101 protein-coding genes, 1 tRNA gene and 1 pseudogene are annotated in these 115,343 nt (G+C 42.8%); 47 read left to right on the top strand and 56 right to left on the bottom strand.

Annotated elements, in window-relative coordinates; all coding sequences use genetic code 11:
• Window positions 1-38: 38 nt before the first annotated feature.
• Both ACPUEY_RS04480 and ACPUEY_RS04475 read left to right on the top strand, forming a co-directional pair.
• Window positions 39-1,289 carry a YncE family protein gene (locus ACPUEY_RS04480; RefSeq protein ID WP_425121275.1) on the top strand — a complete coding sequence of 417 codons (1,251 nt, stop codon included), beginning with the start codon at window positions 39-41 and terminating at the stop codon, window positions 1,287-1,289.
• A gap of 82 nt (window positions 1,290-1,371) precedes the next feature.
• On the top strand, window positions 1,372-1,860 hold the full coding sequence (locus tag ACPUEY_RS04475; RefSeq protein ID WP_425121274.1) for a hypothetical protein: 489 nt from the start codon (window positions 1,372-1,374) through the stop codon (window positions 1,858-1,860).
• Between the two features lie 1,783 nt (window positions 1,861-3,643).
• Here ACPUEY_RS04475 and ACPUEY_RS04470 read toward each other — a convergent pair.
• The 7 genes from ACPUEY_RS04470 to efp all read right to left on the bottom strand — a co-directional run bounded on the left by ACPUEY_RS04470 (window position 3,644) and on the right by efp (window position 10,889).
• Window positions 3,644-3,720: transfer RNA gene (locus ACPUEY_RS04470), tRNA-Val, on the bottom strand.
• 31 nt (window positions 3,721-3,751) lie between these two features.
• Window positions 3,752-5,761, bottom strand: coding sequence for a transglutaminaseTgpA domain-containing protein (locus tag ACPUEY_RS04465; RefSeq protein ID WP_425121273.1), 2,010 nt, complete (start codon window positions 5,759-5,761; stop codon window positions 3,752-3,754).
• Window positions 5,762-5,764: 3 nt separating this feature from the next.
• Window positions 5,765-6,670, bottom strand: a complete 906-nt coding sequence (locus tag ACPUEY_RS04460) for a DUF58 domain-containing protein (protein ID WP_425121279.1) — start codon at window positions 6,668-6,670, stop codon at window positions 5,765-5,767.
• Window positions 6,671-6,694: 24 nt separating this feature from the next.
• The gene (locus ACPUEY_RS04455; protein WP_228143244.1) at window positions 6,695-7,600 is read right to left on the bottom strand and encodes an AAA family ATPase; all 906 of its coding nucleotides are present in this window, start codon (window positions 7,598-7,600) and stop codon (window positions 6,695-6,697) included.
• A gap of 153 nt (window positions 7,601-7,753) precedes the next feature.
• Complete coding sequence (locus ACPUEY_RS04450) at window positions 7,754-8,056, bottom strand: YbdD/YjiX family protein (RefSeq protein WP_092818535.1); 303 nt, start codon at window positions 8,054-8,056, stop codon at window positions 7,754-7,756.
• Complete coding sequence (locus ACPUEY_RS04445; RefSeq protein ID WP_092818536.1) at window positions 8,053-10,146, bottom strand: carbon starvation CstA family protein; 2,094 nt, start codon at window positions 10,144-10,146, stop codon at window positions 8,053-8,055. The genes ACPUEY_RS04450 and ACPUEY_RS04445 overlap by 4 nt, the downstream gene beginning before the upstream one ends.
• Window positions 10,147-10,319: 173 nt before the next feature.
• Complete coding sequence (gene efp / locus ACPUEY_RS04440; RefSeq protein ID WP_092818537.1) at window positions 10,320-10,889, bottom strand: elongation factor P; 570 nt, start codon at window positions 10,887-10,889, stop codon at window positions 10,320-10,322.
• Window positions 10,890-10,959: 70 nt separating this feature from the next.
• Here efp and epmB point away from each other — a divergent pair, with 70 nt between their 5' ends.
• The 3 genes from epmB to ACPUEY_RS04425 are packed head-to-tail and all read left to right on the top strand — an operon-like array spanning window position 10,960 to window position 15,828.
• Complete coding sequence (gene epmB, locus ACPUEY_RS04435; protein WP_425121272.1) at window positions 10,960-11,976, top strand: EF-P beta-lysylation protein EpmB; 1,017 nt, start codon at window positions 10,960-10,962, stop codon at window positions 11,974-11,976.
• 13 nt (window positions 11,977-11,989) lie between these two features.
• On the top strand, window positions 11,990-13,735 hold the full coding sequence (locus ACPUEY_RS04430) for a GTPase (protein WP_425121271.1): 1,746 nt from the start codon (window positions 11,990-11,992) through the stop codon (window positions 13,733-13,735).
• A complete protein-coding gene (locus ACPUEY_RS04425; RefSeq protein ID WP_425121270.1) occupies window positions 13,717-15,828 on the top strand; it encodes an EAL domain-containing protein in 2,112 nt (703 codons plus the stop codon). The genes ACPUEY_RS04430 and ACPUEY_RS04425 overlap by 19 nt, the downstream gene beginning before the upstream one ends.
• A gap of 87 nt (window positions 15,829-15,915) precedes the next feature.
• Here the strand turns inward: ACPUEY_RS04425 and rpmE are convergent, their stop codons facing one another.
• The 4 genes from rpmE to ACPUEY_RS04405 form a co-directional block, all read right to left on the bottom strand.
• Window positions 15,916-16,140, bottom strand: coding sequence for a 50S ribosomal protein L31 (rpmE, locus tag ACPUEY_RS04420; protein WP_001200845.1), 225 nt, complete (start codon window positions 16,138-16,140; stop codon window positions 15,916-15,918).
• A 203-nt stretch (window positions 16,141-16,343) separates the two neighbouring features.
• On the bottom strand, window positions 16,344-17,342 hold the full coding sequence (locus ACPUEY_RS04415) for a bile acid:sodium symporter family protein (protein ID WP_131273346.1): 999 nt from the start codon (window positions 17,340-17,342) through the stop codon (window positions 16,344-16,346).
• A 259-nt stretch (window positions 17,343-17,601) separates the two neighbouring features.
• Window positions 17,602-18,003: a lactoylglutathione lyase gene (gene gloA, locus ACPUEY_RS04410; protein WP_131273347.1), complete on the bottom strand. Its 402-nt coding sequence runs from the start codon at window positions 18,001-18,003 to the stop codon at window positions 17,602-17,604.
• 298 nt (window positions 18,004-18,301) lie between these two features.
• Window positions 18,302-20,464 carry an AmpG family muropeptide MFS transporter gene (locus tag ACPUEY_RS04405; protein ID WP_425121269.1) on the bottom strand — a complete coding sequence of 721 codons (2,163 nt, stop codon included), beginning with the start codon at window positions 20,462-20,464 and terminating at the stop codon, window positions 18,302-18,304.
• A 184-nt stretch (window positions 20,465-20,648) separates the two neighbouring features.
• Here ACPUEY_RS04405 and ACPUEY_RS04400 point away from each other — a divergent pair, with 184 nt between their 5' ends.
• The gene (locus ACPUEY_RS04400; RefSeq protein WP_425121268.1) at window positions 20,649-23,288 is read left to right on the top strand and encodes a Lon protease family protein; all 2,640 of its coding nucleotides are present in this window, start codon (window positions 20,649-20,651) and stop codon (window positions 23,286-23,288) included.
• A gap of 66 nt (window positions 23,289-23,354) precedes the next feature.
• Here the strand turns inward: ACPUEY_RS04400 and grxD are convergent, their stop codons facing one another.
• On the bottom strand, window positions 23,355-23,696 hold the full coding sequence (gene grxD / locus ACPUEY_RS04395; RefSeq protein ID WP_086175639.1) for a Grx4 family monothiol glutaredoxin: 342 nt from the start codon (window positions 23,694-23,696) through the stop codon (window positions 23,355-23,357).
• A 163-nt stretch (window positions 23,697-23,859) separates the two neighbouring features.
• Between grxD and ACPUEY_RS04390 the strand changes: the two genes are divergently transcribed.
• On the top strand, window positions 23,860-25,071 hold the full coding sequence (locus ACPUEY_RS04390; RefSeq protein ID WP_425121267.1) for an aspartate aminotransferase family protein: 1,212 nt from the start codon (window positions 23,860-23,862) through the stop codon (window positions 25,069-25,071).
• 54 nt (window positions 25,072-25,125) lie between these two features.
• Here ACPUEY_RS04390 and ACPUEY_RS04385 read toward each other — a convergent pair whose 3' ends face one another.
• The 3 genes from ACPUEY_RS04385 to surE all read right to left on the bottom strand — a co-directional run bounded on the left by ACPUEY_RS04385 (window position 25,126) and on the right by surE (window position 27,845).
• A complete protein-coding gene (locus ACPUEY_RS04385; protein ID WP_425121266.1) occupies window positions 25,126-26,055 on the bottom strand; it encodes a LysR family transcriptional regulator in 930 nt (309 codons plus the stop codon).
• 93 nt (window positions 26,056-26,148) lie between these two features.
• Complete coding sequence (locus ACPUEY_RS04380) at window positions 26,149-26,958, bottom strand: peptidoglycan DD-metalloendopeptidase family protein (RefSeq protein ID WP_425121265.1); 810 nt, start codon at window positions 26,956-26,958, stop codon at window positions 26,149-26,151.
• A gap of 116 nt (window positions 26,959-27,074) precedes the next feature.
• On the bottom strand, window positions 27,075-27,845 hold the full coding sequence (gene surE, locus ACPUEY_RS04375) for a 5'/3'-nucleotidase SurE (protein ID WP_261182928.1): 771 nt from the start codon (window positions 27,843-27,845) through the stop codon (window positions 27,075-27,077).
• 110 nt (window positions 27,846-27,955) lie between these two features.
• Between surE and ACPUEY_RS04370 the strand changes: the two genes are divergently transcribed.
• The 4 genes from ACPUEY_RS04370 (at window position 27,956) to ACPUEY_RS04355 (ending at window position 30,842) form a co-directional block, all read left to right on the top strand.
• Window positions 27,956-28,330 (top strand): MCR_0457 family protein, encoded by a 375-nt coding sequence (locus ACPUEY_RS04370; protein WP_425121264.1) that lies wholly within the window; start codon window positions 27,956-27,958, stop codon window positions 28,328-28,330.
• Window positions 28,331-28,560: 230 nt separating this feature from the next.
• A complete protein-coding gene (locus ACPUEY_RS04365) occupies window positions 28,561-28,950 on the top strand; it encodes an MCR_0457 family protein (protein ID WP_425121263.1) in 390 nt (129 codons plus the stop codon).
• 119 nt (window positions 28,951-29,069) lie between these two features.
• Complete coding sequence (gene dacC, locus ACPUEY_RS04360) at window positions 29,070-30,218, top strand: D-alanyl-D-alanine carboxypeptidase PBP5/6 (RefSeq protein WP_425121262.1); 1,149 nt, start codon at window positions 29,070-29,072, stop codon at window positions 30,216-30,218.
• A gap of 93 nt (window positions 30,219-30,311) precedes the next feature.
• Entirely contained in the window at window positions 30,312-30,842 is a 531-nt protein-coding gene (locus ACPUEY_RS04355; protein ID WP_425121261.1) for a gamma carbonic anhydrase family protein, read from the top strand.
• 156 nt (window positions 30,843-30,998) lie between these two features.
• Here the strand turns inward: ACPUEY_RS04355 and ACPUEY_RS04350 are convergent, their stop codons facing one another.
• Window positions 30,999-31,652 (bottom strand): hypothetical protein, encoded by a 654-nt coding sequence (locus ACPUEY_RS04350; protein ID WP_425121260.1) that lies wholly within the window; start codon window positions 31,650-31,652, stop codon window positions 30,999-31,001.
• Window positions 31,653-31,663: 11 nt separating this feature from the next.
• A complete protein-coding gene (locus ACPUEY_RS04345; RefSeq protein ID WP_092818555.1) occupies window positions 31,664-32,878 on the bottom strand; it encodes a DnaJ domain-containing protein in 1,215 nt (404 codons plus the stop codon).
• Window positions 32,879-33,148: 270 nt separating this feature from the next.
• On the opposite strand from ACPUEY_RS04345, the gene ACPUEY_RS04340 reads away from it, so the two are divergent.
• From ACPUEY_RS04340 to ACPUEY_RS04320, 5 genes are all read left to right on the top strand, one after another.
• On the top strand, window positions 33,149-33,634 hold the full coding sequence (locus ACPUEY_RS04340) for an NUDIX hydrolase (protein WP_425121259.1): 486 nt from the start codon (window positions 33,149-33,151) through the stop codon (window positions 33,632-33,634).
• 4 nt (window positions 33,635-33,638) lie between these two features.
• Window positions 33,639-34,772, top strand: coding sequence for a tRNA 2-thiouridine(34) synthase MnmA (gene mnmA / locus ACPUEY_RS04335; RefSeq protein ID WP_425121258.1), 1,134 nt, complete (start codon window positions 33,639-33,641; stop codon window positions 34,770-34,772).
• A 16-nt stretch (window positions 34,773-34,788) separates the two neighbouring features.
• A complete protein-coding gene (gene hflD / locus ACPUEY_RS04330; RefSeq protein WP_086195683.1) occupies window positions 34,789-35,520 on the top strand; it encodes a high frequency lysogenization protein HflD in 732 nt (243 codons plus the stop codon).
• A 63-nt stretch (window positions 35,521-35,583) separates the two neighbouring features.
• A complete protein-coding gene (gene purB / locus ACPUEY_RS04325; protein ID WP_092818558.1) occupies window positions 35,584-36,972 on the top strand; it encodes an adenylosuccinate lyase in 1,389 nt (462 codons plus the stop codon).
• A 144-nt stretch (window positions 36,973-37,116) separates the two neighbouring features.
• Window positions 37,117-37,785, top strand: a complete 669-nt coding sequence (locus ACPUEY_RS04320; RefSeq protein ID WP_131273358.1) for a DUF2238 domain-containing protein — start codon at window positions 37,117-37,119, stop codon at window positions 37,783-37,785.
• On the opposite strand, the gene ACPUEY_RS04315 is transcribed toward ACPUEY_RS04320, so the two are convergent.
• The 8 genes from ACPUEY_RS04315 to ACPUEY_RS04280 all read right to left on the bottom strand — a co-directional run bounded on the left by ACPUEY_RS04315 (window position 37,744) and on the right by ACPUEY_RS04280 (window position 48,545).
• A complete protein-coding gene (locus tag ACPUEY_RS04315) occupies window positions 37,744-38,361 on the bottom strand; it encodes a cytochrome b/b6 domain-containing protein (protein ID WP_425121257.1) in 618 nt (205 codons plus the stop codon). The genes ACPUEY_RS04320 and ACPUEY_RS04315 overlap by 42 nt on opposite strands.
• Before the next feature lie 125 nt (window positions 38,362-38,486).
• Window positions 38,487-39,449 (bottom strand): protease SohB, encoded by a 963-nt coding sequence (sohB, locus tag ACPUEY_RS04310; RefSeq protein WP_261182915.1) that lies wholly within the window; start codon window positions 39,447-39,449, stop codon window positions 38,487-38,489.
• Window positions 39,450-39,920: 471 nt separating this feature from the next.
• Window positions 39,921-40,847, bottom strand: a complete 927-nt coding sequence (gene pstB / locus ACPUEY_RS04305) for a phosphate ABC transporter ATP-binding protein PstB (protein ID WP_092818562.1) — start codon at window positions 40,845-40,847, stop codon at window positions 39,921-39,923.
• Between the two features lie 14 nt (window positions 40,848-40,861).
• Window positions 40,862-42,253 (bottom strand): phosphate ABC transporter permease PstA, encoded by a 1,392-nt coding sequence (gene pstA / locus ACPUEY_RS04300; RefSeq protein WP_425121256.1) that lies wholly within the window; start codon window positions 42,251-42,253, stop codon window positions 40,862-40,864.
• Window positions 42,250-43,629, bottom strand: coding sequence for a phosphate ABC transporter permease subunit PstC (pstC, locus tag ACPUEY_RS04295; protein ID WP_425121255.1), 1,380 nt, complete (start codon window positions 43,627-43,629; stop codon window positions 42,250-42,252). The genes pstA and pstC overlap by 4 nt, the downstream gene beginning before the upstream one ends.
• 99 nt (window positions 43,630-43,728) lie before the next feature.
• Window positions 43,729-44,754: a substrate-binding domain-containing protein gene (locus ACPUEY_RS04290; RefSeq protein WP_092818565.1), complete on the bottom strand. Its 1,026-nt coding sequence runs from the start codon at window positions 44,752-44,754 to the stop codon at window positions 43,729-43,731.
• An 881-nt stretch (window positions 44,755-45,635) separates the two neighbouring features.
• A complete protein-coding gene (locus tag ACPUEY_RS04285) occupies window positions 45,636-47,168 on the bottom strand; it encodes a pyridoxal phosphate-dependent decarboxylase family protein (RefSeq protein WP_092818567.1) in 1,533 nt (510 codons plus the stop codon).
• Window positions 47,169-47,171: 3 nt separating this feature from the next.
• Window positions 47,172-48,545, bottom strand: a complete 1,374-nt coding sequence (locus ACPUEY_RS04280; protein WP_425121254.1) for a diaminobutyrate--2-oxoglutarate transaminase — start codon at window positions 48,543-48,545, stop codon at window positions 47,172-47,174.
• 488 nt (window positions 48,546-49,033) lie between these two features.
• Here ACPUEY_RS04280 and ACPUEY_RS04275 point away from each other — a divergent pair, with 488 nt between their 5' ends.
• Together ACPUEY_RS04275 and ACPUEY_RS04270 are read left to right on the top strand one after the other, a co-directional pair.
• Window positions 49,034-49,738: an SIMPL domain-containing protein gene (locus tag ACPUEY_RS04275; RefSeq protein ID WP_425121253.1), complete on the top strand. Its 705-nt coding sequence runs from the start codon at window positions 49,034-49,036 to the stop codon at window positions 49,736-49,738.
• A gap of 158 nt (window positions 49,739-49,896) precedes the next feature.
• On the top strand, window positions 49,897-50,493 hold the full coding sequence (locus ACPUEY_RS04270; protein WP_261182580.1) for a phosphatase PAP2 family protein: 597 nt from the start codon (window positions 49,897-49,899) through the stop codon (window positions 50,491-50,493).
• A 60-nt stretch (window positions 50,494-50,553) separates the two neighbouring features.
• On the opposite strand, the gene proB is transcribed toward ACPUEY_RS04270, so the two are convergent.
• Complete coding sequence (gene proB / locus ACPUEY_RS04265) at window positions 50,554-51,687, bottom strand: glutamate 5-kinase (protein WP_131273367.1); 1,134 nt, start codon at window positions 51,685-51,687, stop codon at window positions 50,554-50,556.
• A gap of 29 nt (window positions 51,688-51,716) precedes the next feature.
• Window positions 51,717-52,928: an Obg family GTPase CgtA gene (gene cgtA, locus ACPUEY_RS04260; RefSeq protein WP_092818571.1), complete on the bottom strand. Its 1,212-nt coding sequence runs from the start codon at window positions 52,926-52,928 to the stop codon at window positions 51,717-51,719.
• 269 nt (window positions 52,929-53,197) lie between these two features.
• On the opposite strand from cgtA, the gene ACPUEY_RS04255 reads away from it, so the two are divergent.
• Window positions 53,198-54,391, top strand: a complete 1,194-nt coding sequence (locus ACPUEY_RS04255) for an MFS transporter (RefSeq protein WP_425121252.1) — start codon at window positions 53,198-53,200, stop codon at window positions 54,389-54,391.
• A 211-nt stretch (window positions 54,392-54,602) separates the two neighbouring features.
• Here ACPUEY_RS04255 and ACPUEY_RS04250 read toward each other — a convergent pair whose 3' ends face one another.
• The 5 genes from ACPUEY_RS04250 to uvrB all read right to left on the bottom strand — a co-directional run bounded on the left by ACPUEY_RS04250 (window position 54,603) and on the right by uvrB (window position 60,705).
• A complete protein-coding gene (locus tag ACPUEY_RS04250) occupies window positions 54,603-54,983 on the bottom strand; it encodes a winged helix-turn-helix transcriptional regulator (RefSeq protein WP_425121250.1) in 381 nt (126 codons plus the stop codon).
• A gap of 188 nt (window positions 54,984-55,171) precedes the next feature.
• Complete coding sequence (locus ACPUEY_RS04245; RefSeq protein ID WP_425121249.1) at window positions 55,172-56,629, bottom strand: glyceraldehyde-3-phosphate dehydrogenase; 1,458 nt, start codon at window positions 56,627-56,629, stop codon at window positions 55,172-55,174.
• A 269-nt stretch (window positions 56,630-56,898) separates the two neighbouring features.
• On the bottom strand, window positions 56,899-57,828 hold the full coding sequence (rarD, locus tag ACPUEY_RS04240) for an EamA family transporter RarD (RefSeq protein ID WP_425121248.1): 930 nt from the start codon (window positions 57,826-57,828) through the stop codon (window positions 56,899-56,901).
• Between the two features lie 147 nt (window positions 57,829-57,975).
• Entirely contained in the window at window positions 57,976-58,563 is a 588-nt protein-coding gene (locus tag ACPUEY_RS04235) for a lipocalin family protein (protein ID WP_425121246.1), read from the bottom strand.
• A 117-nt stretch (window positions 58,564-58,680) separates the two neighbouring features.
• Window positions 58,681-60,705 carry an excinuclease ABC subunit UvrB gene (gene uvrB, locus ACPUEY_RS04230; protein ID WP_092818577.1) on the bottom strand — a complete coding sequence of 675 codons (2,025 nt, stop codon included), beginning with the start codon at window positions 60,703-60,705 and terminating at the stop codon, window positions 58,681-58,683.
• Window positions 60,706-60,887: 182 nt separating this feature from the next.
• Here uvrB and ACPUEY_RS04225 point away from each other — a divergent pair, with 182 nt between their 5' ends.
• Together ACPUEY_RS04225 and ACPUEY_RS04220 are read left to right on the top strand one after the other, a co-directional pair.
• Window positions 60,888-61,676 (top strand): A1S_2505 family phage non-structural protein, encoded by a 789-nt coding sequence (locus ACPUEY_RS04225; RefSeq protein ID WP_425121244.1) that lies wholly within the window; start codon window positions 60,888-60,890, stop codon window positions 61,674-61,676.
• Window positions 61,677-61,860: 184 nt separating this feature from the next.
• Entirely contained in the window at window positions 61,861-63,318 is a 1,458-nt protein-coding gene (locus ACPUEY_RS04220; RefSeq protein WP_425121243.1) for a diguanylate cyclase domain-containing protein, read from the top strand.
• Window positions 63,319-63,395: 77 nt separating this feature from the next.
• Here ACPUEY_RS04220 and ACPUEY_RS04215 read toward each other — a convergent pair whose 3' ends face one another.
• Window positions 63,396-63,575: a hypothetical protein gene (locus ACPUEY_RS04215; RefSeq protein WP_092818580.1), complete on the bottom strand. Its 180-nt coding sequence runs from the start codon at window positions 63,573-63,575 to the stop codon at window positions 63,396-63,398.
• 418 nt (window positions 63,576-63,993) lie between these two features.
• Between ACPUEY_RS04215 and ACPUEY_RS04210 the strand changes: the two genes are divergently transcribed.
• The 6 genes from ACPUEY_RS04210 (at window position 63,994) to ACPUEY_RS04185 (ending at window position 69,937) form a co-directional block, all read left to right on the top strand.
• Complete coding sequence (locus ACPUEY_RS04210) at window positions 63,994-65,076, top strand: OmpW/AlkL family protein (RefSeq protein WP_425121242.1); 1,083 nt, start codon at window positions 63,994-63,996, stop codon at window positions 65,074-65,076.
• A 153-nt stretch (window positions 65,077-65,229) separates the two neighbouring features.
• Complete coding sequence (locus tag ACPUEY_RS04205) at window positions 65,230-66,441, top strand: MFS transporter (protein ID WP_261182566.1); 1,212 nt, start codon at window positions 65,230-65,232, stop codon at window positions 66,439-66,441.
• On the top strand, window positions 66,434-66,568 hold the full coding sequence (locus ACPUEY_RS04200; RefSeq protein ID WP_261182565.1) for a hypothetical protein: 135 nt from the start codon (window positions 66,434-66,436) through the stop codon (window positions 66,566-66,568). The genes ACPUEY_RS04205 and ACPUEY_RS04200 overlap by 8 nt, the downstream gene beginning before the upstream one ends.
• 190 nt (window positions 66,569-66,758) lie before the next feature.
• Window positions 66,759-67,721, top strand: coding sequence for a TauD/TfdA dioxygenase family protein (locus tag ACPUEY_RS04195; protein WP_425121241.1), 963 nt, complete (start codon window positions 66,759-66,761; stop codon window positions 67,719-67,721).
• Between the two features lie 478 nt (window positions 67,722-68,199).
• A complete protein-coding gene (chrA, locus tag ACPUEY_RS04190; RefSeq protein WP_425121240.1) occupies window positions 68,200-69,438 on the top strand; it encodes a chromate efflux transporter in 1,239 nt (412 codons plus the stop codon).
• 166 nt (window positions 69,439-69,604) lie between these two features.
• On the top strand, window positions 69,605-69,937 hold the full coding sequence (locus ACPUEY_RS04185) for a four-helix bundle copper-binding protein (RefSeq protein WP_425121239.1): 333 nt from the start codon (window positions 69,605-69,607) through the stop codon (window positions 69,935-69,937).
• Window positions 69,938-70,120: 183 nt separating this feature from the next.
• Here ACPUEY_RS04185 and sthA read toward each other — a convergent pair whose 3' ends face one another.
• Complete coding sequence (gene sthA, locus ACPUEY_RS04180; protein WP_092818586.1) at window positions 70,121-71,536, bottom strand: Si-specific NAD(P)(+) transhydrogenase; 1,416 nt, start codon at window positions 71,534-71,536, stop codon at window positions 70,121-70,123.
• A gap of 209 nt (window positions 71,537-71,745) precedes the next feature.
• On the opposite strand from sthA, the gene lipA reads away from it, so the two are divergent.
• On the top strand, window positions 71,746-72,759 hold the full coding sequence (gene lipA / locus ACPUEY_RS04175; RefSeq protein ID WP_131273378.1) for a lipoyl synthase: 1,014 nt from the start codon (window positions 71,746-71,748) through the stop codon (window positions 72,757-72,759).
• 144 nt (window positions 72,760-72,903) lie between these two features.
• Here the strand turns inward: lipA and ACPUEY_RS04170 are convergent, their stop codons facing one another.
• The 11 genes from ACPUEY_RS04170 to ACPUEY_RS04120 all read right to left on the bottom strand — a co-directional run bounded on the left by ACPUEY_RS04170 (window position 72,904) and on the right by ACPUEY_RS04120 (window position 82,193).
• Window positions 72,904-73,557, bottom strand: coding sequence for a tRNA-(ms[2]io[6]A)-hydroxylase (locus tag ACPUEY_RS04170; RefSeq protein ID WP_261182558.1), 654 nt, complete (start codon window positions 73,555-73,557; stop codon window positions 72,904-72,906).
• Between the two features lie 18 nt (window positions 73,558-73,575).
• Window positions 73,576-74,301, bottom strand: a complete 726-nt coding sequence (gene pdxJ / locus ACPUEY_RS04165) for a pyridoxine 5'-phosphate synthase (RefSeq protein WP_425121238.1) — start codon at window positions 74,299-74,301, stop codon at window positions 73,576-73,578.
• 25 nt (window positions 74,302-74,326) lie between these two features.
• Window positions 74,327-75,037, bottom strand: a complete 711-nt coding sequence (gene recO / locus ACPUEY_RS04160) for a DNA repair protein RecO (protein ID WP_425121237.1) — start codon at window positions 75,035-75,037, stop codon at window positions 74,327-74,329.
• 12 nt (window positions 75,038-75,049) lie between these two features.
• On the bottom strand, window positions 75,050-75,241 hold the full coding sequence (locus ACPUEY_RS04155) for an NF038104 family lipoprotein (protein WP_131273382.1): 192 nt from the start codon (window positions 75,239-75,241) through the stop codon (window positions 75,050-75,052).
• 30 nt (window positions 75,242-75,271) lie between these two features.
• On the bottom strand, window positions 75,272-76,300 hold the full coding sequence (gene era / locus ACPUEY_RS04150) for a GTPase Era (protein WP_092818592.1): 1,029 nt from the start codon (window positions 76,298-76,300) through the stop codon (window positions 75,272-75,274).
• The gene (rnc, locus tag ACPUEY_RS04145; protein WP_092818593.1) at window positions 76,300-76,998 is read right to left on the bottom strand and encodes a ribonuclease III; all 699 of its coding nucleotides are present in this window, start codon (window positions 76,996-76,998) and stop codon (window positions 76,300-76,302) included. The genes era and rnc overlap by 1 nt, the downstream gene beginning before the upstream one ends.
• Entirely contained in the window at window positions 76,970-77,344 is a 375-nt protein-coding gene (locus tag ACPUEY_RS04140; protein ID WP_092818594.1) for a DUF4845 domain-containing protein, read from the bottom strand. Before ACPUEY_RS04140 ends, rnc begins: the two co-directional genes overlap by 29 nt.
• 20 nt (window positions 77,345-77,364) lie before the next feature.
• Window positions 77,365-78,192, bottom strand: coding sequence for a signal peptidase I (gene lepB / locus ACPUEY_RS04135; protein ID WP_425121236.1), 828 nt, complete (start codon window positions 78,190-78,192; stop codon window positions 77,365-77,367).
• A gap of 24 nt (window positions 78,193-78,216) precedes the next feature.
• Entirely contained in the window at window positions 78,217-80,034 is a 1,818-nt protein-coding gene (lepA, locus tag ACPUEY_RS04130; RefSeq protein WP_092818596.1) for a translation elongation factor 4, read from the bottom strand.
• A gap of 173 nt (window positions 80,035-80,207) precedes the next feature.
• Window positions 80,208-80,669, bottom strand: coding sequence for an acyl-CoA thioesterase (locus tag ACPUEY_RS04125; RefSeq protein WP_425121235.1), 462 nt, complete (start codon window positions 80,667-80,669; stop codon window positions 80,208-80,210).
• 141 nt (window positions 80,670-80,810) lie between these two features.
• Window positions 80,811-82,193, bottom strand: a complete 1,383-nt coding sequence (locus ACPUEY_RS04120; protein WP_425121234.1) for a Do family serine endopeptidase — start codon at window positions 82,191-82,193, stop codon at window positions 80,811-80,813.
• A 226-nt stretch (window positions 82,194-82,419) separates the two neighbouring features.
• On the opposite strand from ACPUEY_RS04120, the gene nadB reads away from it, so the two are divergent.
• Window positions 82,420-84,063: an L-aspartate oxidase gene (gene nadB, locus ACPUEY_RS04115; protein WP_165493278.1), complete on the top strand. Its 1,644-nt coding sequence runs from the start codon at window positions 82,420-82,422 to the stop codon at window positions 84,061-84,063.
• A gap of 67 nt (window positions 84,064-84,130) precedes the next feature.
• Here the strand turns inward: nadB and ACPUEY_RS04110 are convergent, their stop codons facing one another.
• The 4 genes from ACPUEY_RS04110 to pabC all read right to left on the bottom strand — a co-directional run bounded on the left by ACPUEY_RS04110 (window position 84,131) and on the right by pabC (window position 87,097).
• The gene (locus ACPUEY_RS04110) at window positions 84,131-84,547 is read right to left on the bottom strand and encodes a PaaI family thioesterase (RefSeq protein WP_131273388.1); all 417 of its coding nucleotides are present in this window, start codon (window positions 84,545-84,547) and stop codon (window positions 84,131-84,133) included.
• A gap of 74 nt (window positions 84,548-84,621) precedes the next feature.
• Entirely contained in the window at window positions 84,622-85,227 is a 606-nt protein-coding gene (tmk, locus tag ACPUEY_RS04105; protein ID WP_425121233.1) for a dTMP kinase, read from the bottom strand.
• Between the two features lie 9 nt (window positions 85,228-85,236).
• Window positions 85,237-86,283: an endolytic transglycosylase MltG gene (gene mltG / locus ACPUEY_RS04100; protein ID WP_425121232.1), complete on the bottom strand. Its 1,047-nt coding sequence runs from the start codon at window positions 86,281-86,283 to the stop codon at window positions 85,237-85,239.
• A gap of 1 nt (window position 86,284) precedes the next feature.
• Window positions 86,285-87,097 (bottom strand): aminodeoxychorismate lyase, encoded by an 813-nt coding sequence (gene pabC / locus ACPUEY_RS04095; protein WP_131273391.1) that lies wholly within the window; start codon window positions 87,095-87,097, stop codon window positions 86,285-86,287.
• 166 nt (window positions 87,098-87,263) lie between these two features.
• Between pabC and ACPUEY_RS04090 the strand changes: the two genes are divergently transcribed.
• From ACPUEY_RS04090 to ACPUEY_RS04055, 8 genes are all read left to right on the top strand, one after another.
• The gene (locus tag ACPUEY_RS04090) at window positions 87,264-88,268 is read left to right on the top strand and encodes a sulfate ABC transporter substrate-binding protein (RefSeq protein ID WP_425121231.1); all 1,005 of its coding nucleotides are present in this window, start codon (window positions 87,264-87,266) and stop codon (window positions 88,266-88,268) included.
• 177 nt (window positions 88,269-88,445) lie between these two features.
• Window positions 88,446-89,459, top strand: a complete 1,014-nt coding sequence (locus tag ACPUEY_RS04085) for a sulfate ABC transporter substrate-binding protein (RefSeq protein WP_425121230.1) — start codon at window positions 88,446-88,448, stop codon at window positions 89,457-89,459.
• Between the two features lie 27 nt (window positions 89,460-89,486).
• On the top strand, window positions 89,487-90,092 hold the full coding sequence (locus ACPUEY_RS04080) for an alpha/beta hydrolase (RefSeq protein ID WP_425121229.1): 606 nt from the start codon (window positions 89,487-89,489) through the stop codon (window positions 90,090-90,092).
• Window positions 90,093-90,177: 85 nt separating this feature from the next.
• Window positions 90,178-91,011 carry a sulfate ABC transporter permease subunit CysT gene (gene cysT / locus ACPUEY_RS04075; protein WP_425121228.1) on the top strand — a complete coding sequence of 278 codons (834 nt, stop codon included), beginning with the start codon at window positions 90,178-90,180 and terminating at the stop codon, window positions 91,009-91,011.
• Window positions 91,008-91,901: a sulfate ABC transporter permease subunit CysW gene (gene cysW / locus ACPUEY_RS04070; RefSeq protein ID WP_425121227.1), complete on the top strand. Its 894-nt coding sequence runs from the start codon at window positions 91,008-91,010 to the stop codon at window positions 91,899-91,901. The genes cysT and cysW overlap by 4 nt, the downstream gene beginning before the upstream one ends.
• An 11-nt stretch (window positions 91,902-91,912) precedes the next feature.
• Complete coding sequence (locus ACPUEY_RS04065; RefSeq protein WP_131273396.1) at window positions 91,913-92,974, top strand: sulfate/molybdate ABC transporter ATP-binding protein; 1,062 nt, start codon at window positions 91,913-91,915, stop codon at window positions 92,972-92,974.
• Between the two features lie 53 nt (window positions 92,975-93,027).
• Window positions 93,028-93,951, top strand: coding sequence for a CysB family HTH-type transcriptional regulator (locus ACPUEY_RS04060; protein WP_092818609.1), 924 nt, complete (start codon window positions 93,028-93,030; stop codon window positions 93,949-93,951).
• A gap of 253 nt (window positions 93,952-94,204) precedes the next feature.
• Window positions 94,205-95,401, top strand: coding sequence for an outer membrane protein transport protein (locus ACPUEY_RS04055; protein WP_425121226.1), 1,197 nt, complete (start codon window positions 94,205-94,207; stop codon window positions 95,399-95,401).
• 67 nt (window positions 95,402-95,468) lie between these two features.
• Here the strand turns inward: ACPUEY_RS04055 and carO are convergent, their stop codons facing one another.
• Complete coding sequence (carO, locus tag ACPUEY_RS04050) at window positions 95,469-96,221, bottom strand: ornithine uptake porin CarO (RefSeq protein WP_092818611.1); 753 nt, start codon at window positions 96,219-96,221, stop codon at window positions 95,469-95,471.
• 299 nt (window positions 96,222-96,520) lie between these two features.
• On the opposite strand from carO, the gene dapD reads away from it, so the two are divergent.
• The 5 genes from dapD to ACPUEY_RS04025 all read left to right on the top strand — a co-directional run bounded on the left by dapD (window position 96,521) and on the right by ACPUEY_RS04025 (window position 99,927).
• Window positions 96,521-97,342, top strand: a complete 822-nt coding sequence (gene dapD / locus ACPUEY_RS04045) for a 2,3,4,5-tetrahydropyridine-2,6-dicarboxylate N-succinyltransferase (protein ID WP_092818612.1) — start codon at window positions 96,521-96,523, stop codon at window positions 97,340-97,342.
• Between the two features lie 130 nt (window positions 97,343-97,472).
• Entirely contained in the window at window positions 97,473-98,183 is a 711-nt protein-coding gene (queE, locus tag ACPUEY_RS04040) for a 7-carboxy-7-deazaguanine synthase QueE (protein WP_425121225.1), read from the top strand.
• A gap of 38 nt (window positions 98,184-98,221) precedes the next feature.
• A complete protein-coding gene (queC, locus tag ACPUEY_RS04035; RefSeq protein ID WP_092818614.1) occupies window positions 98,222-98,893 on the top strand; it encodes a 7-cyano-7-deazaguanine synthase QueC in 672 nt (223 codons plus the stop codon).
• A gap of 13 nt (window positions 98,894-98,906) precedes the next feature.
• The gene (locus tag ACPUEY_RS04030) at window positions 98,907-99,317 is read left to right on the top strand and encodes a hypothetical protein (RefSeq protein ID WP_092818615.1); all 411 of its coding nucleotides are present in this window, start codon (window positions 98,907-98,909) and stop codon (window positions 99,315-99,317) included.
• A gap of 151 nt (window positions 99,318-99,468) precedes the next feature.
• Window positions 99,469-99,927, top strand: a complete 459-nt coding sequence (locus tag ACPUEY_RS04025) for a peroxiredoxin (RefSeq protein WP_131273399.1) — start codon at window positions 99,469-99,471, stop codon at window positions 99,925-99,927.
• A gap of 84 nt (window positions 99,928-100,011) precedes the next feature.
• On the opposite strand, the gene ACPUEY_RS04020 is transcribed toward ACPUEY_RS04025, so the two are convergent.
• A complete protein-coding gene (locus tag ACPUEY_RS04020) occupies window positions 100,012-100,611 on the bottom strand; it encodes a LysE/ArgO family amino acid transporter (protein WP_425121224.1) in 600 nt (199 codons plus the stop codon).
• 119 nt (window positions 100,612-100,730) lie between these two features.
• Here ACPUEY_RS04020 and ACPUEY_RS04015 point away from each other — a divergent pair, with 119 nt between their 5' ends.
• Window positions 100,731-101,621: a LysR family transcriptional regulator ArgP gene (locus ACPUEY_RS04015; protein WP_425121223.1), complete on the top strand. Its 891-nt coding sequence runs from the start codon at window positions 100,731-100,733 to the stop codon at window positions 101,619-101,621.
• A 40-nt stretch (window positions 101,622-101,661) separates the two neighbouring features.
• On the opposite strand, the gene ACPUEY_RS04010 is transcribed toward ACPUEY_RS04015, so the two are convergent.
• Window positions 101,662-102,231 (bottom strand): YceI family protein, encoded by a 570-nt coding sequence (locus ACPUEY_RS04010; RefSeq protein ID WP_425121222.1) that lies wholly within the window; start codon window positions 102,229-102,231, stop codon window positions 101,662-101,664.
• 51 nt (window positions 102,232-102,282) lie between these two features.
• Window positions 102,283-102,858, bottom strand: a complete 576-nt coding sequence (locus ACPUEY_RS04005; RefSeq protein ID WP_425121221.1) for a nicotinate-nicotinamide nucleotide adenylyltransferase — start codon at window positions 102,856-102,858, stop codon at window positions 102,283-102,285.
• A gap of 105 nt (window positions 102,859-102,963) precedes the next feature.
• On the opposite strand from ACPUEY_RS04005, the gene ACPUEY_RS04000 reads away from it, so the two are divergent.
• Together ACPUEY_RS04000 and ACPUEY_RS03995 are read left to right on the top strand one after the other, a co-directional pair.
• Window positions 102,964-103,764 carry an enoyl-CoA hydratase-related protein gene (locus ACPUEY_RS04000; protein ID WP_425121220.1) on the top strand — a complete coding sequence of 267 codons (801 nt, stop codon included), beginning with the start codon at window positions 102,964-102,966 and terminating at the stop codon, window positions 103,762-103,764.
• Window positions 103,765-103,870: 106 nt separating this feature from the next.
• Entirely contained in the window at window positions 103,871-104,638 is a 768-nt protein-coding gene (locus ACPUEY_RS03995; RefSeq protein ID WP_425121219.1) for a nitroreductase family protein, read from the top strand.
• 195 nt (window positions 104,639-104,833) lie between these two features.
• Here the strand turns inward: ACPUEY_RS03995 and ACPUEY_RS03990 are convergent, their stop codons facing one another.
• The 3 genes from ACPUEY_RS03990 to ACPUEY_RS03980 all read right to left on the bottom strand — a co-directional run bounded on the left by ACPUEY_RS03990 (window position 104,834) and on the right by ACPUEY_RS03980 (window position 111,858).
• The gene (locus ACPUEY_RS03990; RefSeq protein ID WP_425121218.1) at window positions 104,834-106,525 is read right to left on the bottom strand and encodes a ShlB/FhaC/HecB family hemolysin secretion/activation protein; all 1,692 of its coding nucleotides are present in this window, start codon (window positions 106,523-106,525) and stop codon (window positions 104,834-104,836) included.
• A 224-nt stretch (window positions 106,526-106,749) separates the two neighbouring features.
• The gene (locus ACPUEY_RS03985; RefSeq protein WP_425121217.1) at window positions 106,750-111,282 is read right to left on the bottom strand and encodes a filamentous hemagglutinin N-terminal domain-containing protein; all 4,533 of its coding nucleotides are present in this window, start codon (window positions 111,280-111,282) and stop codon (window positions 106,750-106,752) included.
• A gap of 255 nt (window positions 111,283-111,537) precedes the next feature.
• Window positions 111,538-111,858, bottom strand: coding sequence for an NGG1p interacting factor NIF3 (locus tag ACPUEY_RS03980; protein ID WP_425121216.1), 321 nt, complete (start codon window positions 111,856-111,858; stop codon window positions 111,538-111,540).
• 374 nt (window positions 111,859-112,232) lie between these two features.
• On the opposite strand from ACPUEY_RS03980, the gene ACPUEY_RS03975 reads away from it, so the two are divergent.
• Together ACPUEY_RS03975 and ACPUEY_RS03970 are read left to right on the top strand one after the other, a co-directional pair.
• Window positions 112,233-114,737: an acyl-CoA dehydrogenase gene (locus tag ACPUEY_RS03975; RefSeq protein ID WP_425121215.1), complete on the top strand. Its 2,505-nt coding sequence runs from the start codon at window positions 112,233-112,235 to the stop codon at window positions 114,735-114,737.
• A gap of 201 nt (window positions 114,738-114,938) precedes the next feature.
• Window positions 114,939-115,343 (top strand): annotated as a pseudogene (locus ACPUEY_RS03970) (IS4 family transposase); the annotation flags it as partial.

Below are 115,343 nucleotides of genomic sequence, written 5' to 3'. Positions count from 1 at the left end.
AAAATCGATTTCATGGAGCTGAATCGGAGAATAATATTATGAAAAATCAAAATTTTTTCCTCAAATGGAGTGTAAAGACATTATTTGCATCACTCGCATTTACATCCCTCAATGGCAATACAGCAACATCGGTAATGCCTGCACCAGCGAATAGCCAACAGGTCTTTTTTGTAGGCAATAACTGGGATGGAACAGTGACCGTCATTCGTCCATCGGGTGATTTTGGCAAGATCGGTGTGATCAACATGGTTCCTGATCGCAAAGAGCGTTTGTTGGAAATCCACCTCAATCCAATTAAACTGATTGCCTATACTTATATCCAGGCCACCGCCGGGGAAGGTAATGATCAGCTGGTAGATGATATGTACTCTACGCCAGATGGTCAGTCAGTGGTTGTCTCTCGCCCAAGTTTTGCCGATGTCGTTTCGATTAATATTGCGACGGGAAAAATCAACTGGCGTACTCCTGTAGAAGGGTTCCGTGCCGACCATATGGCGGTTTCTCCTGATGGCAAACGCTTAGCCGTATCGGCATCTTCTGGCAATGTGGTTCATGTGCTGGATATCAACACGGGGAAAGAATTGGGACGCTTTGCAACAGGCGACAAACCGCATGAAAATATTTTCTTTAACAGTGGCACAAAAATTCTAAACTCAGCCATTGGTAATGTGGAAACCTCTATGGATGCTGCATGGCAAGATTTCACCAAGGGGAAACGATTCCTCACCATTGCCGATGCAAATACCTTTAAAGTCCTCAAGACCATCGATTTCCGTCCGGCGCTGGATGCAGTGGGCCGTAAAGATCTGTCCAACTCTGTACGTCCGATTGTCCTGAGCAATGACGAAAGTAAAATTTATGCCCAGGTTTCATTTTTTAACGGTTTAATCGAATACGACCTGAATCAGAATAAAGTTACTCGCATTGGTCAATTACCGGGCAGCTCGACAATTCCTTCAGACCGAACCAAATATGTAAACGACTCGCGTCATCATGGATTGTCGATTAGTGGCGATGGTGAAAAACTGTGTGTCGCCGGTACCATGGATGACTATGCAACGATTGTCGACCGTTCAACCTTAAAAGCGGGCAAGCTAATTCCTGCAGGCAAACCCTACTGGGCAACACAAAGTCCTGATGGCAAAAGCTGTGTAATTTCTGAGAGTGAGACTGATGTGGTTACCGTGATTGATTTTGCAACAGGCGAAAAAGTAAGGAGTGTTCCTGTAGGAAATCACCCGCAACGTGTTCGGATCGGTTATGCACCTGCGGGCTGGTCAACACCTTAACTGTTAATTTTTTATCAATTGTACGGACCTGATCTTTAGATTGGGTCTGCTTTCATTTAAATGCAAGAGCAGGATTTCTGGCATGGATTGCAGTATACGACTTGGTCTTATCATTGGTTTTATTGTGACCTTGTCACTCTTCCTGATGGTTTATATATTTAAACCGCTTCCCCCGTCCCCTCCATCTGCATCATATACAGCCCATGCAAAAGAAAAACCCTCTCCAGCTGTAGTCGCTCCTGCTGAAGTTGAAAAGGAAGCGGTATCTGGCACACCAGTTCAAACAGATACAGTGTCGGCATCCAGTCAGGCAGCACTCATTCAACAGCGTGACCAACTGTATAAAGATTTTGCAAGAATTAGCGACGCGTTGAGCCATGGTCAACAACCCGATTTACGTCAGGTAAGCCAAATGCTGGAACAGCAAAAACAGCTGGTTAAAACAGGTACGGTTGCTGCAGATGAAGCCATTTCATATTGCCAGTTTTTAAGGCAGATTTTACCTGCCATGGAGCATCAGATTGATCAAAATATTATAGATTTAGAGAAGCTTAAGCGTAGCGCTAAATAGAAGTACAGTCGTGATGATAAATAACGTTAATGAACTTCTTTTATTAACGCCTTTTATTTTTCTCTCTAAAGGAGAAATAAAATGCAAACAGCTTTAATCAATCTCTTTCAAACAATCCCGACACAGCTTGATTTCTTTATCATCAACCGTGTAGTCAACTTCAGTAGTACCATGCAGGCCGAATAAGCACATTAAGAATTGGAGCATCATTTTTTCCAAAAAAAAGTCCCATGCGAGGGATGCATAGGACTAAAACTAAAGAAACTACAGCGTTTCAATTTGTTGGCGCATTCTAAATATGTATTTAAAATATATGAATAGCAAAAACTACCAAAATTTATAAAAGAAGAAATTTTATAGATAAAAACCACAGTATTTTCATGCCTTGGTTTTATTTATATTCTAGAAAAAGAAAAGCCCCGATATATTAATGACGAGGCTTATATGTCGTAATACTTTCGACAAAAGATAAAAATCTTCAATAAAAAAACCTGCTTAACTCTCCAAGATTAAACAGGCTTAATTGCGCTAATATCTTAGAATTTTTGGAGTTATTATTTGTTTTCAGTGAATATAAGATTAAATTATTTCAACATTGTGAAAATAAGAAAATATGATTATTAATTTAATTAATCGCATTTTTTTTGATCAGCTATTACTTCACTTCTGTCAGGCAATAACGACATGCCCTAATTTTTTTCACCATCAAGCGTGTATTCAATTTCAGTCACATCATGAAGACCCAATAAGCACATTAAGAAACGGAGCCTTACTTTTCTCCATGCAAAAAAAAGCCCACACATGGAAAGACGATGTGGGCTTATAAACTAAGAACTCTGGAAGAGCATTCAGAAACTACAGCAGTTAATGTTGGTTATTTTGTACACTATTCAAGCAACATTCAGTGGCGAAATATATCAAAAATTAAAATATTATTAATTTAATCAAAATTTTATAAAGACTTGAACAATAATATATTAAATATTAAAAAACCCGCTTAATCTGGGGATGTGATTAAGCGGGTAAAGTCTTTGATAGCCATTTTATTATTTTTATTCATGCTGTGCTCTCTTTAATGCAGTTAAAAGTTATCACTCCAAATTAAATTACAAAGTATAAAAAATATGCAGAAATGGTTTTCTACAGTTACTTTTAGTTATTTTTTGATTTTTGTTAGACAATACTCATTAAAAATTTAATCTGGGTGGCCCTGATATTGCTTACACAGAAAACATTTCTCAGGGCATTAAAAATGCTTACATTCCTGTAAGCATTTGTGGTACTTCTCGTCTTTCCGAGTGTCAGTCGTTTTTCCCAGCCAGGCGATATATAACTTCGTCTAACCTGATAAAAAATTACCCGGTATTTGCTACTCAATCAATTATTTTATTTCGTAATTTTTTGATAAATATCACATTTAATTCACGACCGACCTGATTTTGAATTGATCAGCACAGAAGTTCTATGCTGTAGTCCATCACTGCTCACAATCACACAAACTTAACCTGCATGGTCTGCGTTACTTGCTTTCGTTCTAAGTTCTGTTTGGGTGGTCACACCCGTGCTAAACCACAACGGCTATGGACTGAACCGCGCTTTCTTGGCTTAGGTATTTTCATGACGTAATTTCCAAAAATCTTGACCTAAATTTAACTGCATTATCGGTAAACAGTAGTGATTATAAAGATAATGCAGATAACGGCGAACATTATTCAAGACAATAAAAAAGGGCTTTAAGCTACTGTTTTCGCTTAAAACCCTTATTACATAAGGTTTGGAATCCTGGTAGGTATAAGCAGACTCGAACTGCTGACCTCTACGATGTCAACGTAGCGCTCTAACCAACTGAGCTATACACCTAAGTGTTGTGCATCATATTCATTTTTATTTTTTAAGACAAGTGCTTTCTATTCTTTTTTAACGTATCTGCACAAGTTTTAAGCATTTCTCTAAATTGCTTTATTTGTTGATGATTTTGCATGAATGAATATTGCTGTTGTTGATAATGCTGCGCTGTTTGAGTAAATATATGTTGCTGCTCCTGCTCTGCTGTTTCCGCCAAACGTTGCATCCAGCTATAAAAAGTTTCTGCAGGCTGCTTGTGCAAGCCAGGTTCCAATTTTTTCGAAAATTGTTGAATGGCATGCTCATAAGCTGAAACCGACCGACTGTTTCGATACACAATCCAGATAAAATAAATTAACACCACCAGCAGAATACTGAATAACATAATGATGCTACTGGTATACGCATTTTGAATACCTAACCTGGACAGCCAGCCTTGCTGCTTTTCGGCATCATAACCCACTACCTTGCTTTGCCATTGATAACTCGCGTAGTCACTCCAGATACGCATATTTTTCATCACTGCAAACTGGCGGTATTTCCACTTTTGTTCTTTGTTACCCAAAATGCTGCGATCACTTTCAATATAATCCTGCATTCCACCATCTATTCGATGGGGCGCAATAATCGCTGTAGGATCAATCCTTTGCCATTTTCCATGCAACAGCACCTCTGTCCATGCATGTGCATCGAGCTGGCGTACTTCCCAGCTGGCACGATCAGGTGCAAGCTGTCCGCCCTGATAACCCACCACCACACGTGCAGGTATTCCGACATAACGCATCAGCAAAGCAAAACTGGAGGCATAATGCTCACAAAAACCACGACGTGATTGAAACAGGAATTCATCTATCCGGTTTTCTCCCAATAATCCGGGATTCAGGGTGTAAGCAAAGTCATGCTTTCTGTACCATTGCAAAATGTTGTTTATATAGCGCTCGGGTTGCTGTCCGCTCTGCCTGAACATGTCAGATGCAAACTGGCGTGATTGCTCATCCAGGCGCCCTGGAATTTTGGTATTGATCTGTTCCAGTACGCTGGTTGTGTACAAAGCCTCCTCTTGCACCTGAGCATTCCCCAGCCATTGCAATGCAATCGGCTGATTCTGCAAAATTTGGCGTAGCGGCGTAATCCGGCCATCATGTTTTAATTCATAGTTCCGCTGCAATGGCCGTGATTGTTCCAGTCCCATCACCCACATCACATGAGGGTCAGCCGCTAAATACTGATAATCAAAACTGTCTTTGCTGTTCTGAAAACCTTGCATCGAGACGGGTTTTTCGTTTACAAAACTGCTGGTCCAGGTTTTACCGTCATACTGATCTAACACCATAGCTCGCCAATACAATTCATTGCGGCCTGGCAACTGGTTCATATCGCCAATAATTCGAAATGCCAGACTGGTCGACTGTGACAATTCGGCAATATCCCCCGGTGACATGCTGTCACTCATCCCGGTAACACTTTTTTGCACCGGAATCGGAATTGCCCAAAGTGGCGGCAAGCGCGGAAAAAACACAAACAGCAAGATAAAAAAAGGCAAAGCCAGAATCAGGAATTTGCCCACATGTTTTGCGTCACTTTGCAATGCGCCGGATGAATTTTGCAATTGCCTGAATTCATGGGTCTGTAAACGGTACAGGCCAATCAGGCAGCTGAGTAAACAGAGCACCACCATCAACGCCATCCAGATGGACTGGCTAAACAAGAATGAACTGGCACTGACAAACATGGCAAAATTAAACAGGATAATGACATCGCGCTTATTTTTGCTTTCTAAGGCTTTGGCAAATAAAAATGTCGATAAAATGGCAACGCCGGCTTCTATGCCAATAAAAGTTTGATAGTTAAAATAAATTGCAGCCAAGGCAATGAAAGTCAGGACAAAAGTCCATATTCTGGATAAAGCCCTGGTCTGATCTTTTAAGCTATAAAATAAAAAAAGGATCATCAGGGCAAAAATAAGGCTCAATAGCAGCGGATTAAACACAACCTGTGCCAGAAGTATCAATGACAGAGTCATCAGTATCGAGGTTCTGATCTGTGCATGAATCATGTTCTAAGCCTGCGCCAAAAGTTTTTTGGCCTGTAATAACTGGTTGTTACCCAGACCTGCCGCCAATTCTGCTTGCGGTAAAAAGACGGCATATGCACACTGCATTTGCTCACATTGCTCAATCAAGCCCATCATGAGACTGAGTTTTTCTTCATGCTGGGCACTTGGCATATTGTTATAATGAATTTCAATATTCATCTGCTCGTTATACTGTTCAAACACCTTGATATATAAACCTTGTCCACGTGCGGCCTGCTTCCAGGATACCGCTTGCAGACGATCTCCCAACTTGAAATTACGCAGCTCACGAAATTCATCCATATCCGGTTCAAAAGTGTGCTGATGCTGCTTGTTTTCCGCATGATAAACGGCCGCTTTAGGTGCTACCCAGGAATATTCTTTTAAATAAAAATAGGTCCAGGCACGCACTAGGCCAAAAGGATAAACTGAATATACCTGAAGGATTGGATAATCAAACCGCCCTCTTTTTTCAGTCAAAAAAGATAGGGTCATGCTGTGCTTTAATTCTGAGATGTAGATTTTTTCCAGATGCTGACTGGTTTTGACCCACAAATAACGCGGCTGCTTTTGCGCTTGCTGAAAATGGAGTTGCAAATCCAGTTGATGCCCCGCCTGTCCAACTTCATTGACTGAAACTTCAAGCTTGAGCCCATGCAACTGCTTAAAAGTTAAATAAAAACTGATACATAAAATAGCACTGACTAGAAAGCAAAAACCCAAAATCAGGTTGTTGGCATAATTTACCCCGGCAATAAAGGTCAGCAAAATCAATACGAGATACAAATACCCTTGCCGATAGATAAAAATCAAAATGTCTTTTTGCGAGAGCTGTTTGACTTTTTTAAACTGAAAGCGTTTCGCTAACCATTTTTGCCAGGGCTGGGTCAAAGGTGTAGTCAAGTGAATCACCTTTTAACTAATATGGACTTGCTGCATCAACTGCAAGGCTTCTGCTTCGCTTAAGCCCATACGATGCGACACCACAGCAGCAAACACTGCCTGCACATCATCCGGGGTCACATAACTACGCTGTTCAATAAAAGCATGCGCCTGAGCTGCTTTTTTCAAGGCCAGCAATCCACGGGTCGATAAACCATGCGGTCTTTTGCGGGTTTCAGTCGCCAGATCCAGCAGATAATCCAGCACTGCATCGGCAATATAAACTTGCGCTACCAGCTGTTGAATCACCAGAATTTCATGTTCATTAAAAACGTGTTGCAAGGTTGAAATCAGGGCATAGCGGGAATCTTGCTGTAATAACAGTTTTTCTGCCAAACGCGATGGATAGCCCAGTGACAAGCGCATCAAAAAACGGTCGAGCTGGGATTCGGGCAAGCTATACGTTCCACTCTGGAACAGGGGATTTTGGGTAGCAATTACCCAAAAAGGTTGCGGCAAGTCATAACGCACTCCATCTACCGTCACCCGTCCCTCTTCCATGGCTTCCAGCAAGGCACTTTGCGTTTTGGGACTGCAGCGGTTAATTTCATCGGCCAGCAAAATCTGGGTAAAAATGGGTCCCTGCTTGAATTCAAACTGATGTTCTTTTTGATTAAATATGTTCACCCCAATCACATCACTGGCGAGCATGTCATTGGTAAACTGGATACGCTGAAACTTCAATCCGGCAATATGCGACAAGGCACTGGACAAGGTGGTTTTACCCAGACCCGGCAAGTCTTCAAACAGCACATGTCCACCAGACAGCAGACAACATAAAGCCAGTTTGGTCTGTTGTTCTTTATCCAGAATAATGCGGTTGATTTGAGTCAAGAATGCCTGAATTTTTGCCGCAAAAAATTCCACCTGAAAATTCAGCTCTTGCTGCGCTGGTGTGAGTTCTTGTTTTTGAACTTTATTCGTACCCCAAATCACACTCTTTCCTCAATAAAAAACGGTGCATGATTAACATACACCGTTTTCCGTTTTTTCCAAACAAATCAGAAGATTTCAGACAAACATATCTTCAGCTTAGCAAGGACATTTCTTCATTCCGCCACTTGCACTTGGATAACGCGCATCCACACAGTGACGGTAAAATGTTTTAGCATCCATTGGAACCAGGTCCGGATGGTTCTTTTCCATATGCTCCAGATAGGTCTGATAATCCGGTACACCGACCATCAGGCGAAAGCTTTGCTGCAGGCGTTGCCAAATGACCTGAATAGTTTTAATGCCATTCAGCATCAACAGCTTTTTCGGTTGAGCCAGTACCGTAAACTTGATGATTTTGCCTAATGCCAGTTTCTGGCGAATTTGATCTTTTAGACTCATTTCACCTCTCCTGTCCCAATTGAATCACTGTAAATGGCTTCCGATTCCTGCACGCTTGGATTTGGATTTGCCAAGGCACGGCGAATGACGCCAATCGCAGCAAACACCATGACAATAGCCACAATCATAAAGAATCCACAAAGTACGGCATTAATCTGATTGGAGAATACAATCGTTTGCATTTCAGCAAGGTCTTTGGCTGGCTTTAAGATTTCTCCACGGGCAATGGCATCCGAGAAACGGTTGGCTTGTGCCAGGAAACCAATTTTAGGATTTTCATGGAAGATCTTTTGCCAGCCTGCAGTCATACAGGTAATGAACAGGAAAATGGTGGGAACAATCGTGATCCACACATATTTTTCTTTCTTCATTTTGAACAGAATGACCGTACCTAAAATCAGTGCCATAGCAGCCAGCATCTGGTTACCAATACCGAACAGTGGCCATAAACTGTTAATCCCGCCGAGCGGATCAACCACACCTTGGTAAACGAAGAAGCCCCAGCCTGCAACAGCCACTGCGGTACCTAACAAGTTACCAAAGAAATTGTGCGATTTTTTCACCGCAGGAATCACAATACCGACAGTATCCTGAACCATGAAACGGCAAGCACGTGTACCTGCATCCACCGCTGTTAAAATAAACAGGGCTTCAAACAGAATGGCAAAGTGATACCAGAACGCCATCATGGAACGGTTATTAAAAATTTCCGTAATAATGTGCGCCATACCAATCGCAAATGTCGGGGCACCACCGGTACGCGATAGAATTGAACTCTCACCCACTTCCTGAGCAAGCAGGGTCAAGGCTTCAGGTGTCACCACAAAGCCTAAAGTCCGCACCGCTTCTGCCGCGCTTTCAACCGTTGTACCCAGTACCGCGGCCGGTGCGTTAATTGCGAAATACACTCCAGGTTCAAGAATGGTCGCGCAAATCATCGCCATCACCGCAACGAAGGATTCCATCAGCATGCCGCCATAACCGATCACGCGAATGTCCACTTCGTTATTGACCAGCTTCGGAGTCGTTCCTGAAGAAACCAGGGCATGGAAACCGGAAATGGCACCGCAGGCAATGGTAATAAACAGGAACGGGAACATCGAACCGGCAAAGACAGGACCTGTACCATCCACGAAATGCGTTACCGCCGGCATTTTCATTTCAGGCAATGCCACCATAATGCCCACGGCCAGACCGGCAATCACGCCAATCTTCAAGAAGGTGGACAAGTAATCACGTGGAGCAAGCAGTAACCAGACCGGCAATGCCGAAGCAATAAAACCGTAAACAATCAAGCACCAGGTCAGTTGCGTACCTGAAAGGGTAAAGATGGGTCCCCAGTACGGATCAGCTGCAACATTACCGCCATAGACAATCGCCAGCATCATCAACACAAAACCAATGATAGAGACTTCTGCGATTTTACCAGGACGGATAAAGCGCATGTAAATCCCCATGAAGACTGCAATTGGAATGGTTGCGGCAATACTGAACACGCCCCATGGACTGTTGGTCAGAGCTTTTACCACCACCAAGGCAAGCACGGCAAGAATAATGATCATGACGCCTAATGCACCCAGCATCACAACGATACCTGCGAAAGATCCAAGCTCCTGCTTTGCCATTTCACCCAGTGAACGTCCATCACGGCGGGTCGAAATAAACAGAACTAAAAAGTCCTGAACAGCGCCTGCAAGCACGACCCCGACCAGCAACCAGATGGTTCCAGGCAAGTAGCCCATCTGTGCCGCAAGAATTGGCCCGACTAAAGGCCCGGCACCGGCAATGGCGGCAAAGTGGTGTCCAAACAAAACATATTTATTGGTCGGTACATAATCCAGACCATCTGCCAGACGGTGAGCGGGGGTTAAACGTCTTGCATTAAGTTCAAAAACTTTATTGGCAATAAATAAGCTATAGAAGCGATAAGCGATGCTATAGACACAGATGGCAGCTAAAACCAGCCAAACTGCATTGACATGCTCGCCTCTGCTGATGGCAAGTATTCCAAATGACACCGCACCTAGAACTGCCACCAGAAGCCACACTATTTTGGAAGTCATTGATAACTTCGGTTGAATCGTTTCCATGTAAAGCCCTCATATCTAATGCATAAATCAGCCTTAATTTTTTATTGTTCGGTATACTGCTGTTTCTTCCCTTGCGACTGTACTCCTCATATTTTGCTTTTCATCTAATACTTTGGCATAAAAAAAGGGATGATTTTGATCATCCCTTTCGATAATAGTCTATTTTAAAACCATTATGCACGTTCTAAATAGTCACCAGTACGGGTATCTACACGAACGCTTTCTTCTTGCTGTACGAATAATGGTACACGAACAACCGCGCCAGTTTCGAGTTTAGCCGGTTTGCCGCCGCCGCCAGAAGTATCACCACGTACGCCTGGATCAGTTTCCACGATTTTCAATACTACGAAGTTTGGCGCACTTACTGTCAATGGAACGCCATTGAATAACATAATTGTACACAGTTCGTTAGAATCGTCTTTTAACCATTTTGCAGCATCACCCATTGCAGTTTTGTCTGCGGCAATCTGTTCAAAAGTTTCTGGGTCCATGAAGTTCCACATTTCACCATCGTTGTACAAGTAGTTCATTTCTACTTCTACGATGTCCGCTGCTTCTAAAGAGTCACCTGATTTAAAAGTTTTTTCTAAAACTTTACCTGTTTTAAGGTTACGAAGTTTTACACGGTTGAATGCTTGACCTTTACCAGGTTTTACATATTCATTTTCCATGATTGAACATGGGTTGCCGTCAAGCATTACTTTAAGGCCTTGCTTAAAGTCATTTGTAGAATAATTGGCCATGAAAGGCTCGCTCCAAACTTACTAACTTAAATCTATTAATGCTAGACTAGCATTATTTTTAACATCTGGCATGATAAACTATTTGTATCAAGAGCAAAACTGGCAATCTCAACTGAGTGACCTGATTACGGACCCTTTAGAGTTGCTTGAAACGCTTCAGCTCTCGCCTGATCAATTATTATCAGGGGCAATCCTGGCTTCTGAAAAGTTTAAGTTGCGTGTTCCACGTGCGTTCGTCGGAAAAATGAGCATTGGTGACCCGCTTGACCCTTTGCTGTTACAAATATTGCCCCACCATCTGGAACTTGAAGATCATCCTGGATTTGTGACTGATCCTTTAAGTGAAGAACAGGCCAATCAGCAGCCAGGCGTATTACATAAATATAAATCGCGTTTTTTACTCACCTTAACCGGTGCTTGCGCAGTTCATTGTCGTTACTGTTTCCGCCGTCATTTTCCCTATCAAGAAAACCTGCCAAAAAACGAAGACTGGCTAAATATTAAACAATACATTCAAAATCAACCAGATATAAATGAAGTTATTTTGAGCGGTGGCGACCCGCTTACCCTGTACAACCGAAAACTTGCGCTGTGGATTGATCGTATTGAGTCCATGCCGCAAATTAAATTTTTGAGAATTCATTCACGGGTTCCGATCGTAATCCCCAACCGTGTCGACAATGAGCTGATTTCCCTGTTAAAAAACAGTAGGCTGCGCATTATTCTAGTGGTACACTCAAATCATGCCGCTGAGCTGGACGATTTTACCTGTTCCAAACTTTCAGCGTTGGTTCAACAACAAATTACCGTGCTGAATCAGGCAGTTTTATTAAAAGGGGTTAATAATTCTGCGCAACTGTTAGTGGATTTAAGTTACCGCCTGTTTGATGCAGGTGTGATGCCATACTATTTACACGTATTAGATAAAGTAAAAGGTGCCCATCATTTTGACTTAAGTCCTGAAGAAATTAATCTGATATATAAAGAGGTTTTAGAGAACCTGCCGGGATATTTGGTTCCTAAACTCGTTAGGGAAATAGCGGGCGAAAAAAATAAAACACCGCTTTTTGGAGTTTCAACTTTTTGAGTTAATAATAACGATGCTTATGAGTAATTCAGATATCTTCCAAACACCAACAGAGTTAAAGTTGGAAAAATTAAGCTTTTGCCCAACGAATGCAAAGGGGTTACAAGAATGGGTATCTAATTTATCCATTCTTCAACTGGGGAATTCTTCTAAAGAACTTTTCAATGCATTGCTGGAAATATCAGAACTTAAATGTCCGGAAATGTTGCGTTTTGACTTGATTCAAATCCTGCATCCGACCCTGGATAATGTTTTAAGCAGTCTGGAAAAGCATTTTTTCAATCAGGGGCTGGCGAGCAATGACCGCAGTGATCAGATTATTGAACTGGCGATGCTGTTACGTAGTCACTTTGCTAAAATTTATATCGATATCTCAAAACGCTGCAACACCCAGCTCAGCATGCAAAAGTTTTCTCTATTTGCATTCAACCAGAAGAAAAGTTTGCAGACTGCCAGAATCGTGTCTACTTATTATGCCTTGCAGCAGCTGTCTTTATTGCTTTATCAACAGCATCTGCTCTATAGCACGCCTTTATTTGGACAATGGTTAATTGCACATCAGCTGATTGAATGTGCAATTAAAAATAATTTTTATCAAACCAATATTAACCAGATTTTAGACACGCAACATCCTTTACAAACCGTTGCTCAGGCTTATTCACAACTGGTGTTGCTGGAAATTTTGAATACTCATCAAATTCGGCCTTCTGAAATGCAGGGCTTATATTTATGCAGTTTCGACTGGGCAAAACTGGTCCATATCTTACCTAAGGAAACGACGCTTTCTCGTTATATTGTCGATATTCATAAAGACTATCCCCCTGTTTTCAATGTCAATCAATCCAGTTTATATAAACCGACCATTTATATTTCAACGCAAAATTTATTAGATCACCTCTCGGAAACCCAAACCAAAAAGTCGGGTTATCTGTCGCGTAATGAAAAGTTATTCTTAACGCCGGCGCTACATTTCCATATTCACAATCTGCTTACGACCAATACGGAACGTCGTCATGAGCGTTATGAATATTCTGCACAATTACAAATCTGCTTCAGCCTTTCAGTGGCACATTTTTACCTCTCTAAGGGCAAAAACTTTCATGAGACTCTGGATCTAGATGGCAATTATCAGTTCCACAATGAAAGCAGCTTTATTAATTCGATGAATTCGAATATTCCTGCTGAAATGACGACGGCGAAAACTCTAGACCGGGAAGCCAAACAAATTTATTCAACTGAAGTTCTGGACATCAGTGTCAATGGTTACAGAATTAAATGGAATGGCGCTGCACCTTCGAATTTGAAAACCGGCGAATTTATTTTAATTCAGGAAAATACCCACAGTCCCTGGCGTGGTGGTGTGATCCGCTGGATCAAGCAGTCCACAGCCAAAAGCCTGGAACTGGGACTGGAAGTCCTGGCACAAGATTTATTCCCTTGTGCTGTCATGATCAAAACTGATCGTCATAGCCATAACTACCAACCTGCCCTGATCGTTCAGTCTAGCCAGCTTGATGAGGTATCCACCAGCCTGATCGTTTCCGGTTCACATATGTTTAGAGAAAAACAAACCATTCATCTGCGCTTGGGACAAGAAGAAATAAAAATTTATTTAACCAAAGCACAAATCATTACACAAAGTTTTATTCATTTTGAGTTCGAATTACTGAATGAGCATCAAGAAAACCTGATCAAGAACTTTATTAATAAGCAAACGAATGAAGTCAAGAATCACGATTTATGGGAAGCATTGAAGTGAGAAATCCATTATTGTCCAAAAAGTTAAAGCGTACTGAAACACGTTTACTCATTATCGATGACAATCAGATCCGTTTTAACCAAATTCGTGACCTTTTAACATCAAGTGAACATGTGGTACATGCTACCTTGCTGGATGACTTACAAAATTTTGAAAAACAATTACATCATCCATGGGATCTGGTGATTTTTGGCCGTGCTTATGACCTGAAATATGAACAGGCGTTAAGCTTAATCCGTCTGTCTAAGCAACCCAACCTTCCTATGATCCTGCTCAAGCCTGATGATTATCAAGCTGATCAATATGCGGGATATATTCGTAAAGGCGTCTATGACATTCTTAATCTGGATTATCCAGATCGTTTTTATCTCGGGCTTTTACGTGCACTTTCACTCAGTCGTTTGGTCCTGACGCAACAACATTTAATGGAAGAGCTAGAAACAGCTCAAACGCATGCCCAGTCTTTAGTTCAAGAGAGCAACAAAGCCATTGCATTGATTCAGGAAGGTATTCATGTTCAGGCAAATCCTGAATATTTAGCACTTTTTGGAATTAAGGATGAAGATGAGATTGTTGGACTTCCCCTGCTGGATCTGCTTCAGCCTAAAGATTTAAATGACTTTAAGCTACGTTTTAAAAAAATTTCACAAGGTCAGTTTGATTTGGGGCGTTTTGAAATCAACAGCCTCAATGATCAGGTCTCTATTCCCAACCCGCTTAAAATCGAGTTTTTGCCCTCTACGGATGAAGAAGATGCGGTACAAATTACCGTTGATATGGACTCTTCACCATCAGCTCAGGCGACCTCTCCGACTGATGCGCAAAAGCCGAATACTTATCAGCTGATTAATCGCACAATTACTCAACAGCCTTCTGATATCAATGCCTTGGTTCTATTCTCCTTGACTTCCTGCCCGGACAGCATTTTTGAAGGTGAATGGGATACTTTCAAAAATTATTTCAGCAATATCAAGGAATTTTTAAAAGAACAAACCCATGTACCCTTATTTGAAATGAGTTCCGGAATTTACGTTGCTTTGTTCCAAGCTGAATCCAAAGCCAAGTTAGAGTCCAAACTTATCGGTTTAAGCTCGCTGAAAAAACCGCAATTGCTGTCGATTAACCAAACATCTTATCCGCTTAATCTCAGAATTGGCTATACACTATTAGATACTGAAATTCGCGATGAAAAACATTTTGAACAATTTATTGCTTCAGCCTACAAGACTGTTTTACCGGAAAATCAGCCGACTCCAGCACTTGAATTAGAAACACCATTAGACATTCCAAGCATTGATCTGCACCAGTCCGAAATTAAGGCAGCACCGAGTTCGCCTGAAGCAGCCCTACTCCGAGCCTTGCAACAAAGTCTGGATCGAGGTGAAATTCATCTTAAATATCAGCAACTTTACGACAAGCAAGACACCAATTTATATACTTATGAAGTGACCAGTGGCTTTATTTATGAAAATACCTGGAAAGATTTGGCAGGTTTAAGAGAACTTGCAGAAGATCCTGAATTATCTATTAAACTGGATCGCTGGATACTCGTGGAGTCATGTAAACAGCTGCATAACTTCATTACTCAATATCCTGAAGCAAAATTGATTGTAAATCTGAATAAAGCGGTTCTCTTACACGATCGCACTTTCCCTGAATTTATTTCAAAACTGATTACCATTGTGCGCAGTAAATTGAAGCATCCGTTAATTTTACAATTTTCGGAAGAAGATATTAGTCAGAATATTTCAGATGCCCAAAAGTATATTGCCCAGTTACGTCAATTTGGTGCTGAGGTCTCTCTTCGAGACTTTGGGAATACCATCTATAGCGAGTCGATGTTACGTCAACTGGATGTGAATTGTTTAACCTTGCATCAAAATTTGACCAAAATGTTGCAGGCAGAAAAAACAACCCAGGAGTTACAGGAAAAACTGAGCGCTTTCCTGGAAATCAAACCTGGCGAAATCATGCTGCGTGACCTGAATGACATGACCCTGTTTGCGAATGCATGGAATGTGGATGCACGTTTTATTCAGGGCGATTATTTCCAGAAAAAACTAGATCATTTGATTGATGTACAAGACCAGTAGGTCTTGTACAAAGTCTGTCATTGAGTCATTGATGAAATGACAGGCATAAAAAAACGGGCAAAAAGCCCGTTTTTTTCATTTTGGGTATTAACGTTTGATAGAACGTGACATACCAGCAAAACGTTGTTTGAATTTGTCGATACGGCCGCCAGTGTCCACATTCTTTTGTTTACCAGTATAGAATGGGTGGCATGCTGAACATACGTCTAGGTAAATTGTTTCTTTACCAAGCGCTGAACGAGTTTCGATTACGTTACCACATGAACAAGTAGCAACTAATTTTTCATATTTTGGGTGAATATCGGCGCGCATCGTCGATTACTCCTAAGTTAAGAAAGGCTTATGCTGTCATCGCAATTGATCACTCTCATGATTCATGAGGAATAAGCTTAATCCAGGAAAAAGCTAGACCAACACCACAACAGACCATTCTTTTGGCCCACCGAGACGGATACCGTCAGAGCTAAGCACAACAAGTGGGCGCAATTATACGGGAAAAAATAACAGATAGCGAATTATTCTTTACATTCTTCTATCGCGTTAAGCTCATCTGCAGGATGTTTTGACCAGTAGTTGGCAATGACTCCACAGACCATGAGCTGAATCTGATGAAAAATCATAATTGGGAGAACGATCATACCCAAAGGCTGCCCAATAAACAGGATTTGTGCCATCGGTACGCCACTGGCCAATGTTTTTTTCGAACTGCAAAAGAACATCGCGACTTGGTCTTCCCGGTTAAAACCCAACCATTTCGGAATATATAAAGCCAGTAGCATGATGATAGTCAAAAACACTGAACAGGCTATGGTCAAAATCAGCAACGTTTGCCAGCTGACTTCTTGCCACAAACCGGCGACCACAGCCCCACTAAATGCCCCATACACCACCATCAAAATAGTACCCTGATCGAATGCTTTGACAATACCGGGCAATTTCAACATATACGGATAAACATAAGGGCGTAATATTTGCCCCAATATAAATGGGACCAGTAACAATAAGGTAATTTGAAGAATTGAGGATGTAGGATCAAAGCCATGTTGCGACTGACCTAAAATAAAGAAACTCACCAATACAGGAGTAATGAACATGCCGACGATATTGGAAAATGAAGCACTGCAGACTGCACTGGCGACATTGCCTTTTGCCACCGAGGTAAATGCAATGGAAGATTGCACGGTTGATGGCAAGAAGCACATGAACAGGAAGCCCCAGTACAACTCTTTGCCCAACATCGGTAAAAGAATCGGTTTAGTCAATAGACCTAAAAGCGGAAATAATGCAAAAGTGAAAGCAAACACCACCACATGGAATTTCCAGTGCATGATGCCCTGCACTACTGCTTCTCTGGACAGTTTTGCCCCATGCAAAAAGAATAGAATCGCAATTGCCACCGAGGTGATCACACTAAAAATATCCGCAGCCAGTCCCGATATGGGCAGAAGGCTTGCCAAGATCACCATCACAATCAACAAAATAGTAAAGCGATCCAATGCCAATAATTTTAACATCGCTACTTCCTGTAATCATTGAAAATATAACAAAGCCCAATAAGTGAATTTACCTACTGGTAAAGTTTCATCTTACTGGGCTAAATAAATAAAGCCAGTGTTTCACTTCTATGTTGAATATTTAGTTTATCTATATCACTTTATGATCAGACTTCTTTCATCAATTCTTTTTTATTTCTCTTGTACAGACTTGAAATACATTTCAATTCAGCTCAGGCAGAAAAATACAAAAAGATGTGAAAATGATGAAAGAAATCTATTAGTTATTTCTGGCATTGGCATCCTGCTGAATCAGCTCAATTTTATAGCCGTCTGGATCTTCAACAAAAGCGATCACGGTAACACCACCCTTCATTGGCCCAGCTTCACGCACTACCTTACCGCCACGTGCCTTAATCTCTTCACAGGCTTTGTAGGCATCATCAACCGCAATGGCAATATGACCATAAGCATTTCCCAGCTCATAACTTTCTGTGTCCCAGTTATGGGTCAACTCCAGTACCGTATGATCTTTTTCATCGCCATAACCGACAAAAGCCAGAGTGAATCGACCTTCTTCATAATCGCGTTTACGAAGCAAAGTCATACCGAGTACTTCAGTATAGAACTTTAAAGATTGTTCCAAATTGCCTACACGTAACATGGTATGCAGCATGCGCATGATTCATTTTCCTATGTTTTCCATTTTTATAGACACTATAGGGACTTGGTGGGGAAAATTCAATTTAGCAATCTGGCGGTGGATATCATTTATTGTTCCATTGCCCTGTTGTTTTGACATTTTTAAATCATAATGTGCTTATTGTGCTTAATAGTAAAGCGCACCGTAAGGATGAAGTCTTTACTTAAGCTATTTACAAGATAAGCCTAAACCTTTACGGCAATTTTTAGCTCAAGAAAAACCCATTTCATCTTCACGACAAAATGGGTTCTTCATTCAGTTTTTTTAAAATTTGAGCTTAATTGGACTGTTGTTGATGTTCACGCAACAGCTTCGCCACCCAGACCACCAGAATTAAAATGGGAATGCCAATCAGCGTGGTCATGAGGAAGAAATTCGGATAACCGATATTGGTCACAATAGTCCCTGAGTAGCCACCTAAAATTTTCGGCGTTAAAGTCATCAGTGAACTGAAAATGGCATATTGTACTGCCGTGAAAGATACGCTGGTTAAACTGGACAAGAATGCAATGAATGCTGCACCCGCCAATCCAGATGCAAGGTTATCGACAATAATGGCAAAATATAGCCACAGTGAACTATAAGGTTTAATCACCTTGCCGCTAATTTCAACATCGTCAGTTGATTGAGCATTGACTGCCGCTAAAGGCTGTACATCAATATCCAGACCTTTGGCTGTGGCTGAACCCATATCGACCGTATAGCGATGCTGTGTGCTTAAAATCGCTTTGTCATTATCGATCACTTCCGCCACAAGCTGTTTTGATGCTGAATTTGCCAGGCTTTCTGCAGGAATAGCAGTGCTAAACACACCTGTTTTGTCCAGATTGGCATCGAATTTCTGTTCATCCAAATGCAAGACAATTTTTTGTGTCTCAGTCAATGGCTGTCCAAAATACTGGCCACGCACCACCAGACTGTTCTCTTGTTCATGTGCAGTAATCACATTATCACTGGTCACCGGCAGAATTTGCATCATGCCCGATTGAACACCCTGCTGCTGTGCATCCTGTTTTAAATAAGGTACAGCGCTCATGACTGGCGGCTGGGCATCATCGTCATATTGGACTTGAACCTGTACGGCATTGGCTTGGGCCAAAACCTGACTCGGCACTTTCAGTTTCCAGTAACCCACCTCATCCGACTGAACCTGATACTTATGCTGACCTACCGTAACTTGAACATCATGGGTTGGCTGACCGGATTTGACCAAACCGATAAAAATCAGGTTAGTTGAGCTGGCAAGAACGGCACCGACAAACATCAGTTTCATAATGTTCATGCGCTGTGCCAGCAAGCCCCCCAGAAAACCACCGACCAGGCTGAAAATCACCCCGTAAATTTTTACTGCTTCAGCAATCTGCTCTTTGCTAAAGTTTAAATCCTGATAGAACACATTGGAAATCACCCCGGCAATAATGTCCGAAATACGGTAAAAACCGATGAGCAACAGCAAAACCAAAGCCAGCTTTAGGCCATAGCGTTTAAAGAAATCGGCAATCGGGCTGATCCAGGTTTCCATCGCCATTTGCTTGTTGACCGCACCCATTTTGACCAATAATGTGCCCAGCAATACGGCTACCGCAGCAGATCCAATAAAACGCAGGCTTTCAAAGCAGAACAACAGGAACGAATCGGTAATTGAAAATTGTGCCTTAATAGATTCGGTTAAAGTTCCAGAAAAAATATAGCTCACGACAAAGCCAATCACGGCAACAAAAAATACAGCCACCAGACGATAGTAATCGCTACGCTTATAATCTTTATAGCTACGATCCACCTGCGGTTCACGAATCACGAAAGTGGTGATAATGCCCACCAGCATAACTGCGGCCATAACCAAATACGTGATTTTCCATGCACTATAAATATAGTTTCCCTTGGCCGTGCCAAGCGATGCTGCAAGGAACAACGCACCGGCTCCAGCTACAATCATCCCGATGCGATAACCGGCATTATAAGTGGATGCAAGGACTGTCTGCATTTCAGTTTCAGCCAGTTCAATACGATAGGCATCAATCACAATGTCCTGAGTCGCTGCAGAAAAACCCAGCAACACGGCGCCTGCTGCCATCTGATACAAATAGCCCTGACCGAGTGCCGGATTAGAAAAAGCCATCATACAAATGGCGCTGATAATTAAAACTTGTGCAATCAGCAACCAGGCCCGACGACGCCCCAGCTTTTTGGTCAGGAAAGGCACCGGCAATTCATCAATCAAAGGTGCCCAGACAAATTTGAATGAATAGCCCAGTGCTGCCCAGCTAAAAAATGTCACTGCACTTTTTTCAATGCCCGCTTCACCTAGCCATAAGGACAGACTGGAAAAGATCAAAAGAATGGGAATACCGGCTGAAAATCCTAAAAACAGCATGACCAGTGCACGACGATCGAGAAAAGCAGTAAAGGCAGATTTCCACCCTGTAGATTGTGTTGTCATTGCGTTGTTTTTTTCTGCAAAACTGAATGCTGCTATTCAAACGCTTAATAAGTTCAGTTTCAACAATAATTGTGAAATCATTATTTTATTTTGTCGATAAAAACGACCTGCGTGCTTGAATTTTTCGACTAAACCTGTATACCTTTAAATCTCTATTGCAATATTTTAGTTTTGGATTTAAACAGTGCCCCAAAAACTCGATCAAATGAATTCTTTATTATCTGCAACAACCACAGTGACTCAACCAGACCCTATACCAAGCAGTTTAATTTCAGCATTCGATCAACCGGAAATTCAAAACACCCTGACCAAAACACAGCTTCATCCCAAACAACTGACGCATATTCCCAATCTCGAAAAAATTCCTGCGTCAACACGAAGAATTAAACCGCTCAATGACTTTCTTGGGCAAGATCGCGCACGAGCCTCGGTTGAAGCAGGCATCGCCCTGCCTTACTCGGGCTATAATATTTTTGCAGTCGGTACGGCAGGCTTGGGTAAACGCACCATGATCAAGCGTTTACTGCAACAGCATGCCAAGACCATGCAAACCCCGAATGACTGGGTCTATGTCAACAATTTCAAGTTCCCCCGTCAGCCAATCGCACTTGAACTGCCACCAGGACAAGCACCTAAATTCCAGGCCTTGCTGCATCAAACCTGGCAAACCATTTTAAAACAGCTGGAACGGCGCTTTACGGCTGAAACCTACCACAACCGTATTGAAATGATTCGCGAGCAAACTGGCGATGAACAGCAATCGGCCCTGGTCGAACTGACCAAAGAAGGTGCAGACTTTGATTTAAAACTGATTTCTCAAGATGATGAACACTGCTTCGTGCCGGTTCATCTGAAAGACAATGAATATCAGGAAATGTCCAAAGAAGACATTAATGCTCTGGATAGCAAACAGCGCGCAGAGATTGCCTCGAATATCCGCTACATGAATAAAAAGCTGGAGCGTTTGGGCTTGCATTTAGGTGATCTGGAAGATGACGCACGGGATCAGGTCCAGCATCTCAACCGCGATATTGCCAAGCAAGTGGTGATGCCGCGCATTGACCTGATTCAAAACAAATACCCCGATGTCGATGGCCTGACTGAATATCTGCAATATTATGCGGAAGATATCATCAATAATGTAGAAATTATCCTTGAACAAGAAGAGGATGATTTTGCTCCGGGCATCTTCAGTCGCGTACCTTCACGCTATCAGGCCAATATCATCGTTTCCTATAAGCCAAATAGCGGTGCGCCAGTCATTTTTGAAGATTTCCCGACCCACTACAACTTGTTGGGACATGTGGAACAGCTTACTCAAAATGGCACCATTACCACCGACTTTACCCTGATTCGTCCAGGTTCACTGCATAAGGCCAACGGCGGTTTTCTGATGCTTGAAGCCGAACAGCTGCTGGAACAGCCTTATGCATGGCAAGGGCTAAAACGTGCCCTGAAATCTGGAAAATTAAAGCTGTCCTCGCTGGAACATATGCTGACCTTAACCGGCAGCATTTCCATCGAACCGCAAGCGATTCCATTAAATATTAAAGTGATTTTGCTTGCAGAACCTGAAATTTATTATGAAATTCTGGAACTGGAACCTGAGCTTGGCAGCGTGTTTAAAATTCGGGCCGATTTCACCGACACATTACAACGTAATGACATTAATGAACAAGCCTATATGCAATTGATTGCAGACTATGTTCAGGCCGACAAACTCTTGCCTTTTGACCGTTCTGCGCTGGCTGCACTACTCACCGATTCAAGCCGTCAGGCGGAAGACCAAAGCTCATTGTCATTGCATGCCTTAACTTTGGGTGACCTGATCCGCGAAGCGCATCATCATGCAGCGCAAGCCGGTGACAAAACCGTTTCAGAAAAACATATCAATACCGCACTTGATCATCGCAAGTATCGCTTGGGTTATTTACGTGAACTATACTGGCAAGATTTAACACGTGGCACGCAGCTCATCGAAACCAAAGGTCATCGTTTGGGTCAGATCAATGCCCTGTCGGTAATTCAGTACGCCGATGTCGAATTTGGCTTGCCTTCACGTTTGACTGCATCGGTCTATCAAGGTGGCGGTGACATTCTGGATATCGAGCGTAGTGTTGAACTGGGCGGCTCACTGCATGCCAAAGGCGTATTGCTGATGTCCAGTTTCCTGAAAGCGCATTTTGGCCGTGAACAGATGCTGCATTTTTCAGCTGCCCTCGCCTTTGAACAAAGTTATGGTCAGATTGATGGCGACAGTGCAACCGTGGCTGAGCTCTCTGCCCTTATTTCTGCCATTAGCCAGTTACCGATTGACCAGTCCTGGGCCATTACCGGCTCCATGAACCAGCTGGGTCAGGTTCAACCGATCGGAGGCGTCAATGCCAAAATTGAAGGCTTCTATGATGCCTGCAAATTGCAAGGCTTGACAGGCAAACAAGGGGTGATTATTCCCTATCAAAATATGGAACACCTGATGTTGCGTCATGATGTAATTGAAGCTGTAGCCCAAGGTCAGTTCCATATTCACGCCATTGAAACCATTGATCAGGCTTTAGAACTTTTAATGGCACGTCCTGTAGGCACACTGAATAAAAAAGGTCGTTACAGTAAAGGTTCAATTTATGCTGCGGTCATGGATCAGTTAGAATATTGGCAGGCGCTGGAAGATGGTGCCGAACTGGAAGAAGAGCCGAAGAAAAAGAAAAAAAAGAAGAAAGACAAGAAAAAGTCCAAAACTGAAGCAGCAACGGATGAAACGGGATCAGCCACATCGGCTGAAGCTGTTGCAAATGATCCAAACCACAGATCAGAAGATCGCTGACATTTTCTGAGACATAAAAAAAGCGCCTTCAAGGCGCTTTTTTTCATACCGCATCATTACACTGAATTATGCTTCAGGTGCCGGGCTGTACTGTTCAACCAAAGGTTTTAACTCACCTTTTTGGAACATATCCAGCATGATATCGCTACCACCGATCAATTCGCCATTGATCCACAATTGTGGGAAGGTAGGCCAGTTGGCAATTTTCGGTAAAGTTGCACGAATATCCGGGTTTTCCAAAATATTGACATAAGCAAATGGACGACCAATTTGACTGAGTGCTTCTACCGCACGTGCAGAGAAACCACATTGTGGGAATTGTGGTGTACCTTTCATGTAAAGTAACACTGCATGTTTAGCAATTTGGTCACGAATTAACGCTTCAGTATCGCGTACTTGTTCAGTCATTGATAAATCCTCAACTAATCTGCTTCGCATTATACCCAAAACTGGACGAAACAGTATCTCTAAAGCAATAAATCCATTTTTATTTACATTTGGGCTTTTATTCTGTTCTGGATTTTGCTTATATAAACTTTTATTTTTCCCTCCTAACAGATAAGAGTTAGTCATGAATAACATTACCCTTGCTCCTGTGCAAACTGATCAACCATCTCATTTGATGCCGGTATTTGGCCGTCAGCCGATCAGCTTTGTCCGAGGACGAGGTTCTTATCTTTATACTGAAGACGGTACTGAATACTTAGATGCCTTAACCGGTATTGCAGTATGTGGCCTGGGCCATTCACACCCTGCGGTCACTGAAGCGATTGCCGAACAGGCTGCTACCCTGATGCATACCAGCAACATTTTTGAAGTGCCTTGGCAAACGGCAGCTGCACAAAAACTGGCTGAAGTTTCCGGCATGGAAGAAATTTTCTTCTCCAATAGTGGTGCAGAATCAAATGAAGGTGCCATTAAAATCGCGCGTAAATTTGGCCATATGCAAGGGATTAACACCCCAAAAATTATTGTGGCAGATCATTCTTTCCATGGCCGTACTTTGGCGACCCTTTCAGCGACGGGTAACAAAAAGGTTCAAGAAGGTTTTGCGCCTTTGGTTGAAGGTTTTATCCGTGTGCCATTTGGTGATATCGAAGCCATTGAAGAAGCTGCAATTCAGCATCCGGACATCGTGGCAATTCTGGTTGAACCGATTCAGGGTGAAGGTGGCGTCAATACTGCCCCTCAAGGCTTTAGCTACCTGGAAGAAATCCGTCAAATCTGCAATCAGCACAACTGGCTGATGATGCTGGACGAAGTTCAAACGGGTAATGGCCGTACCGGTAAATACTTTGCTTACCAGCACACCAATATTGTTCCCGATGTACTCACCACTGCCAAAGGCTTAGGCAATGGTTTTCCGATTGGTGCAGTGATGACCCAAGGCCGCGGCGTCGGCGTGTTAACGGCTGGCAACCACGGTTCTACTTATAGTGGTACTGCCCTGGGTTCACGTGTGGTTTATACGGTTATTGATACCCTTCAAAAAGAAAACCTGGTTGAAAATGCCGCAAAAATGGGGAGTTATATCGTTGAGCAGTTGACCCAGCAACTGGCTGATCAAAACGTTAGCGTTCGTGGTTTTGGTCTGATGATTGGTATTGAGTTACCAAAAGCCTGTGGAGAATTGGTCAATGTGGCACGTGATGAATATCATTTAATTGTCAATGTGACTGCCGGTTCTGTCATTCGTTTATTGCCAGCCCTCAACATTAGCCAAGAACAGGCAAATCAATTGATTGAACGCCTGGTTAAAATGATCAAGGATTATTTGGCTTAAGCCTTCAACCCAGTCTAAAAAAGCCGCTGATCGCGGCTTTTTTGTGCTCTATTCTTATGAGACTGTCTGGTAAATTCTTCCGCCGGGTAACTGGCTAAAGTATTGTTTTAATGCCTCTAAACAGCGATGAACCTTCATCGGCTGCTGATCTTTTTTTGCTGTGATGGCATATAAAGTGAAATTTTCCAGTTTCCACTCTGGTAAAACTTCCACCAGCGAGCCATTCACTAAATCTTTTTGTACATCCAGATATAAAATTCGTGCAATACCATGTCCTTGCAAACATAATGATTTTGCCACCAGGACGTTATTGGTACTTAAACGGGATTTCATTTCCAGATTTACGGTTTTATCTGACACTGCATGTTGAAATGAAAAGTGTTGATAATTTTTCATGATATTGACTGGGATCAGATCGTGATGATCTAGATCTTCAGGTCGCGATACAGGTGCCGACTGATTCAAATAGCTTGGGGACGCCACCAGAACCTGCTCTACCAGAGCCAGCGGCACCACATTCAAATGATGATCTTCTATTTTCGGACTCATGCGCAAGGCAATATCAATACGCCCTTCCATTAAATCAATATATTGATTATCTGCCTCTACATGGACAGCTAAACCACGGTGTGCCTGCATCCAGTGAGACAATGCAGGAATCACATGATTCGCACCAAGTTCCGGGGTTGTGGCAATGCGTAAATCCCCCACCAAGTCATCGCGTAACTCGTTGATACGGATTTTCCCACGCTCTGCAGCGGCAAGCATTTCTTGACAGCTGTGGAAAAAGGCCTGTCCGGCTTCAGTCAAATTTAATTTTCTCGTAGATCGATGTAGAAGTGTGACTTCCATTTCATTTTCTAAAGAACGAATTTGCTGACTCACGGCGCTGGTCGTGATTCCTAACTCACGTGCAGCACCGCTAAACGAGCTTTTTTCAACAACACAAGCAAACACACCCATTGCTCGAAGTTGATCTAACATAAATTTCCCTCTGAACTTATGATTACTTTATCTTTCCGATAAAAGCAACTCATTGTATTATACGGTGAAATTTATGTTTTGTATTTCTAAAATTTAATTTATTGGTAAAACGCTGGTCGGATTGATGGGTTTGCCATTTAAACGTACCTGGAACTCGAGCATGGTGCGACTGGTTCCTGTTGAACCCATTTCAGCAATTTTCTGCCCGGCTATCACATTCTGGCCACTGCTCACATTCATTTTACTGTTGTGGGCATAAGCCGTAATGTAGCCGTCAATATGCTTGATCAGAACCAAATTGCCATATTCTTTCAAACCATCTGCTGCATAGACCACTTGACCATCTGCCGCTGCAAAAACTGCATCACCCGTATTCCCGCCATAGCGAATACCTTTTACATTTGCAGCCACATTAAAGCTTGCAATAACTGGGCCATTACTTGGTTTTACCCAGCGCAAAGCAGAAACTTGCGAAGATGCCACGGGTGCAGTTATCGTAGTTACCGGAACAGCAGGTTTAGCCGGTGCAGTCGGAAGCTGAACGGTTTGGCGCTGAATCGGCGCTGCCTGGGTCACCGCTTGTGTAGTGGTCGTCCGACGTGAGCCTGAATCCTTTAAACGCAAAGATTGACCGACATAAATGCGATAGGGTGCCGCTATATCATTCATATCAGCCACACTGGTATAAGCCAGACCATAACGTGCAGCAATTCCGCTTAATGTATCTCCAGACCGAACAGTATAGTAATCTGGCGCAGCCGCGTAACGTGTTGCATTATGAACTTGTGGTTTTGAAGCACAACCACTCAAAATGGCTGTGGCAATAACAGCTGTAGACAACACCATGGTTTTCAACAAGCCTGCAGGCGCAGCAAATATGCGATACGGTGACACCAAGTGCATTAATCTTCCTCTCTACACATTAAGTCTGTTTATTGGTTTGCGCTAAGATTAGCAAAAAAGCATCTGAAAAATATGTTCAATTCCGCTTTTTCACAAAGTTATAACACTACTGGACACTATTTAGAAAACTGTGCGTGTAATGTGTGCAAAATCTCATAATTTGTGGCGTCCATTTGAATCGGCGTAATACTGACATAACCATTTGCCACCGCAAAAAAGTCCGATTCGATTTCAGTTAAACCTTTTTTAGGTTCAGCAACTGCCTCTCCTGACAATCCAATCCAATAAACCTGGCGTCCACGTGGGTCTACATGACTGGTAATTGGTTTAGATTGACTGCGACGTCCCTGATAGGTAATTTTCGAACCTTTCAATTCAGATATATCTGGAATATTCACGTTAAAAATATGACGCGGCGGTAAAATCGGCAACCCCTGGACAATGAAATCATGCACCCATTTTGCTGCCACGGCATAATCATTCGGGCTGTCATAGGAACGCACATTGGGACCGGCCATGGATACGGCAATAGCCGGCTGTTTCATCAGGCGGCCTTCGAAGGCGGCTCCGACGGTGCCTGAATAAAGCACATCATCACCCAGATTTGCTCCACTGTTAATTCCGCTGACCACCAGATCAAATTCAAAATCAAATAAGCCGTTCATGGACAGATATACACAGTCTGCAGGCGTGCCATTGACCGCCCAGACATCGGTTGAAATCTGAACAGGCCGTAAAGGACGGTCTAAAGTCAGTGCGCTGGAAAAACCACTGCGTTCACTTTCAGGGGCAACAATAACTACACGGCCAAGTGGAGCCAGGGCTTGAGCCAATGCCTGAATACCGGGAGCAAAAACGCCATCATCATTGGCAATTAATATATTCACTACAACATCTCTTAACGGTTAAAAATGACTAATCAGAACATTTGATTGAATTGTATAGAAAATTATATATATTTGACGCTCAACATCCATTCAAAAAGTGTGATTTAAAAATGACTAAAAGCATATCATTTCGTGGCTTATTGGGGTTAGGCATTGCGGCATTATTATCTTCTAGTGTGTTAGCCAATGACGGCTTATCTTTAGAAGAAGCCAATACGATTGTGAAAGAAGACCTTGCTTCAACTCAGGTGATGGCTGAAGTATGCCCTGCCATTATTGGTAAAAATGCAAAATTTGATCAAAACATTCAGCTTTTGATTCAAGCCTATCTGCAAGACTATTCCGATAAATCAATGACTTTTGATAAAATTCAAACAGATATAGAATATAAGGCTGTACTGGATGAAGCCCGTCAGGCGGCAAAAGAAACCAGCCAGGATGAGCAAAAATCGGTTTGTGATGATGTGGTCAATTATCAGGCTTGATATAGAGCACTGGCTTTATATGAAGTCATCATAATATTGAACATTTATAATGATCATCGGCATAAAGAAGTTTCTTCTTTATGCTTTTTTTGATGCTTTTCTCAGCTCTAACTCTTTTTATAAACCGGGTCATTTTCAACCGCTTCAATACATTTATGTACTTACAATTACGAAAAATATCGTTAAGCTTATTTTTATTGTGATGTTTTTAAATCATTCAGGTCTGTTTAATGAAATTATTTATGCTTAAATCGCTTTCTTTGGGACTGTTGACCACTGCTGCAATGGCTCTTTCCATGACTCACGCAGCCACACCAAAAGATGAAAATATTGAAGTGACTCCGCTACAAAAAGTCACCCAGCAAGAGCTGGCTGCCATTTATGTACTCTCGGAAGTATGTCCAGGTTTAGTGAAAGATCATGCTAAATTTGAACAGGGATATGCCAAGCTGGCACAGGAATATTTACCTGCCGAAAATAATGCGGTTTCAAGCCTGGCTAAACTCAGTAAAGAGAAAAAATTTAAACCTATTTTAGCTGAAGCACGTAGCGATGCGAAAAAAGCAGGTGACGCAAAAAACCAGGAAATTTGCCGAGAACTCACCACATACAGCAAATAACACAAATTGGTTACAATACTTTTGAGAATAAGCTGATTTCCCCCATAGAAGTCAGCTTTGCTTTGTCCTAAAATGCAAAGCTCTTTGTGCTTATTATTAAGATATTGGAACCACCCAGAATGACCCACAAAAGCGCCCTTGCTGCATTATTACTATTGCCGAGCTTCACATACGCAGCAACTGTCTTATCTGCACCACCAGAACTCAATAATAAATCTTATGTTTTAATGGATTATGAGACAGGGCAAATCCTCGCATCAAAAAATGAAAATGAAAAATTAGCACCTGCTTCCATGACCAAGATGATGACCAGTTACATCATCGAACAGAAGTTATTGAGCGGTGAACTGACTGAAAATGAAAAAGTTCGCATGAACGAATCTGCGTGGTGTCGTGGCAGCAGCACGGAATCATGTATGTATGTCCCGCTTAACGGTACTGCAACGGCACTGGAAATGCTGCGCGGGATTATCATCCAGTCTGGTAATGATGCCTCTAAAGCCATGGCAGAACATATTGCCGGCAATGAAGGTACTTTTGCCCACATGATGAACCAGGAAGCAAAACGTATTGGCATGACCAATACCAGTTTCATCAACGCAACGGGTATGCCTGCTGAAGGTCACTACTCGACTGCCAAAGATATGGCGACACTTGCGCAACATATCATTCATGACAGTTCAAAGTATTATCCAATCTATTCTGAAAAAGAATTTACCTTTAACGGCATTAAACAGGGTAACCGTAATGCCTTGCTTTATACTGACCCGAGTGTAGACGGCTTAAAAACCGGCCATACTGAAGAAGCCGGTTATTGCTTAACTACCTCTGCCAAACGTGGTCCATTACGTTTAATTTCCGTGATTTTTGGTGCACCAAGCATGAATGAGCGTGCATCACAAACACGTGAACTTTTGGCTTGGGGTTATGCAAACTTTGAAACCGTAAAAGTTCAACCTGCCAATCAGGTTCTGGCTAAATCAAAAGTCTGGTATGGCAAAAGCAATGATGTTCAAATTGGCCTGGCAGAAAACTTTAACGTGACCATGCCTAAAGGCGAAGCCAATGCCATTAAAACTCAACTGGTGGTTCAGCCTAAACTGACTGCACCTTTGAAAAAAGGTCAAGTGGTAGGTAAATATGTGGCTACCTTGAACGGTAAAGTGATTGCGGAAAAACCGCTTGTTGCCCTTCAGGCTGTTGAAGAAGCCGGTTTCTTTGCCAAAATAATTGATCACATCAAACAATTCTTTGCAAACTTGTTCTAAGCCCAGTTTTAGACTTAAGTTAAAGCATCCACACTTCGGTCTGGGTGCTTTTTTATTTTATAATGCTTGAAACCCACAGACTGAAACTCTCACATGGCTAAAAACATTCGTCCCTATTTAGATATTGCACCGCAGATTGATGACTCATGTTATGTCGATGACATGTCTGTCGTGATTGGCGATGTGAAACTTGCGGAAAACGTTTCGGTGTGGCCGTTTGCCGTGATTCGTGGTGATGTCAATCATATCCGTATTGGTAAAAATTCCAATGTGCAAGATCATGCCATGCTGCATGTCAGCCATAAAAAAGCCGATAAACCTGAAGGTTCACCGTTAATTATTGGTGAAGATGTGACCATTGGCCATCATGTGACTTTACATGGCTGTAGCATTGGCAATCGGGTATTGGTGGGGATCAACACCATCGTTTTAGATGATGTCATTATTGAAGACGATGTAATGATTGGCGCAGGCTCTTTGGTACCATCGCGTAAACGTCTGGAAAGTGGCTATTTATATGTGGGCAGTCCGGTACAGAAAGTTCGTCCACTTACAGAGAAAGAAAAAGAATTTTTGCCTTATTCAGCGAGACATTATGTGAAAGTGGCAGGGAATTATAAATAGAGCATCAGGATGCTGCGTTTATTAATAAAAAAGTACAATCCATTTCAAAAGTAAAAAACATTCAGTGCTATAATTTAATAGTGCCATCTATAAAAATACGCATAACAAAGCTACATCGTGTCATCAATATGATGTAGCTTCAATATTATGATTTAGCTATACAAGTGGCTTACAAATCTCTTGTCTGAATGTGACCGAATGAATCAAAGCCAAATGCTCCAATTGCACATTGAGCGTGATCTTGTCTCTATAGAGACGAATTTTAACATCTTCCGTAGATTGAAACTCTTCCAGAATGTGTTTGCTTGGCTCATAGCCCCAATATTTATGTGGCACAAAGTAGTCCATATTAATCACACGCATTGGCATAAGTCCAAAACTGCCGAGTGTGTTGTCTTCTTTGTCTCTTAAATCCATTTTAAAGCAAACACGTGGGCGGTTAAGATCTGGCCCAATCACAGCCTTATAGTTCAATTTATTAACAGCACCTTTATAGAGTACGGTCGATTTCACCACTTTGGCTCTTTGTTGATTACGTTTAATGGCACTACGCTTCATAAATAGTTCAATATCTTGCACCTCAAAAGTATAGCCATCACGATCTTGATCGATTTTTTTACCGCCCACTTTAAAATAAAAACCATTTTTCATCATGTCATCTGTAATGGCTTTAAACACATCGATATATTTACTTTCTTCGCTAATCAAGCTTTCTACGTTTAAGCTGTTTTTAATTTCAATTTTTTGCTCGTTGGCAAATGCCAATGTACTACACGTCATAATTGAAGCTAAGCTTAATGGTTTGATCATCTTATTTCCTCTTAATTAAAAAAATCATCATTGCCTAAACTTAAACCATCCTCTTTTTTCTTTACTGTTGCAGATGGTTGTGGTTTTTCAATCTTTGGCTGTATAGGTACAGTTTGTGCTTCAACCGTTGGTGCCGTATCAGTGGTTGCTGTCGTTGCTACGTCCGCTGTCATGTTGATCACATCAGCAGCGGTGTTTGCATGTTTATCTGAGTCATCTACATGTATTTGGTGTTGATCTCGTTCCTGTTGACGAACACCCTGTTCATTCAATTCATTTTCACTTGGTTCATCATATAAATCAGGTGGAAGTTGAACCTCCTCTGCACTTTCATCAAAGCCATACGCTGCATAAGGATCATCAAGATAATCGCTTTGCGTATGGTTCTTTTGATACACATAAAAAGCTATAACGAATCCTATTACACACAAAACCAATAAGATGCGTTTCCGTTTTTTTGATGCATGCGCTATAGCTTCTTGCTTGAGCTTTTCTTCTGCCTCTTTTGCTAGACGTGCTGCTTTGGCTCGACGTTGATCTTCTTCTTCACGTAAGCGTTGCTTTCGAATCGACTCTTTAATCTGTTCATCACGTTGGGCTTTGGCTTGACGTTCTTTTTCGAGTTGTTCTTCGTATTCACGTTTATGCTTTTCAAATTCTTTATCACGCCAAGCACGTTCACGTGCTTTGCGCTCAGCCTCTTCCCGTTCACGTTTGCGTTGTGCTTGTTGTTCTTTACGGTATTGTTCTCGGCGTCGTTCTTTGCTCTGTGATTCTTGCTGTTGGCGTTGCGATTGTTCTTGTTTTTCTTGCTGTGCTTGCGCTTGTCGATCACGTTCAGCTTGTTCACGTTTTTCACGCTCGGCATTGGCTTGGTGTTGACGCTTAGCTTGTTCCTGTTTTTCTCGTTCGGCTTGCTCGGTTTGTTGACGTTTTTTACGTGCAGCTTGTTCTGCCTGTTCACGTTGTCTACGTTCAGCTTCTTGCTGTTGACGGGCTTTAAATTGCTGGAATGAATAAAGTGCAGCGTCGTATTCTTCACGCTTTTCATCATTGAGCAATACATCTTTAGCTTCATTTAGCAGTTTCATCATTTCTTCTGCTTCATGACTATTACCTTGATGGCGATCAGGGTGATATTTAAGAGCTAGTTTTCGATACGCCTTTTTAATTTCTTGGCTAATTTCATTGTTATCAACACCCAATAAATCATAAAAATCAATCATTAAAAAAATAAATTATAAATATAAAAGTATTCCAATTATAATGATTTATCCACAAAATTTACTATCTTTTTCATATTTTTTTAATCCTAGATAACGTAATTGAGTCATAGAATAAGCTTCTGACACAGTTCAATGTTCATCAAGTACAGTGGCCTTTTTGATTCTAAAATGAGTTAATCATTTTTCTAATACACAAAGAAATCCCCTCCCGTCATAGCCACCACGCGCTAAATTTTGTAGAATACCCCTTTTATCCCATGGTGCTTTTCTATGACCGCTTGGACTGCCCACGTTACCGTCGCCACTGTTATTGAAAAAAATGGAAAATTCCTTTTTGTTGAAGAACATACTCAAGGGGTAACGCATACTGTATTTAACCAGCCTGCGGGTCATGTCGAATGTGGCGAAACGCTTATACAGGCAGCCATTCGTGAAACCATGGAAGAAACCGGGCATGAAGTAGAAATTACAGACCTGCTTGGCATATATACCTATACTCCCCCAATGTTCCCTGACCGTACCTATTTCCGTTTCTGCTTCTTGGCTAAAGATCTGCATCATCATGCAGAGGCAAAACTGGATACTGGAATCGTGGGTGCCGTCTGGATGACATTGGACGAACTGGAAGAATCTGCACGCGCACGTAGTCCTTTGGTGATTAAAGCCGTCAAAGATGCCTTATCCGGTCAAAGATATCCTTTATCGCTCGTTTACGAGCACCAAAACTCTCCCCTATTTACAACTTTGGATGCTTAATCCTATGCAACAACGTGTCATCGTCGGTATGTCTGGTGGTGTAGATTCATCTGTGTCTGCAGCACTTCTTCTTCAACAGGGTTATCAGGTTGAAGGTCTTTTCATGAAAAACTGGGAAGAAGATGACGGCACGGAATATTGCACGGCCATGGAAGACCTTGCCGATGCGCAAGCCGTGTGTGAAAAAATTGGCATCAAACTGCATACCGCCAATTTCGCCATGGAATACTGGGATCGCGTGTTTGAGCATTTTCTGGCTGAATATGCGGCTGGCCGTACGCCCAACCCAGACATTTTATGTAATAAAGAAATTAAATTCCGTGCCTTTTTAGACCATGCCGTGAATTTGGGTGCAGACTTTATTGCCACTGGTCATTACTGCCGTCGCGGTGAAACCATGACCAACTCGCGTGGTGAAGAATACGCCCCTTTGTTACGCGGATTTGACCAAAACAAAGACCAGACTTATTTCCTGCATGCCGTACATGGCCGGGAAATTAACAAGACCTTGTTCCCTGTCGGTGAAATTGAAAAGCCACAAGTGCGTAAAATTGCTGAAGAGCTGGGTCTGGCAACTGCCAAGAAAAAAGACTCCACCGGAATCTGCTTTATTGGCGAACGCCGTTTTAATGACTTTTTAAAACAATATCTTCCAGCCCAACCCGGAAAAATTTTACTGGATACCGGCAAAGAGGTTGGTGAACATCACGGCTTAATGTACTATACGCTCGGTCAACGCGGCGGCATCGGCTTAGGCGGTCTGAAAGGCGAAGCTGAAGGCGCATGGTTTGTGCTTTATAAAGATATTGAAAACAATCGCCTTGTTATTGGTCAGGGTCATGAGCATCCACTGATGCAAAGTACTATACTTTGGAGTGAAGCGATTGATTGGGTCGCCGGCGAGCAGGATATTCCGGCAACAGGTTTCCGTTGTACGGCTAAAACCCGTTATCGCCAGCCAGATCAGGCTTGTGTCATTTATAAAGATGCCGATATGCCAAATGGCGTACGTGTTGAATTTGACGAACCGCAACGTGCGGTGACTCCAGGACAAAGTGTAGTGTTCTACGCAGATGAAGTTTGTTTAGGTGGCGGTGTGATTCATCATACCAATGCACCAAAACCTGATTTTATTTAAAAAGGAAGCGATAGGCATGGCTGAGTTACCCTTTCAACAGCCTCGGACTTTGAATGTACGTCAGAACCGTGCTTTGGCGTTGGCAGCTGTGTTCCAGTCGACACAGCTGACCCATATGACAGCCATGTCAGGACAACACAGTATTGGTGAAAATGGCAGCTTCTATTTAGAACAACTGATTAAGGCCAGCCTGAATATCCGTCCTACTTCCAATGAATCCTGTCAAACCCTAGACTTTTTTAATCAACTGGCCGATATTTCCCTCGGTTTAAAAACCTTAGAAAGCAGCATTACCCAACCCTTTAATCCTTCTCCCAAGTCGCGTTTGCCGAAATTTTCCAACGCCAAGCTGCCGATGAGCTATGCCATGGCACTGTTGCAGTTAGAGAAAAAAGTCTATAGCAATCCAAAATTTGTTGAAATTATTGAACAATCACAACAAAAAATTCTCAAACAGCTGTCTTTTTTCGATAATAACTATCTGCATCCCAGCATTATTGCCAACCTTGCCCAAACCTATATAGACACTGCCGGACAGATTAATCCGCGGATTATGGTCAAGGGCAATGCCGAAGCATTTAAAGATAGTGCACATACCAACCGAATTCGCGCTTCCCTGTTTACTGGCCTGCAACTGGCGCACTTATGGCGTCAGCTAGGTGGCAGCTCATGGGGCATGATTTTTAGCAAGCGCAAACTACTCCAGGATATTCAAGATCTTGCCCGTTTACAGTATCAGGTGGTTTAACCTGATCATGAACGAATTTTTATTATTCGCTTTACGTTTAATTCCAAAGTTTAAGGAATCGCTATGAACGCTTTAACCGCACTTTCTCCATTAGATGGACGTTACGCCAGCAAATGTGATGCTTTGCGTCCTTTCCTCTCTGAGTTTGGTTTAATCCACGCTCGTGTGACTGTTGAAGTTCGCTGGTTACAAGCGCTTGCAAACCGTCCTGAAATCACTGAAGTTCCTGCTTTCAGCGCAGAAACCAATGCTGCACTTGATGCGATTGTGGCCAACTTCTCTGAAGACAATGCCAACCGCATTAAAGAAATTGAACGTACCACCAACCATGACGTTAAAGCAGTTGAATATTTTCTTAAAGAACAGATTGCTGATATCGAAGAATTGAAAAATGCCGGTGAATTCATTCACTTCGCATGTACTTCTGAAGACATCAACAACCTGTCTCATGCATTGATGCTGAAAAATGGTCGTGAAGTACTGGTTGCTGCAATGCAGCAAATCATCGACTCAATCGTTGCTTTGGCTGAACAACACGCTGAACAGCCAATGTTGTCTCGTACCCACGGTCAAACTGCCAGCCCAACCACTTTGGGTAAAGAAATGGCAAACGTGGCTTACCGTTTAGCGCGTCAAATCAAACAGTTCAAACAGGTTGAACTTCTAGGTAAAATTAACGGTGCTGTAGGTAACTACAACGCACACTACTCTGCTTACCCGGAAATCAACTGGCCTGCACATTCACAAGCATTTGTTGAATCTTTAGGTTTGACTTTCAACCCGTACACCACTCAAATTGAACCGCATGACTACATGGCGGAACTGTTTGATGCGTTACGTCGTTTCAACACCATCCTGATCGACTTTAACCGTGACGTTTGGGGTTACATCTCGCTTGGTTTCTTCAAACAACGTTTGAAAGAAGGTGAAGTGGGTTCTTCAACCATGCCGCATAAAGTCAACCCGATCGACTTCGAAAACTCTGAAGGTAACCTGGGTATTGCCAATGCAGTTCTTGCACACTTGGGCGAAAAACTTCCTATTTCTCGCTGGCAGCGTGACTTAACTGACTCGACTGTACTTCGTAACATGGGTGTCGGTTTTGCACAAAGCTTGATCGCCTTCGAAGCTTGTTCTAAAGGTATTGGCAAACTTGAATTGAATGCTGACCGTATTCTGGAAGATCTGGATCACGCTCAAGAAGTGCTTGCTGAACCAATTCAAACGGTAATGCGTCGTTATGCAGTTGAAAAACCATATGAAAAACTGAAAGCACTGACTCGTGGTCAGGCCATGACTCGCGACATGATGGTGAACTTCGTGAATGGTAACGAGTTAGAAGCCGTTCCTGCTGCTGACCGTGCCCGTCTTGCGACAATGACACCTGCAACTTATACAGGTAATGCGTCAACTCAAGCGAAACAGATTAAAGATTTAATCTCAAAAATTTAATTCGAAATAAATCTAAAAAGCGAAGCTTCGGCTTCGCTTTTTTATTAGAATAGAATCTGTTGATAATTCATCTATGTTTATAACTACATAAGTCATTGATAAAATTTCAGCACTCCCAATAAAACTTTGCCAATACAAGAAATAATGATTGAACATCAATTAAGCATTAAACACTGGCTTGCACTGGCAGTGATCACGGTTGCGATCATCATCGCCAGTATTCGTCCTTTAGAATTTGAAGCATATCTACTGCATCAAGCCGGCACCGTGTTTATGCTTGTGCTGTTATTGTTTACCCAAAAAAAAATTGGCATGAGTTTTTATAGTTTTGTGCTCTATCTCTTTTTTTTGCTGATCCATATTATCGGCGCACATTACCTCTATTCCTATGTCCCCTATAACGAATGGCTGATTCAGCTGTTCGGCTTTGACCTCAATCAATCGATGGGCTGGTCACGCAATATGTATGACCGTCTGGTGCATCTTGCCTGCGGTGTACTGCTCTACCCGGTGTTACTTCGATTGTTTCAGGTGTGGCTGCCTGAAGCTAAACCCTTCATGCTATTTTTATTGGTGGTTCAATTTATTATGGCCACCAGTTTAATTTATGAATGGCTTGAATGGCTGATTGCGATTGGTTTATCCCCCGAGGAAGCGGAAAATTATAATGGGCAGCAGGGAGATATGTGGGATGCACATAAAGACATGCTGCTTGCAACAGTCGGCGCAGCAGGCTATGGCCTGCTTGATCTGTGCTACTCTCGCAAAAGCTTAGCTAAAATACCACAGCCAGAAAGCGACCAGCATGCCTAGTGACAGGACTGACGCAAACAGGGTGAACCATGAATGGGGATCTTCGCCCCAGAACATACGCTTTGCCAGCCATTTTTTAAGCAGAACACTGTTCAATGTCAGCGCTGCCAAATGCAATAACACACTGGTTAAAAACAGGTTGGCGAATAGTTCATGTACTTCTTTTAAACTGTGGCTATGCGTATAGTCAGTAAAAAATCCGGCCAGCACAGTTAAAGGCAACAAGCAAAAAATACCCAGGATACTGAGCTGAAACAGACTGGAACTGGCTGCTTTTAAAAATGCGGGTGAAACCCATTGCTGCGGCTGCGCCCCATAACGCGTTACAAATGGCTTGATTACATTTAAACGACGGCTTATTCCTGAAGGCTGGGTATGGGCCAGTCGAGGAGCGAAAAACTGCCATAAAACTCTTAATATCAGGCTAATACCGAGTGTATAGCCAAATGCCATATGGATGTGATGCCATTCTTCTATATCCCCGGTGAGATAAGCCCCGGTAAAACTCAAAATAATAACAATATGCAGAAATCGGATCAGCAAATCTGTTGAAGAGTTCGTCGTATGATGAAGCATAAAAAAACCTGTGCTCATTTATTTTAATGCCATCATAAAAGATCAAGCTGAATCGGAGATTAATATCCAGTCAAAAAAATTGCGCTCATCAGAGCGCAATTTTAAAATAGCCCAACGAATTTCAATTAAAGCTTAGGATCTCGCATTTGAACCAAGCCAGCATTTGCCTTGCTCAAAGTTTCCATGACTTTATTCATCACGGCCGGCACCAGACCATCTGCCATTTGTGCGGCTTGTAAACCCAGTTTTTCACCCAATGTCGGTTTACGGCGAGTTTCAATCACAAAGACTTCGTGCTGCGCTAACAAGCCGAGTAAATACTCATCCGAAGTTTGCAGCTTATCTACCAGGTTGAGTTCAAGCGCGTCTTTTCCATACCAGTGTTCACCTGTCGCCACTTTCTCAACATTCAGTTGCGGGCGGTATTTTTCTACAAAGTGTTTAAACAGCTCATGCGTCTGCTGTAACTCTTCTTCAAATTTGGCTTTACCTTCTGCGGTATTTTCACCAAACATGGTCACGGTACGTTTAAACTGGCCTGCGGTATAAAGCTCAAAGTCGATATGCTTTTCTTTCAGCAAGCGGTTAAAGTTCGGTACCTGTGCAACCACACCAATGGAACCGACCACGGCAAATGGAGCAGAGACAATTTCATTGGCAATGCAAGCCATCATGTAACCGCCACTGGCTGCGACTTTATCGACACAAATCGTCAGGTTAAAGCCGGCATCACGCAAACGCACCAGCTGGGCAGCCGCCAGGCCATAGCCATGCACCATACCGCCCGGGCTTTCCAGACGTACCACAACACGGTCACGCCCTGCTTTTGCAGTGGCTAAAATCAGGGTAATTTCTTCACGCAAGTTTTCTACGGCAGAGGCTGCTGTGTCACCCTTGAAATCGAGTACATAAATTTTTTGATTGTTCTTTTTACGTAAGCGTGCTTCTTTTGAAAGCTGCTGGGCAAGATGCAATAGTTCCAGTTTAGATGCAGTCGCTTGTGCAATTTTTTTACGTTGTTCATTTACACGTGCGTTTAAATGGCTAATACGAATTTCAGCGGGTAATTTGGGGGTGTGAAATAACATACAGATACAGACTCATTTAATTCATATTTATCTTGCATAAGATGTGGGCAATCACACAAAAATTCAATTTATATTTTGCAAATAATAAACTTCTTTCATAAATCATTTTAGAAACTAAGAACTGTTCGTAAAGCTGAAATTGAAAATAGATTTTTAGTCGAGATTAGATTCATGAGTGTGGCATGGATGCCACACGTTTCCCATCGACAAGGATGTCGTGTATGGGAAACAAAAGGTTTTTGTCTACTTTTGACCTTTCAAAAGTAGAGAGATTGCCTACGAGAAGGTACAAAATTAAATCAGTCAAATGAGGCCGTGCTGATTTAAAAAAATCTAATATTGAATATTTTTTGATTTATAAAAGGAATCTAATGATCATTATCTATAAAAGAAAACCAGATCTTTCCAACTTCACCCCCAACACACAAATAAAAAAGAGCCTTACGGCTCTTTTTAAATTTGGTGTTCAGATTAACCAAAACGACCGGTAATATAGGCTTCAGTCAATTGATGGTCTGGCTGGGTAAAGACTTTTTCAGTTGAATTGACTTCAATCAAGTCACCTAAATGGAAATAGGCAGTACGGTCAGATACACGCGCAGCCTGTTGCATCGAGTGAGTTACAATCGCAATGGTATATTGGGTTGAAAGCTCTGAAATCAGTTCTTCAATTTTGGCCGTTGCAATCGGATCCAGCGCCGAACATGGTTCATCCATCAGAATGACTTCCGGACTGACCGCAATGGTACGCGCAATACATAAACGTTGCTGCTGACCACCCGAAAGACCTGTACCCGGTTGGTTCAAACGGTCTTTGACTTCATTCCACAGCCCCGCTTTATGCAGGCTATTTTCCACAATTTCTTCCAGGTCATATTTATCACGCGCCAAACCATGCAGTTTAGGGCCATATGCCACGTTGTCAAAAATTGATTTCGGGAATGGGTTCGGTTTCTGGAACACCATACCAACTTGTGCACGCAGTAAAACCACGTCCAGATTCGGGTCATAGATATCCTGATTATCCAGCATCACCTTACCGGTAACACGACAGCTATCAATGGTGTCGTTCATACGGTTTAAGGTACGCAGGAAGGTTGACTTACCACATCCCGATGGACCAATAAAGGCAATCACTTCATTTTCATAGATATTGATGTCAATACCTTTAATGGCTTCTGCTTCGCCATAATAAACATGGACATCTGAAGTACTTATCTTAACATTCGACGTTTCATTTTCTTTTTTCGTTGAAGCATGAGTATCGAATTGAGAAACAAATGAAGTACCAGGATGTTTTTGATCGACTTCAGGAGCTGTAAACTGTTTCTGTTCTGGATTCACGGATTCATCCTGTTCTAAGGAATTTGCTTGTGTCATATCTGTTACAGTATTCATATATTGTCCTCACCTTACCAGCGTACTTCAAATTTCTTACGTAACCAGATGGCAAGGCTGTTTAGTCCAACCATCAGCGCCAGTAAGACAATAATTGCGGCAGCAGTACGTCCTTCAAAGAAGTTACGCAATTCGTTACCCTGCCATAAGAAAATTTGTACCGGTAATGCAGTGGATTGATCGAGTGGCGATGTTGGCACACTGGCCACGAATGCGCTCATCCCAATCAGAAGTAAGGGTGCGGTTTCACCGAGTGCTTGTGCTACCCCAATAATGGCACCGGTTAAAATACCCGGAAGTGCCAAAGGCAGCACATGATGGAATACCGTTTGTACACGGGAAGCGCCTAAACCCAATGCCGCCTGACGAATCGATGGTGGCACGGCTTTTAGTGATGCACGAGTGGTAATAATTACGGTTGGCAAGGTCATCAGGCTCAGAACCAGACCACCGACCAATGGTGCAGAAAGAGGCAAATGCATCCAGCCAATAAAAATCGCGGCACCGAGCAAACCGAAGACAATCGAAGGAACGGCTGCCAGGTTATTGATATTCACTTCAACAACATCGGTAATCCAGTTTTTAGGCGCAAATTCTTCAAGATAAATGGCTGATGCCACACCTATCGGAATCGAGATAAAAATCACGATCAGCATCATGAACAATGAGCCCATGAATGCACCCGCAAGACCGGAAGTTGCAGGTGAACTGCGTGAGTCAGGCGTGGTAAAGATATTGGTATTGAAAGTATTTTCAATCACACCTTTGGCTTTTAAATCATCGGCAAGCTGGCGAGTTTCAGGACTCAGCTGTTGCTGGTCATCAGGCAAACTGCGGTCAATATTACCTGCTAGCCATACGTCGACATTGGCATCGGCTAAAATTTTGATCTCTTCTTTTTTGCCAATCAGCGTTGGATCGGCCAATACCATATCACGCAGGCGATAGGCTTCTGAACTGGTATACAGAGCAGATAACTCATCACGCTTTGATGCACTTGAAGGGTCTTTTGCAATGATGCCATTGACGATCAGTGCATCCCAATCCACCATACCCATTTCGGTTTGCCAGGCAATGATACGCTCTTCAAACTGGGCTGGAGATTCACCCTCTTTCGAGGTAGGTTTGGCACCTACCTGAATGATGGCCGGATCGAAATAGACCGGTACAGAAATACTGCTTTGCCAGAAAGCAGGTAAGCCTTTCGCTAAAATACTTCCGAATAAAAGCACCACAAAGAACAGACCTGTCACAACTGCAGAAAAGCCCATAATACGGAATGTCTTTTCTTTACGATGACGTTTCGCTAAAGAACTGGCAATTTTCTGTTTACGTTTTTCGCGTAATTCAGCTGCAGCCTGTGGGTCAAGGCTTTGCCCCATAGAAGATGTATTTGATGTACTCATTCGTATTGCTCGCGATATTTACGCACGATATACAGTGCAACAATGTTTAAACCTAACGTAATCACAAACAGCGTTAGACCTAATGCAAAGGCAACCAAAGCTTGCGGGCTGGCAAAGTCGGTATCGCCGGTTAACTGGTTCACAATGGTAATGGTGACTGTAGATACGGCTTCTAGCGGATTGACGTGCAGTAATGGACTGTTCCCTGCTGCCAGAACCACAATCATGGTTTCACCAATCGCACGTGAAGCAGCAAGCAGGAATGCGCCAATAATACCCGGGAGTGCAGCCGGCAGGACCACCTGACGAATGGTTTCAGATTTGGTTGCACCTAAACCTAATGAACCGTCGCGTAGCGCACGTGGTACCTGGGTAATAATGTCATCCGACAGTGACGACACGAACGGGATAATCATGATGCCCATGACAAAACCGGCAGTTAAGGCACTGGTTGCATTAATGTGCAGTCCAATGCTTTCGCCAAGTAACTTGAAAAATGGACCAATGACCATCAATGCAAACACGCCATATACAATGGTTGGAATACCGGCTAAAACTTCAATGGCAGGTTTGGCCCAGGCACGAAAACCTGATGGTGCATATTCAGCCAGATAGATGGCAATCATCAGTCCAACAGGAACCGCAACCAATAAGGCGATTCCGCTCACCATGAGGGTTCCCCAGATTAATGGCACCAGGCCATAACTGCCCTCTGCATTTCCGGAAGTACTAAACCCAGGATTCCATTCCGTACCAAAAAAGAAATCGATCGGACTGACAAAATGGAAGAAGCGCATGGCTTCGCTAAACATTGAAAGCACAATGCCGATAGTGGTTAGGATTGCCACACCAGAGCATAGCGCCAAGCCCCAATTAATAATTTTTTCAACCTGGTTACGGGCACGATATTGCTGGGCAATGCGCTTTTTAGCCATCACCAGACCCGCCAGGGCGGCACAGATCACCAAAGCCAATTTGGCAAAGGAACTAATGGTTTCAATTTTTGCGAGTTGCTGTGCCGCTGCAATTTCATAAGCCGCAGCTTGATCACTCACACCAAAACCTGAAGCAATCGCTTGAACACGATCAATGAGCACTTCTATGCCCGCACGATCCAATGTGGCTGCAACATTTGCAGGCACATTATTTAACACCACATGTCGCAGAATATTCGGTTCGACAATATTCCAAACCAGTAAAATTAAAAAAGCAGGGATACCACACCATAAAGCCACCAGCGCCCCATAATAGCCAGGACGAGAGTGTAATTTTGCAGTGTTATTTCCCTTACCTGCTAGGTTACGGCTTTTCGATAACCCGATTTGATAGGCGATGGCGATCAATGCCAATAACACACCCATAAGTAGCAGATTCATGTATTCTCCAGCATTTTTCAATTTTCATGCTTTGAAAAACTTGTCTATGCAAAAAAGCCGAAGGTAGAAATAATTCTACCGTCAGCTCATTCAACCTAATTACTTAACCGCTTTACCGGCTTTCAAATTTGCAAGAATTTTGGCACGTTCTTTATCTGACATAGAAATCAGACCCGCTTTTTCCAGTTTAGAGCCTTTACCTGAAACTTTCTTATTCAGGAAGTACTCAGAATACTGTTGTAAGCCTTTGATTGATTTAAGATGCTCACCTTTCACGTAGAAGTACAATGGACGTGATACCGGATAAGAACCATTCAGAATGGTTTTCTCTGATGGAGTCACATTGTTTACTGTAGCAACACGCAATTTGTCACGATTTTGATCATAGAAACCTAAACCAAACACGCCTACCGCACTTGGAGAAGTTTTTAAACGTGCCAGTGTTTCAGTGTAATCACCAGAAATTTCAATTACTTTTCCATCTTTACGGAAAGTCGAACATGCTTTCTTCTGTGCATCTTTGTCTAAATTTTTGAAATATGCATAAGATTCGCAACCTGCTTCAACCATTTTTTCCTGGAACACTTCACGTGTACCGTGGTTAGAAGCCGGAATTACCAAAGTAATCGGTTCATTTGGAAGTGCTTTGTCAATTTGGTTCCAGCGTGTATACGGGTTTGGAACCAGTTTACCTTGTGAAGGCAACTCTGCTGCCAATGCAGCAAATACATGTTGTGGACGCAGTTTATAAGCTGCTTTCTTTGAGTTAGACGCAAATACAATACCGTCATAACCCACTTTAATTTCAATCACCTGGTTTACGCCAGCTTTTTTACATGCCGCCAATTCAGTATCTTTGATTTTACGAGAGGCATTGGCGATGTCGATGGTATTGTCACCTACACCCTGACAGAATTGTTTTAAACCGCCAGATGTACCACCAGAACCAACAACCGGTGCTTTAAATTGCGGGAAAGTATTACCAAATTCTTCTGCTACAATACTCGCGTATGGCAAAACAGTCGAAGAACCAGCAATCTGGATGGTGTCACGAGCTGCATTTGCGGTTGTTGCTACAGCTGCCCCTGAAACTGCTAAAGCAAGTGCGATATGGTTTAAGCGCATTCTTTTCTCTCTTCAATAGATGCAATTTTGAAGTACGCTACTTTTTATAAAGTTTTGTACTTATTTCGATGATTGCATTTTGATTTTAGAATATGACAATCAAGTTACAGCATTGTGACGCTTTTATGATAATTCCTTTCTTTTGTAGGATTTTTAAAAATACCTTTTAAATTCAATAATTAAAAATCTATCAAAAATATTATTCAGGGATTATTTTTAACTGTAAATTTGTAATAATTCTTAAATCTGTCATTTTCTCATGTCTTCTTTTTCTACTTGCAGAGTGTTTATTCTATGATCAGACAATAAAAATCTTCTATTTCTGGATTTCTTTTCTATCTGTATCAGGCTTTCACGTTCCTCTCTCAAAGTTATACTGCGCTAATTTTTACCACCACTTGTCTAAAGCTTTGAAATTTCATAGAACATGGTGTTGTCACATAATCAAAAATAAATAATGACAGTGATATGACCATAAACAGTAAAACAATTAAAAAACAGTAAAACAATTAAAAATTTTAATCCTGATTGACCCGTTCACATGGCCTTTAAAAAAAATGTCTGGCAGTTGCTTGTAGAATACGGGTATCAGAAAGGGTTTAGCCTGTAGGTTGCAGCTCGAATTTCAAGCAAAAATTTACAACCACCTATCTCTCAATCGGATCATTTGACGTGGCTGTCGCCGCGGCATTAAGAAAGAAGAATATCCCTTCTGTAGCGAAAAGGATTTTTGTTTATCTTGCGGAATATATTCCTCATCCCTGAAAATTAAGACTCAACCTGCACAATATTATTGATACCGCCTAACTCAATGAGATCGCATAACCTTAAGTATAAAAAAAGGAGACCGTATGGTCTCCTCCTTTCCCACAGACAATCAATTAATCAATTGCAGGTGTATAAGTACCGTCCGCGATTGGACCTTTGATACGGTCAGCTTCTGCAAGCACCAGTGCAAGCAGGTTCTTTACGTTTTCTAAAGTCGCCACCGGGCTTAAAGTAGTCATTTTCAAGGATTGAACCTGACCCACTTTCGTTACGCCAATGTTCGCTTCACCACGTGCAAACAGTTCGTCCGCAACGTTCTGGTTCAGTGTATCCAACAATTCTACTGGGTAGCCTGCCGGTACTACACGGAACAAGACCGAAGCAAATTGCGGTTCAACCAGAAGCTCCAGACCGTCAGTCGCTTTGATGTAATCAGCAACATCACGGGTCAGTTTCACGCCATGATCGATCATGGAACCGTAAAGCTCTTCACCCAATGCTTCTACCGTCATCCAGAGTTTTAACGCGTCAAAACGACGAGTCGTTTGTAATGACTTGGACACCAGGTTCGGCACACCATGTTCTTCATCATAAGCAGAGTTCAAGTACTCAGCTTCATAATGCATGAAACGGTAGTTGGCTTCGTCTTTCAACAGGAACGCGCCACATGAAATGGTCTGGAAATAATGTTTGTGGAAATCAAGCGTCACGGAATCAGACAGCTCAATACCATCAAGCATAGAACGATAGTCATTCGACAAAATCAGTGCACCACCCCAAGCTGCGTCAATGTGCATCCACGCGCCGTATTTGTTGGTGATTTCACGAATCTGTTTGAGTGGATCAATCGCACCCGCATCGGTCGTACCTGCAGTAGCAACCACACATGCCACGATCTTGCCTTCAGACTGAAGGTGAGCCATGGTTTTTTCCAGTGCGTCTACATCCATCTGTGCATTTTCGTTCACAGGAACAGTGACTACAGACTGGAAGCCCATGCCCATCATCGCCATGTTCTTTTGCACAGAAAAGTGTGCATTTTCAGAACAGATGACTTTAACATTACGCATAGCATCCGCAGGAATACCATCGCGCTGAACAGACCACGGATTGCCGTTTTCGTCTTTCCAGTTTTTCGCGATACAGGCATCACGCGCAAGCAGCACACCCATCAGGTTCGACTGGGTACCGCCAGAGGTGAATACACCTGCCTGACCTGAACCATAGCCGACTTTTTGACGCAGCCAGTCAATCAACTGCACTTCCATCAATGAACCGGCCGGGCTTTGATCCCAAGAGTCCATAGACTGGTTGGTTGCGTTAATCAATACTTCTGCAATCTGGCTTGCCACCATGGTTGGGCAATGCAAATGTGCTAACGAGTGCGGATGATGAACCTTTAAGCTTTTGTTCAAGAAAAGCTCAACCATACGTTCAAGCGACTTGTGTAGACCCATCCCTTCTTTTGAAGGATGAAATGCAATTGCACTGCGCAGCTCTTTAATGCTGCCGCCGGTGTACATTTTGTCGTTTTGCAACCATGCAGAAACGGCTTTTACCGCTTCGTCCATTGCTGACTGATAGTCAGCAATAGAACCTGCATCATTGCAGAATAACGCTTTACGGTGTTCTGCAAAATCTACCATGCCTTAAGCACCTCGAACTGCAACAAGCGCTTCAGCGATTGCTTTCTTAAAGCGGACAATCACTTCAACACATTCGTCTTGCGTGATGATAAGCGGGCAAAGTAAACGGATCACTGTACCGTTACGGCCACCTTTCTCAAGCAACAGCTTGTTGTCGAAACATGCAGCCTGAATAGCAGCAGCCAATTGAGAATCACCCGGTAATGAACCCATGTGATCTGCTTTTTGGCGTTCGTCAACGATCTCGATACCGATCATCAGACCACGGCCACGCACGTTACCGATACATGGGAATTCCACTGCCAATTTTTTCAATTCAGCTTGCAGGAAATCACCACGCTCTTGCGCATTTTGTGCAAGATTTTGTTCTTTGATGGTTTTGATCGTTGCAAGACCTGTACCCATCGCCAATTGGTTACCACGGAAAGTACCGGTGTGACCTGCTGGCTGCCAGGCATCAAATTTGCGTTTAATACCCAGTACTGCAAGCGGCAAGCTACCACCGACTGCTTTAGACATCACCACTACGTCAGGTTCAATACCCGCATGTTCAAAGGCAAACATTTTGCCTGAACGTCCAAAGCCTGCTTGAACTTCGTCAAGAATCAACACGATATTGTGTTTTTCAGTCACTTCACGGATTTTCTTCAACCATTTAACCGGTGCTGTAACCACACCGCCTTCACCTTGAATCGCTTCAAGAATCACAGCTGCCGGCTTGGTTACGCCGCTTTCTACATCTTCAATGAAGTTTTCGAAATAATAAGTCAAGGCATCAACACCCGCTTCACCGCCAATGCCTAACGGGCAACGGTATTCATGCGGATATGGCATAAACTGTACACCTGGCATCAAGCCATTGACTGCATTCTTCGCAGACAGGTTACCCGTCATGGCCAAAGAACCGTGTGTCATACCGTGATAGCCACCTGAGAAGCTGATCACCGAGCTACGACCGGTATAGGTTTTTGCTAACTTAATCGCTGCTTCTGTACCGTCTGCACCAGACGGGCCACAGAACTGCAGGCAATACTCTTCCTTCCCACCAGGAAGTTGTTCAAGTAATGCTTCAGTAAATGCATCTTTTAAAGGTGTCGTTAAATCTAAAGTATGTAATGGCAAACCACTCGCTAGAGTGTCCTGAATACTTTGAATTACCGCAGGATGATTATGGCCTAAAGCCAATGTTCCTGCCCCAGCTAAACAATCGAGGTACTCTGTACCTTCAACATCAGTAACCCAACAACCTAAGGCTTTTGCTATCGCTAACGGCAATTTGCGTGGATAGCTACGAACATTGGATTCCATCTGGCTTTGGCGAGTCAAATAGTATTCGTTAGTAGACTTAGTGGCAGGATTTACAGAAGAAACGCTCATATCGAATTACCATCTCTGATATGGGTTGAAAGAAATAAGTCGGGTGACTTGTGGTCCTTTGACTCGGTGCTTTATAGAATCTAGTTTGACGACTTGATTTATACATCATAACTAAACGGCGGATGATACAGAATTTTTCAATAAAATAAACAAGTTTTATGACTTTATCTGTCCAAAACCGATCAAAAAAATATATCAAGCCAAATCTTAGATTGAATTATCATCTTACAGTGTGACAGACTAAAGAAAACCTTATTTTTATACTTTTTTTATGCAAAAGATTGAATTAACGTAATCGCTTAATTTTTATAAAATTAAGTATTTAATTTTTAAATGTTTTCTTGAGAAGTCATTCTTGATAAAAGAAATAAAATAGAAATGAAATCATTTACAATCTTGACACAAAGTCTACAAAAAATCCTCATGAAGTAGCGATACCATGCCTATCAGAGGCTGAACTTTTCTTTACAAAAAAATAGGTAAAAATAATGCGATATTTAACTCTCCCCTCCCTGGTATTTGCCAGCCTGCTTTCAACCGCTGCCTTTGCTCAGCAGGCAGAACCACTGAACTATAATTTAGTCAACGTACAGGCTGAGGCAACGCGCCAGATTTCCAATGATGAAATGCATGCGGTTTTATATATTGAAAGAAGCAAGAAACAGCCAGCAGAACTTTCTGCACTCATCACACAGCTCATGAACCAAGCCATTGCAGCGTCGAAAAAATACCCGCAAGTGAAAGTCGAAACGGGTACACAGAGCACTTATCCTGTGTATGACAATGACATCCAGAAATTGAAAGAATGGCGTGGCCGGGCTGAAATTCGTTTAGAAAGTACCGACTTTAAAGCCGTCAGCCAGTTAATCAGCGAATTGCAGCAAGATTTCCAGACCCAGTCGATTGAATTTACCGTTTCCGATGCAAAGCGTAAAAAAGTGGAAAATGAATTGATGGTGGAAGCCTCAAAAAACTTCCAGCAACGTGCACAAATGTTGACTTCAGCATGGAATAAATCCAGTTATAATCTGGTGAACCTCAACCTGAATACCAATAACTATTACCCACAACCGGTGATGATGCGTGCCAATATGGCGAAATTTGCCGGTGCTGAAGCCGCAGATGCGCAAAATGTTGCTGCTGGTGAATCAAAAATTACAGTCAATGCCAATGGTTCAATTCAGTTTAAATAATTAAATGATGATTTAAATAAAAACCGTGTGCATACACGGTTTTTTAATGAGTTAAATGGGCGATTTGGAACAATATAGCGACAATCCTGTCGAAGGTTTCATTTTATTTTTTTGTAAAATCATCCTATCTTTCAGCTTTTATTTCTCCTCACTGTCCCATGTCCCTTGAAAGTTTAAATCTTGATCTGTTTAGCATCCTGAACGTGCCTGAACAGGCTTCCCCATTGATGATGCACTTTGCCACTTTTGTCGCCCATGATTTAGTCTATCTGCTAATTACCTGCTTTGCCTTGTTTTGGTTTTATGGTCATCAAAATTCAAAAGCCCTGATTCTAAAAGCCTTTATCTTTTGCTGCGTCGCTCTCTCAATCAGTGAAGTAGCATCTTACCTGTTCAATACCCCACGTCCTTTTGTGATGCATGTCGGTCAGACTTTAATTGCACACGAAGCAACAGGTTCATTCCCCAGCAATCACATGACCATTTTTAGCAGTATTGCATTTGCCTATTATTTTTCGGCGCGACGGGATATTGGCAGGTTTTTGCTGGCAGTCGCCTGGCTGGTGGCATGGTCACGGATTTATGTAGGTGTGCATTTCCCGGTTGATATGGCCGGTGCCTTTATTTTGTCGTGGGCTGTGAATTTTACTGGTTTAAAATTATGGAATCATTACCAAACAAAACTGATGTGTCGGGTCATGTTCCTCTATGAAAAATTATTTAGCGCACTAATTCAACGTGGTTTAATTAAATAAGCAATTAAAAAATATATAAAAAATCCCGCTCTAAAGCGGGATTTTTTGAATCTATAAAACTTAATAGATCGCCATATGGTTACGGTGAATCATTTCAAGTGAACGTGCTTCACCTAACACCTGATGCACCTTATCCGATGCCAGACCTTTGACAATTTCAGCTGAACGCGAACTGAAGTTGACGCGACCGACAGCAATGCGATGCCCCTCTTGGTCCACACACTCCACTACATCACCACGTTCAAAGTGACCTTCCACCGCTTTTACCCCGACAGGGAGCAAGCTGCGGTGATTGTCTTTAATCGCTTTGACCGCACCATCATCCAGCACCAGACGACCCGCTGTTTGTAAATGTGCCGCCAGCCATTGCTGATGTGCGGTAATGCGGTCATTGTCGGTAATAAACAAGGTTCCCAGCAACTCACCCGACATTAAACGCGCCAGGACATTGTCGCTTTCACCGCTGGCAATCAGGGTTGGACAGCCCGATTTTGCCGCCAGACGCGCAGCACGGACTTTGGTCAGCATACCGCCACGACCAAACTTGCCGCCACCACCTGCCATATCGAACAGGCTTTCATCCAATGCACGCACGGTATGGAACAGTTTGGCATTTGGATTAGAACGCGGGTCGGAGTCAAACATGCCTTGCTGATCGGTCAGGATAATCAGCAAATCGGCATGCACCTGTCCGGCGACCATCGCAGCCAGGGTATCGTTATCACCAAAGCGGATTTCATCGGTCGAAACCGTGTCATTTTCATTGATCACCGGAATTACATGCCAGTCAATCAGGTGCTGCAAGGCATCACATGAATTGAGATAGCGACGGCGGTCTGCCAGGTCATCATGCGTTAACAAAACCTGCGCCGTTTGAATGGAATGGTTTTCCAATACACTCGACCAGGTTTGAATCAGACCCATTTGACCAATGGCAGCACAGGCCTGAAGACTGGGTAGATCGGTGGGTCGATTCTCAAGTTTCATTCGAACCATACCTTCAGCCACAGCTCCGGAAGACACCAGAATAATCTCATGCCCTGCATTGTGCAGATCTGCAATCTGTTTCGCCCAATGCGAAATTGCATCCAGATCTAAGCCTGTTCCGTTTGCTGTAAGTAAAGATGATCCGATTTTAACAACGATTCGTTTACAAGCCTTGAGCTGACGTTGCCCATCTACCACTTCTATCATCTTGTCCTCAGTTACTCATATTTCAGAGCTTAACGTACGTAATACGACTCTGCTTCATCTTCGCCATCTTCATCATCTTCGTCATCACCAAGAATACCGGCAAGACGTTGCTGACGACGCATCTCACGATACGCTTCTTTTGCAGCGATGGTTTGTTCACGTGTTTCAGCTTCAAGCTGGTCACGGAATGCTTTTACTTGTGCTGCGTATTCCGGATCTTCAGCTTCGAGTTCACGCTGTTTCTCGATTTCATCCATCAGGTAATACACAACTTCTTTGGTCCCTTCAGACATTAAGCCCGAAGTCTTGAATACCGGACCAGTCCACTGCATTTCCTCAAGAAGATGGTTACACCATTCTTCACGCGTCTCTTCAGGTAACTGGTCAACCTTGTTCAGCACCAGTACCACTGGCAATTTAGAAAGCGTTGGGGAGAATTTTTTCAACTCATTCAAAATTGCTTTGGCATTGTACGCCGGATCTGAACCGTCAATCGGCTGTACATCGACAATGTGCAACAAGATACGGGTACGTGCCAGATGCTTAAGGAAACGAATACCCAGACCCGCACCTTCAGATGCACCTTCAATCAGTCCTGGAATATCGGCCATCACGAATGAACGGTGACGGTCGGCATCTACCACGCCCAGATTCGGTACCATGGTGGTAAATGGATAGTCTGCAACTTTTGGTTTTGCGGCAGAAACTGCACGAATAAAGGTCGATTTACCTGCGTTAGGCATCCCGAGCAAGCCAACATCCGCCAATACTTTAAGTTCTAAACGCACTTCACGGAATTCACCTTTGGCACCGTGGGTACATTTACGTGGTGAACGGTTGGTCGAAGATTTAAAGTGTGTATTCCCTAAACCGCCCTCACCGCCAGCTGCCACCAATACACGCTGACCATCCGCAACCAGGTCACCGATAATATCACCAGATTCCGTATCGACAATGGTGGTTCCAACCGGAACCAGCAATACGGTGTCTTCACCGCCACGGCCTGCACAGTTTGCACCGCGACCATTTTTTGCACGTTCTGCACGGAATTTACGTGTATAACGATAATCTACAAGGGTACTGGTGTCGTCGTCGGCCTGAATATAAATGCTACCGCCACGACCACCGTCACCACCATCTGGACCACCAAATGGTACGAACTTTTCACGGCGAAAACTGGCTACGCCATTGCCACCGTCGCCAGCCTCTACGGTAATGACTGCTTCATCAACAAAGCGCATGCTGCCAATCCTCTAAAAACTTTAAAACCCCATATTCTGCCATATTTTAAAGCATTTCTCGAATATATTTATTCAGCACTTTATGAAGATGACTGAATTCAGTCTTATTTTATAAACATGCGTTGAAAAGCTGATGCTGTCCGATCTTTTTACAAAGCCATTATTTTCCGACCCTTAATATAAATTAATGATCACATGATTGATTTTACTTATTTCAGAATCTGAACAACTCTCCTTATAGTGCAAGCAGCGTTGTTTGAGTCCTGATCATGTCTTTGCCAAAACCTGAAACGGTCAGCCCGTTGTCATCACAATTTGTATTGCTTATGGCAATCGCCTGCGGTTTATGTGCCGGTTCGGCTTATTTTAATCAGCCGCTGATTTATTCGATTGAAAAGAGTTTGAGAATTAGCACCAGTCAGGCTGGCCTAACCGTCGTGCTTGCCCAAATTGGCTATGTGCTTGGCTTGATGCTGTTGGTGCCTTTAGGCGATTTCCTGAATAAACGCAAGCTTGTGGTCAGCCTGATGGTATTTGCAGCCCTCTCGCAAATTCTGCTGTCTTTCAGCACGACTCTTAGCACCTTATATCTTTTCACCCTGTGTGCCACCTTTGGAGCAATTTCAGCCCAGGTTCTGATTCCCTTTGCTTCAACAATCAGTCCACCCGAATCAAGTGCTGCAACGGTCGGAAAACTCATGAGCGGTTTGGTGATGGGGATTATCCTCTCACGGACTTTCGCCGGTTTTGTCTCGACTTACTGGTCCTGGGAAGGTGTGTATTTATCCAGTGGCATCATCACCCTGCTGTTCGCAATGGTGATGTGGAAAAAGCTGCCCAATACACAGCCTCAAACTGGCTTAACCGTCGGCAGTATTTACCGTTCACTGTTTGTACTTGCCCGAAGTAATCCGCATTTAATCCGTCGTGCCTGTGCCGGTGCCTTGGGCTTTGGCATCTTGTCGATGGTCTTTACCTCGATGACCTTTGTCCTCGGCAATGCGCCTTACGACTTTAGTGATTTTGAAATAGGCCTGTTTGGCTTGCTCGGCGTTATCGGGATTTATTCATCTAGCTGGTCGGGCAAAACCGTGGGGCAAGGCAAGGAAAACCTGGTCGCAAAACTGTGTATTTTCCTGATGCTGTTTTCATGCATTCCCCTGTTCTTTGCCCAGCAAAATATCTGGGTTTATGCGCTTGGGGTTTTGATGAGTTATTTTGGCCTTACCGCCTTTCATGTACTGAACCAGAATCTGGTTTACCGGATTGACCTGAAAGCACGTTCACGGATTAATGCAGTCTATATGACCATCTATTTTTCGGGTGCAGCTTTGGGTTCGCTGGGTGCAGTATACGCATGGGAACACTTTGGATGGATGGGCTGTGTCGCGCTTGGCTTGGGCTTTTCAATTGGAATTTTGCTGATTGACCGTTTTGATTTTAAGCGGATGCAGAAGGCTTAATTTTTTAAAAAGGAATAAATTAAAAAATTTATTCCTGATTTATTTAAACCTTAACTGTCTAATTCGAATAACTTAATTCGAACAACCTAGACCCATGATCGCTATATTGCAGTCATTCTTACTGATCAAGAATCGTGTAACTTGAACCGTACACAATGACAGACTTGTTACGCAAAGCGTCTTTCCAGGTCTGGCTTTTCATGCATTCGACTTAAGGAGTCGTATTGATACGTTGCTGATTCTGCATAATCTCAGGCAAACTTTTTTCAATCCAGCCAATCAGATAGTTCATTTTTTCTGCAGCTTGCGAACCTAAAATAGTCAATTGATATTCCACCTTGGGTGGCACCACCGGATAGACCGTGCGCAGGATAAAACCATCCTGCTCCAGCATTTTCAGCGTTTGTGACAGCATTTTTTCACTTACCCCTTCAATGCGCTGTTTCAGCTCGCTAAAACGGTGCACCCCATCACTTAGACAGCGCAGAACCAATACTGACCATTTATTCGCGAGATGTTCCAATATTTCACGTGATGGACACTCCGTGGATAAGACCTGGCCCAATACAGGGCTGATCGCATAATTTGTCATAGCGTCCTCTCAGTATTCTTATTACCTACTAATTTTAATGTACTTACTCTTTGTAAGTTAACAGAATAATATTTCAGCAGCAAGTTTGTTAATGACTTTATATGGATTGATGAAATATCCCTTTCAATGATTAACCGCCATAAAAAAAGAGTCTCCATTGAGACTCTTTTTTAATTCTGCTTTACAAATTATGCATTTGTTTCAGCAGGAATTTTTGGATAACTTACGCCGCCCATCTGTTCTGCGATACGCAATACCTGGCAGCTATAACCCACTTCGTTATCATACCAAACGTAGCAAGTTAAACGGTTGCCTGAAGTAATTGTTGCTTGCGCATCAAATACACCTGCAGTACGTGAACCGATAAAGTCAGAAGACACAACTTCTGTAGAATTGGTATAACCGATTTGACCTTGAAGGTTTGAGTTGATTGAGATTTGACGAATGTATTCGTTCACTTCTTCACGATCTACTTCTTTCTCAAGAGTCAAGTTAAGAATAGCCAATGATACGTTTGGCGTTGGAACGCGTACAGAGTTACCAGTCAACTTGCCTTTAAGCGCAGGCAGAGCTTTAGCAACCGCTTTAGCCGCACCTGTTTCAGTAATAACCATGTTCAATGTTGCAGCACGGCCACGACGGTCAGCTTTATGGTAGTTGTCGATCAGGTTCTGGTCGTTCGTGAACGAGTGAACTGTTTCAACGTGACCATTAATCACTTTGTATTTGTCATCTAACACTTTAAGTGTTGGAGTGATGGCGTTGGTTGTACAGCTTGCTGCAGAGATGATGGTATCTTCATCAAGAATGTCGGCCTGGTTCACACCAAATACAACGTTCTTCATGTCACCTTTACCAGGGGCAGTCAAGATTACGCGTGCAGCGCCCGGGCATTGAAGATGTTGAGCAAGACCTTCAGCATCACGCCATTTACCAGTATTATCAATCACCAGTGCATTGTTAATACCATAAGCCGTGTAGTCCACTTCAGATGGGCTAGATGCATAGATCACTTTAATGAAGTTACCGTTTGCAATAATAGCTTCGTTTTCTTCATCAACTGAAATTGTGCCTTGGAACGGACCGTGGATAGAGTCACGGCGCAGCAATGAAGCACGTTTTTCCAAATCGCCATCAGATGATTTACGCACCACGATTGCTTTAAGATTTAAACCACGACCCAAACCTGACTGGCCAATGATTAAACGAGCCAGAATACGGCCGATACGACCAAAACCGTAAAGCACAACATCTTTGCCTTCCACAGCCTTCGCATTACCTGCTAAAGATTTCACTGCATCAGCAACAAAAGCGTCTACATCGCCGCCTTTTTCCTTGAATTCAACAGCAAGTTTACCTAGATCAATTTCTGCTGAACCAATATTTTCAATTTTAGCTAAAGCTTCTAAAATCGGGAAAGTGTGAACCACTGAAAGCTCAACATCCATAACACGTGTACGGCGATGCGCTTTTAAAATCTGGATTACTGAACGGTTAACTAAAGAACGACCGTATACAGAAGTCACGATATTTTTTTCACGATATAATTGACCAATCAGGGCAATCATACGTTCCGCGATTTCTTCACGGTTTTTCCAGCGACCTTGGTGCTCTGCATGTAGGGCGATGATAGTGTCTTTGCTCACAGCTACGTCCTCTAATTAATTGTATATCTAGGCATAAATTTCAAAACCCGACAATTGTAAAGGAATTATCGGCAACTTTGAATCAAAAGCTGAATGTTCAACGTGCTTTTTACGATATATTCACTATAAATTTATAAAATAGTTGTAATTATTTTCATGATTTTACTGTTAAAAGATCAGAAAGCTGTCTAAACACAAAAACTATACTTTTTTGTTAAATGTTGCTTAATCAAACAAGCTGAGTTTTCACCCAGCTTACCGAATGCAGTCTATTTCAAGCGATCCTGATAGTTTTCCACATTTTGATTCAGCGCCCGCTGTTTACGTTTTTGCTTGAAGATATGAAGTGTGCCTTCAATGACCAGCAATAGAACCGCAATCCAGATGGGAATATAAGTCAGCCATTCACCAGTCTCCACCCGCTCACCCAGCACAATAGAAGCAAAGGCCAAAAGCACGGGTTCGAGATAACTCAGCAATCCGAAAATCACAAAGGGCAAATAACGGCTGGCCAGAATATAACTGCCCAATCCCAACGCACTTAAAAAACCCAGGCCAATCACGGCCATAATTAAATGTGGAAAATGAGCCATTAAACTCAGACTATCGCTATGCATAAAGCCCAAGTAAAAAGCGACCGGTAAAATGAGGCATAAATCCCACCAGAAACCGCCTAAATGATCCGTTTTAAAGGCACGGCGCAAAAAGAAATATAAGGGATAAGCCAAAGCGACATAAACGGTTTCCCAGGCGATACTGCCGATACGCCAGATTTCATGCCCTACCCCTAGCATGGCCAATATTACGGCAGCCAACTGCCATTTCGACAGTTTTTCCTTATAAAGTACACAACCGATCAGCACCATCACCAAAGGCAACAGGAAATAACCCAGTGAAACCTGCAAGCCACGACCATTCATGGGGCCCCACAGAAACAGCCACAATTGTGTGGTACAAAGCAGGGAACTAAAAATCAGCCAGATCAGAAATACCGGCTGTTGAACAATGCGCTTGAAAATCTGGGAGATATGCTGCAAATCACCCGACCACCACATAAACAGGGTTAGAAAAGGCAGCGTGGCCAGCATACGCCAGGCAAAAGTCTGTTCGCTGTCCAAAGGCTTTAAAAATTGCGTATAAAAATACAGTACTCCAAAAGTAACAGATGCCAATACTGACAAAGCCAAGCCTTTATACATCTTTTACCTCAGGGAGATTATTCATTTCATGATGGTGCGAACCCATCCAAAATACTGGATCATTCAACTTTAAAACCGGAGCTATCTTAACAAATAAAAAACCATGCCTAAGCACGGTTTTAAAATTTTATTAAAATATTGGGTATGTTATTTGATCGTCTGCTTGGTATGAATCACATCCCTCAGATCATAGCCCAGCGATTTGGCATATTCTAAATACTCGTTGACGACTGCCTGATCGGGTTGTGGGCTACGGGACAATACCCACATGTATTTGCGGCGTGGTTCACCCACCAATACAGTCTGATAGTTTTCATCAAGTTTAAGTACCCAATAATCACCGCGACCGAAAGGCAACCAGCGAATCGCTTCAGGCAGGAAACTGACTTTTAATTTGCTATTGAAAGGTGCATTTTGAATAAATGCCTCTCCAATTGACTGGGTGAGTTTACCCTCTTTGGTATAGCAGCGGTTATCTACGACTACATTACCGTTCTCATTCAGGGTATAGGTCGCAGTGACATCACGATCACACTTATTTTGAAAATATAAAGGCTTACGGGCAACTTCATACCAGACACCCAGATATTTATCCAGCTCAACCCTTTCCACCGTTTGCAGTGGCTTAGTTTGTGCATATGCCATTGTCGCCATGCCCAAACCCACCAACACCGCTCCACCCAGAGCAATTTTAGCCAGTGTATAGCCCGCTTTTGGAAGATTATTGCTTGTCATAAAAGTACCTTCAGTCAATTTTTTAAATTCTTAAAGTGCTTACGCTTTTAAAAATAACGACTCCGACCAAATCATACTGTAGCGTTATGTAATGATTTTGCAATAAAAATCATCCAACTAACTGAGCATCTGTGCCTTCAAGCGTACAATCTCATCCCGTAGTCGCGCTGCCTGTTCAAACTGCAGTTCCTTCGAGGCTTTGAGCATCTCTTTTTCCAGTTTGGACAAATGCTTTGCCAGCAATTTAGGGTCTGCCAGAATGTGGCGCTCATCGGCACTCAAGGCACGGGCCTGATCCGAAATTTTCTCGTCAATCTGGTCATCAGTCAGCACTTCACCGGTATCAATATCCTGGCTGTTTTGACGCTTGGTGCTGCGCGGTGTAATGCCATGCAGTTCATTAAATTCGATCTGTTTGGCACGGCGGCGTTCGGTTTCATCAATGGCTTTCTGCATAGAGTCCGTAATCCGGTCGGCATACAAAATCGCTTTACCTTTCACGTTACGTGCAGCACGACCAATGGTCTGGATCAATGAACGCTCCGAGCGCAGGAAGCCTTCTTTGTCGGCATCCAGAATAGCCACAAGCGACACTTCCGGCATATCCAGACCTTCCCGCAGCAGGTTAATACCGACCAGCACATCATGCACACCGCTACGCAACTCATGGATAATCTTGGTCCGCTCCACGGTATCAATGTCTGAATGCAGATAAGCCACCTTGACCCCGTATTCTTTTAAATACGAAGTTAAATCTTCTGCCATCCGTTTGGTCAAAGTCGTCACCAGAACACGCTCATCCAGTTCCTTACGGATATTGATTTCCGACAGTACATCATCCACCTGGGTCAGCACGGGACGAATTTCGATTTCAGGATCGACCAGTCCGGTTGGACGAACCACCTGCTCGGCAATCTGCTGCGCTTTTTCCAGCTCATATTTTGCCGGTGTGGCACTGACATAAATCGTGGAGGGAATAATCCGTTCCCATTCTTCAAACTGCATCGGACGGTTATCCAGCGCACTTGGCAAACGGAAACCATAGTTGACCAGATTCTCTTTACGCGAGCGGTCGCCTTTATACATGGCACCAATCTGCGGAACCGTAACATGCGATTCATCAATAATCAGCAAGGCATCATCGGGAATATAGTCAAACAAAGTCGGTGGCGCTTCGCCTGCCGGACGGCCGGACAAATGCCGTGAATAGTTTTCGATGCCGTTGGTATAGCCCAACTGCTGCATCATTTCCAGGTCGTAGCGGGTACGCTGTTCAATGCGCTGTGCTTCCAGCAGTTTGTCATTGGCCCGAAAGAAACCTAAACGTTCCTGAAGTTCCTCGCGGATGGTGCCAATGGCGCGCTGCAAGTTATCTTTCGGCGTAACATAATGACTTTTAGGATAAATGGTCACGCGTGGAACTTTACGCACCATTTTTCCGGTTAAGGGGTCAAACCAGCGAATCGAATCGACTTCATCATCAAACAGCTCGATACGAATTGCATCCTGATCCGACTCGGCCGGGAAAATATCAATAATTTCCCCACGGATACGGTAAGTACCGCGCAAGAATTCCAGTTCATTACGGGTATATTGCATTTCCACCAGACGGCGAATAATGTCATCACGGCTGATCCGGTCCCCCTGCACAATATGCAGCAACATGCTCATATAGGCATTCGGATCACCCAGACCATAAATGGCCGAAACGGAAGCGACAATAATGGCATCACGGCGTTCTAATAATGCCCGGGTCGCTGAAAGACGCATCTGGTCAATATGGTCATTAATGGCCGAGTCTTTTTCAATGAAGGTATCGGAAGATGGCACATAAGCTTCCGGCTGATAATAGTCGTAATAGCTGACAAAATATTCAACCGCATTATTGGGGAAAAATGACTTGAACTCGCCATACAGCTGTGCAGCCAGAGTCTTGTTATGTGCCATCACAATGGTGGGACGCTGCAACTGGGAAATCACATTGGCCATGGTATAGGTTTTACCTGAACCGGTTACTCCAAGCAGCAACTGGTCGTGATAGCCTTTTTGAATGCCCTTGACCAATTTTTCAATGGCTTGTGGCTGATCACCCGCAGGCTGATAGCTGGTCACTAATTCAAAAGGTTGATGACTATCCGACATATTATTCAGCTTCTATACTTAAATACAGTTTCAATAATATGAGGGTTAAAGTTCAACATTCAACATCAATGTTCCGATATTTACTGAGGGACTTATATCAAGAAAATTCCAACATTTTTGTCTTGACCGCATGCGCATTCAATAGCAACATGAAACAAAGCATCCTGATCACAATAAAGCCTATGACTTACCATTACCATGACGAAAGTATTGTCAAAAATTTACCGGAAGATACCGTTTTTGTTTTTGGCAGCAACATGGCAGGAAACCATGCAGGTGGGGCTGCGCGTACCGCCCTACAACATTTTGGTGCAGTGCAAGGCGTAGGTCGTGGCTGGGCCGGTCAAAGTTATGCCATTCCGACCATGAACGAGCATTTGCAGCAAATGCCCTTGTCGCAAATTCAGCACTATATTGATGACTTCAAGATTTATACCAAAAACCATCCGAAAATGACCTATTTCATTACCTCGGTGGGTTGCGGGATTGCCGGCTATAAAACCGAAGAAATTGCGCCCATGTTCAAGGGCATTTCCCATAATGTGATTTTCCCCATTTCTTTCCGCCCTTTTGTAGAAAGAGCCCTACCTAAATTAACCCGTCATTTCCTAAGAACGGTATTTACCGATGAGGTTATTTTCTCCTCTCCAGATGAAGATGTTACTACCTGTTTAGATTTGTCAGAAAATGAAAAAAGTGCTGCCCGAATTATTTTAAATACTCAAATGTACCCAACCGACAGTAATGGCCGGGACCGAAATTTTGAAATTTCAGACATTTTGCATGTGTTAAACGGCAAGATTTTTGACTGGCAAAACCATTCAGAAGGTTCCATGATGTTTGGCGGAGTCATTCTGGCCTTGCTTGAACTCTACAATATCAATGAAAAAGACTTTATGGATGTCTGGCAAGGTGAACGTGAAATTTCTCCACCTAAGCCAGAAAATAAAGCCCGCAGAAAACCGCGTTAATTGTTAGTTTCAGCGAATCAAAGCCAATTCCTGAATTGGCTTTTTTTATTCGTCTTACTTTTTTATTTTGCGACACAGCTCTCATTAAAGATAAATATCGTTTTGCTTATCACATGATTTTAAAATAATTTTTTTAAGCATATACTTCATACTTAAATGACCATAAAAATGACGAGCACCTTGAATGGATATGCTGGACTCCCCTTTTTTTGAACTGTCTCCCGTGGCCATGTGGCTGGAAGACTATAGTGAAATCAAAAAACAATTTGATCTCTGGCGTAATCAGGGCGTGCAAGACCTGTTCAGTTTCCTACAAGAAGATGAATTGCGCATTCTTGAATGCGCAAAAAAAATTAAATTATTAAAAGTGAATTCTAAGACCCTTGAGCTTTATCAGGCCAATAACTTTGAACATTTATCTCAAAACCTGGCGTCAGTCTTTAAGGAAGACATGACAAAAACCCATATTCACGAACTTGTTGCATTGTGGAATGGTGAAACCCATTTTTCCAATCCCGCCGTAAACTATACCTTGACTGGAAAGCGCCTGGATATCCAGCTCAAAGGCCTTGTATTGCCTCAACATGAACAGGATTTATCCTTAGTCTTAATTACCACTGAAGACATCACGCCTTACACCGAAGCCTGCCGTAGGGAGGAACGAAGCCGCCATATGGCAGAGGCGCGCTTTACTTATTCTCCGACCTCGCTTTGGATCGAAGATTTCAGTCGTATTAAAATTAAACTGGATCAATTACGTAAATTAGGCATTGAGGATTTTCCAACTTTTCTGGATGTGCATAATGAATTTGTCATTGAATGCATCAAGGAAATTAAAGTTATTGATGTCAATCAAGCCACACTCGATTTGTTTGGTGCCCCGAGCAAAGATATTTTATTAAAAAACATTCATATTGTTTTTGCCGAAGAAATGGTTCGGACTTTTCGGGAACAATTGATTGAACTGTGGAATGGTCATCTGCATCATCAACGTGAAGCGGTCAATTACGCAATTGATGGCAGCATTCGCCATGTGCTGCTGCAATTTACCGTATTTCCAGATTATCTGGATGACTGGAGCATTGTACAGGTTGCCCTGACTGATATTACCGCGCGTAAAAAGGCTGAACATTATCTTGAATATTTAGGCAAACACGATGTACTCACCAAACTGTGCAACCGTTCTTTTTATGTGGCAGAACTGAACCGGCTTGAACGCAATCTATTACGTCCAATCTCATGTATTTTTATAGATTTAAACGGGCTGAAAACCCTGAATGACAGTCAGGGACACGATGCAGGTGACGGCGTCTTGCGGCGTATAGGCAACATCCTGAACCAGTTGATCCAGCATACGCCCTATTCGGCTTCACGCATTGGCGGAGACGAGTTTGTAGTCCTTTTACCGGGTGCAGATGAAGCAGCCTTGCAAAACTGCCTGCAAAGCCTGCATGAACTTTTGCTGGTGGACAATCAATTTTACGCCAATCAGCCAATCAGCCTGTCTATAGGTCATGCGACAAATTTGGAGCATGAACGGATTGAAGATATGCTGAAGCGTGCTGACCTGGAGATGTATCACCAGAAAAAGAATTACTATCAGAACAATGATAGACGAAGCCAGCTTTCCAGCTCGAGTTAAAGGTTCCAAACACCGGGTTATACGGCAATAAAAAAGCCATGGTCTGACCATGGCTTTTTTATTTCTATATGAAGAATTTAACGCTTGCCCATGGAACGGCGTGTACCACGTGGTGGCATCCAGGTACGATCAGCATAGCGCTGCGGTTTAGGGCGTAAATCTTCAAAGACTTCATCGGAAGAATTTTCATCGACCTTTTTAATCGGGAAAGGTAAATTAACCAAGGGTTTTTTCTTGGGCGTATTTTGGGTGCTCATGTGATTCACTCAAGGATTTCTACGACATATTGTACGGAAAAATGCCTCTCAGTGCGAGACAGGATTTTTACTCAGCTTGCAAACGCTGGAGTTTGCTGAAGATGACCTTTTTTAACCGCACCGGCATGTTCATTGATCAGGTCAGAACCTTATATTCGCCCCAGGAATGCATTAAAAAAATATAAATATCATATTAATTTTTGGCTCTTTTTAAGCTCAAGAATTTTTTCTATTAATCAAAATAACGTGTTACATAAAATTATTTTTCCACATGTTATTGAAACAAAATAGCTATTTTTTTACAGGAATACTACCCGATTAATATTTTTTAGTAACACAGTGATTTTTCTCTAAATATAGAATAAGAAAAGTGAACGAAAAAAAATGAATAATCGCAAAATGGACATGGAGTCCCTGAATGAAAAAAACATTCCTTTATATGATGTCGTCTCTTGCTACCCTTCCTGCTGTGAGCTATGCCGATTCCCCCTATTTCAGTTTAAAAGATGGCGATGGCTTTAAACGCTTTTCTGTTTCTGTGGGAGCACTACATGTCATGCCTCAAGGTAAAGCCCAGCCCTTCCAGGTGAATACGGCTGTTAAAAATGGTGAAGTGGCCAAGAATGGCGATATTCAGGTTGATACCGTACTCAACAATCTGAATCCCGAGGTCAATCAGGCTGCACTGGCCACCGTTTTAAGAGGTTTAGGCTTTTTTACCGGAGGTCAGCTGGGAAGCGAACTCAGTGGCAGCTCACAGATTTATGGATTGGAGCAATGGGATAATCCGGGTACGGGCCTTGAGGCCGATGATGTTACTACCCTGGGGATCATGACCAATTATTTCTTTACCGATAATGTGTCCTTTGAGATGAAAGCAGGTATTCCGCCCAAAGTTGACTTACAGGGTAAAGGAAAAATTTATGCACCTTTCTCTGCTGTGGCAACACCGCAAATTGGCAACTTGCCTTTAGAGTTCCTCAATATTGACCTGAAAAATGATATTTTTATTACCGATCTGGAAGCTCATGGACCCGCGGCTTCAGCACGTGCCTGGACGCCTGCCTTTGAGTTCCAGTATCACTTTGGTAAAACCGGAGTCAATAAATTCCGCCCTTATGTGGGTGTAGGTCTGATGTATGCTTATTTTAATGAATTGGAAATTAACCCGCATACAGAACAGGACTTGATTGCAGCCGGTCATATGATTGCCAATATCAAACAGGGCAATGCCGGAGCCTCACTGGAAGGCAAACCGAGTCTAGCCAATCCTAAAGTCGATCTCGAAGCAACCGATGCTATTGCCCCGATTGCGACTGTCGGTTTCACCTATGATTTTAATGAGCGCTGGTTTGCTGTGGGATCTGTATCTTATGCTCATCTTAAAAATGAAACCACGATTACGGTATCTGATGAAAAATTAGGAACATTAATTACCTCCAAAGCGGATATTGAAGTCAACCCGATACTTGCTTATGCAGGGATCGGTATGCGTTTCTAAGTTTTCAATCATTAAAAGACGGCGTTATGTCGTCTTTTCATTTTTATAAACCTTTCTATAACTTAATTTTATCTTTTGTTGAAATTTAATTTAATCGCCTCGTCCTTTATAATCGAATAACATAGCCGCAACACAGCCCAGCATGGATGAATTATGTCAGACACCCGTTTTTCCAAACCTCTGATTTACATGTTAATTGGAAGTGCCATTATTCTGGCTTTGTCCTTGGGTGTCCGTCATGCATTTGGTCTGTATCTGGTGCCCATGAGCCATGAATTTGGCTGGGGCCATAATGTGTTTAGTCTGGCCATTGCCATGCAAAACCTGATTTGGGGCGCAGTGCAACCTGTTACCGGCGCTTTTGCCGACAAATACGGCAGTAAAGTTGTGGTTGCAGTGGGTGGTGCCCTCTATAGCCTTGGCCTGTTGCTGATGGCGGTCAGCTCAAGTGGTTTGCTGCTGAATTTAAGTGTCGGCTTAATTCTGGGTCTGGCACTTTCTGCGACCTCTTTTCCCGTACTGCTGTCTGCTGTGGGACGTGCCGCACATCCTGAAAAGCGCAGTCTGGCGATGGGTATTGCCAGTGCCGCAGGTTCTTTCGGACAGTTTATTATGCTGCCGTCTACTCTGCTGCTGTTACAAAGTATCGGCTGGTCGGCCGCATTGATGGTCAGTGCCATTTTAATTGCTTTAATTATTCCATTGGCATGGACATTAAAAGCTCCGGCTTATGTACATCCGAATATATCGGCTGCCATTAAACCCGCATTGGGCGTCAAAGAAATTCTGGTGATTGCCAAAAACCATAAACCGTTCTGGTTCCTGTCTTTAGGCTTTTTTGTCTGTGGTTTTCAGGTGGTCTTTATTGGTATTCATTTACCTGGCTATTTGATTGATCACGGTTTTGATGCCACTACAGGTACAGTGTTCTTGGCCCTGGTCGGTTTATTTAATATTGTCGGTACCTATACCGCAGGCTGGCTGGGTGGAAAATACTCCAAGCCTCATTTGCTGATGGGTCTATATGGCCTGCGTGGTATTGCCATTATTGGCTTTTTATTGCTGCCTTTGAGTACCTGGACAATTTACAGCTTTGGCGTCATTATGGGCTTATTGTGGTTGTCTACGGTTCCCCTGACCAATGGCATTGTGGCGAACATGTTTGGCATAAAATACTTAAGCATGCTCAGTGGCATTGTGTTCTTTACCCATCAGGTCGGTTCATTTTTTGGTGGATGGCTGGGTGGTGTCAATCATGACATGACCGGCAACTATAATATGATCTGGATGTTTTCTATCCTGTTAAGTGTATTTGGTGTTCTGGTTCATTTCTTTGTTAATGAGGAGCATGTGGTTCATGACTGATTCTATGCTTGGACTTAAAATCCTGATTGCTGCAGCGATTGCGCTGTTATTGGCCATCGCCATTATGCTTTGGGTCCAAACCCCACAACTGTTTGAGTATTTCAATCAGGCCTTTTGTGCGCATTAAACTGCTGATTTTCAAACACAGCAACAGCTATTTTTATACTAAAAAATACAGTTTTTATTAAAAGCTGTATTTTCAATATATTAGTTAAATTTATGCATTTTTTCATAAACTTAGAATAATTTTTGATTTTTCATCCCCTGCCTTTTTTCTTAGATTGAGCATTAACGAAAAAACAATCTGAGCAACAAACATGACCGCATTAACCCAACTTTCTCAAGCTATTCATGATGCACCGCGCTGGCACCAGCCAGAACAATTTCAAAACCCCCAGGAGATTACGATTTTGCCCTTAGAGGGCGAAGCTTTAGGGGCTGTGGTTTTTGGCCTGGATGCGCGTAAAGCCCAAGCGGGTGAAACCATTTACCGTCTGAAGCAGGCACTGGCCGAGCATCTGATTTTAATCTTTAAAAACCAGCGTCTGGACGATTTACAGTATTTGGCCTTTGCCAGCTATTTTGGTTCCATTTTCCGCCCAAGCGCAGATAATCCCGTACTTGCCACCCAAGCCGATACCGGTACACCACCCGATGTCGTGCCTGTTTCTAATGCTGTTGGACAGGGTGATTACACTGGGCATGGTGAATTGAATCCGCATGCCGATCACCAATGGACGCCACAACCGTCTTTTGGTTCATTGCTTTATGCCATTGAATTACCTAAAGACGGCGGACAAACCTCCTGGTTTAATACCATCCGGGCTTATGACGCTTTAGATGAAGCAACCAAACAGCAGATCGATCAATTACAACTGATTACCTATAACCCCTTTGTCCGCCGCCAATACCTAAAAGATAATGATACCAATGGTTATGGCAGCAGTCCCTTATACCGTTTTAAAGATCAGCCGATTATTGGCCATGCCTATCCCCATCCACTGGTGCGCACCCATCCTGAGAGTGGTCGTAAAGCGCTTTGGTTAAATACCCATTCCGAAGTAGAGCTGGTCAATTATGATGATCAGGCTGGCAGTGAATTGATTGCTTCATTGCGCGAACATCTGTTAAAACCAGAATTCCGCTATGAACATCAATGGCAACAGGGCGATATTGTATTTTGGGATAATCAGGTCACCCTGCATTCACGCAAACCTTTCCCAAGCGAGCAACGCCGTTTATTAAAACGCATCAGTCTGGCAGGCGGTCGACCTTATTAAGGCTATTCCTGAATCTGAAATAATAACAATAAAAAAGTGTCATAAAGTTACTCCACAGCATCATGACCCCATCTACATTTACGAATACGCAAAATCGTAAATAAAATAAAAAATGCGTCATGATGCTGCAATTTTTTTATTTCCCCTTTTTTCTTAGGATATGCTCCATTCTCTTATCAGTAACGACCCGGTGATACATCAAATCGGAGATGATTAGACTTCTTTCATAAATTCCCCTTATTTCTCTCTAGGGGAGGAAATAAAGAGGGTGTGAACAATCATGAAAGAAGTCTATTTTTAATGATGGTCATCTTGTTTAAATATTTACGAGTTAAATTAAAAAATAAAAGCCCATCAAAAGTAATTACTTGGGATGGGCTTTTTCATGTTAGAAATATGCATTGCGGAAAACCGCATAACAAGGCAAATTTGGCCTGTTAATCTTGCTTAAGCTAAAACTCAAATATTTTGGATCATTATGTTGCCTTCTGTTCCTACGCTGTCAAATTTCAGCTTATTTAAAATATTTCTTAAATTAGGCTGTACGGCATTTGGCGGCCCGGCAGCGCATCTGGTGTTTTTTTATCGGCGTTTTGTGCAACAGCTTGGCTATCTGGATGAGCAGCAATATAGCCATCTCCTGGCTTTGGCTCAAATTTTACCTGGCCCCAGCAGTAGCCAGATGGGCATTGCAATTGGTTTTCAGCTAAAAGGTTATCGAGGTGCACTGCTGGCATGGCTGGGCTTTACTTTACCTTCAGCACTGCTCATGGCCCTTGCGGCAATGCTGGGCCTGCAATTTTCTGCTTATTTTTCTGCCGAGTTTTTCCATGTGATTCAACTGATTGTATTTAGCGTGGTGGCATGGGCATTCTGGCAAATGTTACGCAGCTTTTGCAAAGACCAATGGCAATATGTATTAATGCTGCTGTCGGGCTTATTTGTCTATCTGGTTCCCATCAGTATCAATCAGATGTTGGTGATCCTGTTCGGTGCTTTGGCAGGACTGGTTTATCTGCATTATTTTCCGCAAAAAAGTACCCTTAAACCTGTTACGAGCATCTCCATCACCGCTAAAAAATCTTTTGCTTATCTCTGGCTGATTTTATTTGCCTTGCCTTTTGTGCTGGTTCCACCGCTACAATATTTCTTTCCCAATATTTGGCTAGACAGTTTTACCGGTTTGTACCGCACGGCTTCTCTAGTCTTTGGTGGCGGTCATATTATTTTGCCATTTTTACAGCAGGACTTTGTTGCATCCGGCTTGGTCTCCCAGCAACATTTTGACCTGGGCTATGCCATTGCCCAGCTGATGCCAGGCCCCTTATTCAGTTTTGCCAGTTATCTGGGTGCTTTATTGCCTTTAAGTTCATCGGCGGCACTGAATGCAGCTTTTGCAACGGCAGTGATTTTCTTGCCTTCTTTTTTCCTCATTTTTGGCGCTTTACCTTACTGGTCACGTTTAATGCAATTTCCGCGTTTATTTCAGGCTTTGGCAGGAATTAATGCCGCTGTGGTGGGTCTGTTATTATGCCTGGTGGTGCAGATGGGTGAAAAATATATACGGTCTGGCCTAGATATTGTTTTTATTATCGCTGTCATTGCATTGCTGAAGAGCAAAGTTCCAGTCTGGCTGACCTTAATCAGCAGTTTCTTCAGTTATTATGGACTATTGTGGCTATTGGATCATTATGCCCTTTTCTCATTCGGATTCTAATATGCAATGATCTCATATTTACATAAGGGGAGTTTTTATCTAGAGCATTTGATTACTTAAAGTGGACACTGTTTACTTTTAATCACTCAATCTCTCTATTTTCTTGCTCTATTTCTGATTAGCTTATTTAGATATCAATTTTAAACCTATCGATCAGGAAAATAGGATGAATAATATAGTCAGCTTTTCAGATTGTGCCCAAATGTGTATGACATGCTCTTTGACCTGTACCGGTTGTGCAGCCGCTTGTCTGGATGAAAATGACCTGGAGATGATGCGTGAATGCATCAAGCGCTGTCTGGACTGTGCAGATATCTGCAACTTATGTGCCGGGTCTGAACAAAGGTCTTCCGCCTTTATGCAGGAAATCTGTCAGCTTTGTGCCCAAATGTGTGATTACTGTGCCAAAGAATGCAGCAAGCATGACGCTGAACATTGCCAGCAATGTGCAGAAACTTGCCAGCAATGCGCGGCAGAATGCCGTAAAATGGCAACCTAAATGCAGATGCTTGATAGAAAAAAATAGTAAATCCATCTGATCACTATTTTTTTTATTTGATCTGCGGGTTTGCACAATCGCTATCCCCTAATCCCCTAGGCTGAGATGATATTTAATACTACAAAATAAACAAAAACCCGTAAGCATGCACTTACGGGTTTCGCATTTAAAATTCAGAAAATCTTAGAATAAACGGTTCATACCATTCAAGGTTGCCACACGATACGCTTCTGCCATGGTCGGATAGTTAAACGTAGTTTCCACAAAATACTTGATAGTATTGTTCGGGCTGTTCATCACGGCTTGACCAATGTGAATAATCTCGGCAGCATTATTACCAAAGCAATGTACACCCAGAATTTCCAGAGTGTCACGGTGGAATAGAATCTTCAATTCACCTACCGTATCACCGGTAATTTGCGCACGCGCCAAATGACGGAAAGAGGCCTGCCCCACTTCATACGGGATTTTTTCTTCAGTCAGTTGCTGTTCAGTTTTACCAATCGAAGAAATCTCCGGAATGGTATAAATTCCAGTCGGGATATCAGTCACTGGTGCAACATCTTTCTCGCCGCTCATATTCGCGCCCGCACAACGACCTTGGTCATAAGCAGCAGAAGCCAGTGATGGCCAACCAATCACGTCACCCGCAGCATAGATATTGTCCACTTCAGTCTGGTACTTATCATTGACATTCAATTGACCACGGCTGTTTGGTGTAATACCTACATTTTCAAGACCTAAACCATCCGTATTCCCTGAACGGCCATTACACCATAAAATGGCATCGGCTTTAATTTTCTTACCACTTTGTAAATGCATTACTACGTGATCATCAAAAGTTTCCAGATGATCAATCTGTTCATTGTGACGAATCAAGACACCCTGTTCACGCAAGTGATAAGACAGCGCATCTGAAATTTCATCATCCAGATAACTGAGCAATTTAGGCTGGGTATTAATCAAATCAACTTTATGGTCCAAACCAATAAAGATGGATGCATATTCACAACCAATCACACCTGCACCATAAATGATGATTTTCTTGATGGAGAAATCCAGATCCAGAATTTTGTCTGAATCAAATACACGTGGATGATTAAAATCAAGCACTGAAGGACGGTATGGACGTGAACCTGTCGCAATCACCAACTGCTGAAAACTTAAAGTTTCAGTAATACCTTCCGGACTGAAAATCAGGATGGTATTTTTGTCTTGTATATAAGCACGACCATGATAGATATCAATTTTGTTACGATCATAGAAGCGCGAGTGGGTATCGACTTGCAACTGAATGACTTTGTGTGCATTGCGCAGCACTTGTTTCATGGTGAACTGTTTCCATTCACCCACTTTTTGGAACATTGGGTCACGTTGGTAACGCAAAATACTCGATACAGTTTGACGTAATGCTTTACTTGGAATGGTACCTACGTGTGTACAGTTACCACCTAACTGTTCACGCATATCAACTATTGCAACACGCTTGCCTGATTTAGCAAGTTTCATTGCCGCGCCTTCACCCGCAGGGCCTGAACCGAGAACTACCGCATCGTATTTAACGAAAGTTCCACTAATGACCTCTTTTTTACGTGGCATTCAACGCTCCTATCTTCAATATTGGTCTATCTTGGCTATATTATGACGTAAATACTCGCAATTTTCTGTATTTACCTCACATATATTAAGTGATGACTACATTTATTAAATGAATATCCTTTTTACCCCATTTAGATTCAAGTCCGTTATAATGAGAGACCTAATATATCTAGTATCTCCCCCGTCAAAAAACAGTGGAAAAGTTGAATATGTCTGAAAACCGTAAACCTGAACAGGGTGTCAAACTTCGTGGCGCAGAGAAAGTCGCTCGTATTCCTGTAAAAGTTGTACCTACGGTTGAAACGCCACGCAAACCGGACTGGATTCGCGTGAAAATGGCGGCACCAGATGAAGTTCAACGCATTAAAACCACCTTGCGTGCACAAAAACTGCATACAGTGTGTGAAGAAGCCGCTTGCCCGAACCTGCCAGAATGTTTTGGTGGCGGTACCGCAACCTTTATGATCATGGGTGATATCTGTACCCGTCGCTGTCCGTTCTGCGACGTGGCACATGGTCGTCCAAACGCACTGGACCCGGACGAACCGCGTCATATGGCCGAAACCATTGCCAACCTAGGCTTAAAATATGCCGTGATTACTTCGGTTGACCGTGATGATCTCAGAGATGGCGGTGCACAGCATTTCGTGGACTGCATTAAAGAAGCCCGCAGCTTGAGCCCAAATACCTTATTGGAAATTCTGGTTCCGGATTTCCGTGGTCGTATGGACGTAGCGCTTCGCATCATGACCGAGTGTCCACCGGACGTATTTAACCACAATATTGAAACTGTACCGCGCCTGTATAAAGCAATGCGTCCGGGTTCAGACTATCAGCATTCTTTAAACCTGCTGAAAATGTTCAAGGAATACTGCCCGGATGTTCCAACCAAATGTGGCTTGATGGTCGGTATTGGTGAAACTGAAGAAGAAGTGATTGCCCTGCTGGATGACTTAAAAGCTCATGATGTCGATTACGTGACTATTGGTCAGTATTTACAGCCTTCTAAAGAACATGCACCGATTGACCGTTTCGTGACTCCAGAAGAATTTGAGCGTTACACAGCACATGGTCAAAAACTCGGATTCAAGAATATCTGGGCAGCCCCGATGGTTCGCTCAAGTTACTTTGCCGACCGTCAATATTATGGTGAACCAGTTCCAGCCGTACGCCGTAAAGTTGACCCTGCGAAGAAAATTGCAGTTCAGACCATTGAAGCTTAATTGAAAATCAGCCTGAAACCAGGCAGATCAACAAATGCCAATCTAATAAGTTTAGATTGGCATTTTTATTTCCGGCTAAAAAAGATAAAAATGAGACATAAAAAATCCCCTATTTAAATAGAGGATTTGTGAAATCAAAAGCATTTAAGCAGCTTGATGTGGTACACCACTATGGAAACGGAAAGTATCATCTTCAGAGAGGATTAAATTCTTTTCCACTTCACGGATATGCTGAATGCGCCCCTGAATGTCTTCTTCCGGATCTTTCATTTTAGACGTTTTGGCAACATCTAAAGCCAGTGCCAGATAATCTTCATAATGGCGTGATTCAGACTTGAGCAGGTAACGGTAATAACGTCCTAACTCTTCATCAACCAGTGGGGCAAGCGCATAAAAACGCTCGCAGGAACGTGCTTCCACAAAGGCACCAATAATCAGCACGTCAATCAGTGCTTCAGGCTCATAGGTGCGAATTTCCTTGCGCAAGATCCCTGCATAACGACCTGCACTCACCGCTTTCCATTCCTGTCCGCGTTTCGACATGAATTCCAGTACCTGCTCATAATGCAGCATCTCTTCGCGTACCAGTTGTGCCAGCTTGACCTGCAAATCGGTAAAAAAGCTGTAACGGAACATCAGGTTCATGGCTGTTCCAGCGGCTTTTTTCTCGCAATTGGCATGATCCTGCATGAGCAACTCCAGGTTATTCACTGCTTCATCTAGCCAGGCTTTCGGCGTTTCACATCCCAGGAAGCCAATCACAGGTTTCATGAGATCATCATAATGGGTTGTCGACATAACTTTTAAACTTAAATCTTAACGTGCTGCTTTAATCACAGCTTTCATTTGTTGAACAGCTTGCGCCAAACCGACAAAGACTGCATCGGCGATAATAGAATGACCGATATTAAGCTCATGAATGTGTGGAATTGCAGCAATTGGCGTGACATTGTCCAGGTTCAGACCATGTCCTGCATTCACGATCAGACCTTTAGATGCAGCATATTCCGCACCTTTGACAATACGCTCAAGTTCATGCTGCTGAGCTTCAGCGGTTTCAGCATCGGCATAGGCACCTGTATGCAACTCGATGGTGGGCGCACCGCAAGCCACGGCTGCGTCAATCTGCTCAAAGTCGGCATCAATAAATAAAGACACTTCACAGCCAATGGCAGACAAGGCTTGAGTCGCGGCTTTAACCTCTTCAAAATGCCCCACTACATCCAGGCCACCTTCAGTGGTCACTTCCTGACGCTTTTCCGGAACAAAGCACACATGATGCGGCTGAATTTCCTTGGCAAACTCCACCATCTCAGGCGTGACTGCCATTTCCAGGTTCATATGGGTTTTTAGCACCGGACGCATGCGACGGACATCATCATCCTGAATGTGACGACGGTCTTCACGCAAATGCAGGGTGATCCCCTCCGCGCCTGCCTGTTCGCAAATTAAAGCAGCATTCACTGGATCTGGATAAGTGGTTCCGCGCGCCTGTCGCAAAGTCGCCACATGGTCAATATTTATACCAAGCAATGCAGCCATAACAATTTCCTAACCATGTTTAAAATTAAGATTGAGATTGAGTATTTTGAATCCACAATTGACGGCTTTTCAGCGGTCGGTCGCCCAAAAGTGCGGTGATGATCTGCCGATAAAGCTTAGTCAATAATTGTAACTGCTCATGATTGAAATCCCTACCTTTTTTATAATCACGCATCGAAAGAATCTGCTGTCCAGATAAAGTCGAACGTGACTGTTGCGCTGTAGGAATAAAGCCATCATTGAGCTGAAACAGATAAGATTGTGATTCCTGAATTTTATGTTGCTGTGCATCCACCGTAAAATCAAGTGCATAGCCCAGTTCTTCCAAAAGTGCATGTTCGAACTGACGTAAAATTTGTCTTAAGAAAAGATCCGGATGCTCCTGCTGTGCCAGCTTTTGCAATTGCTGCAAGGTCTGATGATACTGCACAAAGCTTTGTGGCATTTCCACTTCAACCGGGCACAAGCGCAGGATAATTTCATTCAGATAAAAACCGGAAAAGAAGGCATCGCCAAAAAAGAAAATGGGCTGATTGACAATTTCCAGTTTGGTAAAATTTTTAAGCTCAGATTTACCGGAAGCCTGTAAACAGATCGGCTGGTATTGCGGGGGCGGCGTTTGCCTTAAGATTCCATCCACGCGACCATGCTCCTGGGTAAACAGATGCACAATATGGCTGCGCTCACGGTATTTACGATGATGGATTAAATAGCCATGCAAGGTTTCATTGCGCATAAAGAATGAAGTCTAATCCTTTTTCTTTTCCGGATCAGAATCTTCATCCTCTCCATCCGGAATGACAGCACCCACCACAGCTGCTGTACCTTTCACCACGCCTTTGGTGGTTTTATAAGCCACTTTTACCGGAACTGTAACAATCTTGTGAATACAGCCTTGCAGGAACACTACACATGCTACAACAGTCAGTACTTTAATCATTACAGTTCCTTTCAAAGTAAAACCTAGATTTTAGATATCACTATAACCCAAACTTTTCAGGGCACGTTCATCATCAGACCAGCCACCTTTGACTTTTACCCAAAGGGTCAGCATGATTTTCTGTTCAAACATTTTTTCCATGTCGGTACGGGCATCCATACCTATTTTCTTCAATTTTGAACCTTTTTCACCAATCACGATAGCCTTTTGACCAGGACGATCGACAAAAATGGTGGCATCAATATAGGTACATGCCGCTTTTGGACGGCCGGTTTTCGGATTGATGGTGGCTTCCTCAGTCTTGAAAGACTCAATTTGCACGGTCAAATCATACGGCAGTTCTTCACCCAGTTGACGCATGATTTTTTCACGAATCACTTCCGAAGCAAGGAAACGTTCTGAACGGTCCGTAATCTGATCCAGTGAATAAAGCGGTGGCTGGAATGGCAAATACTTTTCAATGGTATTCCGCAAATGCTCAAGGTTGGCACCACGTAAGGCTGATACAGGTACGATCTCGGCAAAGTTCATCAATTTTGCACGTTCCTGAATCAAGGGTAATGCCTGATTCTTGTTTTCAAAAGTATCCAGCTTATTGATCACCAGAATCACCGGCATTTCTGCATTTTTCAGCTTTTCCAGCACCAGCTCATCGTTCTGGGTCCATTTTTGCGCATCCACCACAAACAGTACCAGGTTCACATCTCGTAGTGCCGAATGAGCGGCACGGTTCATCATTTTATTGATGGCACGTACTTCTTTCTTGTGCATCCCCGGCGTATCCACAAAGACTGCCTGAGATTTTTCACGGCTATCAATCCCGACAATTTTATGACGTGTGGTTTGCGGTTTACGTGAAGTGATAGAGAGCTTTTGACCCAGCAAATGGTTCATCAATGTAGATTTACCCACATTCGGGCGTCCTACAATTGCAACAAAGCCACTTTTAAAGTCCGAAGGAATCGTGGTTCCTTGCGAACTGAAGAATTGATTAATTAAATCATTGCCACTGTCTTGCGGCTCGTGATCAGCATCGATGTGATCGGAATGAGTAGTCATTAAGACTTTTGCTCCAATTGTTTTAAGATATCTGCCGCAACTGCCTGCTCGGCAAAGCGACGACTTGAACCCTCACCATACAATACAGGCAAGCCCTCAATGGTACATTCCACCTTGAAATGCTGATTGGGAGCATCACCTTGAATATCTACAACATCATAAACAGGGAGAGGCTTTTTACGTGCCTGCAAATATTCCTGTAAGCGTGATTTAGGATCTTTGAGTTGGTCTGTAGGTTCAATATGGTCCAAATATGGCGCGTACCATTTCAATACGATGTCTTGTAATACCTTCAGATCATGACAATCGACATAAATTGCACCAATAATCGCTTCTACAGTATCAGCAAGAATAGATTCCCGATGATGTCCACCCGATTTCAACTCACCCGTGCTCAGAATTAAACATGGACCAAGTTTCAAATCGTTTGCAATTTTGCCTAATGCTTCCTGACGAACCAGTGTGGCACGCATACGCGTTAAACGCCCTTCATTTTCATGCGGGTAGGCTTGATACAAATAATGGGCAATGATCATCCCTAACAATGAATCGCCGAGAAATTCCAGGCGCTCATAGTTAGTTTTATGACTAACCGATCGGTGGGTCAGTGCAAGCTGCAATAATTCAGGCTGTTTGAACTGATAACCGATACGGTGGACTAAGCGCATATCACTTAGTTTGGACTGACCTTTGATCAAAACTTTTCTCGAACTTTAACACTAAATCTATATTGAGCAAGAAAGGCTTTCTTATCTCATAATCTTTTTTCACTTGTAGCCCATCAATATTGGTCACCTGTGCAATATCTTTAAAATTGATATCACGCACGCCATTCATATCTAAACGCTGTGACATTTGCTGAGCAAATTTTTCAGGCGATGTATTTGCCGGACTATCTTGCATTAATTCCGTAATCTGGGTATCGATCAAACGATCATCGACATACGGTCCCCAAACAGCAATGGCAATTTTCACTAAAAAAGCGAAACCAATCACTGCAATTAAAATTGCAATATAGGATGCCCCTTGTTGATTTTTACGCATTTGTTATTTTCCAATCATGCTTAATCAATAATACCGTTGCGGTTAAACGACGGTAATTTAAATCCAGGTTCTTTATGCATCCATTTATAGAATGCACGACCTGTGAGGTTTTCTTCTGGTACAAAGCCCCAAAAACGACTGTCAGCACTTTGATCGCGGTTGTCCCCCATCGCGAAGTAGTGACCTTCAGGTACTTTTACTTCCCAATATAAACCATTTTCAGATGAATATTTACCATTTTCAACATAGTTGATAAAGGGTGCCTGACGGGCAACATTTACCCCTTCAAGCTCACGCATCTTGAAGGTATGTTTACCGAGTGTTTCCTGATGGTAAATGGATTCTGGTGTATCGAGAATATCTTTTTCGCGGCTAAATTCTACCGGAACTTTCGCCACTTTTTGTCCATTGATACTGAGCTGGCCATGATCATAGACGATATGATCTCCCGGCAAACCCACCACACGTTTGATATAGCTGATGGTCGGTTGTGGCGGATAACGGAATACAATCACATCGCCACGTTCCGGTTCACCGACATCAATTACCTTGGTATTGACAATCGGTAGACGTACACCGTAGTTAAACTTGTTGACCAGAATAAAATCACCCGTTTCCAAGGTCGGAACCATAGAATCGGACGGAATGTTAAATGGCTCATACAGGAATGAACGCAGCACCAGCACAACGGCCAGTACTGGCCAGAAATCATATGCCCATGTGATGATGAAATTTTCATTTCCCTTGCCCCGTGTTTGTCTTTGTTTAAAGACAAATTTATCGAGTAGCCACACCAAAAAGAAAATCAGTGTGACGGGTACAAGGATTAAATTAAAATCAAAATCCATGAGCGATATAACCTCTATTATTTATTATCTTTCTACTTTCAACACAGCAAGGAACGCTTCTTGCGGGATTTCAACACTACCCACCTGCTTCATACGTTTCTTACCTTCTTTCTGCTTGGCAAGAAGTTTTTTCTTACGCGATACGTCACCGCCATAACATTTGGCCAGTACGTTTTTACGCATGGCTTTTACGGTAGAACGGGCAATGATTTGCGCCCCAATCGCGGCCTGAATGGCGACATCAAACATTTGACGCGGAATCAGGTCTTTCATTTTTTCAACCAGTGCAATACCACGGTGACGTGCATCCTGACGGTGACAGATCATCGCTAAAGCATCGACTTTCTCACCATTAATGAGCACATCCACTTTCACCAGCGATGAACTTTCAAAACGGATAAAGTTGTAGTCTAAAGATGCAAAACCACGTGAACATGATTTCAATTTATCAAAGAAATCCATGACCACTTCTGCCATCGGAATTTCAAAAGTAATGGAAACCTGATTAGCCATGAACTTCATGTCTTTTTGTACACCACGGCGTTCCACGCACAAGGTCATCACATTACCCAAGTATTCTTGTGGTACCAGGATATGACATTCTGCAATCGGTTCACGCAAATCTTCTACCGTCGAACCATCCGGCATTTTTGATGGACTGTCGATATAGATCGTTTCACCATTCTTCATCACGGCTTCGTAAATTACGGTTGGCGCAGAAGAAATGAGGTCAAGATCGTACTCACGCTCTAGACGTTCCTGTACGATTTCCATGTGCAACATGCCGAGGAAGCCACAGCGGAAACCAAAACCTAAGGCATCTGAACTTTCAGGTTCAAAGAATAATGCCGAGTCATTGATTTGCAGTTTATGCAGCGCTTCACGGAACGGTTCAAAATCACTTGAGTCGATCGGGAAAAGACCCGCATAAACCTGCGGTTTAACCTTTTTGAAACCCGGTAAAGTCGGTACTTCTGGCGTTGCTGCAAGCGTGATGGTATCACCGACTGGCGCACCAAAAATATCTTTAATCCCGGCAATGATAAAACCCACTTCTCCGGCTTCTAAAATGCCGGTTTCGGTATGTTTAGGATTGAAGATACCGACCGAAGTAATGATGTGCGATTGGCCTGTTGATTTAATCAACATTTTATCGCCCTTACGCACACGCCCTTGTTTGATACGCACCAAAGACACCACGCCGAGGTAATTATCGAACCATGAGTCAATAATCAAGGCTTGTAGCGGTGCTTCGCGATCACCTGTAGGTGCGGGAATAACATTGACCAGCGTTTCAAGCACACCTTCAATACCGAGACCTGTTTTCGCTGAACAGGTCGGTGCCTCGGTCGCTTCAATCCCGATGATGTCTTCAATTTCCTGAATCACACGTTCAGGTTCAGCCTGCGGCAAGTCAATCTTGTTGAGTACAGGGAGGACTTCAAGTCCCTGTTCAATCGCGGTATAGCAGTTCGCCACAGACTGGGCTTCAACGCCCTGCGCAGCATCAACAACCAGAAGTGCACCTTCACATGCCGCAAGCGAACGGGATACTTCGTATGAAAAGTCTACGTGTCCTGGCGTGTCAATAAAGTTTAATTGGTATTCCTGACCGTTCGGATGGGTATAGTACAGGGTCACGGATGCCGCTTTAATGGTAATACCGCGCTCACGTTCCAGTTCCATAGAATCCAGAACCTGAGCCTGCATTTCGCGATCTTGCAAACCACCACAGGTTTGAATAAAGCGATCCGCCAGTGTCGATTTACCATGATCGATATGCGCAATAATCGAGAAGTTACGAATGTTTTTAATATCAACAGATTTTTTAGCTTGCGCCATGGGCTACCTTGAGAAAAAAACACGCCATGCAAACAATAGTTAATGCATGGCAAAAGCTGAATAGAAATTGCGTAGGATTATAGCAGATGGATTTTTCAATGTATCCTAAATAATGAGTTCGTTTTTCGCTTTGACTGTTATTTTCAAAATAAAACCGGATTGCATTCATGCACTCAGTTTGAAGCCATCACATCATACTGGCTAAAATCCAGTGGATTCGCGTGTTCCGATATTGGCTGGTAGGCTTGGCTAAAAGTAGGAGACATGCGTTTTGGCCGACCGGTGGCAATTTCCACACAGGCCCATTTGGTATTCCCCATAAATAAAACGCTTTGGTCCTGGGGACGATAAAACACATATTGCCGGAAAGAATACAAGGCATTGATATCATCCAGCCAGGTACGCAAGATAATCTTTTCGCCTTCAAATGCCGCTTTACGGTATTGCACATGGTGCTCTACTGCAACCATGGCATGCTTCAGTTCCAGGTACTCACTCAAGCCCAAGCCCAGCGCATCAATATGTGCAGTAGCGACATCCTGCATCCAGTGCATATACACCACGTTATTCACGTGCCCCAGACTGTCAATATCTTTTGCTTGAACGGTGATTTCCAAATCAAAAACTGTGCTCATTTATTTTACTGATCCTTACGCTATGCAAAATTGACCTTCAAAGCCAGACAGTCTACGTAATTTTGCCTTGTAGTAAAATTGCAAAATATAAAAAAACCACTCGGCTATAGAGTGGTTTTCTGTTGAATAGATTGATTTATGCTATTCAATCCGCATGCCTAGAATTGCGCGTTGATCCTGACGGATAATGGAAACCCGTGCAATTGAACCTTTTTTCAATTCGGATACTGCCTTAATGAAGTCATTACTATTCAAAATGGTTTTATTATTGATTTGAGTAATGATATCTCCTGCAGCGATACGGGATTGTGAAGCGATCCCTCCCCGTTTGACTTCTTGAATCAGAATACCGCCTTTAAGATTCAGTTGGGATTGCTCACTGGCCGTCAAGTTACGAATCGTCACCCCCAAAACAGGACCTTTATTTTGGGCTGCCTGTTCCACCGGTGCCGGTGTGTCGTCCGGTGCAGTCGTCAATGTTGCCGAGATATTACGGGTCTTATCATCCCGCAAAACTTGCAATTGAATGTTTTGATTCGGTGAAGTCCGGTTTAAGTAATTAAGCAAATCAGAGGTTCTGGAAATAGGCAAGCCATTATATTTCAGGATCACATCACCCGCCTTAAAGCCAGCTCTGGCTGCCGGAGAGTTCGGTGCGACCTGGGTCACCAGTGAACCTTCAGGTTTGGACAGGTTATAAGATTCTGCAAGGTTGCGATCGATATCCTGCAACATCACCCCCAGATATGAGCGAGTGACCTTGCCATTCTTTTTCAGTTGCTCTGCCACATCCATCGCCACATCAATCGGGATGGAAAATGACAGCCCCATATATCCGCCGGTACCGCTGAAGATACGCGAGTTCACTCCCACCACTTCACCATTCTGGTTAAACAGGGGACCGCCTGAGTTACCCGGATTCAAGGCTACATCGGTTTGAATAAAAGGCACCGAGGTTTCCCCCATCATGTTACGCATTTTCGCACTGACAATTCCGGCAGATGCAGAATAGTCAAAACCAAAAGGTGAACCAATCGCCAGTACTGGCTCACCGACTTTGAGCCGGTCTACATTTCCGGTACGCAATTCAGGGAAATTGGAACCATTGACTTTGAGCAATGCCACATCGGTACGGGCATCACTTCCGATCACGGTGGCATCAATTTCACGGCGGTCATTAAACATAATGGTCACTTTAGATGCATCTTCAACCACATGATGATTGGTTAACAGATAACCATCTTTACTGATAAAAAATGCGCTGCCGTAAGCAGTTTTCTCTTGCTGAGCCTGTTGCTGTGGAACAATCACCTGATTGCCAAAAAAGCGTTTTAAAATTTCAGGGATTTGCTGTTGGATCAGCTCTTCCTGAGTCATTTTTTTAACGACATTGACACTCACTACAGCAGGGCTGACCTGTTCAACCAGATTGGAAAAGTCCACCGAAGAAGCTGCTTGTGTTTGCATTGCTGCCATGGTGAATACAGCAGCATACATTCCTTTTTGTATATAGCGATTGTTCATGTAAAGCATTCACTCCATTCATTATAAGTATGCGTAAACAGTATTTAGCACAAAACATGCCTGTCTTGGGTAATAATATGTTTGATTATATTTGTATAAACAACAGCTTAAATCTTTCTTAAAAGTTTGTTGCCTTATTACTTTTTCTCATCATACATTAGCATATTAGGTCTTGTTTTTTGAGTAAAAAAGGGGTGTTATTAGCAAACTTTTTTCAAATTAGCTGATGGACATGTCTAATTTAAATACAACACATCATTTTGACGTGATCATTGTGGGCAGTGGTGGTGCAGGTTTGAGTCTGGCCTTATCATTACCCGATCATTTCAATATTGCTGTTTTGGCCAAATCGACACTCACCGAAGCCAGTACTTTTTATGCGCAAGGCGGCGTTGCTGCGGTTTTAGATGAAACCGACTCCATTGCACAACATATTGATGACACCATGATTGCAGGTGCGCAGTTATGCGAACGTGAAGCCGTCAAGCAGACAGTAGAAGGTGGCAAACCTTCGGTCGATTTCCTGTTAAAACATGGCGTGCAATTTACCTTAGATGAACAGGAACAGCTGCATTTAACTCGTGAAGGTGGTCATTCACAGCGCCGTATCATCCATGCCGCAGATGCGACCGGTCGTGCCATTTCAACCACTTTGGTGCAACGTGCCCGTGAAAAGCAAAACATCACGATTTTTGAAAACTATATTGCCATTGATTTAATCACTTCAAAAAAACTCGGCCTGAAAGATCAAAGTAATCGTGCCCTAGGCTTATACGCGCTCGATGAAAAGACTGAAAAAGTCCATACTTTCTTGGCACCTTCTACAGCCTTGGCGTGTGGCGGGGCGATGAAAGCCTATCTGTATACCTCTAATCCGGATATTGCGACCGGTGATGGCATTGCCATGGCCTATCGTGCCGGATGCCGGGTTGCCAACATGGAATTCAACCAGTTCCATCCGACCTGCCTGTATCATCCGCAAGCACGTTCCTTTTTAATTACCGAAGCCATGCGCGGTGAAGGGGCTTATTTACGCTTGCCGGACGGTGAACGTTTCATGCTGCGTTTTGACGAACGTGCGGAACTGGCACCGCGTGATATCGTGGCACGTGCCATTGACTATGAAATTAAGCGTTTGGGTATCCGTCATGTCTGGCTGGACATTACCCATAAAGATGAAGCGTTTATTAAAGAGCACTTCCCGACCCTGTATGCACGGTTACTCGAGTTAGGAATCGACATTACCAAGGACATGATTCCCGTGGTTCCTGCGGCCCACTATACCTGTGGCGGCGTGGTGGTTGATGAAAATAGCCAGACCGACATTGAAGGTTTATATGCCATTGGTGAAACTTCTTATACCGGCTTGCATGGTGCTAACCGAATGGCCAGCAACTCACTTTTAGAATGTTTCGTATATGGCATGAGCGCAGCAAAACATATAGAAAGCCTGTTCAATCCGGATTATGTTTCACCCGCTATCCCTGCCTGGGATGATTCACAAGTGATGAATCCGGATGAAGATGTCGTTATTCTGCAAAACTGGGATGAACTGCGTCAGACCATGTGGAACTATGTCGGCATTGTACGGACCACCAAACGCCTGCAACGTGCCTTACATCGTATTGAAATGTTGAAGCGTGAAATCACTGAATATTACCAAGATTACCAGGTCAGCAAAAACCTGATTGAACTGCGTAACCTGGTACTGGTTTCAGAGATGATTGTGCGCTGTGCCATGGAACGCAAGGAATCACGCGGTTTGCACTACACCCTGGATTATCCGGAGCTTGGACCTGAACTGCGTAAAACGGTACTGACTCCACCAAACTTTAAGGTGGAAACCCCGTTGGTCAATGTGGATGCTTAAATCCGTGTAGCCTAAATAAAAAGACCGAACATTTTGTTCGGTCTTTTTCAATCTGCATGATGTCTATTTATTGCCGGGGTGGGATGGAATAAGTACCTACCGCGTGGGCAATCGGTTCATCCAGATCAATGGAATATAACCATACATCCCCGACAATGAGGGCTTTACCCACTTTCATTAATTGGCAAACTGCACGAATATCCTGTGCTGCGGTGGGTTTTCTTAAAAAATTAACCGATAAATTGGTCGTAACAGCCAACGCAACAATCCCGATTTCCCCCAGTATCGCAATATAAAGTGCATAATCGGCAGCAGTCATCATGGTGGGGCCAGACACCGTTCCACCCGGTCTTAAATCTGCACTTCCCACATGATAAATAATGGATGCGCCTTTTTCAGTGACGGTTTCTATTTCACATTTTTGCAGACTTTGCGGAAATTCGCGTTGCAAAAAATCAATAATTTCGGCTTTATTACTTTTCATTGTTTATAAAAAAATCTTCCATAATGTTACCCACTATAGAAGATTTTTCATTTAAACCCAATCACAGAGAGTGGCTACACCGATTGTAAACATGCAAGTGCCTGGTGAAATACCTGTTCTGGGGTTTGGGTGGCATCCAGACGCTTAATCCGTTCACCCTGCCGTTCCCAAAGCTCTTGATAGCCTGAACGTACTTTCTCAAAAAAAGTCGCTTTTTCCTGTTCAAAACGGTCCAGTGCACCCCGTGCACGCGCGCGCAACATTCCCAGTTCAGTCGGCGCATCCAGCCAAAAAGTGATATCAGGCATATATGAAACAAAGTTGGCATTCAATAACTGTAATTTTTCTTTGCTTAAGCCACGCCCTGTACACTGATAGGCAAAACTGGCATCGGTAAAACGGTCGCACAGTACTGTTTTACCTGCCGCCAATGCAGGAACAATGACTTGCTGTAAATGCTGTGCACGTGCCGCATACATTAATAGCAATTCGGTGTCGTTCGACATGCTTTCTTCATGATTGACAGACAGCAACAGGGAACGGATTTGTTCTGCCATCGGCGTGCCACCCGGCTCACGTGTGAGAACGACATCTTGACCTTGCTCAATCAAGTGCTCGTGGATTTTACGAATGAGTGTGGTTTTCCCGACACCTTCAGTGCCTTCAAAACTAATAAACATCCCCACTCCTTAATTTTTTGAACGTATGACAGTTAAATATTCTTGCACAGCGCGATTATGCTCATCCAAACTTGCGCTAAATTTATGCCCGCCATTGCCTGTAGCCACAAAATAGATATTGTTGGAATTGTCCGGGTGCATAACCGCTTCAATGGCTTTTTGACTTGGCAAAGCAATCGGTGTCGGTGGTAAGCCATTGTTGGTATAGGTATTATATGGCGTAGGCGTACGCAAATCGGTACGGGTGATGTTGCCCTTATAACGGTCGCCCATGCCATAAATTACGGTTGGATCGGTTTGTAAGCGCATACCTTGTGCCAGACGACGGACAAACACCCCCGACACCTGATTTAATTCATGATCCAGGCTGGTTTCTTTTTCCACAATGGAAGCCATAATCAGCGCTTCATATTTATCCTTATAAGGTAAGCCGCCTGCACGGTTTTCCCATGCCGTATCCAAAGCCTTCATTTGACGTTTATATAAATCGGTCAAAATTTTCTTATCGCTTTCCCCTTTGGCAAAGAAATAGGTATCTGGCGCAAACAGGCCTTCGGGATGATTAAACGGAATACCTAAGGCTTTTAGCATTTGATCCTGAGGCAGATTAATCACATCCTTGGTGACCAGATCATCCTTTTTCAGCTGTGCAATCAGTTGTTTAAACGTGGTGCCTTCAATCACCAGAATACGGTTCATCTGTGCATTTTCAGCATTCGAGACCAGTTCCATGACTTCACGTACCGACATACCTTGATGAATTTCATAAACACCGGCTTTCATGCTGTCATGAATCATGATTTTTTGATAAAGCTTCAACACGACAGGAAAACTGACTTTATTTTCCTTGGCTAAACGGTCAATAAAGCTGGAATAACTATCACCGTCTCCAATCGCCAGCATTTGCTTTTCACCTTGCACCGGATAGGACCTGAACAAGCTTGACCCCAGGATTACACCAATCAGGACCACAAAACCTGCAATTAGAACGACAATGCCTTTGAATGGAAATACGCGGGTTGCTTTCTTTTTCGATTTTTTCTTTGGGCTGGACATATTAATGAATCTGATCTAATTGAAGGATATTAAAAAGTTCAATACACGGTTGAACATTCAACGCGTGTTGATTAAGTTCAGTCACAACTTTCATGGGACTTAGGGCATTACAGAAAAACAGGCTTTCAAATTTTGCAATGTCATCCAGATCGATAAAACGCTGTTCACATTGAATGCCATGCTGCTGCATCCGGGACAAAATTTCCGCCCGCATCACGCCATGCACGCCATTATAGCGAAGTTCCGGTGTAACCCATGTATTGTTTAAACGAATGAAACAATTACTGCTTACTCCTTCAACAACCGTCCCTTGTACATCGGTCACCAAAGCCTCTGCCCATCCGCGCTGATCGGCTTCATGCTTTAATAGGACCTGTTCCAGACGGTTCAGGCTTTTTAAGCCGACCAGATTGGGCATACTCAAGCCCAATGCCTGTTGTAGCACCCCGGATTTAATTTTCTCTATCTGAAAATCATCCACGGCTTTGGGATAAAAAAACACCCAGACATCGGCCGGATGATCTGGCAGGCTATAACCGCGCTGCCCCTCTCCGCGACTGATGATGATTTTCAATGTGCCATTGACTTGCAAAAATTGCTGCTGCAACACAGCCAAAGTTTTTTCAATGCAGCTTAAATCTGCCTGCAGCATCAGCCGCTCACAACTTAACTGTAACCGCGACTTATGCAAATTTTCGAGTTCCATTTTGCCATGCCGAACACGTGCTGTAGTGAAACAGCCATCTCCGTAATGAAAGGCACGGTCCTGTAATGACACTTCATTTATTTCCCGTGCATTCTTAAAACATGGCATAACAAACATCCTGCAAATGATGACCTAGTTTAAAAATAGTGGCGCTGAATTGATAGCTTTTTTATTCATATCAAATTCATTTCTTATTATTTTTTTCATATAAAAGATAAAGCTATGCTTGGCCTCGTTACGAAACATTCATAATTCAAATTCAAAGGACAGCAAAATGCGTACATTAAAAATCGGGGTTTTGGCAGCACTTATTTCAGCAACCTCTTTTACTGCACTGGCAAAAGACTTTTTAAACGTTTCCTATGATCCAACCCGTGAATTGTATGAAAACTACAACAAAGAGTTTGGCGCATACTGGAAAAAAACCACCGGCCAAGATATTAACTTTAAACAGTCACACGGCGGTTCTGGCAAACAGGCGCGTGCGGTGATTGATGGCCTGGATGCCGATGTGGTGACACTGGCACTTGCAGCAGATATTGATGCCATTGCCGAAAATTCAAATCTTTTACCAAAAAACTGGCAAAAACAGTTCCCGAATAACTCTACCCCATATACCTCCACCATTGTATTCCTGGTACGTAAGGGCAACCCGAAAGGCATTAAGGACTGGGGCGATCTGGTCAAAAATGAGGTGGGCATTATTACCCCAAACCCGAAAACGTCTGGCGGTGCCCGCTGGAACTATCTTGCAGCCTGGGCTTGGGCGAAACATCAGCCAGGCGGTAACGATGCCAAAGCACAGGAATTTGTACGTAAAATCTATAAAAACACCAAAGTCCTGGACTCAGGTGCACGCGGTTCAACCACAACATTTGCAGAACGTGGCATTGGTGATGTCTTGCTGGCATGGGAAAACGAAGCTCACCTAGCGATCCGCGAACAACCGGGCAAGTTTGAAATTATCACGCCGTCATTGTCTATTTTGGCTGAACCACCCGTTGCCATTGTAGAAAAGAATGCCCAAAAAGACGGCAACCTGAATTTAGCTAAAGCCTACTTAAATTACCTGTATTCACCTGCAGGTCAAAAGATTGCTGCCAGTAACTTCTACCGTCCACGTAATGCAGTAGTATTGGCAAAATACAAATCCGTATTCAAACCACTGAAACTGGTCACCATTGATAAAGAATTTGGCGGATGGAGCAAAGTCCAAAAAGCACATTTTGAAAATGGCGGCGTATTTGACCAGATTGTGAAAGCCAATAGCACCAAATAATCTTAGCCAATCACCCTAAGCATCAGTTTTATGCATAAAGCTGGTGCTTATTTTATAAACCCAACCCTTTTATCTTTTTTATTCATATTAAATTCATTTTTTATTATTTTTTATGCATAAAGAATAGGACTATTCTGTACTCCTGTAATGAAACACATTAAGAATATTGAGGTTCGCATGAGCATTTCGGCAAAATTGAAACTTGGGGTTTTAGCGGCAGTTATATCGACCATTTCTTTAGGTGCTGCAGCGAAAGATTTTCTCAATGTCTCTTATGACCCAACACGCGAACTGTATGAAAGCGTGAACAAGGATTTCAGCAAATACTGGGAAAGCCGTACCGGTCAGAAAATCAATTTCAAGCAGTCTCATGGCGGTTCAGGCAAACAGGCGCGTGCGGTGATTGATGGCCTGGATGCCGATGTGGTGACTTTAGCCCTTTCTGCCGACATTGATGTGATTGCGGAAAAAACCAGACAGTTACCTGCAGACTGGCAAAAGAAGCTGCCGCATAACTCGACACCCTATACCTCTACCATCGTATTTTTAGTGCGTAAAGGCAACCCGAAACACATTAAGGACTGGGGTGATCTGGTTAAACCGGGAGTAGGCATCATTACCCCAAACCCTAAAACTTCTGGCGGCGCACGCTGGAACTATCTGGCGGCATGGGCTTGGGCAAAACACCAGGCGGGTGGCAACGACAAAACTGCACAGGAATTTGTGCGTAAAATTTATAAAAACACCAAGGTTCTCGATTCTGGCGCACGCGGTTCAACCACAACATTTGCAGAACGTGGCATTGGTGATGTGCTGCTGGCTTGGGAAAACGAAGCTTACTTAGCCCTTCGTGAACAACCAGGTAAGTTTGAAATTATCACACCATCTTTGTCTATTTTGGCTGAGCCACCCGTGGCGATTGTCGAAAAAAATGCAGAGAAAAAAGGCAACAAATATCTCGCTCAAGGCTACTTGAACTTCCTTTACTCGCCACGCGGCCAGCAACTTGCGGCTGAAAACTTTTATCGTCCACGCAACGCAAAAACACTGGCGCAATACAGCAAGGTATTCAAGCCATTAAAACTGGTCAGCATCGATCAGGAATTTGGCGGCTGGAATAAAGTTCAAAAAGCGCACTTTGAAAATGGCGGCGTATTTGACCAGATTGTTAAAGCCAATAATGCAAAATAACAGTATTCGATAGACAGGAGCATCGACATGATTCATACCGTAATTGTTCCGGGTGTAGGTGGCAGTGAACCTGCCCACTGGCAGTCATGGCTACAACGACAACTCATGTCATGCTCCCGTGTGCAGCAACAGGACTGGAACACGCCTGTGTTACAAAACTGGGTTGCCGAATTTGTAAAGACCGTGGCACCTATTCAAGGCAGCATCCAGATTGTGGCGCATAGTTTTGGCTGTTTAACCACAGTGGCAGCTTTAGCCCAGCATCCGGAACTCAATCAAAAAATTAAAAATTTGATTCTGGTGGCACCAGCCAACCCTGCCCGTTTTGGTGAAGCCGGTTTTTCACGTGATAGCCAGCAAGATTATCAACGCTATTTTCATCAGCTGAAAATTGCCGTGCCAACCACTTTACTGATCAGTGAAAATGATCCCTGGTTAAATTTTGAAGATGCCCAGCAACTTGCCAAGGCATGGAAACTTAATCCGGTTAATCTGGGTCAGGTTGGACATATTAATGTTGCTTCCGGTTTTGGGCCTTTTCCTGAAATTTATGATTATTTGATTTCAGAAAATGTGCTGCAACATATCAATTTTACTGATGAAAGCAAGTGCTTTTTTAAATTTGCAATTTAAACCCTGCAAATTATGCTTGTGCCGAATTAAACTTTTATTTTCGCTGACTTTATTGGTCAGTATTCGCTCTTTTTAAGGAATCATCATGTCGCAGCGATCCCGAGTGCTGCCAGGATTTGGTCTTTCTCTAGGCTTTACCCTAGCGTATCTGTCATTAATTGTTCTTATTCCTCTATCTGCGGTGTTTATCAAATCGCTAGGTATAGGCTGGGACGGTTTATGGGAAATTTTAAGTTCAGAACGTATCTTGAAATCCTTGCAGTTAAGTTTTAGTGCTGCCCTATTTGCAGCCTTAATCAATGTCGTGTTTGGCTTGTTACTGGCATGGTGTCTGGTCCGTTACAGTTTTCCCGGTAAACGCATTGTCGATGCTTTGGTCGATTTGCCCTTTGCCCTGCCGACAGCCGTAGCGGGTATTGCCTTAACCTCGTTATATGCACCGACTGGCTGGATTGGCCAGTATCTGGAGCCGATGGGAATTAAAGTAGCCTACACCCCGATCGGGATTACGCTGGCGCTGATTTTTATTGGCTTGCCTTTCGTGGTACGTACCGTACAGCCTGTACTGAGTGATCTTGAAACCGAACTTGAAGAAGCGGCTTCTGCTCTGGGTGCCAACCGTTTTCAGATTGTCAGCAAAATTATCCTGCCAATTCTGTTTCCAGCGCTACTGACCGGTTTTGCCCTGGCCTTTGCACGCGGTGTCGGTGAATATGGTTCCGTAATCTTCATTGCCGGTAACCAGCCGTTTGAAACCGAAATTGCGCCCCTGATGATTATTTCTCGTCTGGAAGAATATGATTATGCCGGTGCAACCACCATTGCCGTGGTCATGTTAGTACTGTCTTTTGCCATCTTGTTCCTGATTAACTTGTTACAAGCTTGGGCAAGCCGTCGTACCGGGAGAACTGCACGATGAGTTTAATCACCAATAGCAATGCCTTAGCAGAGAAATTACAGTCCCGCGATGCAACCCGTGAACCAGTCTGGGTTCGCTATTTACTGCTGACCATTGCCCTGATTTTCTTTTTAAGCTGCTTGATTCTGCCCTTAATTCTGGTCTTTGTTGAAGCATTTAAACAGGGGGTTGGGGTTTATTTTCAGGCACTGGTGCATCCAGATACCTTGTCTGCCGTGAAACTGACCTTATTGACTGCCGCAATTGCCGTGCCATTAAATGTGGTGTTTGGCGTAGCAGCCGCATGGTCTGTAGCAAAATTCAATTTCCGTGGCAAATCCATTTTAACCACCATTATTGATATACCTTTCTCGGTTTCCCCGGTTATCGCCGGCATGATGCTGGTTCTGATTTTCGGTACTCAAGGCTGGCTTGGCGGCTGGTTAATGGACAATGACATTAAAATCCTGTATGCCATTCCTGCCATTGTACTTGCTACCGTGTTTATTACCGTTCCTTTTGTGGCGCGTGAACTGATTCCTTTAATGGAAGCCCAAGGTACCGAGGAAGAAGAAGCTGCGATTGTACTGGGTGCTTCAGGCTGGCAAACTTTCTGGAAAGTGACCTTACCCAACATCAAATGGGGTCTGATTTACGGGGTGATTCTGTGTAATGCCCGTGCCATGGGTGAATTCGGTGCCGTATCGGTAGTGTCAGGCCACATTCGCGGCGAAACCAATACCCTGCCGCTACATGTAGAAATCCTTTACAACGAATATACCTTTAGTGCGGCATTTGCAGTGTCATCGCTTCTGGCGTTACTGGCAATTGTGACCCTGATCCTGAAAACATGGGTAGAAGTACGCCAGGAAAAACAAAACAAACGTAATGACGATTCAACAGTTTCTTAAGGAATGACATCATGAGTATTCAAGTTAAAAATATTGAAAAACACTTTGGTGCTTTCCATGCACTTAAAAATATCTCGCTGGACTTTCCAGATGGTCAGCTGGTGGCATTACTCGGCCCATCTGGCTGCGGTAAAACCACATTGCTGCGTATTATCGCAGGGCTGGAATCGGCAGATGGCGGTCAGGTGATTCTGGAAGGCGAAGATGCAACCAATGTGCATGTACGTGAACGTGAAGTCGGTTTTGTATTCCAGCATTATGCGCTGTTCCGTCATATGACCGTATTTGACAACATTGCCTTTGGTTTACGTGTGCGTCCGCGCTCTACCCGACCATCGGAAGCTGAAATTAAAAAACGTGTGACCCGCCTGCTTGATCTGGTTCAGCTGGGCTTTCTGGCCGACCGTTATCCTGCACAGCTATCAGGGGGCCAACGTCAACGTATTGCCCTGGCACGCGCTTTAGCAGTTGAACCTCGTGTATTATTGCTGGATGAACCTTTTGGCGCACTCGATGCCAAGGTGCGTAAAGAATTGCGTCGCTGGTTACGTACTTTGCATGATGAATTGCATATCACCTCGATTTTCGTCACGCACGATCAGGAAGAGGCTTTGGAAGTCGCCGATCAAATCGTGGTGATGAACAAAGGCAATGTCGAACAGATCGGTTCACCACGTGAAGTTTATGAAAAACCGGCAACGCCGTTTGTATTTGACTTCCTGGGTCAGGCCAACCGTTTCGAAGGTCAAAACCAGCAAGGCATTATCCAGATTGGTGACGACCATCTGCAACTGCCGCAGGTGAAAGATGCTCCGCAAGGCAATGTGATTGCCTTTGCCCGTCCAAATGAATTGCGTATTCATGCCACACCGCAAGAAAATGCCATTCAGGCCACTTTTCTGCGTGAAATCTGGATTGCCGGCAAAGTCATTGCTGAACTTCAAGATCGTCAAGGGAATTTAATTGAAATTTCACTTAATTCTGAAGAAGCGAAGTTACATCAATTCAAGCCAAATCAAACAGTGTGGTTAAGTCCAACGGCATTGCACCTGTTTGCCAATGACGTCGCTTAATAACAAATAGATGGGGCAAAAACAGCCCCATCCTCTTTAGGGTATACAGCATTATGAATTTCCAACAATTAAGAATTATTCGAGAAACTGTTAGACAAAACTTTAATTTAACCGAAGCTTCGGCAGCACTTTATACTTCGCAATCTGGCGTAAGTAAGCACATTAAAGATTTAGAAGATGAACTGGGCGTACAGCTGTTTATCCGTAAAGGGAAACGTTTATTGGGACTGACCGAACCGGGCCAGTCTTTACTCGGAATCGTGGAACGCATGCTGGTAGATGCCGACAATATTAAACGTCTGGCAGATGACTTTAACCGCGTCGATGAAGGTACGCTGACCATTGCAACCACGCATACCCAAGCGCGTTATGTATTACCGCCGATTGTGAACCAGTTCAAAAAAGAATTCCCCAAAGTTCATTTGATTCTGCAACAGGCCAGCCCGGTTGAAATTACCGAAATGTTGCTGCAAGGTGAAGCGGATATTGGTATTGCCACCGAGTCTCTGACCACGGAAGAAAATCTGGCCAGCGTACCTTATTATAATTGGCAGCACAGTATTATTACTCCGCAAAACCATGCGCTTGCCAATAAAGCAGACATCACCCTGGAAGATTTGGCGCAATATCCGATTATTACCTACCATGGCGGTTTCACAGGTCGCTCTAAAATTGACAAGGCCTTTGAAGAGGCTGGCATTGACGTTGATATTGTGATGTCAGCACTGGATGCCGATGTCATCAAAACCTATGTCGAATTGAATATGGGGGTCGGTATTGTCAACAATGTCGCTTATGACGCTGAACGCGACTATCGCCTCAAACAGATTCAAACCGATATCTTCGGAGTAAATACCACCTGGATTGCGGTGCGCAAAGGCCATTTGCTGCGCGGTTATGGTTATGAGTTTATTTCACTCTGCTCGCCAGAAGCCGACATTAAGGCACTGAAAAAAGTGGCTTATCCCGAAGAATAAGCATTTCATGATTTTTTTAAAAAAGGGATATAAAAAATATCCCTTTTTTCATTCATTTTTCACGGCAAAGACTGATTCATAAAAATACTTTCAATTATTCAATTATTTAAATAAAAAAAATTCACACAAAACTTGCTCATTCCATACAAAATCACATACAGTAACCCTGTCCATAAAAAGAATTCTATTTCATGTGTGTATTCACACTTTATACAGACATTGACATAACGAAAAAAATTGAATGGGGATCTCCATGAAAGCAGCGGCATTTGGCATCAGTATTTGCATTTTCATGCCTGGCGATCTCTATGCTTCGGCACTGGAAAGCTCTAGCCAATCCATCGCCTCTTTTTTACAACCGCATCATTATGCCGAGCTCTCAACTGCCATTGTAGATGCCAATATTTCAGGCAAAACGCTTCGACCAGATGCAAATAATCCCTCCACATTTACTGAAATTTCTACCCCCAATTTTACGGATTCCTTTTATATTTCAAATGCCGCATTTAAATTACAGTTACACCCTCACTGGTCCTTGGGGCTAATTTACGATCAGCCTTTTAGTACAGATATTGGCTACGCGCTAGAACCTGTCGTCAGCAGTCCTGCCGATTTAGTCAATGCCGTACATTTCCAACTGGACACCCATAATTTAACCGCCCTTATCGGCTATCAGCCCAATCCATCCTGGAATTTTTATACGGGTTTAAGTTATCAAACCCTGGACACGGAGCTGAAAATTTCAGGACAATCGATGGGAATACTGGCTGATTATATGGCAACTACGGATCAAGACCCGGCTGTAGGCTGGTTAACAGGCATCAGTTATGAAATACCCGAATATGCGCTGAAGACTTCTCTCACCTATCGTTCCAGGATTCAGCATAAACCGCAATTTCATGAACAGACCTCATCTACACCTGAAATTTCCATCTTGAATTTAACGTCTACACAGCACATCAGCATCGACACACCGCAGTCCATAAACCTGGAGTTTCAATCCGGGATTACGCCAAGAAATATCGTGTATAGCACGTTGCGTTGGGTAAATTGGAAAAAATTCAAAATGATATCTCCCCTAATGAGTTCAGCTGAGCCTGTACCAGTCAATTTGGTGGATTATCAGAAAAATCAGCTTTCCACCACGCTGGGAGTTGCCCATATCTTCAATGAGCAATGGACTACAGCTCTGGATATAGGATTCGATTCAGGTATTGGCAATCCAGCCTCCACCTTAAGCCCTTCGGATGATTACTACAGTTTTGGGGTTGGCGGTTTTTATCATATGCGCTCTAATTTATTTATTGCTGGGGGCATCAAATATTTTAGACTCAACAAAGCCAAAGTTGAACAAAATCAGGCAGGTTCAGGCAGTCTGTTTGGTGTGTTATCTTCGGTAAATCATAACAAGATTATTGCTTATGGCCTGAAGCTCGGTTACCGCTTTTAATTAAAATGGTTTCATTTTAAAAAATAAAAAACGGGCCGAAGCCCGTTTTTTAGATGCTAATATTTTATTACCAATGATAGCTTACACCGATTTTACCGACAGGAAGCCATTTGTGTTTGTCATCAGTCGCAATTTTGGCTTCGTCAGCTGCAATGTTGTCAACCAATGAGCCGCGTGTTGGGTTATCGGCCGCACCGCCACTGACTAACTGCAAGTTGACATCCGGGTTATCTGCATAGTAAGCACCGACTTCACCAAACACGCCCCAGTTTTTATTAATCTTAGGCGCCCATCCAAAGCCTAAATAGGGAGCGATGTCATTTTTATAGTCCATGTTACCTCTAATATGAGCGCCATCTGGACCTGCGACAAAGTCTGTATGGTTAATGGTAAAACCCTCTCCCGCATTTACACGGCGATCAAGTTCATACTCATTGTCTAAATAGGCTACACCAGCGGCCATATATAGACCTTGCACCCATCTATTTTCACTTGCACCCCAAGGGCGAATTTCAGCATTTAAATAGGTATTTTTATTCTCCATATCAATGTCATAGTCTGAGCCATTGACCGAGATATCATCAGACCAAGAGATATCACCACCATTATAACCTAGCGCCAAACCTACATAAGGGTTTGCAGTCCACAGTAATGCACCACCATAACCGGTTGTACCTACTTCAGCACGAACGCCAGTTGGAATCAGCTGGTTACGTTCAAACGCATAGCCGTCTTGTACTACTGCTTCATCAGCTGCCATGGCTGTTCCGGCAATAGAGGTCAAAACAGATACTGCTAAAAGCTTAGCTAAAGTTTTCATTGTAGATCTCCTCAAAAAAGTTTCTATTTCATCATTAGTGCTTTTCTATCTAATAGTTAAAACTATAAAATATTAATTGCTTAACTTTTATTCGAAATTTGCTTAGTTTTTGTTATTTTTTGATACATTTTCTATTTGTTTTTGATTATTAACCCATTTTTTTTACTTAATCTCACTCGTCGTTTTTTGTCCGATTTTGCTCCTCTTTCATAATAAATTCCGATCCAAAGCCACTTTTTCATCTATTTCTGTCTCAATATAGTGTAAAATCTTGAAAATTTTTTTCTGGAAGGAAGATCATGTCTCAGCTTTCAACAATCATTGAACAGGCTTTTGAAGACCGTGCGAATTTCACAGCAGCAGATTGCCCTGCTGAAATCCGTCAAGCAGTTGAGGAAGTCATTGCTGGCCTGGACAATGGTACTTTACGTGTTGCTGAAAAAATCGAGGGTGAATGGGTTGTTCATCAATGGATTAAAAAAGCGGTATTGTTATCATTTAAATTAAACGACAACAAACCAATGGAAGCTTGTGATCTTCGTTTCTATGACAAAGTTGATACTAAATTTGGCGATTGGACTGAAGAACAGTTTAAAGCTGCAGGTGTACGTGTAGTACCTCCTGCTGTTGCCCGTAAAGGTTCATTCCAGGCGAAAAATGTGGTATTGATGCCTTCTTATGTGAACATCGGTGCTTATGTGGATGAAGGTACCATGGTCGATACATGGGCAACTGTGGGTTCATGTGCGCAAATTGGTAAAAACGTTCACTTGTCTGGTGGTGTAGGCATTGGTGGTGTACTTGAACCGCTTCAAGCAAACCCAACCATTATTGAAGATAACTGCTTCATCGGTGCTCGTTCTGAAATCGTTGAAGGCGTGATTGTTGAAGAAGGTTCTGTGATTTCAATGGGCGTATTCATTGGTCAATCTACCAAGATTTATGACCGTGAAACTGGCGAGATCCATTACGGCCGCGTACCTGCAGGTTCGGTGGTTGTTTCTGGTAGCCTTCCATCTAAATGCGGTAAATACAGCCTGTACGCAGCTGTGATCGTGAAAAAAGTAGATGCGAAAACCCGTGCAAAAACTAGCTTGAACGATTTATTGCGCGAAGACTAAGATGTAGTCTTTTGCGGAACATTGATTGTTCCCCGGAGCTTCAACCGCTCCTCGTCTCTACGGTTAGCAATAGCCGTAGGGATTTTTATTTTTATACCGTGTTATTTATCCTGAGCTGGATTATGTTGTTATGAGTACTCTTCGATCTTCCGCTATTCCTGTTACCGATCCGTCTGCGGGGTTACGTATTACGGAGATTTTCTATTCATTACAAGGTGAAGCCAATGCTGCAGGATTACCGACCGTATTTATCCGTTTAACCGGTTGCCCTTTACGTTGTACTTATTGCGATACCACTTATTCTTTTGAAGGTGGCGAGCGCCAATCCCTAGATGACATTATTCAGACCGCACTGGATTTTAAAACACCCTATATTTGTGTGACCGGTGGTGAACCATTGGCCCAGCCGAATACCCTGCCCCTAATGCAGCGTTTAGCTGACCTGGGCTGTGAAGTGTCTTTAGAGACCAGTGGTGCACTCGATGTTTCTAAAGTCGATCCGCGAGTTTCCAAAGTACTGGATTTAAAAACGCCAACTTCTGGAGAAGTTGCACGAAATTTGCTTAGCAATCTCGATCATTTAACCCCGCATGATCAAATCAAGTTTGTGATTTGTAACCGTGAAGACTACGAATGGTCAAAACTGCAGGTTGAACAATTCAAACTTGCCGATAAAGTCAGTACCGTGTGGTTCTCGCCTGCTTTTGCGGTAGAAAAAGGTGCGGTGAAGTTACCCCAACTGGCACGTGATTTGGCTCAATGGATTTTAGATGATCATCTCCCGGTCCGTTTCCAGCTGCAATTACATAAATTGCTCTGGAATGATGAAACTGGTCGTTAATCCATTGTTATTGTGACTTATTTTTTGGAGATTTGAATATGCGCCCTCGTGCCATAGTTTTATTATCTGGCGGCTTAGACTCAACGACTTGTTTGGCTTGGGCGCAAGCACGTTATGAATGTATTGCTTTAAGTTTCATGTATGGTCAGCGTTCAACCACTGAACTGGATGCCGCTCGAGCATTAACCCAGCGTGCTGGTGTAGAACACCGGGTGATTAATATCGATTTAGGTAACCTGGGCGGTTCTGCATTAACAGACCATAACATTGACGTACCAGAACATGAACAAGAAGGTATTCCTGTAACTTATGTTCCAGCACGTAACACAATATTTCTGTCTTATGCGCTCGCAGCGGCAGAAGTTTTTGGTGCAGAAGCCATTGTGATTGGCATCAATGCCGTTGATTATTCAGGTTATCCGGACTGTCGCCCTGAATTTATTGAAGCTTTTGCCAACATGGCACGCCTGGCAACCAAGGTTGGTGTAGAAGGAAAACCTCTTAAATTTGAAACACCTTTGTTACATTTATCCAAAGCAAATATCATTCGCTTAGGTATAGAACATGGCGTAGACTATAGTCAAACGGTGTCTTGCTACCAAGCAGACGACCAAGGACGTGCTTGTGGTAAATGCGATAGTTGCCGCTTACGTAAACAGGGTTTTGCTGATGCGGGTATCGCCGATCCGACACGTTATATACCGTCATAACAGGGTACAGTACATGAAAAATTTGAAGTCAAACATTATTCTTTCTACATTGGTTTCTGCAGTCGCATTGATGGCGACTGCTGCAAATGCAGCCGAAACAAACAAGCTTCAGGAAGCTTATAAAAGCACCAATGTAAAATCTGCTTTAATTAATGTTTGTAAGGAAGAAACTGCGAAAGGCAAAAAACTTACTTCTGCTGAAGTAAGCAAATACTGTACATGTGCAGTGGAAGCGGATGGCCGTTTAACAAATGCACAAAAATGGGAAATCCAAAGTACCATTAACCAGAAGAAAAGTCCTGCGACTTTAGCTTTTGTGCAAAAACAAAATAAAGATTTACAAGCGTGTTTTGGTCCACAATTGACAGGCAAACTCAAAAGCTTGACTGAAGAAGCCATGAAATCTGCTCAACAAAAGAAATAATCGCTTTATGTTGAAGAAAAGCCTGCATCTGCAGGCTTTTTTTATGGGTAAAAATTACCTTCCCGACTTCAGCATAAACCTCGCTAAATTCGCTATCATGGCAGCATAAATTTACCATTCATATGACATTTAACTTTATAAGGATGAACGCATGTCTGCTATTACGCTGCCTAATCAAGCCTTCCCGACCACAACCGGTGAAATTAACCTGACTGAAATTCCCACAGAATGGCTGATTGTGTATTTTTATCCCAAGGATTCTACTCCGGGCTGTACTACACAGGCGATCGGTTTCTCGTGTTTAAAAGATCAATTTGATGCCTTAAATAGCACCATTTTGGGTATTTCACGTGATTCGGTAAAAGCGCATCAGAACTTTACCGAAAAGCAGAATCTGAGCATTAACCTGATCAGTGACAAAGAAGAAGTACTGTGCAATCTTTTCGACGTGATTAAAGAAAAGAACATGTATGGCAAACAGGTGATGGGCATTGAGCGCTCCACTTTTATTTTCCATAACGGCAAACTGGTCAAAGAATATCGCAAGGTCAAGGCTGCAGGACATGCCGAACAGGTCCTTGAAGATTTAAAAGCCCTGCAAGCAGCTTAATTCCTTTTGATAAAAAGGCATGATTTAAACCAAAAATAGGATGACTCATGCCTTTTTCTTTTGGCCTGCTCTTTTACATTTTCCTTAGTTCAATAAAGAAATGGCAATGGACCACATCACACCGCCAATCACTATATCCAATATTTTCCAGGCTTCGGGACGTTGAAAAATCGGTTGCAAATAACGCGCTGCATAGCCCAAGCTAAAAAAGAACAGGAATGATGCACTGATTGCTCCCAAGGCAAAATACAGTTGCGTGTCTGGATATTGGGTCGAGATCGAGCCCAATAACACCACCGTATCCAGGTACACATGCGGATTCAGCCAGGTCAAGCCTAAACAGATGAACAAGACCTTGCCCAACGAAGGCACTTCGGTTGAACTGATTTCTAAACGCTGCTCGCCTTTCCAGGCCTGATAAAAATGTTGTGCACCATAGAGCAATAAGAAAGTTGCACCTAAATACCTGGCAATATTCAGCCAATGCGGATGTAACATGACCAGTTCTGAAAAGCCCAGCACTCCGGATGAAATCAATATCGCATCAGACAAGGCACAACACAGGCAAATGGCAAAGACGTGTTGCTGCTTTAAACCCTGTTTCAGCACAAACGCATTTTGTGCGCCAATCGGTACAATCAGACTTAAAGCCATGGCAAAACCATGTAAGGCACTATTTAACATAGGTATTAAAACGTTAAGGTCATTCAAAAAACATGTTTTGAATTATCCCAGTTCAAACCACAAATTAAGTATAATTAAGAAAATATCAATTCAACTCAGTTTTTCTTAGGTTGTGCTGTATGCTTTCAAGTAAGTTCTGTGAAGCTTTTCTTGCCGTGGCTGAATCCGGCAGTTTTGACGCGGCTGCGCAGCGCCTGTGTATTACGGCATCAGCGGTCACCTTAAGGGTGCAGGCTTTGGAAAAAGATTTGGGACAGATTTTATTGCTGCGCGAACGCCCCTGTCGGGTCACTCAAGCTGGCCAACAGCTGTTAGAGCATTTACAGCATCAACGCCTACGTGAACAGAATCTGTTACAACAATTCATGGGTCAATCCAGCCAGCATGAGTTTCATCAATTCAGTATTGCCACCAATGCTGATTCTTTATCGACCTGGCTGCTCAAGGTCCTGCAAAGCACATTAATCGAGCATAAAATTGCCCTGAAACTGTCTCTGGATGACCAGACCCAAACCCATCAGCTGCTTGAAACCGGTTTGGTCAATGCCTGCATCTCCACAGAATCCACAGCCATGAAGGGCTGTGAAGTGCATTATCTGGGGCAGATGACTTATCGCATGGTCGCAACACCTTCCTTTGTAGAAAAGTGGTTTAAAGATGGCATTCACCGCGATGCCTTAAGACATGCCCCAGCCATTATTTTTAATGGTAAAGATCTGATGCATCATCAGGTAATCCTGAACTTGTTTGGTCTCACCCAGCAAAGCTATCCGCATTATTTTATCCCCTCTTCAACTGCTTTTTTAGAAGCGGTGCATCTGGATTTAGGTTTTGGCCTGTTGCCGGAATATCAGATTGGTGATGATCTGCAAAGCGGGAAATTGATTGAAATTATTCCAAATGCCAAAACCGAAATGAAACTGTATTGGCATCACTGGAAGCAGCAATCTGTGCTACTGCAACAATTGACGATTGACCTGCTAGAAAAGGCTCAACATCAGATGAATTAAAAGCGGAAATCAGCAGATATGTTATGGCAAATCCTAGCGCTTATTTGCGTTGCCATTGTCCAGATATTTCAATATTGACTTTCTCCCCAATGCCACCAAAAGCTTTTTTCATGCCAAAATCACTGCGCTTAACCACTGTTTTAGCTTCAACATCCATCAGCTGGGGATTGGTTGAATTGGGATTTAAAAAAGTATCCAGAACTACCTGCTGGGTCACACCACGTAAGGATAAATCCCCTTTTATGCTGTAGTGATTATTGCCTAAAGAGATGAATTCATGACTGTTGAAAGTCGCAGTTGGATATTTCTCTGCATAAAATAAATCTTCACCCAAAATCATATTTTCCAGTGAAGGCTTGCTCAAACTTAGGCTATTTACATACAGTACAAACTGTGCCGAGGCATTTTGTGGCCTTGCAGGATCAAAGCTCATGCCAGACTGAACCTGCTCAAATTTTCCTTTTACAATAGAAAAACCCATAGATTTCACATTAAACCCAACATAAGTCTGTGGAGTCAGTGTCCATTCCTGGGCATGGATCTGCGCAACGATACTCAGATTAATTACACTGGCAATCAAGATACTTTGTAAGGTGGTTTGGATATTCATCTTATCCACTCCTGGGTCGTGGAAATGCTCTGCCTCGACCTAAAAGCTTACTTAAGGTTGCTCCAGATTGGTTTTATCTTGTGTCAGGTATTTGTGCTGCAATTGTTGATAAATGGAGGTATTCTGAAATTTGTGTAAAAACTCGCTGGTGCCCAGTGGAAATGCCGATTCGATAATTTCACCACGATAATATGCTTCACGTAGTGGCGTGGCTGAAATTGCCCCAACCAGACTTTCCAGTTCTACCATCTGCCATTCCGGAAACAGCTTCAGATAATAGGAAGATTCATCTTTAAAATGACCGATCAAACCGATTTTAGTATCTGATTCAGCAACTTCAGTCACCAGAGATTTAACCAGTTGTTGCCATTTTTGATCATCATAAACATCAATTACATGTACAAACTTGATCCGCTTCTGATCTGCTTCTGAAAAATTGGACAAAATCATCTGTTCGCGTTCAGCCGCAGTAAAAGGATTTTTAACATTGCGTTCATTCTGTGCTGAACCCAGAGCCAAAATCACATTCAGGCTTTGTTGCAATGCAATTTTAATGGTTTGCATATGTGCCAGATGAAAAGGCTGGAAGCGACCAATGAAAACCAGATAATCAAATGTATAGTTCATAACAGATCAAGTTTTTTTATGACTCGTGAGTTGTGCCGCCCCAATAAATATGCGACATAATAAACGCCATAAAATCAAATTAAGTTTTAAAGCAAGGATAGTACGATGACACTGAGCTGTATTCAACAACCACATCAACATTTAAATGCGAATTTAGACAATGGCGTACTGACCTTAGCCATTGATCGTCCTGAAGCTAAAAATGCGTTATATACCGAGCTGTATTTAAAAATTGCCCAGGCACTGGATGAAGCCGATCAGGATAAAGACGTTCGTGTAGTGATTTTACGTGGTTCAGATGCTGATTTCAGTGCTGGTAATGATATGCAGGATTTCATGAAATCTGTAGCACAAAAAGGACAGGCTCCGGCTTCGCAAGGTGCGCCTTTTATTTTACTTAAATCTGCTGCAAAATTTTCCAAGCCTTTAATTGCTGCGGTTCGCGGTGTGGCGATTGGTATTGGGGTGACGATTTTACTGCATGCTGACCTGGTTTATAGTGATAACACTGCCCTATTCCAGATTCCATTTGTAAGTCTTGGGCTTTCTCCAGAAGGTGCTTCAAGCAAATTACTGGTTGAACAGGCAGGTTATCACAAAGCTGCAGAGTTACTTTTGACAGCTCAAAAATTTAACAGTGAAACTGCTGTTTCTGCAAATTTGGTCAATAGCATTGAAGAAGATGTCTATGCGACTGCTGCAAAAAAAGCTGCTCAGTTGTCTGCCCTGCCATTGGCTTCATTAGTACAATCCAAAGCCTTAATGAAACATAATCTTGATGAAATTGTGCAATGGATTGATCATGAAGCTGAAATTTTCATGAATCGCGTAGGCTCAGCTGAAATGATGGAAGCTGTGTCTGCATTCATGCAAAAGCGTAAACCAGATTTCGCCCAATTTAATTAATTGTTTTTATTGTTAAATGAAAAGCCACTGAATGATGACATTGTTCGGTGGCTTTATGCTTTTTAATAGATATAAATTTCAAGTGTTAAAAGCTGAGTAGATAAAGATGACCCAATCAAGCGATACCCAAACTGAAAAGAAACGTTATTTTGAGCCAGCCCCGACAGATATTGATGTCGAAAACTTTAAAAAAGTCGTGCAAAGCCGTCGTTCAGTACGTAAATTTACGAAAAAGCCTATTCCTGCGGAAGTGCTGGATGACTGTTTAGACCTTGCCTTGCTTGCGCCAAACTCATCCAATTTACAGCCCTGGACTTTTTATGTGGTGCAGAACCCTTCCAAAAAGAAACAGCTGGTCAAAGCCTGTTTAAGCCAACTTGCAGCAAAAACAGCTTCGGAATTAATTGTTTGTGTCGCACGTACCGACCGTATTGATGAAATGGCGAAAATGAACATTTCCGAGTTTCCATTTCCTGAAGCGCCTGCTGCTGTGCAAAAGTATTACAAGTATATTCCATATAATTATAAAACAGGTTATTTTAATGCTCTGGGTAACTTTAAGAAAGTTGCTTTCAAAATTGCACGTACACTGGATAAGCAATTGCCAGTAACTGCTTTTAACCCGGCAGATGCAAAACTTTGGGCAAGCAAAACTACAGCGTTGGCTTGTGAAAATCTGGTATTAGCCTTGCGTGCTTATGGTTTTGATAGCTGCATGATGGAAGGTTTTGATGAGCCAATGGTTCGTGAAATTCTGAAATTAAATGACGAACAGTATCCGGTCATGGTGATTGGTGCAGGTGAACGGGCTAAAGACGGCGTGTTCTTCCCGCAGTACCGTTTTGACCGTGAGTTGTTTATTCAAAAGGTTTAAGCATTCTCCCACTCATACAGTATTTGATGCGTGCAAGGCGACATGAATGTCGCCCATTAGACTGTGGCATATGGCCGTACCATCAGTCTAACCAAGAGATTGCATCTTGGTTGACAATGGAACAAGCATAAAAGACATTCTTTGAATACTTAATTTTTGGAAATTTAAGACAATTGCCAACAGAAAACTTATTCTTCAATTAAAAGTTTTCTGCCAATTTAGCCATACTTGATAATCATCACGATCATTCATTTGTACAGGCTTGTCACCTAAAGGAAATCCAAATGTAGCTTGAATGCTGCCTGCATAACGATTGTCCCAGCTGAAACCTATACCCGCACTTCTCAGCGATACGGTATTCTTTTCAGTAGAACCTACCCATGTCTGGGCATTCAACTTTAGTTTAGCCATATCAAGAAATAGTTTTCCGTTTAGCCGATTTTGGGCATTTGACCATAAGTCCTGTCTTAACTCCAAACTTGATGCCAAACTTTGCGATGCAGAAAACAGACTGCTTTTATAGCCTCGCATGAAGTTTGAACCACCCACATAGTAAGCTTCAGAACTGTCCAGATTATCAGGACTATAAAAACCTTCAAAAGATGCAAATAATTGATTGCTCTCCATGATTTTTTGCAGGCGCGATGCTTTTAGAAATACACTCAAATAGTCACCATTAGATTGACGCGAAAGTGCATCTGCAGCTTTGACAGCATCATCTTTAATGTCTAAATGTCCAAATGAACTCATTACTGCAAGCTCATTAAAACCCGCACCGCCCATTGAATCATAGGATGAATGATTTAAGCCTAGCTGCATGCTGTTAATATTGCGGTGATTAAAGTTTTGGGTAATTTCCACATCATCTTCAAGCTGTTTATGACTAAAATTTAAAGACAGCATGGTTTGCTGTTTTGAACTTTGCATCACCGGCTGCTGCAACCAAACGGAGGTTTCTTTAGCATTGCCTTCATAGCCTAAATCTTTTAAATCTTGACCTAATTCATATTCTAAATATGAATAGCTCGCCCCTACCTGTGTTCCTGAACCATGTACCAATGCTGAATAACCAATTTTTCCATAGTTCATGCGCTGACCGCTGCTCATTGCATCCAATGACAGCTGATCTCCCAGCCCCAATAAACTGTTCACACGTATACCGCCTGTACCTCGGACTTCACCCGTATATTTACTACCGAAATTATCTGCACCTAAATATGCCTGATATTTTTGTGCCGGAACCAGCTCAACATTTAGCAAAGTTTCATTTTGTGACTGTCCAGAAGTAAAAGATAAATTATTTTTCACCCCATTTAGCCGGTTCAAGCGTGATGATATTTCACCAATAGAACCATCACTCAATAACTGTTTATTTTGCAACGGTGCAATTATTTGATTTACCAGCCACGGCTGGGTATTAGATGCATTGCTTAAATGCACGCCATTCAATTGCGCTTCTACCACTTGAAGGGTAACAATTCCCCCATTCAGCGTTTGTGCCGGCAAAAATGCATAGCTGTAGCTATAGCCATTTTGTGCATAATAATCACTGACCTTGTTTGCTGCTTGCTGCAATTCCGTCAATGTCAGCTGCTTGCCTTCATAGGCTTGAATTTGTTGGCGAAGTATCAATTCAGAAAACTGCGTATTGCCCTGAATCTCAAATTGGCGAACAAACACTTGCTGCTCCCCATGAACAGCACGTTGTGGCGCTTGTGCTTGCAGAGCTTTATTTTCTTGTGCAGGCTGAATCTGCGGGCTTTTTGCTTCCTGCAATAATTGACCTGCATTTGGGATATTTTCTGCAAAGCAAAGCTGCCCTGTTGCGATTAAACTGCATAAAAGCAACGTTCTAGGACGAGCAATCATCATTAAATTGTTATTCATTTCAACCCCAATATTTAATCTTAAAAAGAGACCGTTATTTCATTCATAGAAAAGGCTATATACCCATGCCGATTTCTGGGCATCCTTACTGAAAATTCAAAGTCATTTTTTTCAGTATTTTCAATCTCTGCAAAACTTCAGAGCCCCTTTTGCAGCACAGTCAATGATTTAAATCGCTGTGCTGCCGAAATGGGGCCTGCATCATCTGTCCTTATAGCTCAGTTTCATTTTGCAGGAGTGGCTTGTTTCAATTTTTCAAGCGCCGCTTGTTTAGCTGCTGCTGACCCATTACTTATTGAATTACTTGAATTAATTTTATTTAAGAGCATTTTCAATTGTTCTATATCTGAGCTGTTCATGCCTGAAGTGGATGGCTTTGATGCATCGGCTGAAGCTAAGCCACTGTTCGAATTTGGAAGCTTGGACAGCAATGTAGCCAATTGCTCTTTTGTTATATTTCCAGAAGGATTAAACGTCCCGCTGTCATTACCATTGACTTTACTGAGAGCATCAATAATTGACTGAGGGCTGTTGGTACTGCTGCCAGAAGCTAATTGTGCTTTCCAAGAGGCAAGTCCGGCCTCATCAGCCGGTCGTCCAAAATATGCCATATAGAGCTGCTGTATGGCTTCGTTGCTCGGGTTAGTTCTCGAAGCTGAACTGCCACCATTCGTGCTTGAGTCTGCTCCTCCAATTAATGCAGCCACTCTGGCAAATACCGTTCGATTCATCTCATCAGAACCCAAGGCATTGCCACTGACTCCATCAAAAACCCCAGCAGATATTAATGCATCAAACTTTGCTTTTGTCGCAGCATCCAGATCTTTCAAATCACTAAAATCAGCAGAAGTCTTTGGTAGATTCGCACTATTATTAGAGCTGCCAGTATTAGAAGCTATTCCAGCTGGAACTGCTGGGTTATTAGCATTATTGGTACTTGAATTATCTAAGGGCAGTGGAAGACTCTGAGTTCCCCCCGTACTTGTAGAAGGTAAAACAGCTGCTGGAAGCTCTGTAGCAGGAGACATACCTGTTGGAAGCAAAGCAGGAGGTATAAATGTACTTGATGGATTCACAGGAACGATAATTGGAGGTGGCATCTGTGTTGGTGTGTAACCAAATTGCCCCGGTGATAAATTAAGGGCGCCACTAGAATGAGATAGATGTATTTGGCCATCAATAACTTGTACGGATAACCCAGGTACAGAAGATCCAGATACAGGTGGAACTGCTGCATTATTAGCATTATTCGTATTTGAAGTATCTAAGGGCAATGGAAGACTCTGAGTTCCCCCCGTACTTGCAGAAGGTAAAATATTTGCTGGAAGCGCAGCATTTGTAGCAGCTGGAACAGATAAGTTTCCATTATTGCTCATGACAGAAACCTCTGGTGGCTGAGCAACATTACGCATATTGCCAACAATAGAACTTCGGCTGTCCTGCATTTTCTTAATGAAATTCGTCATAGTATCAAAGGCTTCATTGCGCTTATTTGTTAAACTTTGCAAACGCAACATATCCATTTGCTGAGAGTTTGACGCTGAATCTATTTGACCTTTAATTCCTGTTTGCAATGCCTCAATATCTGCTTTATTTAAGGTATTTCCTTTTAATAAATTTTCAATATTTATCCCAGCAGATTGGGCATCAACTTTAAGTTTCTGGAATAGCTTGTCGATATTTGATCCGGCAGTAAGTTGGATAGACTTTTGTGTTGTTGAAAATATTGCCAATAAAGCGTACAAGCTATTCAATGTCGTATTGAATTTGCCAATTTGCTCATTCCTAGCCTGCACTCCCGCAATCTGATCTCGAAGCTGACTTTCCAGTAAGTTCGCTCTTTGAGTTTGAACAGCCATTAACGCACTTTCAAGATCCATTCCAGCCACATTTATTGGCGAAATCGCAGCTATATTATTCATATTAGGCGTGCTGGCTGGCGTTGCCAAATCGCTTATATTTGCATTACTAGCCGCAGTAATATTGGCCTGTGCGCTAAGCTGTAAATTAGCTAACTGATAGTTTTGTGCAGCGTCACCTGTCAACACCAGATTCTGAATATTGACTTGCTTATTGTTGCCCACAGCAACATCAGAAAATATCCCTTGCCCGATAACACCGAGCTGATCTCCCTGCAAGAGACCATCAAAAACGGCATTGGCTGTATTCAGTATCGCTAAATTTGTCCCGTCATACGTCTTATTATTTGCGCTAATTCCGGTGATATTGCTGATAATGGCCTTATCAATTTTGACATCGGTCGCTTCAAATGCAAGGTCATATCCATTTTGTACAGAATACAACCCGCTTAATTGTGACTTATGAACACCTGCATTTTTGCCACCGCCTTCATAAACAGCATTTCCCTTTATCTTTGAAGTATCGGCATTTTGTACAGAGTTGGCATAACTGCTGCTGTTTTGATTTAAACTATTATATACAGTGTGATAGTCATCTGCTTTAACTGCCAATGGCGTTAAAAATGCTCGCAGTAATGGCCCTGTCTGACCTTCATAAATCCGCCATGCAGCACCACTGCCCGCTATATCACTAATATTCCAACCTAAATCCAGGTAATTTTGTTTTGATTTAGTCTGACTGTCTGTTAACGTGCTTTCCGCTCCGGCATCATTCCAGACTGTTATATCACCTTCTGCCTGAGTGAAATAACCATTGCTTATGGAAGATCCCCAATTATCTCCAATCAGTACACTTGGGCCATTTTCACTATTCACCTGAGCAGTGCTATAAACCTGATCGACTGTACTGTAATAACTAGCGCCAACCAAGCCTCCTACAGCATAGCGCCCCGTCACACTCCCTTGTACAAAACTGTTGCTGAGCTTTGAATTACTCATACTGCCAATGAGTCCACCTACTGACTCACCACCTTGAATCTGTGCATTGATTAAACCTACATTGCGGATATCCGCATCCTCAATCTTTCCAAATAAGCCAACATAGCTGCCTTGTCCTTGGTAGCCCTGCTTATCGATTTTCAGATTTTCAATCGCATGACCTAAACCATCAAATAGTCCTGTAAATGGATTGTTTCCTGCATTTGGCCCACTACCTTCAATCATGGTGCCAATCGGGGTGAAATTAGCGATACTGCTTGCATCCAGGTTAGTGCCTAGTGCGTAGTTACTGCCCAAATCATCTTTCATTGCCTGCAAAGCTGTCACATCAGTAATGACTTGAAATTCTTTTAAATTTGCAACATCCGAGCCACGTTGTGTACTGAAATTTAACCCTTGCTGTAAATGCACCGGTGCTTGTATAAAATAGTCCGCATAGGTTGGCATGGTCTGATCATTAATAGCACTATAAACGGTACCATTACTGCCATCAGTACTTTGCTGTCCGTATTTCAGTACCAGTTTTCCGCCATCACCTTGACTGGCATCTATGACATTATTGATATAAATATTGTTATAAGCATCCAGTGTCAGTGTTTTTCCACTGTCCCATTGAACGGCGTCATTCACTAAAATATCGCCTTTCCCGGCGCTGTTGTTCTGGGTTAGCGATGAATTGTTCGAGACTGTCGCCTGTGTTTCTGTGGTTTGAATCGTTACATCGGTATTTTTTAGTGCAGCATTCAGTGCTGCACCGGTCATGTTTCCGTTTTTAGCAGCAACCACAAAATCTACCGGATCGATCAGCCATGTTCCCGTTTTGCCATCTGCACTCGCCTTTGTACTTACCTGCGCTAGGTCAGCAATATTTACACTGGCAGCAGAGGTTTCAATAAAACCGCCATTTTGACCATTTTTCCCTTCAGTGACTAAGCTGCCAGAAATGTTTACCGCACCCTTAGACATATCACCTAACAGTACAATTTCACCTTTGGCATTGGTTTCCAAACGGTTTGCCTGAATATAGCCCGTGTGGTTCACCACTGCTCTGCCCAGCTGTTTTTCTGCAACTGCGGTCAAATGCACAACCCCATTATCTGCAATAATGGCACCCCCATTATCAACCAAGCCCTGCAATGTTCCTTGGTCTATGTCATAGCTTGCAAGTTTTCCATTTTGCAGACTGACACGGACTTTATCCGCCGCAGTTAATTTGACCTGACCATTGGGTGCAGTAATAGAACCCGTATTTTTTACAATAGGTGCAATGAGCGCAACCGTCCCGCTATTTGCGACCTGAATATCCCCATGATTTTCAACTGCGCCATTTTCCCCACGCCCTGCAAAAGTAAACTTGCCTTGCAATAAATCGTGTTCTTTTAAATCTAGGGTTGAAGCAACAATACCGCCCACATTGACTTGAGCAGTTTTAGAGAAAATCACACCATTTGGATTAATCAGAAAAACCTGACCGTTCGCATTTAGCCGGCCCATAATTTGACTGGCGTTGTTGTCCAGCACACGATTTAATGCGATCGAAGATTGATTCTGCTGATTAAAATTGACTGTTGCATGACTACCAATATTAAAAGTGTTCCAATGGGTTGAAAGATTTTGAGTATGCTGATTAATATTTAGCGTATTACCTGTTTGGGTAAAATCGGCACTGCCAGAAATCACCTGCTGACCTGTTGGCAAAGTTGTGTCATTCATGGCAGCAAAAATGCTGCTACTGAGAGTGAGTAAAACGGCGCTTAAAGCACAGGACATCAGTACTTTAATCATATTTTTATTTGTATCTGAAACAGTTCCATTGCCAGAATGGCGTTTTGCTAATTCTGATACTGCTTGCCAGCAGTGCATTTTATTATTCCAAACCACTCTATAGAATCTGTTCATGATTAATCTCGGGAAAATTCAAGCATTAATCAATTATTAGAACATCACCCTTTACCGCGGTATATCACTAGAATTGGGTATTTTTAAAAAATACAAGATAATTTATAAGCTATTTTGTTTAATTTTCGTTTTATATACATAATATTTAGTTGAACCTCAAAATGAATCATAACCCCCATGGCTAACCAGAAAGTTCATTCCTGCACTTTTCTATCTAACGCATGACATCCATGTCGCCCTTTCACAAATCAAATATCATTCATAATTTATATCCACCATCTGTATAAACTCAAAAGCCGGCTCTTCATAGGGATGGCTGGTCTTGAGTGCTTTTGCCACATTGGATGCTTGATCTTCCGGCACAATGGTTTCCACCCGCCATTCTTCAACCTGTTCTAGCTCTCCGACTTCGCCAATAAACGGATTGGCCCCTTTCACTGGTTTAAACTGGCCTGTACCCAGAACCTGCCAGGCACAATGCTCATAGTTGCCAATGCCACCTGCCCCTGCTTCAAAGACCGCGGTTTTGGTTGATTCCAGATGAGATTCGGGAACGTAGTAGATCAATTTAAGCATGCCGGTATTTCTCTAAATTCATTGATTGTTATAGTAATACTACCTCCACACGCATCTCGCTGTATGATTTATTACTTATTCAAAAATAATAAAAATCTAAATAGATAGAGATACAAGTCGCTATTACTTTTCGTGACATTTCTCTTACAGTTCAATCTTTTACACTATTCAAAAAACACTCTATGTTAAAAACAAGATTTAATTTTATAAATTCGGGATGAAAGGTTTTCATTCGCCTCCCGGTCTTAACAACAATATTTTTATTACACCTAAAGTCATTCTAATAAAACAGTGCGAGAAATTATCTTGCGATTTTTAGATACCCTTTACTGTTTCTCTGACTTTGATCCGGTGTAAGCAACTGGAGAAAATAAATGTTATTCATCATCAGTGTGCTTATTCAATTTTTTACAATCTGGGCGATTTTCTTTTTTGCATTGAGCCGTAATACCGGGGCAATTACAACCATTATCGTTGCAGTAGTCACTGCATTTATTAGCCCATGGTCGCTGATTTTTGGTATTCCGCTCATCCTCATCAGTTTAATTGTGATGGTTGATTCATTGCGAATGGCATTGATTACCAAGCCTGCGTATAAAGCTCTGGCGAATGCCATGCCGACAATGAGCACCACTGAACGCGAAGCTTTGGATGCAGGCACCAGCTGGTGGGAAAAAGACCTGTTTATGGGAGCACCCGACTGGTCCAAATTTGAAAGCTATCCTTATCCTACACTTTCTCCAGAAGAACAGTCTTTTTTAGATCATGAAGTCGAACAGTTATGCAGTATGCTAAATGACTGGGATATTCATCATCACTATAAAGACTTGCCGCCTGAAGCATGGACCTACATTCGTGAAAATGGTTTTTTAGGCCTGATTATTCCCAAAGAATATGGTGGTCGTGCCTTTAGTTCATTTGCCCAAAGCCGCATTATGAGCAAAATTGCCTCTCGCTCATTGACCGCTGCCGTGAGCTGTATGGTACCTAACTCTTTAGGGCCGGGTGAGTTGCTGCTGCATTATGGAACTGAAGAACAAAAAAATCGTTACTTACCCGGCCTAGCCGAAGGCAAAGAAATCCCCTGCTTTGGTCTCACCAGTCCGGAAGCCGGTTCCGATGCCGGTGCAATTCCGGATACTGGCGTGGTGTGCTATGGCGAATTTGAAGGTCAGCAAGTGCTTGGCCTACGCATGAATTTTTCCAAACGCTGGATTACCCTTGCCCCGATTGCAACCGTGATTGGACTGGCTTTTAAGCTGTATGATCCCGACGGATTGCTAGGCGATAAAAGCAAAATGGAATATGGCATTACTTGTGCCCTGATTCCGGCCAGTCACGAGGGCGTAAAAGTGGGAGCACGACACAATCCCGGTTCCCCTTTTATGAACGGAACCGTAGATGGCAAGGATGTGTTCATTCCACTGGACTGGATTATTGGCGGTGCTGAAAATATTGGTAAAGGCTGGCGTATGCTGATGGAATGTCTGGCAGTCGGTCGTGGTATTTCCCTGCCTGCCTTATCTACTGCGGCCAGTGAAATGACCTATCTAAACGTAGGCGCTTTTGCCAAAATTCGTCAGCAATTCAAAATTTCAGTCGGAAAATTTGAGGGTGTGCAAGAAGCCACCAGTGATATTGCCAGTGATACCTATATGCTGGAAGCTTTACGTTATTTGGTCACGTGTGGACTTAATCAGGGCGGCAAACCTGCAGTGATGACAGCCATGGCAAAATACTACGCTACTGAAACCATGCGCCGCGTGGTCAATCACGGGATGGACGTGGTTGGTGGCCGTGCCGTGCAAATGGGGCCACGCAACTTTTTAGCACTTTATTATCAAACTATTCCAGTGTCGATTACCGTTGAAGGCGCCAATATCCTCAGTCGTTCTTTAATGATTTTTGGTCAGGGTTCTATGCGTTGTCACCCTTATTTGTTTGAGGAATTGCAACTGCTACAAGCCAAAGATAAGGACACAGCTCTAAAAAGCTTTAACGATATGCTGTTCAAACATTTAGGCTATACCTTTAACCGTACCGCACGCGCATTTGCCTATGGCTATATCGGTGGCTCTTCAGATGCACCCAAAAATGTAGATGAATTTACCCGTCCTTATTACAAGATTGTTAACCGTTTAAGTGCCGATTTTTCAGTGACTGCCGATATGTGTCTGGGACTGCTCGCCGGTGATATTAAACGTAAAGAAATGCTTTCGGGTCGCCTGGCCGATATTCATGCCAATCTGTTTATCAGTACAGCCATTCTTAAATATTATGAACATGGCAAAAAAACGGAAGCTGAACAGGTTCATGCCAAACTGGCGCTGGAAAAATCCTTGTATAATGCACAGGAAGCTTTTTATGGTCTGTTTGCTAACTTCCCTGTCGGCATTGCGGCTGGCTTAGTAAAATTCATTTGTTTCCCGCTTGGTCGGCCTGTTAAAACACCAAGCGATGCTTTGAAACAACAGGCTGGCGAGATCATTATGCAGGACAATGCTTTCCGCGATGAACTGAAAAAACACGTGTTCTATAAGACAGATGAAAATGATGTTACGGGCCGTATGGAATCAACCTTTAACATGCTATTAGAAATAGAACCCCTATGGGATAAATTCAAGAAAGCAGAATCTAAAGGTCAATTTAAAGGTTTAACTTTTGATGAACGCCTTGCAGATGCTGTAGAAATCGGTTTTATCACTGAAGATGAAGCATCGAAACTTGCTGTTTATAATGCTAAACGTTACGACAGTATGCTGACCGATGTTTTTGATTCTGAGCTTGATCAAACGCTGGAACTGGAAAATCCTTATAATGATGAGGAAGAATCCGCGCCTATGCCTGATCCGAAACAGCAAGAACCGTTATCTCCATAAATAATTTAGAAATAAAAAACGGCTGATTTAGGCCGTTTTTTATAACCCCATTTCCTAGAAAACATATAATTTTAAGGACGTTTTATAATTCATTTTCTAATTTATCAAGTTTAACTTTTATAGAATATAGCTTTGTACACGACAAAAAAAGATAACTCATTGAAATAATGGCATAATACTTGTTTTCTGACGACGAATATGATGACACATTTCAATGAGTTACATCTCATCTTAAACAAATATCTAAAGTGGAACAAGTCACATGCAAAATGTTTTACACTGATTATGCTTGCATTAATTGTAAAACAGACATGTAATCTTTCTTCTGCATCTAAAGCCTTACCCATCAAGTGCTTACCACAATCATTTTATCGAAGTATACAACGCTTCTTTGCAGATCAGTATTTCGATTATCGTCAAATTTCTCAGTTAATTTTCAATATATTTTCATTCGATAAAGTCCAATTAACTTTGGATAGAACTAATTGGAAATGTGGAAAACGAGATATTAATATCTTGATGTTAGCCATCGTCTATCGTGGAATAGCGATACCTATTGTTTGGACATTGCTCAATAAACGTGGAAATTCAGATACAAAAGAGCGT

The organism is Acinetobacter sp. G11, from assembly GCF_049808495.1.
GTDB lineage: Bacteria > Pseudomonadota > Gammaproteobacteria > Pseudomonadales > Moraxellaceae > Acinetobacter > Acinetobacter kookii.
This window is presented reverse-complemented; position numbering and strand designations above follow the sequence as displayed.

Bases quoted from the DNA above. Each gene is read 5' to 3' on its own strand.
- pstA (WP_425121256.1), bottom strand. From the start codon at position 42,253: ATGAGTACATCAAATACATCTTCTATGGGGCAAAGCCTTGACCCACAG.
- ACPUEY_RS04170 (WP_261182558.1), bottom strand. From the start codon at position 73,557: ATGTCGACAACCCATTATGATGATCTCATGAAACCTGTGATTGGCTTC.
- pabC (WP_131273391.1), bottom strand. From the start codon at position 87,097: ATGCCATGTTTTAAGAATGCACGGGAAATAAATGAAGTGTCATTACAG.
- ACPUEY_RS04205 (WP_261182566.1), top strand. From the start codon at position 65,230: ATGTCAGACACCCGTTTTTCCAAACCTCTGATTTACATGTTAATTGGA.
- sthA (WP_092818586.1), bottom strand. From the start codon at position 71,536: ATGCCACGTAAAAAAGAGGTCATTAGTGGAACTTTCGTTAAATACGAT.
- epmB (WP_425121272.1), top strand. From the start codon at position 10,960: ATGATAAACTATTTGTATCAAGAGCAAAACTGGCAATCTCAACTGAGT.
- ACPUEY_RS04415 (WP_131273346.1), bottom strand. From the start codon at position 17,342: ATGTTAAAATTATTGGCATTGGATCGCTTTACTATTTTGTTGATTGTG.
- proB (WP_131273367.1), bottom strand. From the start codon at position 51,687: ATGATAGAAGTGGTAGATGGGCAACGTCAGCTCAAGGCTTGTAAACGA.
- ACPUEY_RS04255 (WP_425121252.1), top strand. From the start codon at position 53,198: ATGTCTTTGCCAAAACCTGAAACGGTCAGCCCGTTGTCATCACAATTT.
- pstB (WP_092818562.1), bottom strand. From the start codon at position 40,847: ATGAATACTGTAACAGATATGACACAAGCAAATTCCTTAGAACAGGAT.
- sohB (WP_261182915.1), bottom strand. From the start codon at position 39,449: ATGTTATTTCACACCCCCAAATTACCCGCTGAAATTCGTATTAGCCAT.
- nadB (WP_165493278.1), top strand. From the start codon at position 82,420: ATGGACATGTCTAATTTAAATACAACACATCATTTTGACGTGATCATT.
- purB (WP_092818558.1), top strand. From the start codon at position 35,584: ATGAACGCTTTAACCGCACTTTCTCCATTAGATGGACGTTACGCCAGC.
- ACPUEY_RS04195 (WP_425121241.1), top strand. From the start codon at position 66,759: ATGACCGCATTAACCCAACTTTCTCAAGCTATTCATGATGCACCGCGC.
- ACPUEY_RS04080 (WP_425121229.1), top strand. From the start codon at position 89,487: ATGATTCATACCGTAATTGTTCCGGGTGTAGGTGGCAGTGAACCTGCC.
- efp (WP_092818537.1), bottom strand. From the start codon at position 10,889: ATGGCCAATTATTCTACAAATGACTTTAAGCAAGGCCTTAAAGTAATG.
- ACPUEY_RS04345 (WP_092818555.1), bottom strand. From the start codon at position 32,878: ATGATTGATTTTTATGATTTATTGGGTGTTGATAACAATGAAATTAGC.
- ACPUEY_RS04155 (WP_131273382.1), bottom strand. From the start codon at position 75,241: ATGATTAAAGTACTGACTGTTGTAGCATGTGTAGTGTTCCTGCAAGGC.
- ACPUEY_RS04355 (WP_425121261.1), top strand. From the start codon at position 30,312: ATGGCTAAAAACATTCGTCCCTATTTAGATATTGCACCGCAGATTGAT.
- ACPUEY_RS04350 (WP_425121260.1), bottom strand. From the start codon at position 31,652: ATGATCAAACCATTAAGCTTAGCTTCAATTATGACGTGTAGTACATTG.
- pstC (WP_425121255.1), bottom strand. From the start codon at position 43,629: ATGAATCTGCTACTTATGGGTGTGTTATTGGCATTGATCGCCATCGCC.
- ACPUEY_RS04200 (WP_261182565.1), top strand. From the start codon at position 66,434: ATGACTGATTCTATGCTTGGACTTAAAATCCTGATTGCTGCAGCGATT.
- ACPUEY_RS04340 (WP_425121259.1), top strand. From the start codon at position 33,149: ATGACCGCTTGGACTGCCCACGTTACCGTCGCCACTGTTATTGAAAAA.
- ACPUEY_RS04055 (WP_425121226.1), top strand. From the start codon at position 94,205: ATGAAAGCAGCGGCATTTGGCATCAGTATTTGCATTTTCATGCCTGGC.
- era (WP_092818592.1), bottom strand. From the start codon at position 76,300: ATGACTACTCATTCCGATCACATCGATGCTGATCACGAGCCGCAAGAC.
- ACPUEY_RS04140 (WP_092818594.1), bottom strand. From the start codon at position 77,344: ATGCGTAAAAATCAACAAGGGGCATCCTATATTGCAATTTTAATTGCA.
- ACPUEY_RS03975 (WP_425121215.1), top strand. From the start codon at position 112,233: ATGTTATTCATCATCAGTGTGCTTATTCAATTTTTTACAATCTGGGCG.
- ACPUEY_RS04425 (WP_425121270.1), top strand. From the start codon at position 13,717: ATGGGAAGCATTGAAGTGAGAAATCCATTATTGTCCAAAAAGTTAAAG.
- ACPUEY_RS04270 (WP_261182580.1), top strand. From the start codon at position 49,897: ATGTCCCTTGAAAGTTTAAATCTTGATCTGTTTAGCATCCTGAACGTG.
- pdxJ (WP_425121238.1), bottom strand. From the start codon at position 74,301: ATGGCTGCATTGCTTGGTATAAATATTGACCATGTGGCGACTTTGCGA.
- ACPUEY_RS04465 (WP_425121273.1), bottom strand. From the start codon at position 5,761: ATGATTCATGCACAGATCAGAACCTCGATACTGATGACTCTGTCATTG.
- mltG (WP_425121232.1), bottom strand. From the start codon at position 86,283: ATGTCCAGCCCAAAGAAAAAATCGAAAAAGAAAGCAACCCGCGTATTT.
- ACPUEY_RS04085 (WP_425121230.1), top strand. From the start codon at position 88,446: ATGAGCATTTCGGCAAAATTGAAACTTGGGGTTTTAGCGGCAGTTATA.
- ACPUEY_RS04430 (WP_425121271.1), top strand. From the start codon at position 11,990: ATGCTTATGAGTAATTCAGATATCTTCCAAACACCAACAGAGTTAAAG.
- carO (WP_092818611.1), bottom strand. From the start codon at position 96,221: ATGAAAACTTTAGCTAAGCTTTTAGCAGTATCTGTTTTGACCTCTATT.
- ACPUEY_RS04010 (WP_425121222.1), bottom strand. From the start codon at position 102,231: ATGAATATCCAAACCACCTTACAAAGTATCTTGATTGCCAGTGTAATT.
- ACPUEY_RS04390 (WP_425121267.1), top strand. From the start codon at position 23,860: ATGAATAACATTACCCTTGCTCCTGTGCAAACTGATCAACCATCTCAT.
- gloA (WP_131273347.1), bottom strand. From the start codon at position 18,003: ATGCGCATGCTGCATACCATGTTACGTGTAGGCAATTTGGAACAATCT.
- ACPUEY_RS04025 (WP_131273399.1), top strand. From the start codon at position 99,469: ATGTCTGCTATTACGCTGCCTAATCAAGCCTTCCCGACCACAACCGGT.
- ACPUEY_RS04015 (WP_425121223.1), top strand. From the start codon at position 100,731: ATGCTTTCAAGTAAGTTCTGTGAAGCTTTTCTTGCCGTGGCTGAATCC.
- ACPUEY_RS04285 (WP_092818567.1), bottom strand. From the start codon at position 47,168: ATGGTAGATTTTGCAGAACACCGTAAAGCGTTATTCTGCAATGATGCA.
- chrA (WP_425121240.1), top strand. From the start codon at position 68,200: ATGTTGCCTTCTGTTCCTACGCTGTCAAATTTCAGCTTATTTAAAATA.
- rpmE (WP_001200845.1), bottom strand. From the start codon at position 16,140: ATGCGCGCCGATATTCACCCAAAATATGAAAAATTAGTTGCTACTTGT.
- mnmA (WP_425121258.1), top strand. From the start codon at position 33,639: ATGCAACAACGTGTCATCGTCGGTATGTCTGGTGGTGTAGATTCATCT.
- queC (WP_092818614.1), top strand. From the start codon at position 98,222: ATGCGCCCTCGTGCCATAGTTTTATTATCTGGCGGCTTAGACTCAACG.
- ACPUEY_RS04005 (WP_425121221.1), bottom strand. From the start codon at position 102,858: ATGAACTATACATTTGATTATCTGGTTTTCATTGGTCGCTTCCAGCCT.
- ACPUEY_RS04225 (WP_425121244.1), top strand. From the start codon at position 60,888: ATGACTTACCATTACCATGACGAAAGTATTGTCAAAAATTTACCGGAA.
- ACPUEY_RS03995 (WP_425121219.1), top strand. From the start codon at position 103,871: ATGACCCAATCAAGCGATACCCAAACTGAAAAGAAACGTTATTTTGAG.
- hflD (WP_086195683.1), top strand. From the start codon at position 34,789: ATGGCTGAGTTACCCTTTCAACAGCCTCGGACTTTGAATGTACGTCAG.
- ACPUEY_RS04065 (WP_131273396.1), top strand. From the start codon at position 91,913: ATGAGTATTCAAGTTAAAAATATTGAAAAACACTTTGGTGCTTTCCAT.
- cysW (WP_425121227.1), top strand. From the start codon at position 91,008: ATGAGTTTAATCACCAATAGCAATGCCTTAGCAGAGAAATTACAGTCC.
- ACPUEY_RS04120 (WP_425121234.1), bottom strand. From the start codon at position 82,193: ATGAACAATCGCTATATACAAAAAGGAATGTATGCTGCTGTATTCACC.
- ACPUEY_RS04445 (WP_092818536.1), bottom strand. From the start codon at position 10,146: ATGGAAACGATTCAACCGAAGTTATCAATGACTTCCAAAATAGTGTGG.
- recO (WP_425121237.1), bottom strand. From the start codon at position 75,037: ATGCGCAATGAAACCTTGCATGGCTATTTAATCCATCATCGTAAATAC.
- dacC (WP_425121262.1), top strand. From the start codon at position 29,070: ATGACCCACAAAAGCGCCCTTGCTGCATTATTACTATTGCCGAGCTTC.
- lipA (WP_131273378.1), top strand. From the start codon at position 71,746: ATGTCTGAAAACCGTAAACCTGAACAGGGTGTCAAACTTCGTGGCGCA.
- ACPUEY_RS04320 (WP_131273358.1), top strand. From the start codon at position 37,117: ATGATTGAACATCAATTAAGCATTAAACACTGGCTTGCACTGGCAGTG.
- dapD (WP_092818612.1), top strand. From the start codon at position 96,521: ATGTCTCAGCTTTCAACAATCATTGAACAGGCTTTTGAAGACCGTGCG.
- queE (WP_425121225.1), top strand. From the start codon at position 97,473: ATGAGTACTCTTCGATCTTCCGCTATTCCTGTTACCGATCCGTCTGCG.
- ACPUEY_RS04090 (WP_425121231.1), top strand. From the start codon at position 87,264: ATGCGTACATTAAAAATCGGGGTTTTGGCAGCACTTATTTCAGCAACC.
- ACPUEY_RS04000 (WP_425121220.1), top strand. From the start codon at position 102,964: ATGACACTGAGCTGTATTCAACAACCACATCAACATTTAAATGCGAAT.
- ACPUEY_RS04210 (WP_425121242.1), top strand. From the start codon at position 63,994: ATGAAAAAAACATTCCTTTATATGATGTCGTCTCTTGCTACCCTTCCT.
- cgtA (WP_092818571.1), bottom strand. From the start codon at position 52,928: ATGCGCTTTGTTGATGAAGCAGTCATTACCGTAGAGGCTGGCGACGGT.
- ACPUEY_RS04060 (WP_092818609.1), top strand. From the start codon at position 93,028: ATGAATTTCCAACAATTAAGAATTATTCGAGAAACTGTTAGACAAAAC.
- ACPUEY_RS03990 (WP_425121218.1), bottom strand. From the start codon at position 106,525: ATGAATAACAATTTAATGATGATTGCTCGTCCTAGAACGTTGCTTTTA.
- grxD (WP_086175639.1), bottom strand. From the start codon at position 23,696: ATGACTGAACAAGTACGCGATACTGAAGCGTTAATTCGTGACCAAATT.
- ACPUEY_RS04370 (WP_425121264.1), top strand. From the start codon at position 27,956: ATGACTAAAAGCATATCATTTCGTGGCTTATTGGGGTTAGGCATTGCG.
- ACPUEY_RS04185 (WP_425121239.1), top strand. From the start codon at position 69,605: ATGAATAATATAGTCAGCTTTTCAGATTGTGCCCAAATGTGTATGACA.
- ACPUEY_RS04235 (WP_425121246.1), bottom strand. From the start codon at position 58,563: ATGACAAGCAATAATCTTCCAAAAGCGGGCTATACACTGGCTAAAATT.
- ACPUEY_RS04220 (WP_425121243.1), top strand. From the start codon at position 61,861: ATGGATATGCTGGACTCCCCTTTTTTTGAACTGTCTCCCGTGGCCATG.
- ACPUEY_RS04275 (WP_425121253.1), top strand. From the start codon at position 49,034: ATGCGATATTTAACTCTCCCCTCCCTGGTATTTGCCAGCCTGCTTTCA.
- ACPUEY_RS04030 (WP_092818615.1), top strand. From the start codon at position 98,907: ATGAAAAATTTGAAGTCAAACATTATTCTTTCTACATTGGTTTCTGCA.
- ACPUEY_RS04290 (WP_092818565.1), bottom strand. From the start codon at position 44,754: ATGCGCTTAAACCATATCGCACTTGCTTTAGCAGTTTCAGGGGCAGCT.
- ACPUEY_RS04365 (WP_425121263.1), top strand. From the start codon at position 28,561: ATGAAATTATTTATGCTTAAATCGCTTTCTTTGGGACTGTTGACCACT.
- lepB (WP_425121236.1), bottom strand. From the start codon at position 78,192: ATGGATTTTGATTTTAATTTAATCCTTGTACCCGTCACACTGATTTTC.
- ACPUEY_RS04020 (WP_425121224.1), bottom strand. From the start codon at position 100,611: ATGTTAAATAGTGCCTTACATGGTTTTGCCATGGCTTTAAGTCTGATT.
- ACPUEY_RS04475 (WP_425121274.1), top strand. From the start codon at position 1,372: ATGGATTGCAGTATACGACTTGGTCTTATCATTGGTTTTATTGTGACC.
- ACPUEY_RS04280 (WP_425121254.1), bottom strand. From the start codon at position 48,545: ATGAGCGTTTCTTCTGTAAATCCTGCCACTAAGTCTACTAACGAATAC.
- ACPUEY_RS04380 (WP_425121265.1), bottom strand. From the start codon at position 26,958: ATGCACTTGGTGTCACCGTATCGCATATTTGCTGCGCCTGCAGGCTTG.
- ACPUEY_RS04480 (WP_425121275.1), top strand. From the start codon at position 39: ATGAAAAATCAAAATTTTTTCCTCAAATGGAGTGTAAAGACATTATTT.
- ACPUEY_RS03980 (WP_425121216.1), bottom strand. From the start codon at position 111,858: ATGCTTAAATTGATCTACTACGTTCCCGAATCTCATCTGGAATCAACC.
- ACPUEY_RS04450 (WP_092818535.1), bottom strand. From the start codon at position 8,056: ATGAGTCTAAAAGATCAAATTCGCCAGAAACTGGCATTAGGCAAAATC.
- ACPUEY_RS04250 (WP_425121250.1), bottom strand. From the start codon at position 54,983: ATGACAAATTATGCGATCAGCCCTGTATTGGGCCAGGTCTTATCCACG.
- ACPUEY_RS04125 (WP_425121235.1), bottom strand. From the start codon at position 80,669: ATGAGCACAGTTTTTGATTTGGAAATCACCGTTCAAGCAAAAGATATT.
- ACPUEY_RS04315 (WP_425121257.1), bottom strand. From the start codon at position 38,361: ATGCTTCATCATACGACGAACTCTTCAACAGATTTGCTGATCCGATTT.
- cysT (WP_425121228.1), top strand. From the start codon at position 90,178: ATGTCGCAGCGATCCCGAGTGCTGCCAGGATTTGGTCTTTCTCTAGGC.
- ACPUEY_RS04385 (WP_425121266.1), bottom strand. From the start codon at position 26,055: ATGTTAGATCAACTTCGAGCAATGGGTGTGTTTGCTTGTGTTGTTGAA.
- tmk (WP_425121233.1), bottom strand. From the start codon at position 85,227: ATGTTTATTAGTTTTGAAGGCACTGAAGGTGTCGGGAAAACCACACTC.
- lepA (WP_092818596.1), bottom strand. From the start codon at position 80,034: ATGGCGCAAGCTAAAAAATCTGTTGATATTAAAAACATTCGTAACTTC.
- ACPUEY_RS04110 (WP_131273388.1), bottom strand. From the start codon at position 84,547: ATGAAAAGTAATAAAGCCGAAATTATTGATTTTTTGCAACGCGAATTT.
- ACPUEY_RS04215 (WP_092818580.1), bottom strand. From the start codon at position 63,575: ATGAGCACCCAAAATACGCCCAAGAAAAAACCCTTGGTTAATTTACCT.
- uvrB (WP_092818577.1), bottom strand. From the start codon at position 60,705: ATGTCGGATAGTCATCAACCTTTTGAATTAGTGACCAGCTATCAGCCT.
- ACPUEY_RS04405 (WP_425121269.1), bottom strand. From the start codon at position 20,464: ATGACAACACAATCTACAGGGTGGAAATCTGCCTTTACTGCTTTTCTC.
- ACPUEY_RS03985 (WP_425121217.1), bottom strand. From the start codon at position 111,282: ATGAACAGATTCTATAGAGTGGTTTGGAATAATAAAATGCACTGCTGG.
- rarD (WP_425121248.1), bottom strand. From the start codon at position 57,828: ATGTATAAAGGCTTGGCTTTGTCAGTATTGGCATCTGTTACTTTTGGA.